Annotated in this window: 104 protein-coding genes and 2 tRNA genes (2 of these 106 cut by a window edge); 67 read left to right on the forward strand and 39 right to left on the reverse strand. The window is 69.2% G+C overall.

The features are described 5' to 3' along the window. Positions 1 to 141, forward strand: partial view of a hypothetical protein gene (locus tag ACFFJC_RS11070; protein ID WP_379487567.1) — the 3' portion only. It extends 57 nt beyond the left edge of the window; only the last 141 of its 198 coding nucleotides appear in the window; its start codon lies beyond the left edge, outside the window; its stop codon occupies positions 139 to 141. Positions 142 to 385: 244 nt separating this feature from the next. Next, positions 386 to 1,168, forward strand: a complete 783-nt coding sequence (locus ACFFJC_RS11075) for a tyrosine-protein phosphatase (protein WP_379487568.1) — start codon at positions 386 to 388, stop codon at positions 1,166 to 1,168. Between the two features lie 49 nt (positions 1,169 to 1,217). Here ACFFJC_RS11075 and ACFFJC_RS11080 read toward each other — a convergent pair whose 3' ends face one another. Next, a complete protein-coding gene (locus ACFFJC_RS11080) occupies positions 1,218 to 2,093 on the reverse strand; it encodes an alpha/beta fold hydrolase (RefSeq protein WP_379487569.1) in 876 nt (291 codons plus the stop codon). 158 nt (positions 2,094 to 2,251) lie between these two features. On the opposite strand from ACFFJC_RS11080, the gene trxB reads away from it, so the two are divergent. Continuing rightward, positions 2,252 to 3,223: a thioredoxin-disulfide reductase gene (gene trxB, locus ACFFJC_RS11085; protein WP_379487570.1), complete on the forward strand. Its 972-nt coding sequence runs from the start codon at positions 2,252 to 2,254 to the stop codon at positions 3,221 to 3,223. 42 nt (positions 3,224 to 3,265) lie between these two features. Here trxB and ACFFJC_RS11090 read toward each other — a convergent pair whose 3' ends face one another. The 4 genes from ACFFJC_RS11090 to ACFFJC_RS11105 are packed head-to-tail and all read right to left on the reverse strand — an operon-like array spanning position 3,266 to position 6,034. After that, a complete protein-coding gene (locus ACFFJC_RS11090; RefSeq protein ID WP_379487571.1) occupies positions 3,266 to 4,045 on the reverse strand; it encodes a hydrolase 1, exosortase A system-associated in 780 nt (259 codons plus the stop codon). Next, positions 4,042 to 4,716 carry an alpha/beta hydrolase family protein gene (locus tag ACFFJC_RS11095; protein WP_379487572.1) on the reverse strand — a complete coding sequence of 225 codons (675 nt, stop codon included), beginning with the start codon at positions 4,714 to 4,716 and terminating at the stop codon, positions 4,042 to 4,044. Before ACFFJC_RS11095 ends, ACFFJC_RS11090 begins: the two co-directional genes overlap by 4 nt. A 10-nt stretch (positions 4,717 to 4,726) precedes the next feature. Continuing rightward, complete coding sequence (locus ACFFJC_RS11100) at positions 4,727 to 4,987, reverse strand: acyl carrier protein (protein WP_379487573.1); 261 nt, start codon at positions 4,985 to 4,987, stop codon at positions 4,727 to 4,729. 36 nt (positions 4,988 to 5,023) lie between these two features. Then, positions 5,024 to 6,034, reverse strand: a complete 1,011-nt coding sequence (locus tag ACFFJC_RS11105; RefSeq protein WP_379487574.1) for a GNAT family N-acetyltransferase — start codon at positions 6,032 to 6,034, stop codon at positions 5,024 to 5,026. 44 nt (positions 6,035 to 6,078) lie between these two features. On the opposite strand from ACFFJC_RS11105, the gene ACFFJC_RS11110 reads away from it, so the two are divergent. The 13 genes from ACFFJC_RS11110 to ACFFJC_RS11170 all read left to right on the forward strand — a co-directional run bounded on the left by ACFFJC_RS11110 (position 6,079) and on the right by ACFFJC_RS11170 (position 24,319). Then, entirely contained in the window at positions 6,079 to 7,617 is a 1,539-nt protein-coding gene (locus tag ACFFJC_RS11110) for an acyl-CoA ligase (AMP-forming), exosortase A system-associated (RefSeq protein ID WP_379487754.1), read from the forward strand. After that, entirely contained in the window at positions 7,614 to 8,840 is a 1,227-nt protein-coding gene (locus tag ACFFJC_RS11115; RefSeq protein WP_379487575.1) for a pyridoxal-dependent decarboxylase, exosortase A system-associated, read from the forward strand. The genes ACFFJC_RS11110 and ACFFJC_RS11115 overlap by 4 nt, the downstream gene beginning before the upstream one ends. A gap of 173 nt (positions 8,841 to 9,013) precedes the next feature. After that, a complete protein-coding gene (locus ACFFJC_RS11120; protein WP_379487576.1) occupies positions 9,014 to 9,655 on the forward strand; it encodes an XrtA/PEP-CTERM system exopolysaccharide export protein in 642 nt (213 codons plus the stop codon). A gap of 13 nt (positions 9,656 to 9,668) precedes the next feature. After that, the gene (locus ACFFJC_RS11125; protein WP_379487577.1) at positions 9,669 to 11,189 is read left to right on the forward strand and encodes an XrtA system polysaccharide chain length determinant; all 1,521 of its coding nucleotides are present in this window, start codon (positions 9,669 to 9,671) and stop codon (positions 11,187 to 11,189) included. Positions 11,190 to 11,203: 14 nt separating this feature from the next. Continuing rightward, positions 11,204 to 12,184, forward strand: coding sequence for a P-loop NTPase family protein (locus tag ACFFJC_RS11130; RefSeq protein ID WP_379487578.1), 981 nt, complete (start codon positions 11,204 to 11,206; stop codon positions 12,182 to 12,184). 5 nt (positions 12,185 to 12,189) lie between these two features. Beyond that, positions 12,190 to 13,923 (forward strand): preprotein translocase subunit YajC, encoded by a 1,734-nt coding sequence (locus ACFFJC_RS11135; RefSeq protein ID WP_379487579.1) that lies wholly within the window; start codon positions 12,190 to 12,192, stop codon positions 13,921 to 13,923. Between the two features lie 13 nt (positions 13,924 to 13,936). Then, the gene (locus tag ACFFJC_RS11140; RefSeq protein ID WP_379487580.1) at positions 13,937 to 15,154 is read left to right on the forward strand and encodes an XrtA/PEP-CTERM system-associated ATPase; all 1,218 of its coding nucleotides are present in this window, start codon (positions 13,937 to 13,939) and stop codon (positions 15,152 to 15,154) included. Between the two features lie 14 nt (positions 15,155 to 15,168). Next, on the forward strand, positions 15,169 to 16,047 hold the full coding sequence (locus ACFFJC_RS11145) for an XrtA system polysaccharide deacetylase (protein WP_379487581.1): 879 nt from the start codon (positions 15,169 to 15,171) through the stop codon (positions 16,045 to 16,047). Further along, a complete protein-coding gene (locus ACFFJC_RS11150; protein WP_379487582.1) occupies positions 16,044 to 17,120 on the forward strand; it encodes a FemAB family XrtA/PEP-CTERM system-associated protein in 1,077 nt (358 codons plus the stop codon). Before ACFFJC_RS11145 ends, ACFFJC_RS11150 begins: the two co-directional genes overlap by 4 nt. Beyond that, complete coding sequence (locus ACFFJC_RS11155) at positions 17,120 to 18,346, forward strand: TIGR03087 family PEP-CTERM/XrtA system glycosyltransferase (RefSeq protein WP_379487583.1); 1,227 nt, start codon at positions 17,120 to 17,122, stop codon at positions 18,344 to 18,346. Before ACFFJC_RS11150 ends, ACFFJC_RS11155 begins: the two co-directional genes overlap by 1 nt. 19 nt (positions 18,347 to 18,365) lie before the next feature. After that, positions 18,366 to 19,898: an exosortase A gene (gene xrtA, locus ACFFJC_RS11160; protein WP_379487584.1), complete on the forward strand. Its 1,533-nt coding sequence runs from the start codon at positions 18,366 to 18,368 to the stop codon at positions 19,896 to 19,898. A 10-nt stretch (positions 19,899 to 19,908) separates the two neighbouring features. Then, on the forward strand, positions 19,909 to 21,804 hold the full coding sequence (locus ACFFJC_RS11165; protein ID WP_379487585.1) for an XrtA/PEP-CTERM system amidotransferase: 1,896 nt from the start codon (positions 19,909 to 19,911) through the stop codon (positions 21,802 to 21,804). Positions 21,805 to 22,015: 211 nt separating this feature from the next. Beyond that, a complete protein-coding gene (locus ACFFJC_RS11170; protein ID WP_379487586.1) occupies positions 22,016 to 24,319 on the forward strand; it encodes an EAL domain-containing protein in 2,304 nt (767 codons plus the stop codon). A gap of 399 nt (positions 24,320 to 24,718) precedes the next feature. Here ACFFJC_RS11170 and zapE read toward each other — a convergent pair whose 3' ends face one another. From zapE to ACFFJC_RS11185, 3 genes are read right to left on the reverse strand one after another with little or no spacing between them, the layout of a single operon-like run. Continuing rightward, a complete protein-coding gene (gene zapE, locus ACFFJC_RS11175; RefSeq protein WP_379487587.1) occupies positions 24,719 to 25,834 on the reverse strand; it encodes a cell division protein ZapE in 1,116 nt (371 codons plus the stop codon). After that, positions 25,831 to 26,289, reverse strand: coding sequence for a PaaI family thioesterase (locus ACFFJC_RS11180; protein WP_379487588.1), 459 nt, complete (start codon positions 26,287 to 26,289; stop codon positions 25,831 to 25,833). The genes zapE and ACFFJC_RS11180 overlap by 4 nt, the downstream gene beginning before the upstream one ends. 18 nt (positions 26,290 to 26,307) lie before the next feature. Then, positions 26,308 to 27,090 (reverse strand): succinate dehydrogenase iron-sulfur subunit, encoded by a 783-nt coding sequence (locus ACFFJC_RS11185; protein WP_379487589.1) that lies wholly within the window; start codon positions 27,088 to 27,090, stop codon positions 26,308 to 26,310. Between the two features lie 304 nt (positions 27,091 to 27,394). Here ACFFJC_RS11185 and ACFFJC_RS11190 point away from each other — a divergent pair, with 304 nt between their 5' ends. After that, a complete protein-coding gene (locus ACFFJC_RS11190) occupies positions 27,395 to 29,626 on the forward strand; it encodes a molybdopterin-containing oxidoreductase family protein (RefSeq protein ID WP_379487590.1) in 2,232 nt (743 codons plus the stop codon). A gap of 57 nt (positions 29,627 to 29,683) precedes the next feature. Here ACFFJC_RS11190 and ACFFJC_RS11195 read toward each other — a convergent pair whose 3' ends face one another. After that, positions 29,684 to 32,560, reverse strand: a complete 2,877-nt coding sequence (locus tag ACFFJC_RS11195) for an Rne/Rng family ribonuclease (protein WP_379487591.1) — start codon at positions 32,558 to 32,560, stop codon at positions 29,684 to 29,686. A 248-nt stretch (positions 32,561 to 32,808) separates the two neighbouring features. Here ACFFJC_RS11195 and ACFFJC_RS11200 point away from each other — a divergent pair, with 248 nt between their 5' ends. The 5 genes from ACFFJC_RS11200 to ACFFJC_RS11220 all read left to right on the forward strand — a co-directional run bounded on the left by ACFFJC_RS11200 (position 32,809) and on the right by ACFFJC_RS11220 (position 39,485). Continuing rightward, the gene (locus tag ACFFJC_RS11200; RefSeq protein WP_379487592.1) at positions 32,809 to 33,147 is read left to right on the forward strand and encodes a hypothetical protein; all 339 of its coding nucleotides are present in this window, start codon (positions 32,809 to 32,811) and stop codon (positions 33,145 to 33,147) included. Between the two features lie 56 nt (positions 33,148 to 33,203). Further along, a complete protein-coding gene (locus tag ACFFJC_RS11205) occupies positions 33,204 to 34,073 on the forward strand; it encodes an N-acetylmuramoyl-L-alanine amidase family protein (protein ID WP_379487593.1) in 870 nt (289 codons plus the stop codon). Positions 34,074 to 34,164: 91 nt separating this feature from the next. Then, positions 34,165 to 36,702, forward strand: coding sequence for a penicillin-binding protein 1A (locus tag ACFFJC_RS11210; protein ID WP_379487594.1), 2,538 nt, complete (start codon positions 34,165 to 34,167; stop codon positions 36,700 to 36,702). 52 nt (positions 36,703 to 36,754) lie between these two features. Then, a complete protein-coding gene (locus tag ACFFJC_RS11215) occupies positions 36,755 to 38,332 on the forward strand; it encodes an AMP-binding protein (protein ID WP_379487595.1) in 1,578 nt (525 codons plus the stop codon). Positions 38,333 to 38,390: 58 nt separating this feature from the next. Beyond that, the gene (locus tag ACFFJC_RS11220; RefSeq protein WP_379487596.1) at positions 38,391 to 39,485 is read left to right on the forward strand and encodes an alpha/beta hydrolase; all 1,095 of its coding nucleotides are present in this window, start codon (positions 38,391 to 38,393) and stop codon (positions 39,483 to 39,485) included. Positions 39,486 to 39,519: 34 nt separating this feature from the next. Here ACFFJC_RS11220 and ACFFJC_RS11225 read toward each other — a convergent pair whose 3' ends face one another. Continuing rightward, positions 39,520 to 40,569 carry an AraC family transcriptional regulator gene (locus tag ACFFJC_RS11225; RefSeq protein WP_379487597.1) on the reverse strand — a complete coding sequence of 350 codons (1,050 nt, stop codon included), beginning with the start codon at positions 40,567 to 40,569 and terminating at the stop codon, positions 39,520 to 39,522. 185 nt (positions 40,570 to 40,754) lie between these two features. Here ACFFJC_RS11225 and ACFFJC_RS11230 point away from each other — a divergent pair, with 185 nt between their 5' ends. The 3 genes from ACFFJC_RS11230 (at position 40,755) to ACFFJC_RS11240 (ending at position 43,393) form a co-directional block, all read left to right on the forward strand. Next, positions 40,755 to 41,726 carry an enoyl-CoA hydratase/isomerase family protein gene (locus tag ACFFJC_RS11230; RefSeq protein WP_379487598.1) on the forward strand — a complete coding sequence of 324 codons (972 nt, stop codon included), beginning with the start codon at positions 40,755 to 40,757 and terminating at the stop codon, positions 41,724 to 41,726. 188 nt (positions 41,727 to 41,914) lie between these two features. Continuing rightward, entirely contained in the window at positions 41,915 to 42,964 is a 1,050-nt protein-coding gene (locus ACFFJC_RS11235; protein WP_379487599.1) for a helix-turn-helix domain-containing protein, read from the forward strand. 96 nt (positions 42,965 to 43,060) lie between these two features. Beyond that, positions 43,061 to 43,393: a hypothetical protein gene (locus ACFFJC_RS11240; RefSeq protein WP_379487600.1), complete on the forward strand. Its 333-nt coding sequence runs from the start codon at positions 43,061 to 43,063 to the stop codon at positions 43,391 to 43,393. Positions 43,394 to 43,396: 3 nt separating this feature from the next. Here the strand turns inward: ACFFJC_RS11240 and ACFFJC_RS11245 are convergent, their stop codons facing one another. Both ACFFJC_RS11245 and ACFFJC_RS11250 read right to left on the reverse strand, forming a co-directional pair. Then, positions 43,397 to 44,011, reverse strand: coding sequence for a flavodoxin family protein (locus tag ACFFJC_RS11245; RefSeq protein WP_379487601.1), 615 nt, complete (start codon positions 44,009 to 44,011; stop codon positions 43,397 to 43,399). Between the two features lie 108 nt (positions 44,012 to 44,119). Continuing rightward, complete coding sequence (locus tag ACFFJC_RS11250; RefSeq protein WP_379487602.1) at positions 44,120 to 44,929, reverse strand: enoyl-CoA hydratase/isomerase family protein; 810 nt, start codon at positions 44,927 to 44,929, stop codon at positions 44,120 to 44,122. Positions 44,930 to 45,127: 198 nt separating this feature from the next. On the opposite strand from ACFFJC_RS11250, the gene ACFFJC_RS11255 reads away from it, so the two are divergent. The 3 genes from ACFFJC_RS11255 to ACFFJC_RS11265 all read left to right on the forward strand — a co-directional run bounded on the left by ACFFJC_RS11255 (position 45,128) and on the right by ACFFJC_RS11265 (position 49,584). Continuing rightward, positions 45,128 to 46,819 carry an FAD-binding protein gene (locus ACFFJC_RS11255; RefSeq protein WP_379487603.1) on the forward strand — a complete coding sequence of 564 codons (1,692 nt, stop codon included), beginning with the start codon at positions 45,128 to 45,130 and terminating at the stop codon, positions 46,817 to 46,819. 99 nt (positions 46,820 to 46,918) lie between these two features. After that, entirely contained in the window at positions 46,919 to 48,316 is a 1,398-nt protein-coding gene (locus ACFFJC_RS11260) for an NAD(P)H-hydrate epimerase (protein ID WP_379487604.1), read from the forward strand. Then, positions 48,313 to 49,584: a class I SAM-dependent RNA methyltransferase gene (locus ACFFJC_RS11265; RefSeq protein WP_379487605.1), complete on the forward strand. Its 1,272-nt coding sequence runs from the start codon at positions 48,313 to 48,315 to the stop codon at positions 49,582 to 49,584. The genes ACFFJC_RS11260 and ACFFJC_RS11265 overlap by 4 nt, the downstream gene beginning before the upstream one ends. 40 nt (positions 49,585 to 49,624) lie before the next feature. Here ACFFJC_RS11265 and ACFFJC_RS11270 read toward each other — a convergent pair whose 3' ends face one another. The 5 genes from ACFFJC_RS11270 to ACFFJC_RS11290 all read right to left on the reverse strand — a co-directional run bounded on the left by ACFFJC_RS11270 (position 49,625) and on the right by ACFFJC_RS11290 (position 53,118). Further along, positions 49,625 to 49,882: a hypothetical protein gene (locus ACFFJC_RS11270; protein WP_379487606.1), complete on the reverse strand. Its 258-nt coding sequence runs from the start codon at positions 49,880 to 49,882 to the stop codon at positions 49,625 to 49,627. Positions 49,883 to 49,913: 31 nt separating this feature from the next. Beyond that, complete coding sequence (locus tag ACFFJC_RS11275; RefSeq protein WP_379487607.1) at positions 49,914 to 50,138, reverse strand: hypothetical protein; 225 nt, start codon at positions 50,136 to 50,138, stop codon at positions 49,914 to 49,916. 83 nt (positions 50,139 to 50,221) lie between these two features. Beyond that, on the reverse strand, positions 50,222 to 51,193 hold the full coding sequence (locus tag ACFFJC_RS11280; RefSeq protein ID WP_379487608.1) for a threonine ammonia-lyase: 972 nt from the start codon (positions 51,191 to 51,193) through the stop codon (positions 50,222 to 50,224). A gap of 65 nt (positions 51,194 to 51,258) precedes the next feature. Beyond that, positions 51,259 to 51,897 (reverse strand): class I SAM-dependent methyltransferase, encoded by a 639-nt coding sequence (locus tag ACFFJC_RS11285; RefSeq protein WP_379487609.1) that lies wholly within the window; start codon positions 51,895 to 51,897, stop codon positions 51,259 to 51,261. A gap of 6 nt (positions 51,898 to 51,903) precedes the next feature. Beyond that, positions 51,904 to 53,118 carry a BtaA family protein gene (locus ACFFJC_RS11290; protein WP_379487610.1) on the reverse strand — a complete coding sequence of 405 codons (1,215 nt, stop codon included), beginning with the start codon at positions 53,116 to 53,118 and terminating at the stop codon, positions 51,904 to 51,906. Positions 53,119 to 53,292: 174 nt separating this feature from the next. On the opposite strand from ACFFJC_RS11290, the gene ACFFJC_RS11295 reads away from it, so the two are divergent. The 6 genes from ACFFJC_RS11295 to ACFFJC_RS11320 all read left to right on the forward strand — a co-directional run bounded on the left by ACFFJC_RS11295 (position 53,293) and on the right by ACFFJC_RS11320 (position 58,650). Beyond that, positions 53,293 to 54,504 (forward strand): saccharopine dehydrogenase family protein, encoded by a 1,212-nt coding sequence (locus tag ACFFJC_RS11295; RefSeq protein WP_379487611.1) that lies wholly within the window; start codon positions 53,293 to 53,295, stop codon positions 54,502 to 54,504. Then, positions 54,504 to 54,902: a hypothetical protein gene (locus tag ACFFJC_RS11300; protein WP_379487612.1), complete on the forward strand. Its 399-nt coding sequence runs from the start codon at positions 54,504 to 54,506 to the stop codon at positions 54,900 to 54,902. Before ACFFJC_RS11295 ends, ACFFJC_RS11300 begins: the two co-directional genes overlap by 1 nt. A gap of 7 nt (positions 54,903 to 54,909) precedes the next feature. Next, the gene (locus ACFFJC_RS11305; protein ID WP_379487613.1) at positions 54,910 to 55,260 is read left to right on the forward strand and encodes a DMT family protein; all 351 of its coding nucleotides are present in this window, start codon (positions 54,910 to 54,912) and stop codon (positions 55,258 to 55,260) included. A gap of 12 nt (positions 55,261 to 55,272) precedes the next feature. Next, positions 55,273 to 56,451 (forward strand): carboxynorspermidine decarboxylase, encoded by a 1,179-nt coding sequence (locus ACFFJC_RS11310; RefSeq protein WP_379487614.1) that lies wholly within the window; start codon positions 55,273 to 55,275, stop codon positions 56,449 to 56,451. Positions 56,452 to 56,525: 74 nt separating this feature from the next. Continuing rightward, the gene (locus ACFFJC_RS11315; RefSeq protein WP_379487615.1) at positions 56,526 to 57,083 is read left to right on the forward strand and encodes a YbjN domain-containing protein; all 558 of its coding nucleotides are present in this window, start codon (positions 56,526 to 56,528) and stop codon (positions 57,081 to 57,083) included. Positions 57,084 to 57,441: 358 nt separating this feature from the next. Next, positions 57,442 to 58,650, forward strand: coding sequence for a type III PLP-dependent enzyme (locus ACFFJC_RS11320; RefSeq protein ID WP_379487616.1), 1,209 nt, complete (start codon positions 57,442 to 57,444; stop codon positions 58,648 to 58,650). Between the two features lie 217 nt (positions 58,651 to 58,867). Here ACFFJC_RS11320 and ACFFJC_RS11325 read toward each other — a convergent pair whose 3' ends face one another. Beyond that, positions 58,868 to 59,968: an NADH:flavin oxidoreductase/NADH oxidase gene (locus ACFFJC_RS11325; protein ID WP_379487617.1), complete on the reverse strand. Its 1,101-nt coding sequence runs from the start codon at positions 59,966 to 59,968 to the stop codon at positions 58,868 to 58,870. Between the two features lie 260 nt (positions 59,969 to 60,228). Between ACFFJC_RS11325 and ACFFJC_RS11330 the strand changes: the two genes are divergently transcribed. Beyond that, complete coding sequence (locus ACFFJC_RS11330) at positions 60,229 to 60,834, forward strand: T3SS effector IpaJ family cysteine protease (RefSeq protein ID WP_379487618.1); 606 nt, start codon at positions 60,229 to 60,231, stop codon at positions 60,832 to 60,834. Positions 60,835 to 60,843: 9 nt separating this feature from the next. Here the strand turns inward: ACFFJC_RS11330 and hemA are convergent, their stop codons facing one another. The 3 genes from hemA to murI form a co-directional block, all read right to left on the reverse strand. Beyond that, positions 60,844 to 62,058 carry a 5-aminolevulinate synthase gene (gene hemA / locus ACFFJC_RS11335; protein WP_379487619.1) on the reverse strand — a complete coding sequence of 405 codons (1,215 nt, stop codon included), beginning with the start codon at positions 62,056 to 62,058 and terminating at the stop codon, positions 60,844 to 60,846. Between the two features lie 88 nt (positions 62,059 to 62,146). Beyond that, positions 62,147 to 62,830, reverse strand: a complete 684-nt coding sequence (locus tag ACFFJC_RS11340; RefSeq protein WP_379487620.1) for a hypothetical protein — start codon at positions 62,828 to 62,830, stop codon at positions 62,147 to 62,149. Between the two features lie 116 nt (positions 62,831 to 62,946). After that, positions 62,947 to 63,804, reverse strand: coding sequence for a glutamate racemase (gene murI / locus ACFFJC_RS11345; RefSeq protein ID WP_379487621.1), 858 nt, complete (start codon positions 63,802 to 63,804; stop codon positions 62,947 to 62,949). Between the two features lie 109 nt (positions 63,805 to 63,913). Between murI and plsY the strand changes: the two genes are divergently transcribed. The 6 genes from plsY to ACFFJC_RS11375 all read left to right on the forward strand — a co-directional run bounded on the left by plsY (position 63,914) and on the right by ACFFJC_RS11375 (position 70,828). Continuing rightward, positions 63,914 to 64,513, forward strand: coding sequence for a glycerol-3-phosphate 1-O-acyltransferase PlsY (gene plsY / locus ACFFJC_RS11350; protein WP_379487622.1), 600 nt, complete (start codon positions 63,914 to 63,916; stop codon positions 64,511 to 64,513). Next, positions 64,510 to 65,634 (forward strand): DNA-processing protein DprA, encoded by a 1,125-nt coding sequence (gene dprA, locus ACFFJC_RS11355; protein WP_379487623.1) that lies wholly within the window; start codon positions 64,510 to 64,512, stop codon positions 65,632 to 65,634. The genes plsY and dprA overlap by 4 nt, the downstream gene beginning before the upstream one ends. A gap of 92 nt (positions 65,635 to 65,726) precedes the next feature. Then, the gene (locus tag ACFFJC_RS11360; protein WP_379487624.1) at positions 65,727 to 67,313 is read left to right on the forward strand and encodes a vWA domain-containing protein; all 1,587 of its coding nucleotides are present in this window, start codon (positions 65,727 to 65,729) and stop codon (positions 67,311 to 67,313) included. Between the two features lie 130 nt (positions 67,314 to 67,443). Next, positions 67,444 to 70,041 (forward strand): type I DNA topoisomerase, encoded by a 2,598-nt coding sequence (gene topA / locus ACFFJC_RS11365; protein ID WP_379487625.1) that lies wholly within the window; start codon positions 67,444 to 67,446, stop codon positions 70,039 to 70,041. Between the two features lie 62 nt (positions 70,042 to 70,103). Beyond that, entirely contained in the window at positions 70,104 to 70,652 is a 549-nt protein-coding gene (locus ACFFJC_RS11370; protein WP_379487626.1) for a hypothetical protein, read from the forward strand. Further along, positions 70,649 to 70,828, forward strand: a complete 180-nt coding sequence (locus ACFFJC_RS11375) for a hypothetical protein (protein WP_379487627.1) — start codon at positions 70,649 to 70,651, stop codon at positions 70,826 to 70,828. The genes ACFFJC_RS11370 and ACFFJC_RS11375 overlap by 4 nt, the downstream gene beginning before the upstream one ends. Positions 70,829 to 70,897: 69 nt before the next feature. On the opposite strand, the gene ACFFJC_RS11380 is transcribed toward ACFFJC_RS11375, so the two are convergent. Continuing rightward, positions 70,898 to 73,063, reverse strand: a complete 2,166-nt coding sequence (locus tag ACFFJC_RS11380; RefSeq protein ID WP_379487628.1) for a primosomal protein N' — start codon at positions 73,061 to 73,063, stop codon at positions 70,898 to 70,900. Positions 73,064 to 73,112: 49 nt separating this feature from the next. Here ACFFJC_RS11380 and ACFFJC_RS11385 point away from each other — a divergent pair, with 49 nt between their 5' ends. From ACFFJC_RS11385 to cysS, 5 genes are all read left to right on the forward strand, one after another. Further along, positions 73,113 to 73,802, forward strand: a complete 690-nt coding sequence (locus ACFFJC_RS11385; protein ID WP_379487629.1) for a DUF4197 domain-containing protein — start codon at positions 73,113 to 73,115, stop codon at positions 73,800 to 73,802. Between the two features lie 126 nt (positions 73,803 to 73,928). Continuing rightward, positions 73,929 to 74,579 (forward strand): fructose-6-phosphate aldolase, encoded by a 651-nt coding sequence (gene fsa, locus ACFFJC_RS11390; protein WP_379487630.1) that lies wholly within the window; start codon positions 73,929 to 73,931, stop codon positions 74,577 to 74,579. Between the two features lie 92 nt (positions 74,580 to 74,671). Further along, a complete protein-coding gene (gene cobT / locus ACFFJC_RS11395) occupies positions 74,672 to 76,486 on the forward strand; it encodes a cobaltochelatase subunit CobT (protein ID WP_379487631.1) in 1,815 nt (604 codons plus the stop codon). 37 nt (positions 76,487 to 76,523) lie between these two features. Further along, entirely contained in the window at positions 76,524 to 77,189 is a 666-nt protein-coding gene (locus ACFFJC_RS11400) for a nitroreductase (RefSeq protein WP_379487632.1), read from the forward strand. 73 nt (positions 77,190 to 77,262) lie between these two features. After that, complete coding sequence (cysS, locus tag ACFFJC_RS11405) at positions 77,263 to 78,714, forward strand: cysteine--tRNA ligase (protein WP_379487633.1); 1,452 nt, start codon at positions 77,263 to 77,265, stop codon at positions 78,712 to 78,714. Positions 78,715 to 78,721: 7 nt separating this feature from the next. Here the strand turns inward: cysS and ACFFJC_RS11410 are convergent, their stop codons facing one another. After that, on the reverse strand, positions 78,722 to 79,441 hold the full coding sequence (locus tag ACFFJC_RS11410) for a TonB-dependent receptor (protein ID WP_379487634.1): 720 nt from the start codon (positions 79,439 to 79,441) through the stop codon (positions 78,722 to 78,724). A 57-nt stretch (positions 79,442 to 79,498) separates the two neighbouring features. On the opposite strand from ACFFJC_RS11410, the gene ACFFJC_RS11415 reads away from it, so the two are divergent. Both ACFFJC_RS11415 and ACFFJC_RS11420 read left to right on the forward strand, forming a co-directional pair. Next, positions 79,499 to 80,437, forward strand: a complete 939-nt coding sequence (locus tag ACFFJC_RS11415) for a D-2-hydroxyacid dehydrogenase (RefSeq protein WP_379487635.1) — start codon at positions 79,499 to 79,501, stop codon at positions 80,435 to 80,437. A 155-nt stretch (positions 80,438 to 80,592) separates the two neighbouring features. Next, positions 80,593 to 82,266, forward strand: a complete 1,674-nt coding sequence (locus ACFFJC_RS11420) for an acetolactate synthase large subunit (RefSeq protein ID WP_379487636.1) — start codon at positions 80,593 to 80,595, stop codon at positions 82,264 to 82,266. Positions 82,267 to 82,342: 76 nt separating this feature from the next. Here the strand turns inward: ACFFJC_RS11420 and ACFFJC_RS11425 are convergent, their stop codons facing one another. After that, on the reverse strand, positions 82,343 to 82,717 hold the full coding sequence (locus ACFFJC_RS11425; RefSeq protein WP_379487637.1) for a hypothetical protein: 375 nt from the start codon (positions 82,715 to 82,717) through the stop codon (positions 82,343 to 82,345). Continuing rightward, the gene (locus tag ACFFJC_RS11430) at positions 82,707 to 82,907 is read right to left on the reverse strand and encodes a hypothetical protein (RefSeq protein ID WP_379487638.1); all 201 of its coding nucleotides are present in this window, start codon (positions 82,905 to 82,907) and stop codon (positions 82,707 to 82,709) included. Before ACFFJC_RS11430 ends, ACFFJC_RS11425 begins: the two co-directional genes overlap by 11 nt. Positions 82,908 to 83,006: 99 nt before the next feature. Here ACFFJC_RS11430 and ACFFJC_RS11435 point away from each other — a divergent pair, with 99 nt between their 5' ends. Together ACFFJC_RS11435 and ACFFJC_RS11440 are read left to right on the forward strand one after the other, a co-directional pair. Beyond that, on the forward strand, positions 83,007 to 83,657 hold the full coding sequence (locus tag ACFFJC_RS11435) for a S24 family peptidase (protein ID WP_379487639.1): 651 nt from the start codon (positions 83,007 to 83,009) through the stop codon (positions 83,655 to 83,657). 41 nt (positions 83,658 to 83,698) lie between these two features. Next, positions 83,699 to 84,385, forward strand: coding sequence for an MBL fold metallo-hydrolase (locus tag ACFFJC_RS11440; RefSeq protein ID WP_379487640.1), 687 nt, complete (start codon positions 83,699 to 83,701; stop codon positions 84,383 to 84,385). Between the two features lie 32 nt (positions 84,386 to 84,417). Here the strand turns inward: ACFFJC_RS11440 and ACFFJC_RS11445 are convergent, their stop codons facing one another. After that, complete coding sequence (locus tag ACFFJC_RS11445; RefSeq protein WP_379487641.1) at positions 84,418 to 84,810, reverse strand: MAPEG family protein; 393 nt, start codon at positions 84,808 to 84,810, stop codon at positions 84,418 to 84,420. Positions 84,811 to 84,970: 160 nt separating this feature from the next. Here ACFFJC_RS11445 and rpmF point away from each other — a divergent pair, with 160 nt between their 5' ends. The 5 genes from rpmF (at position 84,971) to ACFFJC_RS11470 (ending at position 88,030) form a co-directional block, all read left to right on the forward strand. Next, positions 84,971 to 85,150, forward strand: a complete 180-nt coding sequence (gene rpmF / locus ACFFJC_RS11450; protein WP_379487755.1) for a 50S ribosomal protein L32 — start codon at positions 84,971 to 84,973, stop codon at positions 85,148 to 85,150. Between the two features lie 27 nt (positions 85,151 to 85,177). Continuing rightward, positions 85,178 to 86,239: a phosphate acyltransferase PlsX gene (gene plsX, locus ACFFJC_RS11455; RefSeq protein ID WP_379487642.1), complete on the forward strand. Its 1,062-nt coding sequence runs from the start codon at positions 85,178 to 85,180 to the stop codon at positions 86,237 to 86,239. Then, positions 86,236 to 87,210, forward strand: coding sequence for a beta-ketoacyl-ACP synthase III (locus ACFFJC_RS11460; protein WP_379487756.1), 975 nt, complete (start codon positions 86,236 to 86,238; stop codon positions 87,208 to 87,210). Before plsX ends, ACFFJC_RS11460 begins: the two co-directional genes overlap by 4 nt. Positions 87,211 to 87,317: 107 nt before the next feature. Next, entirely contained in the window at positions 87,318 to 87,614 is a 297-nt protein-coding gene (locus ACFFJC_RS11465) for an integration host factor subunit alpha (RefSeq protein WP_379487757.1), read from the forward strand. Between the two features lie 23 nt (positions 87,615 to 87,637). Further along, positions 87,638 to 88,030: a MerR family transcriptional regulator gene (locus tag ACFFJC_RS11470; protein WP_379487643.1), complete on the forward strand. Its 393-nt coding sequence runs from the start codon at positions 87,638 to 87,640 to the stop codon at positions 88,028 to 88,030. Between the two features lie 11 nt (positions 88,031 to 88,041). Here ACFFJC_RS11470 and ACFFJC_RS11475 read toward each other — a convergent pair whose 3' ends face one another. Beyond that, positions 88,042 to 88,587, reverse strand: coding sequence for a SixA phosphatase family protein (locus tag ACFFJC_RS11475; RefSeq protein ID WP_379487644.1), 546 nt, complete (start codon positions 88,585 to 88,587; stop codon positions 88,042 to 88,044). A 25-nt stretch (positions 88,588 to 88,612) separates the two neighbouring features. Next, a complete protein-coding gene (locus tag ACFFJC_RS11480) occupies positions 88,613 to 91,330 on the reverse strand; it encodes an ATP-dependent DNA helicase (protein WP_379487645.1) in 2,718 nt (905 codons plus the stop codon). A 225-nt stretch (positions 91,331 to 91,555) separates the two neighbouring features. Here ACFFJC_RS11480 and ACFFJC_RS11485 point away from each other — a divergent pair, with 225 nt between their 5' ends. From ACFFJC_RS11485 to ACFFJC_RS11500, 4 genes are all read left to right on the forward strand, one after another. Then, the gene (locus ACFFJC_RS11485) at positions 91,556 to 92,203 is read left to right on the forward strand and encodes a PadR family transcriptional regulator (protein WP_379487646.1); all 648 of its coding nucleotides are present in this window, start codon (positions 91,556 to 91,558) and stop codon (positions 92,201 to 92,203) included. Further along, the gene (locus ACFFJC_RS11490; protein ID WP_379487647.1) at positions 92,200 to 92,493 is read left to right on the forward strand and encodes a DUF2218 domain-containing protein; all 294 of its coding nucleotides are present in this window, start codon (positions 92,200 to 92,202) and stop codon (positions 92,491 to 92,493) included. Before ACFFJC_RS11485 ends, ACFFJC_RS11490 begins: the two co-directional genes overlap by 4 nt. 77 nt (positions 92,494 to 92,570) lie before the next feature. After that, positions 92,571 to 94,214, forward strand: a complete 1,644-nt coding sequence (locus ACFFJC_RS11495; RefSeq protein ID WP_379487648.1) for a lysine--tRNA ligase — start codon at positions 92,571 to 92,573, stop codon at positions 94,212 to 94,214. A gap of 17 nt (positions 94,215 to 94,231) precedes the next feature. Then, a complete protein-coding gene (locus tag ACFFJC_RS11500; protein ID WP_379487649.1) occupies positions 94,232 to 94,777 on the forward strand; it encodes a DUF1003 domain-containing protein in 546 nt (181 codons plus the stop codon). A gap of 18 nt (positions 94,778 to 94,795) precedes the next feature. Here ACFFJC_RS11500 and ACFFJC_RS11505 read toward each other — a convergent pair whose 3' ends face one another. From ACFFJC_RS11505 to ettA, 3 genes are all read right to left on the reverse strand, one after another. Continuing rightward, the gene (locus tag ACFFJC_RS11505) at positions 94,796 to 95,461 is read right to left on the reverse strand and encodes a prolyl hydroxylase family protein (RefSeq protein ID WP_379487650.1); all 666 of its coding nucleotides are present in this window, start codon (positions 95,459 to 95,461) and stop codon (positions 94,796 to 94,798) included. 116 nt (positions 95,462 to 95,577) lie between these two features. Next, the gene (locus ACFFJC_RS11510) at positions 95,578 to 96,498 is read right to left on the reverse strand and encodes an RcnB family protein (protein ID WP_379487651.1); all 921 of its coding nucleotides are present in this window, start codon (positions 96,496 to 96,498) and stop codon (positions 95,578 to 95,580) included. A gap of 211 nt (positions 96,499 to 96,709) precedes the next feature. Beyond that, complete coding sequence (ettA, locus tag ACFFJC_RS11515; protein ID WP_379487652.1) at positions 96,710 to 98,389, reverse strand: energy-dependent translational throttle protein EttA; 1,680 nt, start codon at positions 98,387 to 98,389, stop codon at positions 96,710 to 96,712. Between the two features lie 228 nt (positions 98,390 to 98,617). Here ettA and ACFFJC_RS11520 point away from each other — a divergent pair, with 228 nt between their 5' ends. Further along, complete coding sequence (locus tag ACFFJC_RS11520; RefSeq protein WP_379487653.1) at positions 98,618 to 100,000, forward strand: M20/M25/M40 family metallo-hydrolase; 1,383 nt, start codon at positions 98,618 to 98,620, stop codon at positions 99,998 to 100,000. 38 nt (positions 100,001 to 100,038) lie between these two features. Here ACFFJC_RS11520 and ACFFJC_RS11525 read toward each other — a convergent pair whose 3' ends face one another. From ACFFJC_RS11525 to ACFFJC_RS11540, 4 genes are all read right to left on the reverse strand, one after another. Next, positions 100,039 to 100,911: an HpcH/HpaI aldolase/citrate lyase family protein gene (locus ACFFJC_RS11525; protein WP_379487654.1), complete on the reverse strand. Its 873-nt coding sequence runs from the start codon at positions 100,909 to 100,911 to the stop codon at positions 100,039 to 100,041. A 308-nt stretch (positions 100,912 to 101,219) separates the two neighbouring features. After that, on the reverse strand, positions 101,220 to 102,080 hold the full coding sequence (locus ACFFJC_RS11530) for an SDR family NAD(P)-dependent oxidoreductase (protein WP_379487655.1): 861 nt from the start codon (positions 102,078 to 102,080) through the stop codon (positions 101,220 to 101,222). Between the two features lie 16 nt (positions 102,081 to 102,096). Continuing rightward, the gene (locus ACFFJC_RS11535; protein ID WP_379487656.1) at positions 102,097 to 103,335 is read right to left on the reverse strand and encodes an MFS transporter; all 1,239 of its coding nucleotides are present in this window, start codon (positions 103,333 to 103,335) and stop codon (positions 102,097 to 102,099) included. A gap of 52 nt (positions 103,336 to 103,387) precedes the next feature. Then, entirely contained in the window at positions 103,388 to 104,038 is a 651-nt protein-coding gene (locus tag ACFFJC_RS11540) for a TetR/AcrR family transcriptional regulator (RefSeq protein WP_379487657.1), read from the reverse strand. Between the two features lie 99 nt (positions 104,039 to 104,137). Here ACFFJC_RS11540 and ACFFJC_RS11545 point away from each other — a divergent pair, with 99 nt between their 5' ends. From ACFFJC_RS11545 to ACFFJC_RS11570, 6 genes are all read left to right on the forward strand, one after another. Beyond that, a complete protein-coding gene (locus ACFFJC_RS11545) occupies positions 104,138 to 105,517 on the forward strand; it encodes a hypothetical protein (protein ID WP_379487658.1) in 1,380 nt (459 codons plus the stop codon). Next, positions 105,514 to 106,947: an acyl-CoA reductase gene (locus tag ACFFJC_RS11550; protein ID WP_379487659.1), complete on the forward strand. Its 1,434-nt coding sequence runs from the start codon at positions 105,514 to 105,516 to the stop codon at positions 106,945 to 106,947. The genes ACFFJC_RS11545 and ACFFJC_RS11550 overlap by 4 nt, the downstream gene beginning before the upstream one ends. A 155-nt stretch (positions 106,948 to 107,102) precedes the next feature. Next, positions 107,103 to 107,333, forward strand: coding sequence for a biotin/lipoyl-containing protein (locus ACFFJC_RS11555; protein WP_379487660.1), 231 nt, complete (start codon positions 107,103 to 107,105; stop codon positions 107,331 to 107,333). Between the two features lie 114 nt (positions 107,334 to 107,447). Next, positions 107,448 to 108,002 (forward strand): peroxiredoxin, encoded by a 555-nt coding sequence (locus ACFFJC_RS11560; protein ID WP_379487661.1) that lies wholly within the window; start codon positions 107,448 to 107,450, stop codon positions 108,000 to 108,002. 150 nt (positions 108,003 to 108,152) lie between these two features. Next, positions 108,153 to 108,229 (forward strand) — tRNA-Asp (locus ACFFJC_RS11565). 65 nt (positions 108,230 to 108,294) lie between these two features. Further along, positions 108,295 to 108,371, forward strand: a tRNA-Asp gene (locus ACFFJC_RS11570). 557 nt (positions 108,372 to 108,928) lie between these two features. Here ACFFJC_RS11570 and ACFFJC_RS11575 read toward each other — a convergent pair. The 4 genes from ACFFJC_RS11575 to ACFFJC_RS11590 all read right to left on the reverse strand — a co-directional run bounded on the left by ACFFJC_RS11575 (position 108,929) and on the right by ACFFJC_RS11590 (position 110,502). Beyond that, on the reverse strand, positions 108,929 to 109,168 hold the full coding sequence (locus ACFFJC_RS11575) for a DUF2842 domain-containing protein (RefSeq protein ID WP_379487662.1): 240 nt from the start codon (positions 109,166 to 109,168) through the stop codon (positions 108,929 to 108,931). A 1-nt stretch (position 109,169) separates the two neighbouring features. After that, positions 109,170 to 109,778 (reverse strand): 5-formyltetrahydrofolate cyclo-ligase, encoded by a 609-nt coding sequence (locus ACFFJC_RS11580; protein WP_379487663.1) that lies wholly within the window; start codon positions 109,776 to 109,778, stop codon positions 109,170 to 109,172. Between the two features lie 153 nt (positions 109,779 to 109,931). After that, a complete protein-coding gene (locus ACFFJC_RS11585; RefSeq protein WP_379487664.1) occupies positions 109,932 to 110,261 on the reverse strand; it encodes a cell division protein ZapA in 330 nt (109 codons plus the stop codon). 7 nt (positions 110,262 to 110,268) lie between these two features. Next, positions 110,269 to 110,502: a hypothetical protein gene (locus ACFFJC_RS11590; RefSeq protein WP_379487665.1), complete on the reverse strand. Its 234-nt coding sequence runs from the start codon at positions 110,500 to 110,502 to the stop codon at positions 110,269 to 110,271. 221 nt (positions 110,503 to 110,723) lie between these two features. On the opposite strand from ACFFJC_RS11590, the gene tkt reads away from it, so the two are divergent. Further along, positions 110,724 to 112,132: the 5' portion of a transketolase gene (tkt, locus tag ACFFJC_RS11595; protein WP_379487666.1), read on the forward strand. 580 nt of this gene lie beyond the right edge of the window; 1,409 of the gene's 1,989 nt are visible here — the first part of the coding sequence; the start codon lies at positions 110,724 to 110,726; its stop codon lies off the right edge, out of view.

Raw genomic sequence — 112,132 nt, forward strand, 5'->3', positions numbered from 1 at the left:
CTCGCCCGTATGCCCGCAGGCATGGTCTACGCCGCACAGCGCATGGGGAGCGGGGAAGAACATGACGGCCGCGGGCTGATCATCGCCATCCTGCTCTGCATGGCCTGTTGGGCTTGCCTGGGCTTCTTTCTCCTGACCTGAACGGGACGGCCTACGTCTTTCGGTTGTACGGTCTGCCAGGGTCTTCGCCGACGCGCCCAGCTCTCGTCCTGGGACGGCGCTGCCCCGTCTCTGCAGCGGCTCAGCCTGAACGGCGTCCAGTCCACCGCGCCTGCGTTCGTCTCGGGGGCGTTCGTCGTGGGGGCGTTCCCGATAACCCTGTCGCGATCGCGTGCGAAGGGGTAGTCCTTATGCGCCACATGGCGATAAGAGACTGGGAGCCCGCATGACCGATCGCGTCCTCGCCCTCCAGGGCGTCCACAACTTTCGTGACGCGGGCGGCTACGCCGTCGCCGGAGGCGGGCGCATCAGGCGCGGTACCGTGTGGCGGTCGGGCCAGCACCATGACGCCACCGATGCCGATCTGACGCGCATCGCGGACCTGGGGCTTGCGTCCGTGTTCGACCTGCGCACCTCGCGCGAGCGAGACCGCCATCCCTGCCGCCGGGCGCAGGGCTTCGTGGCAGAGGTGTTCTTCGCCAGCGACCCCGAGCTGCACCACGCGCCCCATGTCGCAGCTGCGCAGACCACGCGCCAGCGCACCGCGGAGGATACGCGCGAGAGCCTGGTGCGCAACTACGGCAGGATCTGCTTTCGCCCGGAGCTCCAGGCGATGATCCGCGCGTGGTTCGAACGCTTGGAGATGGGCGGGGGACCGAGCCTCGTCCACTGCATGGCCGGCAAGGATCGCACCGGCATAGCGGTGGCGATGCTGCATGCGGCTCTCGGCGTCCATCGCGACGACATCATGGCCGACTACCTGATGACCAACGACGCAGGCGACCCCGAGGCGCGCATCGCCTCGGGCGCGGCGACGATCCGGGCGATGACCGGGCCGCTGGAAGACGCCGTGCTGCGCGTGCTGATGGGCGTGGAGCCGGCCTATCTGGACAGCGCCTGGACCGCGATCGAGGAGCGGCACGGCGATGTCGACAGCTACCTGGAGCAGGCGCTCGGCGCAGACGCCGCCCGCCGCGACCGGCTGCGGGCGGCCCTGGTCGAAAGCTGAGGCCATCCCCTGCGCCGCCTCTGGCGCAGCATCGCGCGAACGTGGGCGTTCAGGCCAGGAAGGCGCGCACGTCATTCATGAAACGGTCGAACTGGTCGTGATGCAGCCAGTGGCCTGCATCGTCGTACTCGATCAGCCGGGCCGAGGGGAAATGCGCCAGGCGCCCGTCGCCAGAGGGGCTGGAGGCGAAGCTGTTTTTGCCCCACAGCAGCAGCATCGGACAGGTGATCGCCTCCCAAAGCGCCGTCACCTGGTCGGTCGGCAGGTCGGAGGCGGACCACACGTTCAGATAGTTGTCGAACTTCCAGCTCCAGGTGCCGTCCTCGTTGCGGCTCGCCCCGTGGATGGTGAGGTGGCGCGCCTGCTCGTCCGTCAGGAAGCTGTTCTCCTCCTTCATGCGCTGGTACGCGTCGCGCAAGGTGGGGTAATTGCGCACGTTGCGACCCGCGGCCTTGCGCTTGTCCTCGATCCACTGGCGCAGGCGAGGACCCGCCCCCTGAGCCTCCTGCTCACGCCGCATGGCCGGCGGAGGCCCGAGGCCCTCGATGTTCACGAACCGGGCCACGCGTTCGGGATAGAGGCCGGTGTAGCGGGTGGCGATGTTGCCGCCGAGCGAGTGGGCGATGATCGTCACCTGCTCCTTGCCCAAGGTATGCACCAGCTGCGCGAAATCGTAGACGAAGGCATCCATCCCGTAGTGCCCTTCGGGCGACCACTCGCTGTCGCCGTGGCCGCGCAGGTCGGGGCAGATGACGTGCCAATCGTGCCGCAGTTCCTCCGCCACCCAGTCCCAGCTGCGGCAGTGATCGCGTCCGCCGTGCTGCAGGATCAGGGGGGGCGCGTCCGGATTGCCCCAGTCGACGTAGTTGAGGCGCAGGCGCTGCGAGACGAAGCGGTTCGAGGTGGGGCCGAGCTGCGATTTCATGCCCATGGGATGGGGCGGGGCCCGCGCCAGGTCAATGCGCCCTGCGGACAGATCGGATTTGCGGGGATGAAATAAATGCTTGCAGCGCGGCGTGCTTGGCAAAGCGGGGGAGCAGGGCCTATCTCGCGCCTCGACGATTTCACGCTGGAGGCAATCACGTGGCTACCACGCACAAGACCCGCATGCTCATCATCGGTTCCGGTCCGGCCGGGCTGTCGGCCGCGATCTACGGTGCGCGCGCGGGGATGGAGCCGATCGTGGTGCAAGGGCTGCAGCCCGGCGGCCAGCTCACCATCACCACCGACGTCGAGAACTACCCGGGCTTCCGCGAGGTCATCCAGGGCCCCTGGCTGATGCAGGAAATGCAGGCCCAGGCCGAGCATGTGGGCACCCGCATGATGTGGGACACGATCACCTCCGTGGACCTCACCGGCGACGTGTTCGTGGCGCAGGGCGATTCCGGGGACACCTATGAAGGCGACACGCTGGTCATCGCCACCGGCGCACAGGCGAAGTGGCTGGGCGTGCCCGGCGAGCAGGAGCTGTCCGGCAAGGGCGTCTCCGCCTGCGCGACCTGCGACGGGTTCTTCTATCGCGGCAAGAAGGTGGTGGTGATCGGCGGCGGCAACACCGCGGTGGAAGAGGCGCTCTATCTGACCAACCACGCGACCGAGGTGGTGCTGATCCATCGCCGGGACTCGCTGCGGGCGGAGAAGATCCTGCAGGACCGCCTGTTCGCGCACCCCAAGATCACGACCTTGTGGAACAAGCGGATCGACCGCTTCCTGGCCGGTGCGGACGGCCAGCTGCGCGCCCTGGCCCTGATCGACACGGAGACGGGCGAGCAGGGTGAGATCCTTACCGATGGCGCCTTCGTTGCGATCGGCCACGCGCCCGCGACCGAGCTGTTCAAGGGCAAGCTGGCGATGGACGAGACCGGCTACCTCATCGTCGAGCCCGGCACGCCGAAAACCGACATCCCCGGCGTGTTCGCCGCGGGCGACGTGTCCGACCATGTCTACCGCCAGGCGATCACGGCGGCGGGCACCGGGTGCATGGCCGCGCTCGACGCGGAGCGCTACCTGGCCGCCAAGCACTTCGCCGGCGTGACGGAGACGGTGCAGTACTGAGGTCGGGGCGCGGGATGGCGGGCCGCTGAGCGGCCCGCCGCCTCAGGTGGAGGACAGCGCCTCCAGCATTTGCGCTGCCAGCCATTCCTGCGCCTCCGGCTCGACGTAGCTGTGGGTGGCTTCGGCAAAGCTGCGGATGCGCGCGTCATGCCGCGGCCAGCGCGCCAGAAAGGTCTGCCCGGTGCGGTCGCGTCCGGCGACGAGGATGCGCACGGGGCCGCGGAAGTGGGCGATTCCCGCCGCGATCTCCGCCGCCAGCCCGTGCATCGCGTGCGGGGCAGGGCGGGCAGCCGCGGCCAGGCTGCGGGCCAGCTTCGTGAACGACACGCGCCCCGTCAGCAGGCGGCCGATGGCGGCCGGGTCGGCCAGGCGCCGGCGGTAATGGCTGCGCACCACTGCAGACGGAGCCGCGGCGCTCTCGTCCTCAAGCGTCCAAGGGTTCGAGAGCACCAGCGCGTCGAGCCCGGCGCCCTTCGCCAGCATCAGAGAACTGGCCGCATCGCAGTTGCCGAAGCCGACGATCCGCTCCACCTGCGGGCAGTGCGCGCGCAGGGCGTTCCTGGCGGCCGCTATGTCTGCGGCGCTGCCCCTAAAGCCGCGGTTCGCGCCTTCGCTGTCGCCCACGCCGCGCCGGTCGAAGCGCAGCACGGGATGGCCCGCCTCGGCGACCCGGGCGGCGAGGAGGGACTGTCCGTTCCAGGCGCCGGCGCGCACTTCGTTGCCGCCCGAGACCACCAGCAGCGCCGTGCGGCCGCTCGCCGTGTCCAGCGTGCCGACGAGCCGGTCGCCCGCGCAGTCGAACGTGAGGTGCCGACGGGTCACGCCGCGATCTCCTGGGCCACGATGGCGGCGAGGGCGCTGGCCTGGTCGGCATTCTCGTCGGGCTCGGCCCGCAGCCACAGGCCGGCGCCGCCGACCTGCTCCTGCGCGACGAGCTTTGCGCCCCCTGCGGGCGCCATGGCCTCGAAGTGCCGATAGAAATCGGCGCCGAGCCGGTAGCCGGCCAGGACGATGCCGCGGGCCAACGCCGCCTCGGCGAGGTGTTCGCGCGATTCCGTGCGCCCCGCCTCCCGCGATGCGAGGATGCGCGCGCGCACCATCTGCCGCAGGATCGCGGCCGCCTTGACCGGCGCATAGTGGATGGCGGGCAAGCGCGCGGGCGTGAACAGGCAGCCCCCGCGGAGGCCCAGCGCGTGCGTGGCGGCGTAGTGCCGGGCGGCCGCGGCCGTCGCGTCGAGCCAGTCGGCGGGATCCTGCAGCTCCAGCCGCTGGAGGCTTTCGTTGCAGCCGGGCAGGTCGGGCAGGAAGCTGTCGATGCCCCGGGCATCCAGGCGGCGCATCACCTCGACGGTGAAGCGGCGCATGCGATTGCCCTCGTCGAAGAGGGCCGGGACGATCAGCAGGCGCACCGGGCGTCCGGCATCGAACGTCAGCGCCATTTCGTCGCGGATGCCGCCGCCGGGGAGCGGGCAGGGCCAGCTCGACGGGGTCATCCGCGGCCCATCAGGCGGCGCGCTTGGCCTCGACGAAGCTGCGCAGGCCGCCATAGGTCTCGAGCATCTCGCCCTCGATCTCGTCGTCGTCGATGACGATGTCCAGCCGGTCCTCCAGTTCGGTGAGGAGACCGGCCACCGCCATCGAGTCCAGCTCCGGCAGGTGCCCGAAGAGCCCGGTCCCGGCGTCGAAGGCATCGGCCTGACCCGGCTTGAGCCCGAGCACATCCGTCAGGATGCGGCGCAGCAGCAGGTCGGTGTCGTCTGGCATGGCCCCTCGGCGATCGTTGTTCTGGACGCGCGGCCTCTAGCGGCGCTTCGCAGCCGCGGCAAGGCTGCGCAGAGCCGCGCGGGCGAGCATGCCCCAGTTGCGCGGCGCCAGCGGGCGGACCATCTGGAGGCGATATCGCGGGCGGCTGGCTTCCATCCAGTCGCGCTTGTAGCCGTCATCGCCGGTACCGAAATCCACCTCCTCCACGCCGTCCTGCTCGATCACATGGCGCATCAGCGCCGCGGTCAAGACCGAACCGGGGGACAGCGCCGTGTCCGCCTCGCGGTGGGCGAGCTTGTGAATGTAGGCGGTGCCCGACTCCACGGTCCAGAGCTGCGCGGCGATTGCCGGGCCATCCGGCTCGCCGGACTTGTGCGCGATCCCCAGTCGCAGCCGCCCCGCCGCGCCTTCCGCCTCGGCGAAGGCACGCAGGAACGCCGGCGCTCCTTCCTGCGGCTTCCAGCTCTGGGCGTAGATCTCCTCATAGTCGGCCCAGGCCGCCGCATCGAACCGCGTGAGCACGCGCGTGGAAACCTTGCCCGCCTTGCGCTTGAGCGTCGTGCGCAGCGTGCCGGGGCGGGCGTCCAGGTAATCGTCCCAGCGACGCCCGCCGACCGTGAGGTAGTGATTGGTGTCGCACCGCGTCCGGCGGACCAGCCACCCGGCACGGCGGAACGCGGCCTCCAGCGCGGTGGCGCTGCCCTCCTCGTCCGGAACGCCGGCGAGTGTGATCCGATGGGAGCGGCTGCGCAGCGCCGCGGCGATCGGCTCCAGCAAGGCGGGGCGAGAGAACAGCGGACGCCAGCGGAACGTGTACCAATTCGCCAGCGAGCGCAGGTGCCCGCGCGGTCCGCTGGCCTCAAGCGCCAGGATCGCATGCTCGCCGTCGGCCATGGCGCTGATGACCAGCGGGTCCAGTCCGCAGTGCGCGGCAAGGGCCTCGAACCAGGCCAGCCGGTCGAAGGGGCTCTGCTGGCGATCGTCGGAGAGCAGCCGCGCAAGCGTGTCATCCGATTGGACTTCCTTAAGACTGCGATGATAGGTCATCCGGACCTGTGAGCCACTCATACCTGCGGAGCCATTCCTTCGTCATGCCCGGCCTTGCCGCCAATCCCATCCTGCCGCTGGACCACCTGGCCCTGCGCGGGGACGACCACGACGACGCGCTGGTTCTGCGCGAAGGGGTGCTTAGCTGGAAGGACTTAAGAGAGCGTGTCTCCCGCCTCGCGGCGTGGCTGGTGCGGGAGGTGCCGCAGACCGGCGCCCGGATCGCGACCTGGGCCGCCAAGGGAGAGCTGACCTGCCTGATGCCGCTGGCAGCAGCGCGGGCGGGGCTCGTGCATGTTCCCGTCAATCCGCTGCTCAAGCATGCGCAGGTGGCCCACATCCTGGCGGACAGCGGTGCCGCGCTGCTGATCGGGACCGCAGCGCGGCTGAACACGCTTGAAGCCGTCGATGTTCCCGAAGGTTGCCGCTTGCTCGCGGAGGACGAGGCGCTCGCCGCGGCAGCCCGGCTGGACGGTGAACTCGGGCCGTCCGAAGCCGATCCGCACGAGCTTGCCGCCATCCTCTACACCAGCGGCTCGACCGGGCGGCCCAAGGGCGTGATGCTCAGCCACGCAAACATGGGGCTCGGCGCCGAAAGCGTCGCGGCGTACCTGGGCCTTGCGCGCGACGACCGGACGCTGGCCGTGCTGCCGCTTGCGTTCGACTACGGGCAGAACCAGCTCTTTTCCACGTGGCACGCCGGGGGCTGCGTGGTGCCGCTCGACTACCTCGTCCCGCGCGACCTGATGAAGGCGGTGGAGAAGCACCGGATCACCACGCTCGCCGCGGTCCCGCCGCTGTGGGTGCAGGTCTGCGAGCTGGACTGGCCCGCGGAGACGGCGGCGCGCCTGCGCCGGCTCACCAACAGTGGCGGCGCGCTCACCGTCGACCTTGTTCGCCGCCTGCGTGCCACCTTCCCGCAGGCGCGGCTCTTCGCGATGTACGGGCTGACCGAAGCCTTCCGCTCCACCTTCCTCGATCCCGACCTGATCGACAGCCATCCCACCTCGATGGGCACGGCCATTCCCCATGCCGAGATCCTGGTCGTCGACGATCGCGGCGAGGTCACGGCGGATGGCGAGGAGGGGGAACTGGTCCACTGCGGCCCGCTGGTGGGGCAAGGATACTGGCAGGACGAACAGCGCACGGCCGAACGCTACCGACCGGCGCCCGCGGCCTCGCGGTACGGTGGCACGGCCGTGTGGTCCGGCGACCGGGTGCGGCGCGAGGCCGGCGGGTTGCTCTACTTCCTAGGGCGGCGCGACGCGATGATCAAGAGCGCGGGCAACCGCATTTCGCCGCAGGAGATCGAAGAGGCCGCGCTGGCGACCGGGCTCGTCGCCGAGGCGGTGGCCCTGGGGCTGCCCGACGTGCGACTGGGGCAGGCCGTCCACCTCGTCGTGAGGGCGGCGCCGTCCGCCACCGACCCCGCTGCGGAGCTGCCGCGCAAGCTGATGCAGGAGCTGCCGAATTTCATGCAGCCCAAGGCCATCCACTGGCGCGAGGCGATGCCGGTCGGGCCGAACGGCAAGCTCGACCGCGCAGGCCTTGCCGCCGAGCTTGCCGCGGAGTTCGCGGCATGAAGGCGCTGGGTCCGGTCCCGGCGGGCTACGGGTCGCTCGGCGGGGTCCTCGCCGTGGGCGGACGCGCGGTGACCGAGTGGGTGGAGGAGGCGGGCGGCACGCCGCTGTTCCTCTACAGCGCCGACCACGTCCGCCGCCGCGTGGCCGAATTGCGGGCGGCGCTACCCGGGCGCGTGGCGCTGCACTATGCGGTGAAGGCCAATCCCTTCGTTCCGCTGCTTGGCCTGATGGGCACGCTGGTGGACGGGTTCGACATCGCCTCGGGCGGGGAACTCGCCACCGTGCGCGAGGCTGGTTTGCCGCTCGACCGCGTCAGCTTCGCCGGCCCCGGCAAGCGGGACGCGGAGCTGGAGGCGGCGATCGTGGCGGGCGTGACGCTCAACCTGGAATCGGAAGGCGAGGCCCGGCGCGCACTAGCCGTAGCGGAGCGCCTTGGGATACGCCCCCGCCTGGCGATCCGGGTCAATCCGGAATTCGATCTCAAGGGATCGGGCATGAAGATGGGCGGCGGGGCCAAGCCTTTCGGCGTGGATGCCGACCGGGTGCCCGCCCTGGCGCGGGCCGTCATCGGGGCAGGGGCGGACTGGCGCGGTTTCCACATCTTCGCCGGGAGCCAGGCCCTCGATGCCGCGGCCATCGCGGATACGCAGGCGCAGGCACTGGCCCTCGCAGCGCGTCTGGCTGAGGAGAGCGGGGCCCCATTGCCGCACTGCAATCTCGGCGGCGGGCTGGGCATTCCCTACTTCCCCGGCGATGCGCCGGTCGATCTGAAGGAGGTCGGAGCGCGGCTGGCCGAGCGGCTGGAGACGTTGCCCGATGCGCTGCAAGGGACGGCGTTCTGCATCGAGCTCGGTCGCTATCTCGTGGGCGAGGCCGGGGTCTACCTGGCCCGCATCGTCGATCGCAAGGTGAGCCACGGCGAGGTCTTCCTCGTGACCGACGGCGGCCTTCACCACCAGCTTGCGGCGTCGGGCAACTTCGGCACCGTGGTGCGGCGCAATTATCCCTCCGCCATCGCGACGCGCTTCGACGCGCCGGTGGAGGAAGAGGCCTCGATCGTCGGATGCCTCTGCACCCCGCTGGACAAGCTGGCCGACAAGGGCGGCTTTCCGCGCTCCGAAGAAGGGGACCTCGTGGCCGTGTTCTGCGCGGGAGCCTATGGTGCCAGCGCCAGCCCGGCGAACTTCCTGGGGCAGGGGCCCGCGGCGGAGATGCTCGTCTGACGCGGGCTTAAGAGCTGGTGCGTCAGGCGTCCCGATATGGGACCGCCCGCCGATTGCCTCGACAAGACTAACGCATTGTTCACCCTTCGAGCCAATATAGGCGCTTGGTTTTGCCAAGGCCCGGTGGTGCGCGTCTCGCGCGCGCCGGGACGGGCGCAGATTGGGAAGTGTCCATGCCGCATCGCCGCTCCGCCCTTTTCCTCGGAGTCACGCTCGCCAGCGTCGCGCTGACGGGCTGCATGGGCTCGGCATCCGGACCCGAGCTGCCCCCGGCCTCGTTCGTGGCCATGCAGGAAGGACCGGGCGAGGACTATGTCATCGGCCCGCTGGACCAGCTCACGGTCTTCGTATGGCGCAATCCGGAACTGGGCGCCAAGGTGCAGGTGCGGCCGGACGGGCGCATCACCACCCCTTTGATCAGCGACATGCCCGCGGTCGGCAAGACGCCGTCGATGTTGGCGCAGGACATCCGCCTCCAGCTCTCCCAGTACATCGAGGATCCGCTGGTCTCGGTCATCGTCGATGGCTTCTCCGGCACGTTCAGCCAGCAGATCCGCATCGTCGGCGCCACGGAGAAGCCGGCCTCGATCCCGTACCGCGCCAACATGACCGTGCTCGACGCGATGATCGCGGTGGGCGGGCTCTCGGAATACGCCGCGGGCAACAGCGCCAGGCTGATCCGCTTCGACAAGGCGAGCGGCCAGCAGAAGGAATACAACCTCCGCCTCGGCGACCTCCTCAAGAAGGGCGAGAGCAAGGCGAACGTCATGCTGAGCCCGGGCGACGTGATCATCATCCCCGAAAGCATGTTCTGAGCGCAGCACCGGCATGGACTCGCTCTACGAGGAAGCGCTCAGCGCCTTGCACAGTGTCTGGCACCGGCGCTGGCTGGCGCTCGGCGTCGCCTGGGCGATCTGCCTCCTCGGCTGGCTCGCCGTCGCCTTGGTGCCCAACACCTACGAATCGCGTGCGCGCATCTTCCTCCAGCTCGACGATGCTCTGGCCGAACAGGTGGGTATCGGCGTGGCCGACAAGAAGCGCGACATCGAGCGGATCCGGCAGACGCTGACGAGCGCCGTGAACCTCGAGAAGGTGGTGCGGGCGACCCGGCTGGGCGACACCATCGAGAACCCGAAGGCGATGGAGGCCGCGGTGCTCAAGCTGGGCAACAACGTCAAGGTCGTAAGCCAGCAGGACAACCTGTTCGAGATCACCGCGACGGCGAACGACAGCTCCTTTTCCGATGCCGAGAACGCCAGCCTGGCGCAGAGCGTGGCGCAGAAGCTGATCGACATCTTCCGCGAGGAGAACCTCTCGGGTAACCGCGGCGAGATGGTGGAGACGCTGGAGTTCGTGAACCAGCAGCTCCAGCAGCGCGAGCGTGAGCTGGAGGCGGCCGAAACGGAGCGGACGGCCTTCGAGGCATCCCACCCGGAAATGGCGCTGGGCGGCGCGGCTCTCGTCCAGCGGCTGGAGACGTCGCGGACCAGCCTGCGCGACATCGAGGCCGACCTCGCCGCGGCGCAGAGCGCGCTGGCGGCGATCGACGGCCAGCTGGGCGGCACGCCGCGCACCATCGCCGGGATCGGTGATGGCGGCGCGCAGTCCTCGCTGGCCCGGGCGCAGGCGGAACTTGCCGGGATGCGCGCGCGGGGCCTTACCGACAACCACCCGGACGTGATCGCAGCAAGGAACCAGATCGCCGCACTCAGGGGGCCTGCCTCGCAGGAGGCGGCCAACGGTGGCGGCGCGGTCAACCCGGCCTACAGCTCGCTCCAGTCGATCCGCGCGGAGCGGCAGGCCAACGTCCAGGCGCTGCAATCCCGCAAGGCGGCGCTCCAGTCCGACATCGCGTCGCTCACCGCGTCGGCGATCCAGGACCCCGAACTCGCCACCCAGGCGCAGCGGATCAATCGCGACTACGACGTGCTGCGTCAGCAGTACGACAAGCTCCTGCAGGACCGGGAGGAGCTGCGCCTGCGCGGCGAGGTGAAGACCGAGCGCGAGGCGGTGAAGTTCCAGGTCGTGGACCCGCCGACGACGCCGCGCGCGCCGATCGCGCCCAACCGGCCGGTGCTCCTCCTCGGCGTGCTCGTGGCCGGGCTGGCGGGGGGCTGCGCCGCCGCCTTCGCGCTGGGCCGCCTGCGCTCCGTCTTCACCACCGCGGGCGGTCTCGAACGCGCCACCGGGCTACCGGTGCTCGGCGCCATCTCGCACAACCTGACCGATCGCGCGCGGGCCTCGCGCCGCAAGCGCCTGAAGTACTTCTACGCTGCCGGCGCGGCGCTGGGCGGCCTGTTCGTCCTGCTCCTCGCGGCCGAGTTCATCCAGCGCGGCATGGTGGCCTGAGGGAATCCGGAAGAATGATCGATCACCGCAAGATCCCCCTTCCGAGACAACCGCAGGCGCCGGCGGGCGAATCGCTCTTCGAACGCGCGACGGACCGCTACGACCTTAACAGCCTGATCGCCATGCCGAACGCCTTCGCGGCGGAGGCGGCGGGCAGGCCGGCTCCTCGGTCGAAGGCACCGGAGGCGGCGGCACCGTCTTCTTCCCCGTTGCCGGTTGCGGAGGCGACGCCGGCCGAACCGCTGCCGCCTTCGTTCCACGGCCCTGAGCATGCCGTCGATCGCGAACACTTGCGCGAGCAGGGCCTGATCGTTCCCGAGGGCACGGTCACCGCGCTCCTGGAGGAGTTCCGCATCGTCAAGCGGCAGCTCCTGGTGCAGGCGGCGGACCTCAGAAGCCAGAAGGCCGGGCCCAAGGCGCAGCGCATCCTCATCTCCTCCCCTCACCCGGGCGAGGGCAAGACGTACTGCGCGCTCAACCTCGCGCTGTCGATCGCGGCGGAGAAGGAGAGCGAGGTCCTGCTCGTGGATGCGGATTTCGCCAAGCCCTCCATCCTGTCGGCGCTGGGGCTTCCGGGCGGGCCGGGCCTGATGAACGCTTTGATGGACGAGACGGTCGACGTCGCCGACTGCGTGCTGGGGACCGACATTCCCGGTCTCTCGGTGCTGCCGGCGGGCGATGCGAGCAGCCATGACAGCGAGTACCTGTCCACCTCGCGCACCGCGCGCGTGCTCGACCGGCTGACCGCGGGGGCGCCGCATCGCATGGTGATCTTTGATTCGCCCCCGGCGCTCGCAGCCTCGCCCGCGGCCGAACTGGCGAAGCACGTCGGGCAGGCGGTGGTCATCGTCCGGGCCGACAGGACCGGGCGCAGCGCTCTCGACGATGCGATCTCGCTGCTGGGCGCGTGTCCGAATGTGCAGCTGCTGCTGAACGCGGCGCAGTTCAGCCCGACGGGCCGCCGCTTCGGCTCCTACTATGGCTACAAGGGGTGAGGGGGATGCAGCAGCGCAGCGCCCCCCGCTGGGTCGTACTGGCCTCGGCCGTCGTGCTGGCGGTCGCGGGATCGCCGGCGGTCCGGGCGCAGTCCATCGGCTACGAGGGGCTGGGTAGCGGCGCCTCAGCAGCGCCCAGCGCACCCGAGCGCGGGCAGGCGGACCGGGCGGTCAAGCGCGCCGGTCGCGGTCGCGGGCAAGCCGGCAAGCGCATCGAGGTCGCTCCCTACATCGAGCTCAACCAGGTGGTCGGGGCCGAGCTCTCCCCCGGCGACGACGTATTGACCTATACGCAGGCGGCGGCGGGCGTCGACGCCTCGGTCGCCGGCCGGAACCATGGAGCCTCCGCCTCCATCCGCTACCAGCGCCAGTTCGGCTGGGGCAAGCGGGCCGGCGACGGCGATGCCATTTCCGGCGTGGTGCGCGGCTATGCCACCGTTACCCCGGGCGTGACGATCGAGGCCGGTGCGCTCGCCACCCAGGCCGACGTCGAGGATGGCGGCGGCGCGCTCGTCGGTGGGACGCTCGCCGGGAACGGCCGCAGCTCGGTGTACTCCGTCTATGCGGGACCCTCGGTGGCCACCCGGGCGGGGGACCTCAGTGTGTCGGCCAGCTATCGTGCGGGCTTCACCAAGGTGGACCAGGACGACGATGCCCCTGCCGTGTCCGGCGGGGGCGCCGACATCTTCGACAAGAGCACGGTGCAGGCGGCCGAAGTCCAGGCGGGCTTCGCTCCCGGTACGGTGCTGCCGGTGGGGGTGGGAGCGGCGGGCAGCTTCTCCCAGGAGGACATCGCCAACCTCGATCAGCGCGCCCGCGACATGCAGGCCCGCGCCATGGTCACGGTTCCGGTCAGCCGCACGGTCCGGGTCGTCGGCGCCATCGGCTACGAGGATGTCGAAATCTCCAGCCGTGACGCCGTTCGCGATGCAAATGGGCTGCCCGTAGTCGGGTCGGACGGTCGCTACGTGACGGACAAATCCGCACCTCGCCAACTCGCCTACGACGTCAGCGGGCTGCTTTGGGACGTCGCCGTGATGTGGCGGCCGAGCCGGCGCACCTCGCTCTCGGCCCACGTAGGGCGGCGCTACGGCTCGACCAGCTATGGCGGGACGCTCGCCTACGCGCCGGACGACCGCAGCCGCTTCAGCGTCTCGGTCTACGACAACGTCTCGGGCTTCGGCGGACAGCTCAACCGGGCGCTGGACGACTTGCCGGACGACTTCGAGGTCGTCCGCGATCCCATCACCGGAGACCTGCGCGGCTGCGTGGCCTCGCTCGAGGGTAGCAACTGCCTGTCGGGTGCGCTCGGCTCGGTCCGGTCGGCGACGTTCCGCGCCCGCGGCGTCTCGGCAAGCTACACGCTGCAGTTCGGACGCCTTTCCGCCGGGCTGGGCCTGGGCTACGATCGCCGCCGGTTCATCGCCGCGCGCGGCACCGTGCTGGCGACGGCGAACGGCGTGGTTGACGAGAACTACTGGCTGGCCGCCTACGTGGGCGGAGAGCTGGGTAGCGACGCCGGCTGGTCGGTCAACGGTTACGCGAACTGGATCAGCAGTAACGACCCGCTGTTCGCCGATCTCAACGGCTACGGCGCAACCGCAAGCTACTACCGCATGTTCACCCCCCGGCTGCGTGGTACGGTGGCGGTCGGTATCAACGGTTCGACCTACGATGGCCCGGCGATCGACGACCTGTGGAGCGCCTCGGCGCTCGCCGGGCTGCGGTACAGCTTCTGAAGGGAACAGGGCGATGTTCGACGATTTCTACGGGCTCGACGGAAGACCTTTCCAGCTCACTCCTGATCCGGCGTTCTATTTTGAAAGCGCGACGCACCGCAAGGCGCTGTCCTACCTCGGGTATGGCCTGGCGCAGGGCGAGGGCTTCGTGGTCATCACCGGCGAGGTCGGCGCGGGCAAGTCCACGCTGGTGGCCTACCTGATGGCGACCATCGACCCGGCACGCATGACCGCCGCCAACGTCGTTACCAGCGCGCTCGACGGCGAGGAGATCGTCCATGTCGTCGCGCAGTCCTTCGGGCTGCAGGTGGCCGGTCACGACAAGGCCTCGGCGCTGGGTGCGCTGGAGACCTTCTTCCACGACGAGGCCCGTGCCGGGCGGCGCTGCCTGCTGATCGTCGACGAGGCGCAGAACCTCTCCGTCAGCGCGCTGGAGGAGCTGCGCATGCTCTCCAACTTCCAGCTGGGGTCGCACCCGCTGCTGCAGACGCTGCTGCTCGGGCAACCGGAGTTCCGCGAGACGCTGCTGGAGAGCAACCGGCTCGAGCAGCTGCGCCAGCGGGTGATCGCCACCCATCACCTGGGCGCGATGCAGACCCGCGAGGTGCAGCCCTACATCGAGCATCGCCTCGGCCTCGTCGGCTGGAAGGGCAATCCGGACTTCGACCCGGCGATCTTCCCCGCCATCCACGAGGCGACCGGCGGCATTCCGCGCCGCATCAACCAGCTCGTGAACCGGCTGCTGCTGCTCGGCGCCGTGGACCGCCGCGAGCATATCGATGTCGCGATGCTGCAGCAGGTGCTCGCCGAGATGAGCGACGACGGTGCGCTGGCCGTCGTGACGCCGGCGGAGGAGCCTCAGCCGACCGGGCCGGCCCCGCTGGAAGCGGTGGCTACGGTGGAGCACGTCGCCGGGGCGCCGGTAGACGCCATCGACACCGCGGCAGCCGTCGCGCTGATCGAGGCGGCGCTGGCCGACCGCGACGCGCAGATCGGTGAGCTCCAGTCGGCCGTGGTCGAGCTTGCCGCCGCGGCCGAGGAACGCGGGGCTGCATCCGCGCAGGAACAGAGCGAAGCCGTAGCGGCGCTCCAGGCCCAGCTTGCGGAGGCGAACGCCCGGGCGGAGCGGCTGGAGGCCCGGCTCGCGGAAACCGAACGCACGCTGCGCCACACGCTCACCATGCTCATCGAGTGGATCGAGAGCGGCGACGGCGCGCGGCAGGTCGCCTGACGGAGTTCCGGCCTATGCAAGAACCGATCAACGGCCTCTCCGTGGATGTGGAGGATTGGTTCCAGGTGGGCGCCTTCGAAACCGTGATCGATCGCTCCGACTGGGGCACGCTGGCGAGCCGCGTGGAACGCAACTGCGACGAGATCCTCCAGCTCTTTGCCGATGCGGGCGTGCGCGGGACCTTCTTCACGCTTGGCTGGGTGGCGGATCGTCATCCGGCGTTGATTCGGCGCATCGTCTCGCACGGCCATGAGATCGCCAGCCACGGCTGGGATCACGAGCGGGTGTTTCGCCTCGGCCGGACCGCGTTCGCCGCCGATATCGCCCGCGCCCGCAAGACGATCGAGGATGCGGCCGGGCTGCCGGTCACCGGCTACCGCGCGCCCAGCTTCTCCCTCGACGCCCGCACGCCCTGGGCCTTCGAGGTGCTGGCCGAGCAGGGGTACGCCTATAGCTCCAGCGTCGCCCCCGTGGCCCACGACCACTACGGCTGGCGCGAGGCACCGCGTTTCGCCTTCCGGCCCGTGGCGGGACAGGACCTCGTCGAGATTCCCGTGACCACTGCGCATTTCGCAGGGCGGCGCCTGGCCGCCGGGGGGGGCGGCTTCTTCCGCGTGCTCCCCTATCACTTCTCGCGCTGGGCGATCCGGCAGGTGAACCGGGACGAAGGGCGCCCGGCGGTGTTCTACTTCCATCCCTGGGAGATCGATCCCGGCCAGCCGCGCGTGACTGGCGCCCCGCTGCGTTCGCGCCTGCGCCACTACACCCGGCTGCGGGCCATGGCGGGCAAGCTGGACCGGCTGCTCGGCGCGTTTCGCTGGGGCCGGATGGACGAACTGGCAGCGCGCGAAGCTGGCCGCGCGCTTGCCTCCCCGCTGGCACTGGCGGCATGAACGCGCCCTTTGTACCCGCGGCGCTGCGGGTGAGGCTTGCGGATCTGGACGATCCGGGCGAGTTCGCCCGGATCGAAGCATTCATCGCCCGCCACCCGCAGGGCACGCCCTTCCACCGGCCCGCCTGGTTCGTGTCGGCGGCACGGGCGACCGGCAACCGCGCGCTGGCCCTGGTGCAGGAGCGGGCGGGCGAACTCGTCGCCTTCCTTCCGCTCGATGCGATCCATTCGCCGATCTTCGGTCGGCTACTGGCGTCCACGGGTTTTGCCGTCGGCGGCGGCATGCTGGCGACTGAGGACGCCGATGCCGCGGCCGTCTTTGCGGCGGTCGCGGAGCTGGCTTCGCGGCTGTCCTGCACCGCCATCGAACTGCGCGGCGGCCTGCTGCCGCAGCAGGGGGAGGGTTGGACGCTCAGGACCGAATCGCACTGCAACTTCGCACGCGCCCTTGCGGAAGATGACGAGGCACAGCTCCTGGCGATCCCGCGCAAGCAGCGGGCCGAGGTCCGGCGATCGTTAAGCACCGACCTTGCCGTCGAGATCGGCGCCGGACCGGCCGACCGCGCCGCGCACTATGCCGTGTTCTGCGAAAGCTACCGTAACCTGGGGACACCGGTGTTCCCCCGCGCGCTGCTGGACGCGGTGCTCGACGCCTTCGGCCACGACGCCGACATCCTGACCGTGCGCCACCAGGGCGCGCCGGTGGCGAGCGTCATCAGCCTTTATCACCGAGGAACGGTGATGCCGTACTGGGGCGGCGGGACCAGCGCCGCGCGGCGACTGCGGGCCAACGACCGCATGTACTATGCGCTCATGCTCCATGCCCGGCGGCGGGGCTGCACCCGCTTTGACTTCGGACGGTCGAAGACTCTGAGCGGCGCCTATCATTTCAAGCGCAACTGGGGCTTCGAGCCCGAGCCGCTGACGTATGCCCGCTGGACCGCCCCGGGCAGCGCGCCGCGTAACGACGATCCCACCAGCTCCGGCCTGGCGCGGCAGGTCCTGGCTTGGCAGCGCCTGCCGCTGGCCGTGGCGAACCGCGTGGGCCCGCTGATCGCGCGCGGGATCGGCTGATGGGAGAGATCCTGTTCCTCTCGCACCGGATCCCCTTTCCGCCTGACCGCGGCGACAAGATCCGCTCGCACAACGTGCTCAAGGCGCTGGCGCGGATCGCCCCGGTCCACGTCGCGACTTTCGCCGATGACGCGCACGACCGGGAATGCGAACCCGAACTGGCGGCCCTGGCCGCAAGCTACCGCCTGGTGGAGCGCAGCAAACCGCTCGGCGCGGCGGGGGTGGAGGCGCTCGCCAGCGGCCGGCCGGTCAGCCTCGCCGCCTTCCACGACGCTCGCCTGCATGCCTATGTGCGCGACGTGCTGGCGCACCGGGCGATCGACGCGATCTACGTCTTCTCCGGGCAGATGGCTCAGTACGTTCCTCAGGATTTCCGCGGTCGCCGCGTGGCCGACCTGGTGGACGTCGATTCGGCCAAGTTCGAGGCCTATGCCGCCCGCGGGCGCGGCTGGCGCGCGTGGATGGAACGGCGCGAAGGGAGGTTGCTTCGTGCCGAGGAGGCCCGGATCTGCGCCACCTTCGAGACGACGCTGCTGATCAGCAGGGCTGAGGTGGCCCTGCTGCAGTCCCGCCTTTCCGCGGAATGCGGGCGCGTGCAGACGATGGCGAACGGGCTTGACGCGGCCCACTTCGACCCGGTCACGGTCGCGCCGGAGCCGCGGATGCTGGCTTGTGCCGGCCCGCGCATGATCTTCACCGGACAGATGGACTACGCGCCCAATGTCGAAGCGGCCACGCGCGCGATCGAGGCGGTGCTGCCGCTGGTGCGGGCCCGGTGCCCGAACGCCAGCCTTCACATCGTCGGCCGCAATCCACCGCGCGAGTTGGTCGCCCGAGATGGCGAGGAGGGAGTCCACGTCTGGGGGCGGGTGCCGGACATCCGGCCCTGGCTCAAGGCCGCCGACGTGGCGCTGGTGCCGCTGGAGATCGCCCGCGGTGTGCAGAACAAGGTGCTCGAGGCGATGGCCATGGGCCTGCCGGTGGTCCTCTCCCCCGGCGCGGCGACCGGCATCGATGCGCTCGACGGGCGCGACTTCGCGGTGCGCGATTCGGGCGGCAAGATGGCCCTGGCGGTGGCCGACCTCGCCAGCGCGCCCGGCACGGCGCGGCTCATGGGGGACGCCGCGCGCGCGTGGATCGTCGCGAACGCCAGCTGGCCGGCCGCGCTGGCGCGCCTGCCGGAGTTCCTTGGCATCGACGTGGACAGCCTGACCGATGCCGCCTGAGGGCGCCGCCGTACCGGTCATGCCCCGGTTCGCCCGCGGCGCAGTTCCCGCTGCCTGGCGCGCGGCGCTGCTCAGGGTGGCGCTGGCGTGGATCGCGATCATCATCGGCTTCCTGGGCGACTGGACGACGATGGCCCGCCAGTGGTGGGATATCTCCACCTACAATCACGTGGTCCTGGTGCCGCTGATCCTCGGCTGGCTGGTATGGCAGCGCAGGGCCGAGCTCGCCCGCCTCTCGCCCCGCGCCTGGTGGCCGGGGCTGCCGCTGGTGGCGGGCGCGGCCTTCGTGTGGCTGCTGGGCGCGGTGTCCGGCCTCGACCTCGCGCGGCAGGCCGGCGTCGTGGCCATGCTGGGGGCCTGCGTGCCCCTGCTGCTGGGCCCGCGCGTCAGTGCGGGGCTGCTGTTTCCGCTCTGCTATCTCGTCTTCCTGGTTCCAGCCGGCGAGGAGCTGGTCAAGCCGCTGCAGATCGTGACGGCCGACATCACCATCGCCCTCACGCGCCTCAGCGGCATACCGGCCAAGATCGACGGCGTGTTCATCGACACGCCCGCCGGGCTGTTCGAGGTTGCCGAGGCGTGCTCCGGGGTCAAGTTCCTGATCGCCATGGTGGCGTTCGGGGCGCTGACCGCCAACGTGTGCTTCCTTGCGTGGCGCCGCCGCGCCGCGATGATGGCGGCCTGCATCGTGGTGCCGGTCCTGGCGAATGGCGTCAGGGCTTGGGGCACGATTTACGCCGCGCAGATCTTCGGCGTGGAGGTCGCCGCGGGGTTCGACCATATCGTCTACGGGTGGTTCTTCTTCGCGCTCGTGCTCGGCCTCGTGATCGCCGGCGCCTGGCGCTTCTTCGACCGCCCGCTGGATGCGCCGATGATCGATGCCGAGGCGCTCGCCCGCTCGCGCCTGCTCGGCCGTCTGGAGGCTCGGTCGCTTCCCGCCGGTGCCGCTCTGCTCGGCCTCGCCATGGTGCTGGCGGGTGCGCGCGGCTGGGCGGCAGGGACCGACGCGCTCGACGCCCCGATGCCCGCGCAGGTTGCCCTTCCGCCCGTGCCCGGCTGGACGCGGGTCGATTACCGCCCGGCGATCTGGTGGGAGCCGCGGGCGCAGGGTGCCGACCACCGGTTGCTCGGCCGCTACCGGGACGGGCAGGGCAGGACCGTCGACGTCTTCTTCGCGCTCTACGCCGGGCAGGGCGAGGGCCGCGAGGCCGGCGGCTTCGGCCAAGGCGCACTGATGCCGGAGAGCGCCTGGGCCTGGCAGTCGGCCGGGCCCGCCGTCGGGCCGGGACGAAGCGAAAGGCTGCTGGGCGACGGCCGCGTGGAGCGGGTCGCCGTGACCTGGTATCGAACCGGAGACCTGTTGTCAGGCAGCAACGTGCGGCTCAAGCTCGCCGTCGTCCGCGACCGCCTGCTGCTGCGCGCGCGGCCCACCGCCATGCTGATCCTGTCTGCCGAGGACGGGCCCTCCGGCTCGGCCGCGGGCGCGATCTCCGCCTTTCGTGCCGCGTCCGGACCGCTCGGTCCATGGATCGACGGCGTGGCACGGATCAGGTAGCGCCAGCCTCATGTGCGGGATCGCCGGAATCTATCACCTGGAGACGCCCAAGCCCGTGGACCCGGCGCGAGTGGCGGCGATGTGCGATGCCATCGCGCACCGCGGGCCGGACGGGCACGGCGTCTGGGCGGCGCCGGGCGTGGCGCTGGGGCATCGGCGGCTTTCGATCATCGACCTTGCCGGCTCGCCCCAGCCGATGGCCTCGGCGGACGGGCGCGCCGTGCTCGTCTTCAACGGCGAGATCTACAACTACCGCGAGCTGCGGCAGGAGTTGAAGACGCTCGGAGCGGCGTTCCGCACCAACGGCGACAGCGAGGTGATCCTGGTGGCCTGGCAGCGGTGGGGACCGGACTGCCTGCGCCGCCTCAACGGCATGTTCGCCTTTGCGATCTATGACCTGGAAGCGCGCAGCCTGTTCCTCGCGCGCGATCGCCTGGGGGTGAAGCCGCTCTACTACGCGCCGCTGAGCGACGGCAGCGTGGCCTTCGGCTCGGAACTGAAGGCGCTCTTGGCGCACCCGCTGCTCCGTCGCGAGATCGACCCGCTGGCGGTCGAGGACTTCCTGACATGGGGCTACGTTCCGGACGAGCGGGCGATCCTGAAGGGAGTCTGCAAGCTTCCCGCGGGGCATTCGCTGCTGCTGCAACACGGCGGGCCGCTGCCGCCCGCCCGTCGCTGGTGGGACGTGTCCTTCGCAGACAGGCACAAGGGCCGACCGGCAGACCTGGAGGCCGAACTGCTCCACATGATGCGCCAGGCGGTGTCCTCGCGCATGGTGGCGGACGTGCCTTTGGGGGCGTTCCTGTCGGGCGGGGTGGACAGCTCCAGCGTGGTCGCGCTGATGGCCGAGGCGAGCGGCCGCCCGGTGCGGACCTGCTCCATCGGCTTCGACGTGGCTACGCTGGATGAAAGCGCCTATGCCCGCAAGGTGGCGGAGCGCTTCGGCACCGATCACGCGGCACGCACGGTGTCGGCTGAAGACTTCGATGCGGTGGACGAGCTGGCCGCGCTGTTCGACGAGCCCTTCGCGGACGCCTCGGCGCTTCCGACCTGGCGGGTGTGCAAGATGGCGCGCGAATCGGTGACGGTCGCGCTCTCGGGCGACGGCGCCGACGAGGCGCTCGCCGGCTATCGCCGCCACGTCTTCCAGCATGGCGAGGACACGGTGCGGGCTCTGGTGCCCCAGCGGATACGCGCTCCGCTGTTCGGCACGCTGGGCAACCTCTATCCCAAGGCCGATTGGGCTCCCCGCATGTTCCGGGCCAAGTCCACGCTGCTCTCGCTCGCCGGCGATTCGGCGCAGGGTTACGCGCGGTCGATCGCCTACCTGGCGCCGGAAGCGCGCGAGGCGCTGTACTCGGACGATTTCCTGCGCCTGCGCGGAAGCTACCGCGCGGAGGATCCGGTCATCGCGCTGATGCGCTCCGCCCCGGCGCGCTCGGGCCTAGACCGGGCCCAGTACGCCGACCTCAAGGTCTGGTTGCCGGGAGACATCCTCACCAAGGTGGACCGGACCAGCATGGCGGCGGGCCTGGAGGCGCGGGAACCGCTGCTCGACCATCGTCTCGTCGAATTCGCCGCCGGTCTGCCAGAGTCGATGCGCGTGCGCGGGGGGCAGGGCAAGTGGCTGATGAAGAAGGCGATGCGCCGCTTCCTGCCCGACGAAATCCTCTATCGCCCCAAGCAAGGTTTCGTTACGCCGATCGCGCAGTGGTTCCGCGGGCCGCTGGCAGAGACCGCGCGCGAGATCGCGGGCGGGGCGGCGCTCGCCCGCACCGGGTGGTTCGATACGCGGCGGCTCTCCGGCCTGGTGGAGTCGCATATCGCCGGAACCTCCGACCATGCGCGACTGCTCTGGCAGCTGCTGATGCTCGACAAGGCGTTAACCAGACTCGATAGCGTTTGAGTCTTCCCCAATCCGCCAGCCGGCGCGATGCGGGCTGCCACGAGAGAAGTGGCAACAACTACACTCATTCTTAGTACCTTTGCGCTAGTCCGGCTGGTGCGTAGCGTCACAACAGGGCGTGAATGAACAGAATTGGTCGCCATCGCGGGGTCTTGGGACGAGCGCTTGCTCGATTGCGGCCGTGCGCCCGCGAGGCAGGACGACTCTTGCCATGAGCGGAATTTTCACCCGCATCCGAGCCTTCTGGGCCAAGCCGCGCGTGAGAATCGTGTTCTGGGCTGCCTTGACCGGCCTGCTCATGGGCGTCAGCGGCGCAGGCCTGCCGCTGGAGGATTATCTTCGCACGCTGCGGTGGATGTCGCGCACGCAGCCGGCGGGAGGCGACATCGTCGTTGTCCTGCAGGATTCGCGGACACTGATCGAACTCGGCGTCAACGACACCACCCACGGCAACGACGCCGATGCGATCACCCATCTGTTCCGCGCCGGAGCCAAGCGCGTCTACTTCGGCCGCTCGTTCTCCACCCCTGGCGCGCCGCAGGACGATGCGAAGTTCCTCGCCGCGCTGAAGGCGCACCGCGGCAAGGTGATCCTGGGCGCCGCGGTCGACAGCAATGGCCAGATGGGCAACTACGCGGCCAAGATACCGCTCCCGGCCTACCGCGAGTACGCGGGCATGGCGTCGGTGCTGGTCAAGCACCGACCCCTCAACCTGACCGTGAAGCTGCCCTATTCCTCCGGCAGCCCCGTCGGTCAGATCCCGTCGATCTCCGCCTCCATCGCCGGCGTGACGCGCGGGCCCGAGGACCTGTACTTCCCGGATTTCTCCATCGCCGTCGGTTCCTATCCCACCCTCAGCTACATCGACGTGATCCGCGGCAGGCTGGATCCCGGGGCGGTCAGGGGCAAGGACGTCCTCATCGTTCCTGCGGCGGTGGCGTTCAACGACATCCATTCGATTCCAGGGCAGGAGCTCAGTGCCCCCGGCGGCTACTTCCACGCCATCGGGGCCGACACGCTGCGGCGGGGCATCCCGCGGGAGTACCGCTGGTTCCCGGCCTACCTGCTGGTGCTGATCGTCATCGTTTCCGGGCTGGGCCGGGGCAGGGTGCTGGACGCCTACCGGTTCACGGGTCTCGTCGCGGTACTGGGGGCCGCTCCGTTCCTGCTCGATCTCGTGTCGATCCAGATCGAGGTGGTCCCCGCCTTCTGCGTCGCTCTCGTGGCCGTCATCCGGATGCGCACGCTGGACCGGGTCGAGGAAGCGGGCGAGACCAACACGGGCTCGGGGCTGCCCAGCGTGCAGGCGCTGCGCAACTCCACCGATCTCTCGGCGCGGATTCTCGTCGCGTTGAAGATCCGCAACTACGGCGGGATCATCGGCAGCTTCGCCGAGCATGTCGAGGCGCAGCTGGCGAAGGAGATCGTCCGCCGTATCCGCATCAGCGACGAAAGCGTCCTGATCTATCACGAAGGCGGCATGTTCGTGTGGCTCTCGTCCATCCGCAGCAGCTTCGACCTGTTCGAGAACCTGGAGGGCCTGCACCGGATCGTGCAGAACGGCATCCAGGTCGGCGGTATCGACATCGACCTGTCGTTCAACTGCGGCATCGATTCTGAATTCGACCGTGCCCTTTCCAGCCGCGTGGCCAGCGCGATGCAGGCAGCGGAGGAAGCGGTCCGCAGCGACGAACTCGTCTGCCAGCACGACGGACGGAAGCAAGAAGCGCAGTGGGAGATCTCGCTGCTCACCTCGCTCGACCGCGCGATCGACAACGGCGAAGTCTGGGTCGCGTACCAGCCCAAGCTCGACTTGCGCTCCAACCGCATCACCGGTGCGGAAGCCCTGGTGCGCTGGACTCATCCTGATCGCGGCCCCATCGGTCCCGACAAGTTCATCCGCATCGCGGAGGAGTTCCACCGGATCGAGCGCATCACCCGCTTCGTCATCAACGATGCGGTGCGCGTGGCCGTGGAGCTGGAGCGCAGCGGCTACGAGATGACGATGTCCGTCAACATCTCGGCTCAACTTCTGCGCAATGCCGGGCTGCCGGGCATGATCTCCGAGATCCTGGCGGTACATGGACTGTCACCGAACCGGCTGATCCTGGAGATCACGGAGACCGATCGCCTCGATCGCAGTTCGCGCACATTCCAGATGCTCCAGCGCCTCGTGCAGTCGGGGCTGCGCCTCTCGATCGACGACTTCGGTACCGGCAATGCGACCATCGACTACCTGCGCTACCTTCCGGCTAGCGAGGTGAAGATCGACAAGACCTTCGTGTCCTCGATGGAAGGCAGCAAGGAAGACCTGCTGCTGGTCCAGTCGATCATCGAAATGGCGCACTCGCTCGACCGCGTGGTGGTGGCAGAGGGTGTGGAAACCGCCCAGGCGTTGGAGCTGCTCGAGAACCTCGGGTGTGACCTGGTCCAGGGCTACCACGTGAGCCGCCCTGTCCCGTTCCGGGACTTCCTGAGCTTCGTTTCGGGACGGAGAGCGCGATTGATTGGTTAAAAATTCCTTGATGCCGTTTTAACCCATTGTTATCCATTTGTTGCGGCCGCAGCACGTGGCCGCTTTACATGGGGAATGACAATGACCAAGGACATGTGGGGCGACGGATGGTGGGGCGGCGGTCTCTAATAGAGACGCTACCTGCTGAAGCCCCGCTCACAAGGCCGGGCTGTCGCAAGTAAACAGAAGCGCTTTTCAGAAGAACTCCTGTCTTTTGAAAAGCGCTTTTTCTTTGCCTGCAGTTCAGCGTCAATCGGGCGACAATTCAGCAAGTGCCTGCGGTCGCGCGCGAACACGGATCGCCCGAAGGCGGAGTTGACGCTTCGGTGCATCAGCGGAAGCGGCAGTGCTCGAAAGCAGGCTTGATGGCGTTCCCGATTCGGGACTGCGTTAAGGCTTTCAGCCTTCGCCGTGGCCGAGGGCGAGATATTCGGCGCTCTGCATCTCGTTGAGACGGCTGATCGTGCGATCGAATTCGAACCGCCCGGTTCCCGATTCATACAGATCGTCCGGCGCCGCGTCGGCAGCCGCGATCAGCTTCACCTTGTTCTCGTAAAGCGCGTCGATCAGCGTCACGAAGCGCGCCGCCTCGTTCCGGCGGTCGGGCCCCATCTTCGGGATGCCGACCAGGATCACCGTGTGATAGGCACGAGCGATGGCGAGGTAGTCCGCGGCGCCCCGGGCTTCGCCGCAGAGGCGCTTGAAGCTGAACACGCCCACGCCCTTGAGGCTCTTGGGGACGTGCAGCATGCGCCCGCCGCCCACGTCGATCTCGGCCGAGGGAACGTGCTCGCTGTCCTCGGGCGGATAGTCGGTGAGGCGGTAGAACGCCTCGCGCGCCGCTTCGGTCGCCGCCTCGCCCAGCGGCATGTGCCAGGTGGCCATGCCGCCGAGGCGCTGCATGCGGTAGTCGGTCGGCCCGTTGAGCGTCAGCACGTCCAGCTCCTGCTCGATCAGCGCGATGAACGGCAGGAAGTGTTCGCGGTTGAGCCCGTCCTTGTAGAGCTCGGAAGGCGCACGGTTGGAGGTCGTCACGATCGTCACGCCCTCGTTCACGATGAGATGCGTGAACAGCCGGCTCATGATCATCGCGTCGGCCGAGTTGTTGACCACCATCTCGTCGAAGGCGAGGCAGCGCACGGTGCGGGCGAGGGCTGCCGCGACCGGCGGGATGGGGTCTCCCGTCTCCTTCTTGCGCTCGTCGCGCAGCAGCGCGTGGACTTCGAGCATGAAGGCATGGAAGTGGACGCGGCGCTTGCCGGGGATGTCGAGGGTCTGGACGAAAAGGTCCATCAGCATCGACTTTCCGCGACCCACGCCGCCCCACATGTAGACGCCGCGCGGGCTGCTGGCCTTCTTGCCGAGGAGCTTGCCGAAGAGCCCCGTCGCGGACGATGCTTTGTAGAGATCGCGCTGGAGCCGGTTGAGGCGCTCCGCCGCCGCGGCCTGTTCGGGGTCCGAGCGCAGCTCGCCCGTCGCCACCAGGGCCTCGTAGCGTTCCAGCATCGCGGTCATCGCGCGCTCGGCTTGCGAAGGGTGCCGACAAAGCTCGACACCAGGTGTTCGTCCTGCTCCACGGTGCCGCGCAGGAACACGAGGCGGCGGGTCTCCTTCATCACCTCGCAGACCACGTCGAGCGGCTCGCCCACGCGGCCCGCGCCGATGAACTGGTTGTGCAGGTCGAGCGTGACGGAGCCGGCGGCATCGGCGCCCAGCACGGTGTAGATCGCGGCGAACATCGCCACGTCGATGAGGGCGAGGGTGACGCCGCCGTGGACATTGCCGTGCAGGTTGCTGTGCCGCGTCTCCGGCTCGACCAGACGCACGCGGGCACCGCGTTCGCCCTCGCGGCGGATGATCATCCGCCCGAGGCCCTGCGAGTTGAAACGGGAGCCGTCGTCCAGCCGCCACGAGTGCCAGCCCGGAAAATCCGGGTCTGGCTCGTGGATGAATGTGCCGCCTTGCGCCACGGGAGACCCCGGTCCGGCTTAGATCTGGCGCTCCGCCTGCATCTTCTTGATTTCCGCGATCGCGCGTGCGGGCGACAGGCCCTTGGGGCACACGTTGGCGCAGTTCATGATCGTGTGGCAGCGATAGAGGCGGAAGGGGTCCTCCAGCTCGTCCAGACGCTCGCCGGTCATCTCGTCACGGCTGTCGGCCAGCCAGCGATAGGCCTGGAGCAGGATGGCCGGGCCGAGGAACTTGTCGGAGTTCCACCAGTAGCTCGGGCAGGAGGTGGAGCAGCAGGCGCACAGGATGCACTCGTAGAGGCCGTCCAGCTTCTCGCGCTGCTCGGGGGTCTGGAGGCGCTCCTTGCCCGAGGGCGTGGTCGAAACCGTCTGCAGCCAGGGACGAATCGAGGCGTACTGCGCATAGAAGTGCGTGAAGTCGGGCACGAGATCCTTGATCACGTCCATGTGCGGCAGCGGGGTGATCCGGATGTCGCCCTTGAGATCCTCGATCGCGGTGGTGCAGGCGAGGCCGTTCTTGCCGTTCATGTTCATCGAGCACGAGCCGCAGATGCCTTCGCGGCAGGATCGGCGGAACGTCAGGGTGGAGTCCTGCTCGTTCTTCATCTTGATGAGCGCGTCGAGCACCATCGGGCCGCACGTGTCGAGGTCGATCTCGAACGTGTCGTAACGCGGGTTCTCGCCCGAGTCGGGATCGTAGCGATAGACGGTGAACTTCTTGACCTTGGTCGCGCCCTCCGCCTTGTGGACTTTGCCCCGCTTGCTGATCTTGCTGTTGGCCGGGAGGATGAAGGTCGCCATGAAGAATCCCCGTGGTCTTGCACTGCGGCATGAACTGCCATGTGGTCCCCCTCTAGCGATTCGCCCGCATAGGGCAAGGGGTGACAATGGCGAGGTATGATCGCCTCGCGAGCGCTCGCTGCCTGCGGAGCGACGCCTTCGGGCGGTGACACCATGGAGAGGGCGCGCACCGTGCAAGCGATGGCTCTGGAAGGTGTTGAGCCGGGCTTCGGCCGCCGGATCGCTCGCGCTTGCCGCAAGGGACAAGGCGATCCAGTCGAAGCCGTGGGGAGCGCCTGCTAGGCTCGGAGCGGGAGACACCCGCATGATCGAAGCCGTCAAGACCTTCTGCCGCAACTGCAGCGCGCTGTGCGCCATGGAAATCGAGGTGGAGGACGGGCGCATGTTGCGGGCGCGGCCGGACGGCAGCGTCTCTCCCTATGGAGCGTACCTGTGCCCCAAGGGGCTTTCCTCCATCGCGTTCCACAACGGCGCGGAGGACCGGCTGCTGCAAAGCCTGGCGCGCGGGCCGGACGGAGAGCTGGCGCCGGTGGAGGCCGAGGTCGCTCTCGATGCGATCGGGGCGAGGCTCAAGACGCTGGTCGAGGCGCACGGGCCGCGCTGCGTCGCCGTCTATCACGGCACCGGCGCGTACCGCTCCGTGCTCGGCGGGCTCATGGAGCGGGCCTTCGTCGCGGCCTTGGGCACACCGAACTTCTTCTCGACCATGACCATCGACCAGTCGGCCAAGTGGGTGACGATGGCGCGCATGGGCGTGATGGCGAGCGGGAAGAATGCCCTGCGCGACTGCGACGTGGCGCTGCTGGCGGGGGGCAATCCGCTCGTCACGCACCAGGGCGCGCCTTTCGCGCTGGCGGAGAGCGGAGCGCCTTCGCGCGGGTTCGAGGCGGCGCGCGCGAACGGATGCAAGGTCATCCTGGTCGACCCGCGCCGGACCGAGACGGCGCGCCATGCCGACCTGCTGATCCAGCCGCTGCCGGGCCACGACGCCGCGATCTTCGCGGCGATCGCCCATGTCCTGCTGCGCGACGGAACCTGGGATCGTGGCTTCGTGGAGACATGGTGCAACGGCCTCGACGCCGTGCGCGCCGCGGTGGCGCCGTTCACGCCCGAGCTGGCGGCGCGGCGAGCGGACGTTCCGGTGGAGCAGATCGAGCTCGCCGCCCGCTGGCTGGGGGAGGGGCGGCGGGTCTACGCCGGCAGCGGCACGGGGCCTTCGTTCTCCGCCCACTCCAACACCAACGACCACATGATCGAACTGGTGAACGCGCTGTGCGGCGGTTATCGGCGCGCAGGGGACCGGATGCGCAATCCGGGCACGCTGCGTACCAGGCCGGCCTTCGAGATGGCCGTGGCGCCCACCCGCAGCTTCGAGCACGAGCCCCGCTGCCTCAGCGCCGATACCGGCCAGCTCCTCGGCGAGATGCCGAGTGCGCTGCTGCCCGCGGAGATCACCGTCGACCACCCGGATCGCATCCGCGCTCTTATCGTCCTGGGCGGCGATCCGCTCATGGCTGTGGGAGACCCGGGCTTCGCCGCCCCCGCGTTCGAGCAGCTGGACTTGCTCGTCTGCCTGGATGCCCGCCTGAACGCCACCGGGCGCACCGCCGACTACGTCCTCGCCACCAGCCAGCCGTTCGAGCGGCACGAGATCTCGATCCCCGGCGACGCGCTCTATCCCGAGCCCTTCGCGCAGTACACCCGCCCGGTGGTGGCAAAGCCGGTGGGAGTGCTCGACGACTGGGAGGTCTACTGGGCGCTGGCGGCCCGGATGGGCCTGCCGCTGACCTTCAAGTTCTGGAACTATGGCCTGCGCTTCGAGGATATTCCCGAAGGGCTTGCGCTGAGCCCGACAGAGAAGCCCGATCCCGAAAGCCTCTGCCGCTTCCTGGCGTCCGGCAGTGCGGTCCCGTTCGATGACCTGCTCGCCTGCCCGCAGGGGGTGCGGCCCACGATGGCCGATCACTTCGTCCAGCCGGCACCGATCGCGGGCGGACGGCTGGAGCTGATGCCCGTCGACGTGGCCCGCGAGCTCGCGGCGATCCTGCAGGAGGAGGATGGCGACGCGCAGTGCTCCGCCGGGTTCCGCTATCGCCTCATCAGCCGGCGCGTGCTCCATGCGCTCAACGGGGCGTTCCGGGGCTCGGAGCAAGTGCGCAGGCGTCTGCCGATCAACTACGCCTACATGAACCCCGCCGACATGGCGCGCGAAGGGCTGGCCGACGACGATTGGGTCGAGATTGCCTCGCACGATGGCGCCGTCGTGACGCAGGCGAGGGCGGAGGACCGCCTGAGGCCGGGCGTGGTCTCGATGACGCACATGTTCGGCCCCTTGGTCTCGACCGGCGATCCGGCTGCTGACGGAGGGGCCAACGTCGGCCAGCTGACTTCCCTCACGCGGGGACTGGAGCCGATCAACTTTATGCCGCGCTTTTCCGGCATCGCGGTGCGCGTGTGCCGGCGTGGCCTGGCCGGGAAGCCTACCAGGTTCTCAGTGCAGCAGGACGGGCGCAAGGCCACGACCCCTGGTCCATAAACGCGAAGCGCCGCGGGTGGTGGGACCACCCGCGGCGCCTGCGTCGCTTGTTCAGGATCAGTTGCCGAACGTGCGCTGCCACCAGCCACGGCGGGGCGAGGGCGAGCCATCGGCCTCGCTCTCGGCGTCCGCTTCGGGAGCGACGGCTTCGTCGTTCGCCGGCTCGGCGGCGATGTCCGGCTCCGCTTCGGGAGCGGCTGCCTCGGGCGCCGTCTCGGCTTCGACGTCGGCCTTCTTGCGGCGGGTGCGCTTGGGCTTGGCCGGCGCCGCGTCCACTGCGGCTTCGGCCGGCGCTTGCGCGGCGGCATCGGCCTCCGCGTCGGCCTTCTTGCGACGGGCGCGCTTGGGCTTGGCGGGTGCGTCCTCGGCTTCGGGCGTAGCCGGAGCTTCGGCCGTTGCCTCACCCTCGGCATCGGCCTTCTTGCGACGGGTGCGCTTGGGCCTGGCCGCGGCTTCCTCGGCGACCGGCTCTGACGGGACCTCTGCCGCGACCTCTACCGGCGCCTCGGCAACCGTTTCGGCCTCCGCATCCGCCTTCTTGCGACGGGTGCGCTTGGGCTTGGCGGGTACCTCCTCGGCGATGGGCTCGGCGGAGGCCTCGGCTTCGATCACGGCATCCGCGACGGGCGCTTCTGCATCGTCCTCGGCCAGTTCGAGGCCTTCGACGCCGGGGAGCGCGTCGCTCTCGGCAGCGCCGATCTCGCCCTCGACGCCGTTCTCGCCCTCGGCACCGTTCTCGTCACCACGACGACCGCGCCGGCGACGACCACCGCGGCGGCGGCGCTTCTTGGGCGCGCCGTTCTCGTCGCCTTCGCTGGCCGCGCTCTCGGACTCTTCGCCTTCGACCTCGTCCTCGGCGCCGGTGTCGTCGGACCCGGTGTCCTCGGATTCGCCCTCGGCCGCTTCAGCCTCGATGGCGTCGCCCGACTGCTCGTCGCGGCGATTGCGGCTGCGGCGACGCTTGCGGCGCTTGCGGCGACCGCCGCCTTCGCCTTCACCCTCGTCGCTCGCGCGCTCCGACGCGTCCTCGCGCTCGAGTTCCTCGGCCTCTTCCTCCTCGTCGATGAAGTCGTCCTCGACCTCCTCGGCGATCGGATCGAAGCGCGGCACGAACTCGTTGCGCGGACCGGAGGAGAGGACGCGCATCTTGGCGCCCTCGTTCTCGCCCTCGGGGATCACCTCGACCGTCACGCCGTAGCGATCCTCGATGTCCGCCAGGTCGGCCCGCTTGGCGTTGAGCAGATAGACCGCAGCCTCGGTGCTCGCGAACAGCGAGACGACCACGCCCTTGCCCTTGGCAGCCTCGTCCTCGATGAGGCGCAGAGCGGAGAGGCCCGCCGAGCTGGCCGTGCGGACCAGGCCGGTGCCGTCGCAGTGCGGGCAGGAGCGGGTGGTCGCTTCCAGAACGCCGGTGCGCAGACGCTGGCGGCTCATCTCCATGAGGCCGAAGCTGGAGATGCGGCCGACCTGGATGCGCGCCCGGTCGTTCTTGAGCGCGTCCTTCATCGCCTTCTCGACCTTACGGACATTGGAGCCGTACTCCATGTCGATGAAGTCGATGACGACAAGCCCAGCCATGTCGCGCAGGCGCAGCTGGCGGGCGATTTCCTGAGCAGCCTCGAGGTTGGTGGCGACCGCCGTCTGCTCGATGCCGTGCTCCTTGGTGGCGCGGCCCGAGTTGATGTCGATCGAGACGAGCGCCTCGGTCGGGTTGATGACGATGTAGCCGCCCGAACGCAGCTGCACGACGGGGTCGTACATCGCGGTCAGCTGGTCCTCGGCGCCGAAGCGCTGGAACAGGGGGACAGGGTCGGAGTACGGCTTCACCTTGCGCGCGTGGCTGGGCATCAGCAGCTTCATGAACTCGCGGGCGGCGCGATAGCCGTCCTCGCCCTCGACCATGATCTCTTCGATGTCGCGGTTGTAGATGTCGCGGATGGCGCGCTTGATGAGGTCGCTGTCCGAATGGATCAGCGTCGGCGCGGCCGAACGCAGCGTCATCTCGCGCAGTTCGTCCCAGAGGCGGGCGAGATAGTCGAAGTCGCGCTTGATCTCGGTCTTGGTGCGCTGCAGTCCGGCGGTGCGCACGATGCAGCCCATCGAGCGCGGGAGGTCGAGCTCGGCGATGATCGACTTCAGGCGCTTGCGGTCCGACGCGGAGCTGATCTTGCGGCTGATGCCGCCGCCATGGCTCGAGTTCGGCATGAGCACGCAGTAGCGGCCAGCGAGGCTGAGATAGGTGGTCAGCGCCGCACCCTTGTTGCCGCGCTCTTCCTTCACGACCTGGACCAGCAGCACCTGGCGACGGTGGATCACGTCCTGGATCTTATAGCGGCGACGCAGCGCCATGCGCTTGGCGCGCAGCTCGTCGGCTTCCTTCGAGCGGCCCGAGGACTTGCCCTGGCGACGACGACCGCGGCCGCGGCGGTTGCCGCTTTCGCTCTCGCCCTCTTCGCCGGCCTCCCCCTCGTCGTCGGCATGGAACGGGTTCTCGACCGCGCCGTCCTCGATGGTGGCGACCTGGTCCTTCTCCGAGGTGTCGACCTCGGTCAGCCCGCCGCCGTTCTCGTAGCCCTCGTCGCCGTATTCGCCATCCTCGTCCTCGTCGTCACCCTCGCTGGCACGCAGCGCGGCTTCTTCTTCGGCATGGGCGGCTTCTTCGGCCAGCAGGGCCTCGCGATCCTCCTTGGGGATCTGGTAGTAGTCCGGGTGGATTTCGCTGAACGCCAGGAACCCGTGGCGATTGCCGCCGAAGTCCACGAAGGCGGCCTGGAGCGAAGGCTCCACGCGGGTCACCTTCGCCAGGTAGATGTTGCCCTTTATCTGCTTGCGTTCGGTCGACTCGAAGTCGAACTCCTCAATGCGATTTCCCTTGACTACCGCCACCCGCGTTTCTTCCGGGTGGCGCGCATCGATGAGCATGCGCGTTGCCATTTGATATTCTCCGTGCGCGTCCGCGCCCGGCCGGATCAGCCAGGGGGACGCGATTGTGTTCGATGTAAGCGGATGTGCCCGTGTGCGTCGCCAGGGCGCGACCGTTCACGGCGACGTCCCTTGCTTCGCGGGCATGTTCTTGCGCAGGGTCGGAGCAATCCAGCGCCCCGTGCGCGGCGAATGTATGGGCCGTCCCGAAGGCGGCGGGCATGTCGGCCGCCGCGAGGGCGGCAGTTGCGTCTGCGAACATGAGATTGCGCGGCGTATCCGGACGCGCGGAAGATTGCGGCCACACCGCCCACGCCCTTTCGGGCGTCGGCTGGCAGGGCGGCAACTGGCTTCTCATGGCTCGCTTCAACCTGTGCGGTTTGTCCCGGAAAGTGATTTTCCGGTCTTTGGCACCGTGGCAACGGCTCGGCCGGTCCCGTCCGGCGCAATATGGTGTGTCGCTGCCGGAATGCGAGGGGGCCGAAAGCATGGTTGCTTCGGGTAGCTTCGGCCTAGCATCCATGCACGTGTACGGCAAGTTGCTTGGTCCAACCCGTTTTTTGTTCGCGCGGAGGACGGCGCATCCAGGGGAACGTTGAAAAGCGGGGCGCGCAGGATTGCCGCGCCTGCGATCCGGACCTACTCGTCGTCGCCGATGTCGCGCACCCTGCAGTTGATACTCCTCATCGCAGCGCCGCTGGCGCTCCTCGCGGCGGCGCTCGTGATCGGCGGCACGGTCGCGACCCGCGCGGGTGCCTACGACTACGTGGTGCGCTTCGACCTGCCGAGCGCGGGCGCGCCGGCCGGGCTTCCCCGCGTCGACGGACCGGCGGACGCCAGCCGCCCGCTGGTGGTGATCGACCCGGGGCACGGCGGCTTCGATCCGGGCGCGGGGCAGGGGGGGCTGCAGGAAAAGGCGGTGGCCCTGCAGATCGCAGCGATCCTGCGCGACAAGCTGCTGGCGGGCGGCGGGATGCGGGTGGCGCTGACGCGCGACACCGACCGGTTCATCGCCCTGGCCGACCGGCCGGACATCGCCCGCCGGCTCAACGCGGATCTCCTGGTCTCCATCCACGCCGACAGCGCGGACCACGATTCGGCGCGGGGAGCCAGCGTCTACGTGCTGTCCGAAAGCGGCTCGAGCCAGGCGGCGGAACGCTTCGCTGTGCGCGAGAACGGTGCGGACCGGGTGAACGGCATCGCCCTGGGACAGACCAGCGCGAACGTCGGCGCCATCCTGCTCGACCTGTCGCAGCGCGGCACCCAGGCGGGTTCCGCGCAGGCGGCCTCGCTGCTGCTGCGCGAGCTGGAGGACGCCGGCATGGGCCTTCACCGCGACAGGCCGGAAACGGCGGCCCTGGCCGTGCTCAAGGCGCCCGACATCCCCTCGATCCTGTTCGAGACCGGGTACATCAACAACCCGCACGACGCGCGGACGCTCGGCTCGCGAGCGGGCCAGGAGGCGCTGGCAGAGGCGGCCGCGCGCGCCATCCGCGCCTTTCTAGCCCGGAAGGCAGGCGCTTGAGCCGGGGTCGGGCACGGAGGCGATTTTTGCGACGACGGGCCTTTTCGCAAGGTTCCCATGCGCAAACGGGGCGTGCTAGAGGGCGGGCGCAATGACCGACGCGATTGATCCCGGCGAGCAGCCGCCCGAAGACGCGACCTTCCGCCTCCGCCGCGGGGCCTCGGGCCGGCTGGCCGCCATCGGCAGGGCGTGGCGCGAGCGCAAGTGGCTGCGCCGCATGGGCTATGTGTCGCTGGCAGGCTTCCTCGGCCTGGCGGGCTTCTGGATCGTGCTGGCCCACGATCTTCCCGACGCGGAGAAGCTGCTGGAATACCAGCCGCCGCTGCCCACGATGGTGCGCGGGATGGATGGGGAGATCGTCCATAGCTACGCGCGCGAGCGGCGCGTGCAGCTGCGCTACGTCGACTTCCCGCGGTCGCTGGTGAACGCCTTTCTCTCGGCGGAGGACCGGACTTTCTGGACCCACGGCGGTGTCGATATCGGCGGCCTTGCGGGTGCCGTCGTCGACTACGCGTCCAAGTACGGCACGGGAGAGCGGGCGAAGGGTGGGTCGACCATCACGCAGCAGGTCGCCAAGAACATCCTGATCGGCGACGAATACTCCGTGACGCGCAAGCTCAAGGAGATGATCCTGGCGCGGCGCATCGAAGGCGTGCTGTCCAAGCAGCAGATCCTCGAGCTCTACTTGAACGAGATCCCGCTCGGGCGGCGATCGTTCGGCGTCCAGGCAGCCGCGCGGGCCTACTTCGACCGCGACGTGGAGGACCTGACGCTCAGCCAGAGCGCGTTCCTCGCGATCCTTCCCCGCGCCCCCGAAGTCTACGGTCGCCGCAAGAACGAGGAGCGCGCGATCGAGCGACGCAACTGGGTGCTCGACCAGATGGTGCGCAACGGCTGGGCCTCGGCGCAGGACGCCGCCGCCGCCAAGGCCGAGCCGCTCGGGCTGGTGACGCAACGCGGCAATGCCTACGATCCGGCCAACGGCTACTTCGTGGAGGAGGTCCGCCGCCGCTTGATCGGCCAATACGGCGAGAAGGCCGAAGATGGGCCGAACAGCGTCTATGCCGGCGGCCTGTGGGTGCGCACGTCGCTTGACGCGCAGATGCAGAAGGCCGTGCGCGATGCGCTGCGCGGCGGGCTGCTGCGCTATCACGGGAACCGCGGCTGGGCCGGCGCGATCGCGCATCTCAACGACCTCGAGAACTGGCAGACTCAGTTGATCGTCGCCAACAAGACGGTCGACTACAAGGACTGGCGCGTCGGCGTCGTCCTCGACGCTGCGGGCACCGACGGCGGATCGGGGCGGATCGGTTTCTCCGACGGCAACGTGGCGACGCTGATCGGCGTGTCCGAACGGGTCCGCGCCGGGGACCTCGTGGTCGCAGCGCCGGTCTCCGAGGGGACCTGGGCGCTACGCACGATCCCCTCGGTCTCCGGCGGCATGATCATCGAGGAACCCGCGACCGGCCGCGTGGTGGCGATGCAGGGGGGCTTCGATTCCGGGCTCGACTCGTTCAACCGCGCAGTCCAGGCCGAGCGGCAGCCCGGTTCGACGATCAAGCCCTTCGTCTACGCGACGGCGCTGCAGTACGGCATGACGCCGGCCACGCAGGTCCTCGACGGCACCTTCTGCGTCTATCAGGGCGCGAACCTGGGCAACAAGTGCTTCCGCAACTTCGGCGGCGCCGGTGGCTCGGGCAGCCATACCATGCGCTGGGGCCTGGAGCAGTCGCGCAACCTGATGACCGTGCGCATCGCCAATGACGTCGGCATGAAGCGCGTGACCCGCACGTTCCACAACATGGGCATCGGCGACTACCAGAACTATCTCTCGTTCGCGCTGGGTGCGGGCGAGACCACCGTGGCGCGCATGATCAACGCCTACGCGGCGCTCGCCAACAACGGCGTGCAGTTCTCGGGCTCGGTGATCGACTACGTGCAGGACCGCAATGGCAAGGTGATCTGGCGGGCCGACAAGAGCCGCTGCAACGCCTGCAACATGGCGCAGTGGGACGGCAAGCCGATGCCGCGGGTGCAGCGCGTGGGCAAGCAGGTGATCGACGCTCCGACGGCGTACCAGGTGGTCCACATGCTGGAAGGCGTCGTCACCCGCGGCACGGCGGAACGCCTGCGCGACCTGAAGATGCCGCTGTTCGGCAAGACCGGCACCACCAATGGCCCGACCGATGTGTGGTTCATGGGCGGCAACCAGGACTACGTGGGCGGGGTTTACCTGGGCTACGATTCGCCGCGCTCGCTGGGCGGGTATGCCCAGGGCGGGCGCATCGCCGCCCCGATATTCAAGGACGTGGTGGAGGCCACGCGCGTGCGCTGGGGCCAGCGGCCCTTCGTCGCGCCCCCGGGCATCCGCATGGTGCGGATCGACCGGGTGACCGGCAAGCGGGTGATGGGGGTCGAGCCCAGCAACGAGCCGAAAGCCGCGGTCATCTGGGAAGCCTTCAAGCCCGACACCGAGCCGCGCCAGTACACGGCGGAGGACGAGTTCACGCGACGGCGTGATGCCCTGGTGGCCTCAATCCGCAACGCCCGGGAAGCGCGCGCGGCGGCGAGCGCGGCGACGGCGGGGGACCTTGGGAACTTTGCGGAGCAGCAGGGCGGCGTATACTGATCCCTGAACCGGCCGGCGGCGAACGCGCCGCGGCCAGCAGAGGGAGATCACGATGCCGGGGCACCACCCGTCCTTCCACGCGCGCGCCACGCCCGAGGCGCTGGCGATGGTCGTTGCCGACACGGGCGAGACGCTGACCTACCGCGCGCTGGACGAAGGCTCCAATCGCGTCGCGCAACTGCTGCGCGCAATGGGCCTGGCACCCGGCGACCGCATCGCGGTCATGCTGCGCAACGGCCCGGCCTTCGCGATGATCTATTGGGGCGCGACGCGCTGCGGCTGCTTCGTGACGCTGCTCTCGACCCATCTCAAGCCGGCCGAGGCGGCGTACATCATCGGCGATGCGCAGGCTAAGGTGCTGTTCCTCTCTCCCTCCATCGGTGAGACCCCCCGCGCCCTGGCCAGCGAGCGCGAGACCCTCGTCCCGGGAGTGCACGAGGTCTTCCTGGCCGGAGACGCCGAGGAAACGTCCGTCCCGGGCGCCCGCAGCCTGTCGGACGCCCTTGCAACGATGCCCGCGGAGCCGGTGCCCGGCGAGATATCCGGCTTCCACATGATCTATTCGAGCGGGACCACCGGCCGGCCGAAGGGGATCGTGCTCCCGTTCACGCCCGGTCCGATTGACGAGTTCAACGCGCTGGAAGGGGCGATGCCAGTGTACCGCGAACTCAAGCCGCTCGTCTCGCTCAACGTGGGCCCGCTCTACCACGGCGCCCCGCTCTCGGGCATGGTCACGGCGCATCGCCTGGGCGGGCTGTTCGTCACGCAGCGCAAGTTCGATGCCGAGGGCGTGCTGGCGGCGATCGAGGCAAACCGGGTGAACATCGCGCAGATGGTGCCGACGATGTTCGTGCGGCTTCTGGCGCTGCCCGAGGAGGTGCGGGCGCGCCACGATCTTTCCTCGCTGCGCATGGCCATCCACGCCGCGGCGCCCTGTCCGGTCGAGATCAAGCGGCGGATGATCGCATGGTGGGGGCCGATCCTGTTCGAATACTATGGCAGCACCGAGGGGGTTGGGGCCACCGCGATCACGTCCAACGAATGGCTGGAGCGCCCCGGATCGGTCGGCCGCTCGTCGCTGGGCCCGATCCACATCTGCGACGAGGACGGCCGCGAACTGCCGCCCGGCGAGGCGGGGATCGTCTATTTCGAAGCGCCGAACGGGCGGCGGGTCACCTACCTGAACGATGCCGAAAAGACCCGGCGCGCCGCCCATCCGGAGCATCCCGACTGGTTCGCTGTGGGTGACATCGGTCGGCTGGACGAGGACGGCTACCTGTATCTCACCGACCGCAAGGACTTCATGATTATCTCGGGCGGCGTGAACATCTACCCGCAGGCGATCGAGGACTGCCTGATCGTTCATCCCCAGGTCCTGGACGTGGCGGTGCTGGGTGTCGCCGACGCGGAGTACGGGGAGAAGGTCAAGGCATTGGTCCAGCCCAAGGACTGGGCGGAGGCCGGTACGGAGCTGGAGGCCTCGCTGCGGGACTGGTGCCGTACCCGCATCTCGGCGGTGACGGCGCCGCGCGAGTACGAGTTCGTGCGCGAACTGCCGCGCCTGCCTTCTGGCAAGCTCGCCAAGCATGAACTGCGCACGCTCTACGGCAACCCCGTGGCACTGGCCTGACCGCCGCAATCTGCGTTAGATCCAGGCACGGCGGCTGCGCCGAGGAGAGGATGACGACATGACAGCGAAGAGGTTCAAGAGGATGCCTGCTCTGGGTGCCTGCCTCATGGCGGCGGCGATCGGATGGCAGGCGCCGCTTTCCGCCCAGGCCGAAACTGCGGGGGCCGAAACAGCGGGGGCCGCAACAGCGCACGCCGAGCCTTACGTCCGGCCGGACGTCGCGGCCTACCTGAAGGCGTACTACGCCCGCCCGCAGCCGCCGCTCACGCGCGAGGCGCTGATGCAGATCCACAAGCTGCCTCCCGCCGCGCTGGCGGCCATGGCGCAGCTCGACCTGCCGGTCGGCGGTGTCACGACCAAGGACGTGACCATGCCCGGACCCGGCGGCCCGATCGCGCTTCGCCTCTTCGACACGCGCGCGCAGCGCGGCCCGGGGCCGGTGGTGGTGTTCTACCACGGCGGCGGGTACGTGCTCGGCAGCATCGACACCCATGCCGGGCTGGCGGCGGAGATCGCCCGCCAGCTCGACCTGCCGGTGGTTTCGGTCGAGTACCGCCTGGCACCCGAAAGTCCCTGGCCCGCCGCGCCGGACGATGGCGAGGCCGCCACCCGGTGGATCGCCGCCAACGGCAAGGCCTTCGGGCGCGAGTTCACCGGGCTCGTGCTCAGCGGTGACAGCGCCGGCGGCAATCTCACGCTCGTGACGGCTGCCGCTCTTCGGGACAAGCCGGCGGCGGTCCCCGTCGTCCTGCAGATCCCGATCTATCCGGCGACCGACTTCTCCAGGAAGTACCCGTCTGACCAGGCCTTCGCTTCCGGCTACATGCTCGATGCCAAGAGCATGGCGAGCTTCGGCGAGCATTATGCCGCCGATCCCCTCAGCCCGCGCGCCTCGCCGATCCTGGGGACGCTCGCGGGTCTGCCGCCCACGGTCCTGGTCACGGCCTCGCTCGATCCGCTGCGCGACCAGGGCCGCGCCTATGCTGCCAAGCTGGTGGAGGCGGGCGTGCCCACCGCATACTACGAAGGAAAGGGGCTGATCCACGGCTTCGCCACGTTCCGCAAGGCGATTCCTTCGGCACAGGGCGACACCGCAGCCTTTCTCCAGGTGGCCCGCGCCATGATGGATGCACAGCGCTCGCCGGCCCGGTGACGCCGACAGGCCGCCCGGCCAGCCGGCCGGGCGGTCAGCAGGCCGCGCGGAACTGCTGCGGCGTCATCCCGGTCCAGCGCTTGAAGGCCCGCCCGAAGCTGGTCTGCTCGCCATAGCCCAGGCGGTCGGCGATCTCGTCCAGCGAAAGGCGGCCTTCCGCAAGGTAGCCGCGGGCGATGCTCTCGCGCTGCTTCTCGACCAGTTCGGAGAACTTCGCCCCTTCCGCCGCGAGGCGCGACTGCAGGGTGCGCACCGACATCCCGGTCTTCTCGGCGCAGCGCTCGATCGAGCAGGCGCCCGTCGCCAGCGCGCCGCGAATGTAGCTGTCGACCTTGTCGATGATCGATTGGCTGTGCTCCGACTTCACCCGCTGGAGGTAGGAACCCAGGAGGCGGTAGAGCAGGCGGTTGGCGCTCGGCACCGGCTGCTCCAGGGCACGGACGGGGAATGCCACGGAGTTGCGGTTGGAGCGGCTCATCACGCGGCAGCCCAGCGTCTTCTCGATCTCCGGCAGGTCGGTGGCGCGCGGGTCGGCGGAGAGGCTGACCCAGCTCGGCTTGAAGCCAGGCCCGCCGATGGCCTGCAGCAGCTTCATGTTGAGCATTGCCGCCTGGTAGTTGGCCTGGTCGTTCACGCCGATGTCGGTGTTCACCAGCCAGGTGAGCTCGGCGGTTTCCCGACCCTCGATCAGCACCACCTCGCAATCGGGCGCGTGGACGACGGGAAGGAAGTCGATCAGGCAGCGGATGCCGGCGCGCACCGTGGGCGCCGAGCGGCACAGCGCGGTCACGCAGCCGAACACCTCCGGATCCTGCATCGTGGCGAAGTGGAGGCCGAACAGCGGATCGTCGAAGACCGCGCTGCAGTACTCGAAGGTATCGGCGACCTGCTGCGGGGCGACGAGGCTTTCCGGGTCTGTGAGGACCCGGGCCTCCATGCCGTGCCGTTCGATGATGCCCCGCGCGTCGCGGCCGTGGCTGCGCGCCACTCCGGCAAGCCCGGCGAAGTTGGCCGCGCGCACCTGGCCGCCACCCGGGGCGACGTCGAGCGGTCCATCAAGGCTGAAGAAGCTGTTCTGGCCCATGGCCCTCCTGTCCGGCAATCCTCGTAGCCCGGGCGTGTTCGCCTCGAGGCGGTCCATCGACCTCGGCATGCAATATCGAGCGCGCTGCGCGAATTGCCAATACCCCCCAGCTTGCCTGTGGCAGCACGCGGGCAAGCACATCACGGCCACCTCCAGGCCGTGGGGCGGGGTGGGAGAGAGCATCCATGAAGACCATTGCCGACCACAAGAAAGTGGCCGAAGAACACGTCCGCTACGAGAAGGACAAGGCGAGCAAGATCGCCACCATCACCTTCAGCCGGCTGGACAAGCACAACACCGCCACCATCGGCATGCGGGCCCGCTTCGGCGAACTGGTGTTCCGGGCCAACATCGACGACGACGTGAAGGTCCTCGTCATTCGCGGCGAGGGGGACAACCTCGGCAGCGGCGGCGACCTCGACGAGCACGGCGACCTGTACCTGAACCCGCAGCCGGGCGACGGCTTTCTGGTCGACCTCGAGATCGAGGACCCCGACGTCAAGTACCCGCCGCCGGGCTCGTTCCGCTACCTGCACGGCCTGACCGACTATTACGCGAAGGCGCGCTCGGGCAACCGTCCGCTGCAGGAATTCAAGAAGATCTCGATCATCGAGGCGAAGGGCTATTGCTACGGGTGGCACTTCTATCAGTGCGCCGACGCGGACATCATCGTCTCCTCCGACGACGCGCTCTTCGGCCATCCTTCGTTCCGCTACGCCGGCTGGGGCCCGCGCATGTGGCAGTGGCTGGAAATGGTCGGCCTGCGCCGCTTTTCCGAGATGCTGTTCACCGGCCGCCCCTTCACCGCGGACGAGATGTACAACTGCAACTTCGTCAACTCCGTCGTTCCGCGCGACCAGCTCGAGGCGGAGACCGCCAAGTACGCGCATGCCTGCTCGATCACCCGTCCGACGGACGTGGTCGTCGCGCAGAAGACCTTCATCGAAGCCTACAAGCAGTACCGCGGCGAATACATGGGCAGCCTGCTCACCGGCTGGCTGGAAGGCATGCTCCCGCTGATGAAGGACGACGGCGAGAACGACGTCAACCTCGGCAAGGGCAGCACCTTCGAGCAGGGTATCGGGAAGGTGGTGAAGGGCCACGACCAGAACTACACGCCCGACTGGCGCCTGTCCAAGAAGGGCCGCCAGGGCTGATCGCGCATAGGTGACCGTCCGTTCATCTGCAATGCGCGCAATGCGGACCGTGTTGCGTGCATTGTAGAGCGGCCCCCTTATCTCGTGCTACCAATGTCATTGACCCGATCGGCAAGAGTCGGCGGCGATCCGGGCGGGATGCGGGCGGTTGCAAGCGCAGCCGGCGGGCCCCCCATTGGGAGAGAACCATGGCAGAGACTCTGTTCTCGTTCGACAAGCGCAACTACCGTGAGTGCCAGCAGATGTTCCGCGGCACCCGGGACCAGGAATACTATCGCGGCGACTTCTGGATCGACGACGGTTCGACGATCGACGTGCGGTCCGAACGCAAGGCGGTGGGCGCGATCTCGATCATCCGGCAGCGCTCGGCGGCGAATCTGTTCTTCCGCCGCTCGCGCCAGCACATCCGCGAGGATGCGACCGACCTGTCGATCCTGTGGTTCGTCAAGCGCGGCGAGCTCGCGTTCTCCAACCAGTGCGGCAACAAGGTCGCCCGGCCGGGGGACTTCATCATCACCCGCTCGATGTCGCCGTTCTTCATCGAGTGCCGCACCGGCGGGGAGGGGGCCCACGAAGTCCTCCATGTTACCGTGCCGACCCACATCCTGCGCGCCTTCGTGCGGCAGGATTTCAGCACCGGGCTGTTCATGGCGATGGAACGCGCCGAGATGGCGCTGGCCGAGACCCTGCTGACCCGGGTGTTCGAGGACGAGACCGGACTGGGCGAGGAATCGGCGCGCCTCTTGGTGGAGACGGCGCTCGGGCTGGTCGGCAACGCCATCCGGGCCAGCGAGGACGGCGCGCCCGCGCGCCAGTCGATCGCCGACCGGCGGCTGGAGGAAGTGCTGCGCTTCATCGAGGTGCACTTGTCCGACCCGCAGCTCTCGACGGCGATGGTGGCGAAGGGCTGCGGCATCTCGCCGCGCTATCTCTCGTTCCTGCTGCGGCTGCGCGAGACGTCGTTCTCCGAGCTGGTGTGGGAGCAGCGCCTCGCCAAGGCCAAGGCCTGGCTCTCCAGCTCCGACCCGCGCGACATCTCGATCAGCGAGATCGCATATGGCGTCGGCTTCAAGAGCCCGGCGCATTTCAGCCGCATGTTCAAGCGCGTCTTCGGGGCCAATCCGCGCGAGTACCGGGGAGACTGCGGGATCGACACGGCAGAGGCGCTGCCCGGCGCGCTGGTACCGGCCGCGGAGCCTTTCCCCGAGTACCCGATCGGCAGCAGCCTGCTCCAGTAACGCGGCGGGGCGATGCTTCCGGCGGGCAGGATAGTGCCCGCTTGCATCGCCGCTGCGGCTCGCGGAAGTTGCGCGGAGAAACCAGGAGAGATGCCCATGAAGATGAAGCTCGTCGCGCTCACCCGTCCGCAGCCCGGCCGGGAAGAGGAATACCACGAGTGGTACAACACCAAGCACCTGCCGGAGCTGGTCAACAAGTTCGGCATGGCCGGGGCCCAGCGCTACAAGCTTGCCGCCCGCCTCATGGGCAACGACCCGAACGAATACCTCGCGATCTACGACATCGAGGCCGACGACCCGATGGCGTTCCTTGGTGCGATCGGCGCGGCGGCGCAGAGCGGGGAACTGACGCAGTCCGACGCGCAGGACTTCGGCACCTGCTACACCGCGCTCTTCACCGAGCTGGGCGAGCGGGTGGTTCCCGCCTGAGGATCATCCCTGCGGCGGGTAGGGCGAGCCCTTGAGCAATCCCGCTAGGTGCGCGGCGTTGGCCGCGACCATGCCCGCCGTCTTGGTGACGGCCTCGGGGATCTCCTTCAGGTCCTTGAAGTCGGTCGATCCCATCGCCTCGCCCACCCAGTAGCAGGCGGCGACGGCGGGGATCGTCCAGCCCACGTCGTTGAGCGCCTGGAACAGCTGGGCAGAGGAGAAATGGGCGCCGTCCTCGTTGCCGACGATCGCCGTCACGGCGACCTTGCCGTAGCTGGGCATGTGCCCCTTGTCGTCCGTCTCCGAGAGGAACGCGTCCATGCGTTCGAGAACGCGCTTGGCGACGCTGCCGATCTGCCCCATCCAGATCGGGCCTCCGAAGATCAGGATGTCGTGCTCGAGGATCTGGCTGCGCAAGGCGGGCCAGGCATCCCCGTCGCCTTCGTCGGAGGTGACGCCGGGCTTGATGTCCAGCGCGGCGACGCGGACCGTCTCGCTCACCTCGACCTCGTGCTGGCCGAACGCCTCGCGCAGGACGGCGATCATGGCGTCGGTGGACGACGGTTCGCCGGCATCGGCCTTGAGGGTGCAGTTGAGCGGCAGGGCCTTGATGGGCATCGACGATCTCCGGGCGCAGGGATTTGCTGGGCAGGTCCGACCCAAACGCGCGACCCGCCCATTGTTTCCGCCACGCGCCCGGCTGAGCGCCTGCCTTGCCGCCCTCGATCAGCGCCCGATGAAGCGCGGCGCGCGTTTCTCCTTGAGCGCCTGGATCCCTTCGAGGTGGTCCGCGCTGCGCACCGACACGCTTTCGTAAGCGATCCCGGCGTCCATCAACGCGGTCGCCAGCCGCTTGAGCTCGAGATTGGTCAGCACCTTGGTGGCGCGGATGGCGACCATCGCACCGCCCAGCAGCCGGGTACAGAAGGCGTCGACCTGCGCGTCGAGTTCCTCAAGCGGAACGCAGTGGTTGACGAGCCCGATCTCGGCCGCCTTGCGGGCGGTGAGCAGTTCCCCGGTCAGCAGGTATTCCTTGGCGCGGGTCAGGCCGATGCGCTGCGCCCAGATCACCGCGCCGCCGTCCCCCGCGACGAGGCCGAGGCCCACGTGCGGGTCGCCGATCTTCGCGCCCTCTGCCGCGAACACCACGTCGCACAGCAGCGCCAGCGTCGCGCCCAGGCCCACGGCGTGCCCGTTCATCCGGCAGACCACCGGCTTGTCGATGTCGAGCAAGGTCGAGACGATCCGCTTGGCAACCCGCGTCTCATGGTCGAACAGGTGCGGGTTGCGGGCATTGTTCTCGATGTGGTCGAGGTCCCCGCCGGCGGAGAAGGCGCGGCCGGCTCCGGTCAGGACGACCACGTCCGACCCGGTGTCCACCTGCGCGAACCACATCGCCTCGGCCAGATCGTCGTGCAGGGCCAGGTTGACGGCGTTCAGCGCGTCCGGACGGTTGAGCGTGATCCGCAGCAGGCGGCCCTCGCGGGCCATCTCGATGGTGCCGAGCCGGGGCAGGGCGGGCGCGGTGTCGGTCATTGCGGCAGGTCTCCTCTCGGCGAACGGTCATAGTCCGCCGCCGCGGCCGGGCCATCCGAAAACGCGCCGCCGGGGCGAACCCTTCGCTCCGGCGAAACCTGTAGCGCCAAGGTGCGGCGAAGTTGCCAAAGGATGCGAAGTCCGATCTACCGCCAGAAGCACGCGCCGCAGCGCGGCACTTGGAGAGGAGCTTTCGCGATGCCGCAGTTCGACGAGATTTTCGACTGGGTGGTCGTGGGCAGCGGGGCGGGGTCGATGTCCTCGGCGCTGCTGATGAAGCGCGCGGGCAAGTCCGTCGTCATCCTCGAGAAGGCGCAGTGGGTGGGCGGCACCACCTGCAAGTCCGGCGGCGTCATGTGGATTCCCAACAACCGCTTCATGGATCCGGGCGAGGACAGCCTGGAGCAGGCCTGCCAGTACCTCGACGCGGTGGTGCCCGACGGCGCCGATTCGCCCGGCACCAGCCCCGCGCGCCGCAGGACTTATGCCGTCGAGGCACCCAAGATGCTGGACTTCATCATCAGCCAGGGGGTGAAGATGGAGCGCGGATCGACCTTCTGGCCCGACTACTACGACGAGCTGCCCGGCGGCGTGAAGACCAGCCGCACCGTCACCGCGCTGCCTTTCGACAAGAACGAGCTGGGCAAGGAGTGGGCCGGCAAGCTGCGCAAGGGCTTCCTCGAAGTCCCCGCCAAGCTCGACGACGGCATGAAGCTGCCGTTCATGAAGCATTCCTGGGAGATCAAGCGGATCTTCTTCAAGATCGCGCTGAAGCTGGTCGCAGGCAAGCTGACCGGCAAGCACTGGGTCACCGCCGGCGCCGCGCTGCAGGGGCGCATGCTGAAGGCGGTGCTGGAACGGCAGGCGGCCGACATCCGCGTGAACGCGCCCGTGAACGAAGTCATCATGGACGGCGAGCGCGCGGTGGGCGTGGTCACCGTCAAGGACGGCAAGCCCTGGCGCATCGGCGGCCGGCTCGGCATCCTGATGAACGCGGGCGGGTTCTCGATGAACCAGGCGATGCGCGACCGGTACATGCCCGGCACGCAGTCCAAGTGGTCGAACGGTATCGAGACCGACACCGGCGACATGCACCAGGAGCTGGAGCGCAAGGGCGCCAGGCTGGCGCAGATGGACCAAATGGTCGGGTTCCAGATGACCGAGGCCCCGGGCTGGGACACCGACTACGTCAAGCCCGGCACCCAGAGCACCACGGCCAAGCCCCACGCGATCCAGGTCGATCAGTCCGGTGTGCGCTACATGAACGAAGGCGGCTCCTACGAGGAGTTCTGCGAAACCATGCTGGTGCGCGACCGCACCGTCCCGGCCATTCCCAGCTGGGCGATCATGGACCAGCAGTACATGGACGAATACGCCGTCGCGGCCAAAGGCATGGCGAAGAAGAACATGCCCAAGTGGCTCGCTTCGGGCTGGATGCGCCGCGGGAGTACGATCGAGGCGCTGGCCGAGGAGATCGGCGTTCCCGCCCAGGCACTCAAAGCCACGGTCGAGCGCTGGAACGGCTTCGTGCGCGGCGGCAAGGACGAGGACTTCCACCGTGGCGAGCGCGCCTACGACAACTTCCTGGGCGATCCGTTCTTCAAGGACGGCCCGAACCAGACGATGGGCACGATCGAGAAGGGGCCGTTCTATGCGATCCCGATCTATCCCGGAGACGTGGGCACTTACGGCGGCGTCGTGTGCGACTGCGATTCGCGCGTGCTGCGCGACGACGGCACCCCCATCGAAGGGCTCTATGCCTGCGGGGTGACCACGGCATCGCCGATGGGCCGGGTCTATCCCGGCGCAGGCGCCAGCGTCGGTCCTTCGATGACCTTCGGATGGATCGCGGCCAAGCACGCGGCGGGGCTCGGCAACCAGGTGGTCTGATCGGCGGGGTTCCGCCGGCCGGCGTGGCGCTGTAGCAGGAGGATGGCGACGGACCGCAGCGCGCGCGGTCTGCCGGCCTGTCCTGCGAAGCGAGGTTCCATGCCGCACTCCGACCAGATCCTGACCGCAGCGCAGATGCGCGAGGCCGAACGCCTGCTGATCGACGCCGGCTCCAGCGTCGAGGCGCTGATGCGACGGGCCGGGGAGGGGGCCGCCCAATGGGTCTGGCGCATGGCGGGCGGCCGGGCGGTGACCGTGTTGTGCGGTCCCGGCAACAATGGCGGCGACGGCTACGTCATAGCAGAGACGATCCGCCGGCGGGGCGGGCCCGTCACCGTCGTCGCGGCCGCCGAACCTGCGACCGCGGCCTGCCGCGATGCGCGCGCGCGTTATGGCGGCGCGGTGGTGGACGCCGAGGCCGCGGTTCACGGCGAGGTGCTGGTCGACTGTCTGTTCGGAAGCGGGCTTTCGCGGCCGCTCTCCGCCCGCGACGCCGCCTTGCTGGGGCGCCTCGCCGCCGCCCATCCGCACCGCATCGCGATCGACCTTCCGAGCGGCGTCCAGACCGATTCGGGCATGCTGCTGAGCCCGGATCTGCCGCAGTACGACCTCACGCTGGCGCTCGGCGCGTGGAAGTTCGCGCATTTCCTGATGCCGGCCTGCGCGCACAGCAGGCGGCTGGGCCTGGTGCCGATCGGCCTCGGCACCGTACCGGACGCGGCGCAGGCGATCGCCCGGCCCACACTCCGGGCCCCGGCCGCGGATTCGCACAAGTACACGCGCGGCTTCCTCGCCGTCGTCGGCGGCGCCATGCCCGGCGCCGCGGTGCTGGCGGCGATGGCCGCGCAGGGGAGCGGCGCGGGCTACGTCAAGCTCTTTGCCGACAGCAAGCGGAACGTGCCCGCCGACCTTGTCGTGGACGAGGGCCCCCTGGCCGATGTCCTGGGCGACGACCGCAATACCGCCGTGCTGGTCGGCCCGGGGCTCGGCCGCGACGGTACGGCGCGTGAGCGGCTGGCGATCGCGCTGGCAGAGGCGGTCCCGGTGGTGGCGGATGCGGATGCCCTGGTCCTGCTCGGCCCCCGGGCGCTCGCGGCACGCGCGGCGCCGCTCGTCGTCACGCCGCATGAAGGGGAACTGGTGGCCCTGGAGCGCGCGTTCGGCCTCGATGGGGCCGGTACGCGCCCGGACCGCGCGCTGGCGCTGGCGACGGCGGCGGGCGCCATCGTCGTCGCCAAGGGGCCGGACACCGTGGTCGCCGCACCCGACGGGCGGCTCGCCTGTGCGGCGCGCGGCTCCTCCTGGCTGTCTACCGCCGGGACCGGCGACGTGCTGGCCGGCGTGATCGCCAGCCGCGTCGCGACCGGGGTGGAGCCGTTCGCCGCGACATGCGAGGCGGTCTGGCTGCACGCAGAGGCGGCGCGCCTCTGCGGTCCTGCGTTCACCGCCGGGCAGCTTGCCGAACAGGTGCCCGCTGCGCTAGCGGCGTGCCTGTGACCGAAGACATCCGAGACCTGGAACCCGAAGAGATCCTGCGCATCGCCTCGAAAGGCGACGGCGTGACCGCGTCCGGCCGCTTCGCCTGGGGTGCGGCGCCGGGCGACATGCTGCTTGCCGACGATTCGCTGGAGTGGGGACCGCACCACGTGGCGCCGCCCTGCAAGCACTTCGGGCGGTGCGGCGGGTGCCAGCTGCAGCAGCTCGACGAGGAGAGCCTCGCCGCCTTCGTGGAGGGGCGGGTCGCCAACGCCTCGGCGGCGCAGGAGCTGGGCGCCGAACGGCTGGCCCCGTCTCGGCTCTCCCCCCCGGCGTCGCGTCGCCGCGCCGCGCTGCGCGCCGAGAGCTCGGGCGGGCGCGTGGTCATCGGATATCGCGAGGCGAAGTCGCACCGGCTGGTGGAGCTGGAGGAGTGTCCGGTCCTGGCGCCCGAGCTCGTGGCGCTGCTCGGGCCCTTGCGCAAGCTGCTCATCACCATGGGCAAGAGCATGGGCGGCAAGCCGGCGCGCAAGGGCAAGCCGGCCAGGCACGCCGCGCCGCGGATGGGGGCGGATATCGAGATGACGCTGGTGGACCAGGGCGTCGACCTGGGCGTCAAGGGTCTGACCGGCGAAGGGCTCGCCGCGGCGGAGGCGATGCTCGACTTCGCGCGGGAGCACCGGCTGGCGCGCCTGACGATGGATGCCGGCTACGGCTTCGAGACCGTATGGGAGCCCGAGCCCGTCACCGTGACGCTGGGCGGCGTGCCGGTGCCGTTCCCGCCCGGCTCGTTCCTGCAGGCGACCGGCGATGGCGAGGCGGCGCTGGTCGATGCGGCGCGGGCGTGGATCGGGGATGCGCCGACGGTGCTGGACCTGTTCTCCGGCCTTGGCACCTTCGCCTTCGCGCTGGCCGGGCCGGAGACGCGCGTGCTTGCGGCCGAGGCGGCGCGCGATGCGCACCTGGCGTGCAAGGCGGCCGCCGACCGGGCGCAGCTGCCGATCTTCTGCGTCCACCGCGACTTGTTCCGCAACCCGCTCCAACCCGACGAACTGGACCGCTTCGCCGCGGTCCTGCTCGATCCGCCACGGGCCGGGGCGCGCGAGCAGGTGGAGGCGATCGCGGCCTCCGCGGTGGGGCGGGTGGTCTATGTCAGCTGCAACCCTTCGAGCTGGTCGCGCGATGCGGCGCGGCTGGTGGAGGCGGGGTTCCGGCTGGTGGAGCTGCGGCCGGTGGGACAGTTCCGCTGGTCCACCCACGTCGAGCTCGCCAGCTACTTCGAGCGCTGAGGCGGCGCTAAGGTCACGCTAAGGCCACCTTAGCAGCGCATCAGGGCGCGGCCTTGTCCATCAGGTCCATGAAGTCGCGCGCGGCGTTGCGGTCGTCCTCGTCCGCGAACGCCACGTCGAGGTCGGGCGCGGCGCCGAACATGAACATCAGCGTCCACAGCGCGAAACGGCGCGCCTTGTCCCGCTCCATCCCGAAATCCACGCGCATCCGGTCGATCCCGGCCTCCAGCGTGGCGGGGGCGATGGTGGCGAGGTCGTCGGTGCCGAAGTAGCGGCGGAGCTGATCGTCGAAGTCCATGCGCCCGGCCTAGCAGCCCGCGCCGCCGCTGTCAGTCGCCGTCCCACCCGCAGCAGCTGCCGCAGACCGGGTAGGCGACGGCGCCCCAGGCGCTGGCGATGAAGCCGAGGAAGAAGGCCGTCCAGCCCAGCCCCCAGTTCTCCGCCAGCAGGATCTCCGCCAGCGCGGCCAGCGTGACCAGAACGAAAAGCGATTCCACGCCGACGAAGGCGACCTTGAACGGCCTCACGGCGTGGGCGGGGATTCCCTTTGCCACGACCTGCTTCCTCTCCAGTAAGCGAGAGAAAGATATCCCGAGATCGCCGCGGGTTCCAGCAGGATCCGCACGGAGCCCCAGGGTCAGTCGGAGCCCGCGATCACTTGGGCGAAGGCGTCGGCGTCGGTATTGCCGCCGGAGAGGACCACCGCGGTGCGGGCGCCCAGTTCGACCTTGCCCGCGAGGACCGCGGCCAGCGCCGCCGCACCGCCCGGTTCGACGACGAGTCGCAGGGCGGAGAAGGCGAGGCGCTGCGCCGCGCGAACCTGTGCCGGCGTGACCACCAGCCCGAAGGGGCAGCGCGCCTGGAGCACCCGGAAGTTGACGGGCCGGGTCGCCGGCGTCTGCAGCGCATCGCAGGCGGTGGGCGGGGCATCGGCCGCGACGCGCTCGATCCGGCCCAACGCCAGGCTGCGGGTCACGTCGTCCCAGCCCTCGGGCTCGACAGGGACGATCCGCGCCTCGGGGCAGGCGAGCGCGAGGCCCGCGGCCAGCCCGCCGCCGCCGCAGGGCGCCACGACCAAGTCGGGCCCGCCCCCGGCGCGTTCCTCCATCTGCGCCGCGATCTCCAGCCCCGCGCTGCCCTGGCCTTCGATGATCCACGGGTCGGCATAGGCGTGGACCAGCGTGGCCCCCCGCTCGGCGCAGAGGCGCTGCGCCACCGCATCGCGATCCTCCCCGCCCGGCCGGTCGTAGAGGACGACTTCGGCGCCCAGCGCACGCGTGTTGGCGAGCTTTACCGCGGGGGCGTCGGTGGGCATGACGATGGCTGCGGCGATGCCGAGCCGCCGCGCGGCCCAGGCGACGCCCTGCGCATGGTTGCCGCTCGACACGCCGACCACCCCACGGGCGCGTTCCTCGGGCGTGAGGGCGGTGAGCCGGTGCCAGGCCCCGCGGATCTTGAAGGCGCCCACCGGCTGGAGGCTCTCGGCCTTGCACCAGATCGTGCGCCCGTCGATCTCCAGCGGGAGGAGCGGGGTGGCGGGCAGGATCTCGGCCACCTTGCGTGCGGCGTGGGCAACCCCCTGGGCGGTCGGTTCGCGGGTATCGGTCATGGCCGGTCCCTTAGGACCTGGCGTTCCCCCGGGAAAGCGGGAAGACGTGCGATTGCGGCAACCGCTCAGCGCGAGAGCCGCACCATCTGGTAGTAGCCGAAGGGGCCGCGACGGTGGTCCAGCGCCAGCCCCTGCGCACGCGCGACGCGGGCGGCGGCGTTCCCGAGCTCGAGCCGCGGCGTGACGTGGAACCTTTTCAGCCAGCCGAGCAGCACCCGGCGCAGCGGCCGGGGCAGGCCCGCGCAGTCGCCGAAATCCACGACGTGCAGCGATCCCCCGGGAGACAGGGTGGCGGCCGCCTGGGCCAGCGCGGCCTCCCAGTCGGGGATCATGGATACCGCGTAGGACAGCATCACCCGGTCGAACCCTTCGCGACCCAGCAACGCCTTGGCGTCGAAACGGGTCGCATCGCCCAGCGCCAGCGTGCCGGCGCCACCCAGGCGCTTGCGGGCGCTGCGCAGCATCTCGCTGGAGATGTCGAGTCCGTGGAGCCGCAGCCCCGGCCACGCCCGGCCGGCGACCGCGAGGTTGCGGCCGGTGCCGCAGCCGATCTCCAGCAGCGTGTTGCCCGGGCGTGCGTCGAGGTCGCGGATCAGGCGGTCGCGGCCGAACAGGTAGTACTTGCGGGTGAGATCGTAGATGGGGCGCTGCCAGCGGTAGACCCGGTCCATCAGCGCGCCGTGGTCGGATTGGATCGTCGCCATGGCCGGTCAGTCCCTCAGCACGTAGAGGTGGACGCCGCCGTAGATCGAGGAGCGGTCCGCCCGCGTCGCCACCTCCGATTCCTCCGCGCGATAGTCCCATCGGTCGAGGATCGGCTGCGGCACCCGGCCCGGAAGCAGCGAGGGCTCGGCGGCGGTGCGGAACAGGACGCGGGCGCCGGGGCGGGCGGTGCGGGTGATCTGCGCCCACAGCTCGCCGAGCTGGGCGTCGGTCATCCAGTCCTGCGCGTCGAGCAGGACATACCGGTCGTAGCTGGCGTCCGCGGCGGCGGCCAGCACGTGGGTGAAGTTGGCGTGGCGCAGGTCGAGCCGGTCCAGTCTGTCGCGCACCGCGGGGAGGTGGGCTTCCTGCAGGTAAGGCGGCAGCGGCGCCTTGGCGTCCTTGCCGTACCCGCGCGAGAAGGCCTGCCAGGCGAAGTAGTTGTCGTTGACCGGGAAGTGGCACGCCAGCTTCTCCAGCCGCGCGCGCAGCACGTCCGCCATCGACTGGTCGCCCGCAAGTGCATCGTACTGCGCGGGCGGGATGCCCAGCCCGAACAGCGAGGCCGGGTGCTTGGTCAGCCAGCGCACCAGCGGCCGCTCGAAGACCGGGGCGAAGCGCTCGTCGAAGACGCGGCGCTGGTCCTCCAGCGAACCGGCGTCGAGGATCTCGGCCGGGTTCACGCGGTGCAGCCTGGCGATCACGTGCGCCGCGCCGATGAAGCCGCCCAGCAGGCCGTGCCGGTAGACGCCGCGGGTGAAGGCACCGATCCGGCGGCGCCCGACGAGGTCGCGACCTTCCCAGTAGCGGCGGGTGGCGTCGTCGAGGTGCGGGGCGAGCCGATGGCGGTAGATCGCCAGGTTCTCGGGACGATCTGCCTCGGCGATGAAGCGCCGCAGGTCGGCGTAGTCGAGGTGCCGGACCGCCGCATGCTTCAGCCGGTTCAGCGCGATGTGCGCGGTGTTGAGGTCGACTACGGTGATGTGCGCGGGATCGGCCGTCAGGTAGGAGAGCGCGTTGCAGCCGCCGCTCGCGATGGTGATGATGCGGCTGTCCGGCGCGATCCGCAGCGCCGCCATGTCGGCCACCGGGTCTTCCCAGATCTGCGCGTAGACGAGGCCCTTGAACGCCAGCGCGAAGGCCTTGTCCAGAAGCTTGGCCTTGCGGGAGGTCTCCTCGCGGACGACGGCGTTCTCGATGAGATTGGAACGGGCAGTGGACACGGCTTGGGCTTCCTTCGTAGGGATGCGGCGCGATTGCCACCGAGCGGTGACCGGGTGATGACGAGACGAAGGCGGTTTGTGACAGGGGGATGTGCGATCCTGCACAGTTGAGTTGTCACAGAGGCGCCCTATATGCGCCTCTTTCGATTGGCCTTGGCCGAAGGAGACAGGTTGGTGAGCAAGGTTCTGGTGATCGGCGCAGGCGGCGTCGGCTCGGTCGCGGTCCACAAGATGGCGATGAATCCCGCCATCTTCTCGGACATCCATCTCGCGAGCCGGACCGTCAGCAAGTGCGAGGCGATCGCTGATTCGGTCAAGCAGCGCACGGGCGTGACGATCGCCACCTACGCCATCGACGCCGACGACGTGGAGGCGACCTCCGCCCTGATCCGCGAAATCGGGCCGGAACTTGTGGTGAACCTGGCGCTGCCCTACCAGGACCTCGCGATCATGGACGCATGCCTCGCCACCGGCACGCACTACATGGACACCGCGAACTACGAGCCCAAGGACGTCGCCAAGTTCGAGTATCACTGGCAGTGGGCCTACCAGGAGCGCTTCAAGGAGGCGGGGCTGATGGCGCTGCTCGGATCGGGCTTCGACCCCGGCGTCACCAGCATCTTCGCCATGTGGCTGAAGAAGCACAAGTTGAAGACGATCCGCCGGCTCGACATCCTGGATTGCAATGGCGGCGACCACGGGCAGGCCTTCGCCACCAACTTCAATCCCGAGATCAACATCCGCGAAGTCACCGCGCCCGCGCGGCACTGGGAGAACGGCCAGTTCGTCGAGACCCCGGCGATGGCGAAGAAGGTCAGCTTCGACTTCGAGGGCGTCGGCCCCAAGAACATGTACATGATGTACCACGAGGAGCTGGAAAGCCTCGCCCGCTTCATCCCCGAGATGGAGCGCGCGCGCTTCTGGATGACCTTCGGCGACGCCTATATCCAGCACCTGACCGTGCTGCAGAACGTGGGCATGACCCGCATCGACCCGGTGACGTACAACGGTGTCGAGATCGTGCCGCTGCAGTTCCTCAAGGCCGTGCTGCCCGAGCCCGCCTCGCTCGGGCCAACGACCAAGGGCAAGACCAACATCGGCGACATCGCCACCGGCGAGGCGCTCGACGGTTCGGGCGAGAAGACGTTCTACATCAAGAACATCTGCGACCACGAGGACGCCTACGCCGAAACCGGAAACCAGGCGGTCAGCTACACCACGGGCGTCCCGGCGATGATCGGCGCGGCCATGATCGTGACCGGCGCCTGGAAGGGCGAGGGCGTGTTCAACATGGAGCAGTTCGATCCCGATCCCTTCATGGACATGCTGAACACGCACGGGCTGCCCTGGACCGTGGAAGAGCTCGCAGAGCCGCTGCCGTTCTGATGGCGGCGCTCCGCACCTTCGCGATCGTAGCGCTGGGCGCTCTCGCGCTGGGCGCCTGCACGCCGCAGGCGGGCGCGCCCGAAGCGGCGCCGGCCGGCGAGGGGGGCGTGTCCTTCCCGCGCGAGATGAGCGCGGCCGACAGGGCGTCCTGTACCGCGGGCGGCGGCACCGTGCAGCGGCGCGGTCGCATCCAGGCGGAGCAGTGCGTCCACGCCTTCGCCGACGCCGGCCGCCAGTGCACCGACAGCGCGCAGTGCCAGGGCAAGTGCATCGGCGAGGCGGTCGACACCGCCGCGGCGGGCGGCAGCGTGGGCCAGTGCCAGGCCGACGACCGGCTGTTCGGCTGCTATGCGGAGATCAAGGGCGGCAAGGCCGTGAACGCGATCTGCGTCGATTGAGCGGGCGGTGAGCTGGTCCTTCCTGGCCCCGCCGCTGCTGCTGGCCGGCTCCAACCTGTTCATGAACACGGCCTGGTATCTGCACCTGAAGGTACCCGGCAAGGCGCTCTGGGTGGCGGTGCTGATGAGCTGGTCCATCGCCTTCCTCGAGTATTGCCTCGCCGTGCCCGCCAACCGCATCGGCGCACAGGTCTATTCGCTCGGCCAGCTCAAGGTCATGCAGGAGGCCTTCTCGCTGCTGGCCTTCGTGCTGGTGGCCTGGGCGCTGTTCGGCCAGAAGCCGGGCTGGAACGAGATCGTCGGCTTCTGCCTCGTGGGGGCAGGCGCCTGGTTCATCTTCAAGGGCCCCCTGGGCTGAGGAACTGAGACAATGGAAACCAGAGCCGGCGATCCGGGTGCTTTCGCGAACTTCGACCTTGCGCGCGTCGACAGCCCCGCCTTCGTGGTCGACGCGGCCAAGCTGCGCGCCAACTTGCGCGTGCTGGCGGACATCGGCGAGCGTTCGGGCGCCAAGGTGCTCTCGGCGCTCAAGGCGTTCTCGATGTGGTCGGTCGCGCCGATCGTGGGCGAGTACCTCGACGGCGTCTGCACCTCGGGCCTGTGGGAAGCGCGCCTTGCCTCCGAGTTCTACGACGGCGAGATCGCGACCTACTGCGCGGCCTACAAGGAGGAGGACATGGACGAGATCCTGCGCCTCTCCGACCACGTCATCTTCAACTCGCCCGCGCAGATCGAGCGCTTCTGGACGCACATCGAGACGGCGCGCGCTCGCGGGGAGACCTTCGACATCGGCCTGCGCATCAACCCGCTCCACGCCGAGGGGGAGGTGCCCAAGTACGATCCCAGCGCGCCGCACTCGCGACTGGGCTTCCCGATCGACCAGCTCACCGAGGAGCACGTCGGCCTGGTCGACGGCATCCACTTCCACAACTTGTGCGAGCAGGACTTCGAGCCGCTGCGCCGCACCTGGGACAAGGTGTTCGACTACCTCGAGCCCTATTTCGGGCAGCTCAAGTGGATCAACATCGGCGGCGGCCACCACGTCACGCGCGCGGACTACCAGGTGGAGGAGCTGGTCGAGTTCCTGGCCGACATGGCCGAGGACACCGGTGCCGAGATCTACATCGAGCCCGGCGAGGCGGTGGCGCTCGACGCGGGGATCCTGGTCGGCACGGTGCTCGACGTCGGCTTCAACGGGATGCCGGTGGCGGTGGTGGACATCTCCGCCACCTGCCACATGCCCGACGTGATCGAAGCCCCCTACCGGCCCGCCATGCTGGGCGAGCGGGGCGAGGACGAGGGCGAGGCAGTGCGCCTGGGCGGGCCCTCGTGCCTCGCCGGCGACGTCATCGGCGACTACGTGCTGCCCGCCGATGCCGAGCCGGGGCAGCGCTTCGCCTTCCTCGACCAGGCCCACTACTCGATGGTCAAGACCACGACCTTCAACGGCGTGCCGCTGCCTTCGATCTGGCTCTGGGATTCGGAGACCGACTCGCTCGAATGCATCCGCAGGTTCGACTACGAGGACTTCCGCGGCCGGCTGAGCTGACCCGCCCCGCGCCGGGAGTTGCCCGGCGCTCCCGGTGCGATACACCTGCGAGTGCGAATCGAAACGGGGGCTCCATGCGTCGAATTGTTCTGGCCGCGGTGGCGGCCCTGTGTGCGTTGCTCGCGGCGCAGCCTGCAGCAGCGCAGGCGTACGCCGCCCGCGCGCTGCGCATGTCGGTCAACCTCGCCGACCTCAAGGCCATCGTCGCCTCCATGCCCGGCCACAAGGTGGAGGAGGAGCGGATCTGGGGCGAGGGCGACGAGGCCGACGTCAGCCTGCGCGCGACCGATGCCGAAGGGCTGATCTACGTGCTCGTCGGCACCGCCTGCGAGCCGTCCGGCTGCAGCGGCGTGATGATGCAGGTGCGCTACAATTGCGACGCCATCGACTACGCGAAGCTCAACGCGGCCAACGTCGATCGCGCCGCGGTCACCGTCTGGTACGACAGCGAGGAGAAGATGCTGGGCGTCACGCGGTACATGCTGCTCGACCACGGCGTCACCATGCAGAACCTGCGCGAGAACCTTGTGGTCCTGCTCGAGCTGGCCGGCGATGCCGCCGACGCCGCGCTCGGCCAGGGGGAAGACGAGAAGAAGGACGAAGCTACCGCCGAGGCCACCGACATTTCGTGATCGCGCGGCAGTCCGCCGCACGCTGCGCCCGCCCAGTCCCGTCCCCATCGAATCGGCCGGAGCGTGGAGCGGGCGGCCGGGTTTGCGCTTCATCACCAGGACGTGGACGCACCGGGCTTTCGAGCCGGCACGCAGGCGGAGAGAGCATCATGCAAGCCACTGCATTTGAACGGGAATTGCGGCCCTGCGCAGTACTCGTCCGCGGCATTTATGACGCTCTGTGACATTTTTGTGAAGCGCTCGGATTTTCACTTGCGATTCATGTCGCCACCCCTATATCCGCCCCTCGCTGCCCCATGGGGACTTCCAAACCGCAAGGCAGCTTTGTCGCTAACACACCGTTTGGGGGTCCCTTGAGTTGCACATTTTCCCTGACGCATCGGCTGTAGCTGGCGCCCTCGCGCCCGACGAACCCGTGATCCTGAACCGCCCGCATGCCGCGGCGCGGGCTGCCCGCTTCTTCGCGACGAAGTTTCCGGGCAAGTCGCTCTATGCGGTCAAGGCGAATCCCTCGCCGGACCTCGTCCGCGTGCTGTGGGACAACGGCATCACGCACTACGACGTCGCCTCCATCGCCGAAGTGCGCATGGTCCGCGCGACGCTGCCCGATGCGGTCCTGTGCTTCATGCACCCGGTGAAGACCGCCAGCGCCATCCGCGAGGCGTACTTCCAGCACGGCGTGCGCACCTTCAGCCTCGACACGCTCGAGGAGGTCGAGAAGATTGTCGCGGCGACCACCGATGCCGAGGGCAACGAAGCGCGCGACCTGCGGCTGTGCGTGCGCCTGCGCGTCTCCTCCGAGTACTCCGAGCTGAGCCTGGCCTCTAAGTTCGGCATCGACGTCGCCGATGCCGGCGAACTGCTGCAGGCCACCCGCCAGGTGGCGGACTGGCTGGGGGTGTGCTTCCACGTCGGCTCGCAGGCTATGACGCCCTTCGCCTACGTCCAGGCGCTGGAGCGCGCCCGCGCGGCGATCGCCGCCGCGGGCGTCGTCATCGACATGGTCGACGTCGGCGGGGGCTTTCCCTCGTCGTACCCGGGCATGGAGCCGCCGCCGCTCGAGGACTACTTCGCGATCATCCACCGCCACTTCGAGGCGCTGCCGATCGCCTACAACGCCGAGCTGTGGTGCGAACCCGGCCGTGCGCTGTCGGCCGAGTACAACTCGCTGATCGTCAAGGTCGAGAAGCGCCGCGGCGACGAGCTGTACATCAACGACGGTGCCTACGGCGCGCTCTACGATGCCGCGCACGTGGCCTGGCGCTTCCCGGTCAAGTGCATCGCCCGCGAGGGCGAGCGCTCGGGCGAGCTGCAGGAGTTCTCGTTCTACGGCCCGACCTGCGACGATGCCGACTTCATGGAAGGCCCGTTCCTGCTTCCGGCCGACATCAAGGCCGGTGACTGGATCGAGGTGGGCATGCTGGGCGCCTACGGGGCCGCCATGCGCACCGCCTTCAACGGCTTCGGCGGCGGCGAGGTGGTCATGGCCGAGGACGAGCCCATGGCGAGCCTCTACACCGGCCGCAAGGATCCCCGCATCTCGGACAACGTGGTCTCGCTGCGCTGAGGTTCGGCTCGCGGTCTGGCGGGTGGTTGAGGGATAGGAACCCCTCCCAGCCCTGAGGGGGGCGGTTCGAGGGAGCCGGATGCGGGTGGTGACCTGCCCCGCCCGTTCCACACCGCTCATGCTGAGCTTGTCGAAGCATGGCAACCCCGCCCCCAGCGGGGCCTTCGACAGGCTCAGGCTGTCCCCCGTCGCTGCGCGACGGGGGACGCGCTTGGCCTCACTCGCTCACAAACAGGTCCTTCACCCGATGCGGCTGGCTGCGCAGGTACTGCGGCGCCACCTTCATCTTCGCGCCGAGGGCGGCCGCGGCATGCCAGGGCCAGCGCGGGTCGTAGAGCACGGTGCGCGCCAGGCCCACCATGTCGGCTTCGCCCGTGGCGACGATCGCCTCCGCCTGCTCCGGCTCGGTGATGAGGCCGACGGCGATGACCGGGATCGACACCGCCTCCTTCACCGCGCGCGCCAGCGGAACCTGGTAGTTCGGGCCCACGGGGATTTTCTGCTGGATGGCAAGCCCGCCGCTGGAGACGTGGATCGCCGCCGCACCGCGCGCTTCCAGCGCCTGCGAGAACGCGATCGTCTGCGCGATGTCCCAGCCGCCCTCGGCCCAGTCGGTGCCGGACAGGCGCACGGTCACGGGCTTGTCCGCCGGGAACGCGGCGCGCACGGCGTCAAACACCTCCAGCGGAAAGCGCATGCGGTTCTCCAGACTGCCGCCGTATTCGTCGGTGCGCGTGTTGGAGAGGGGCGAGAGGAACTGGTGCAGCAGGTAGCCGTGCGCCGCGTGGATCTGCACCGCGTCGATGCCGAGCCGCGCCGAGCGGTGCGCGGCTTCCGCGAAGGCGTTGCGGATGCGGGCGAGACCGGCGCTGTCGAGCGCCACGGGCGGGTTCTCGTCCGGCGCGAAGGGGAGGTCGGAGGCGGAGAGGGTCTGCCAGCCGTTGGGCGCGTCGGGCGCGATCTGGGCGCCGCCGTCCCACGGCTTGGCGGTGCTGGCCTTGCGTCCGGCGTGGGCAAGCTGGATGGCGACCGGCATGTCGGACCAGCGCCGCACGGAGGCGAGCACATCGGCCATCGCCTTCTCGGTGGCATCGTCCCACAGGCCGACGTCGGCGTAGGAGATGCGGCCCTCCGGCGTCACCGCCGTCGCCTCGATCGTCAGGATGCCGGCGCCCGAGAGGGCGAGCTGGCCCAGGTGGATGGCGTGCCAGTCGGTCATTCGGCCATCCTCGGCAGAGTACTGGCACATCGGCGCGATCACGATGCGGTTCGCCAGGGTCAAGCCGCCGACGGTGACCGGCTCAAAGAGCTTCGCCATGAATTCTCCTTATGATTGCGCGAGCGGCCGGGGAGGAAGGAAGTGGCCGCTGCGTCGCAGCATGAAATGGGAACCGGGTGCGCCGGCGAAAAGGGGTGAACGTCGCTCGCGGGGCGGTGAAGGCCGGCCGGGCGCGAGTAAGATGAAAAGCTCCGTCACCTTCTCGCCGGGCGGGGCAAAGCGATTGCACCGCCCCGCTGCTCTGCTGCATCCGTCTGCCGCCGGCTCCCCTTGCCGGCAGGAAGATCGGAGAGACAGCCGTGCGCTACCAGCAGCAATACGCCAACTCCTGCGGCGCCGTCGCGCTGATGTGCGCGCTCGACGAGCTGGGCGTGACGCAGTACCCGGAGGCGGTGCAGTGGGGCGGCGGGACAGGGCCCGGGGGCGGGCCGTTCCAGGCGAACACGCAGGCGGAGATGCGGATCTACGGCCAGGTCGGCACGGGTGTCTCGCAGCGCCTGTGCGACCGCGGCTACTCGATGCCCGCGCAGCTGGCGATGATGGCCCACACCTTCGGCCTGCCGTTACCCACGGTCTACGTCACGCCCGGCATCTACGGAACGATGCTGACGACGTTCTACAAGAACGCCATGGAGAACGCGCAGGCGCTCGGCATCCCGGTGGTGCAGGGTGCGCGGCCGCCGCTGCAGCCCTGGCAGCGCGCGCTGCGGGTGGTGGCCGTGATGAAGGTGGTCGGCCTGCACTACGTGCTGGAGCGACCCGACGGGTCCTTCATGGACCCGGGCGACGGGCAGGACTTCGCGAGCTTCGCCCAGCTCAACTCGTCGTGGCTCAAGTCCTATGCCGACACCGGCATATCCATTCTGCTCACCAGCGAATGGCACGCCCTGGAGCCGCTGCTCTGACGCGCGCCCTCAGGCGGCGAGGCGCATGTCCAGCCGGTCCCAGATCTCGACCAGCGCCTCGGTCAGCTCGCGCATCATCTCGTCGGTATGGGCCGGGCCCGGAGTGAAGCGAAGCCGCTCGGTCCCACGCGGAACGGTGGGGAAATTGATCGGCTGCACGTAGGCGCCGTATTCGGCCAGCAGGATGTCGCTGATCTGCTTGGCGCGCACCGGGTCGCCCACCATCAGCGGCACGATGTGCGTGGTCGAGTCCATCACCGGCAGGCCGGCATCGCGGAACATCTGCTTCATCAGCGCGGCCGACCGCTGCTGCCCCTCGCGCTCCGCGCTGGAGCTCTTGAGGTGGCGGACCGAGGCGAGCACGCCCGCGACCAGCACCGGCGACAGCGAGGTCGTGAAGATGAAGCCGGGCGCGTAGGAGCGGATGCAGTCGATGATCTTGGTGTTGGTGGCGATGTAGCCGCCCATCACGCCGAAGGCCTTGCCCAGCGTGCCCTCGATGATGTCGATGCGGTGCGCGGCTTCGTCACGGTCGGTGATGCCGCCGCCGCGCGGACCGTACATGCCGACCGCGTGGACCTCGTCGATGTAGGTGAGGGCGTTGTACTTCTCGGCCAGGTCGCAGATCGCGTGGATCGGGGCGACGTCGCCGTCCATCGAGTAGACCGACTCGAAGGCGATCAGCTTGGGGAGGTTCGGGTCGGCCTCGGCCAGCAGTTCCTCGAGGTGCGCGAGATCGTTGTGCCGCCAGACCTTCTTCTCGCAGCCCGAGTTGCGGATGCCCGCGATCATGCTGGCGTGGTTGAGCTCGTCCGAGAAGATCACGCAGCCGGGCAGCAGCTTGGCGAGCGTGGAGAGCGTGGCATCGTTCGAGACGTAGCCCGAGGTGAACAGCAGCGCGCCCTGCTTGCCGTGCAGGTCCGCGAGCTCCTGCTCCAGCTCGATGTGGTAGTGGGTGTTGCCACCGATGTTGCGGGTGCCGCCCGAGCCGGCGCCGACGTCGTGCAGCGCTTCTTCCATCGCCTCGATCACCTTGGGGTGCTGGCCCATGGCGAGGTAGTCGTTGGAGCACCAGACCGTGATCGGCTTGGGACCGTTGTGGCCGGCGAAGCAGCGGGCGTTCGGGTAGGCGCCCTTGTTGCGCAGGATGTCGATGAACACGCGATAGCGGCCCTCGGAGTGGAGGCGCTCGATCGCCTGATCGAAAATATGTTCGTAGTTCACGGTCTCGACTGTGTCCTGCCTTACCTGTCCCGCCGCCAAGCCGGTCGCGCGGATGGCTTTTGCGGCGGCCAATACCTTATCGCGTCGTTCATGGCCAGTCGCTTGTACCTCCCGGCTGATCGGAAAGCGTGCGCGCAGAAAACGGAGTTTCCCGGATGTCGCTCCCGGCGAGGATCACCATCTGCGGCGCGGCGCGATGGAGCGCATTGATCGTCGTCAACCAGGCGAGGTTTTCGGCGCGCTGGGCGCGGGACTGGTGCGGAGCGGCAAGGCGGGCCGGCAGGCGCATTTCACGCCAGTTCAGGTCCGTGCGCGCGATATCGCCGGTGAACAGGTACTCGCGCGCTCCTGCCAGCCGCGCATAGACCATGCGGGCGCCAGGTGCGATGCCGGGCATCGGGATCACCACCAGCCCCGCCGCGACGGCGTGGGGCGCCGTCGTATGGCCGAGCGAGGGCTCCGCTCCGCCAAGCGGCAGCACGCGGGAGGCATGGGCGAGGGCATGGGCGACCCGCGCCTGGGCTGCCGGGCGGCGCTGGTCGAAGTCTTCCGCCCGCAAGCCGCCAAGCGCGCCGGAGCCGATCACGACCGGACCGGTGCCGGGAACGTCGAGCGTGTAGACCCGCGTCCAGCAGGTGACGGAGCGCAGGCCCGAGGCGGCGACCAGCATGTTGCGCATTTCCCGCCGCATGCCGATGCTCTCCGCATGAAGTGCGACCGGCCGCGCCCCCTCGACCGAATCCGCGAGCGCGCGCAGCTGCGTGATCGTCACTGGCTTGGCCCGCGGCTGCGTCCCCGGCATCCCGGACCCGGCATCTAGCAGGAACCAGAAGTAAGGAATTCCGCCTAAGAGCAGTATCGCCAGCAACCAGGTGTTCAGGCGTCGCGTCAAATCCTCTCGATCCCAAGCAACCCGTATTGCGCCAGCTTCGCGCGGTACGCATCGGGTATGTCTCCCTGGCCGGTAAATAGCGCGCGGTCAGGGGCTTGGCGAGAATATTCCTGTCCCGACACGAGGCGGGCGACCTGCCGCGCGATGCCGGGTGCGCCGTGCACGAAGCGGACGCCCGGGCCGAAGGCGGCGGCGAGTTCCTCCTCCACCAGCGGGAAGTGCGTGCAGGCGAGCACGACCGTGTCGATCCGCTCGCCTTCGGGCTGGCAGCGCAGCGCTTCGGCGGCATGGCGGATCAGCGCCGGATCGACCGCCTCGCCCCGCAGCTTGGCCTCCGCCGCCTCGACCAGCCCGGGGGCGCCGTGCCGCAGCAGCCGCTTGTCCGCCGCGAACTCGTGCTCCAGCCGGTCGACATAGGCCTGGCGGATGGTGGCTTGTGTCCCCAGCAGGCCGATCACCCCGGTCCGGGTCATCGCCGCCGCGGGCTTGATCGCCGGCACGGTGCCCACGATCGGCACTTCCAGCACCTCGCGTACCATGCCCAGCGCGATCGTCGAGGCGGTGTTGCACGCGATGCAGACCAGCCGCGGGTGGAAGCGCTCGGTCATGCGGCCCAGCAGGCCGGCGACGCGCGCGGCGACCTGGGCCTCGGTCTTGTTGCCGTAGGGCAGGCCGGCGGTGTCCGCCGCATAGATCACCGGCGCCTCCGGAAGGACCCTGCGCACCTCCTCCAGCACCGTGAGCCCGCCCACGCCCGAATCGAAGAGGAGGATCGGCGCGGCCGGATCGGCATGCCGGCCGGGCGGGGGGGGCGCGGCCGCCTTGCCCGGCGCGCTCGTCAAATCGGATGTCATCGTCGTTCCCTGGACCTTGCCGCTTGTTAACCGGGGCGCGAGGCCGAGGGCAACGGGGAATGCTGCAACCCGGCTTCTGCTGGGCCCGACAAGCCGCTAAGGCAGCGCCATGGACTGGATTCTCGATGCCATGGCGGCGGCAGCCATCGGATATGCGTTCGGCTCGGTGCCGTTCGGGCTCATCCTCACGCGCATGTTCGGGGCGGGTGACCTGCGCACCATCGGCTCGGGCAACATCGGCGCCACCAACGTGCTGCGCACCGGGCGCAAGGGCCTGGCCGCGGCGACCCTGCTGCTGGACCTGCTCAAGGGGCTGGCGGCGGTCCTCCTCGTCGCTTCGCTCTGGCCCGACTGGGCCCCGCTGGCGGCGCTCGGCGCGTTCCTGGGGCACTGCTTCCCGGTCTGGCTGCGGTTCAAGGGTGGCAAGGGCGTGGCGACCACCGCCGGCGTGGCCTTCGCGCTCGCCTGGCCGGTGGGCCTGGCCTACGCGCTCACCTGGATCGGACTGCTGGCGACGGTGCGGATCTCGTCGGTGGCGGGCATGACCGCGGCGGTGGTGGCGCCGCTCGTCGCCGTCGCGCTCGGTGCGCACGACGCCGCCCTCGTGCTGGCGGTGATCGCCGCCTTCGTGCTGTTCCAGCACCGGGAGAACATCGGCCGCCTGCGCGCGGGGACCGAGCCGCGCTTGGGGAGCGGCAAGAAGGCATGAGCCGCACGGGCCCGTCGCAGGAGGAAGCCTTCGCGCGGATCCGCCTGCTGCGCTCGCCCAACATCGGCCCCATCACCTACCGCCATCTGCTGGCCCGCTTTGGCGACGCGGCGAGCGCGATCGCCGCCCTCCCGGCGCTCGTCGGCCGGGCCGGGCGCACTTACAGCCCGGCGGCCGAGCGACGCATCCACGACGAGATTGCTGCGGTGCGCAAGGCCGGCGCGCGCTATCTCTTCCACGATTCGCCCGGCTACCCGCCGCTCCTGCTGGAGGTCGAGGGCGCGCCGCCGATCCTGACCTGCCGGGGGGATCTCGCGGCGCTGGAACGGCCCTGCATCGCCGTGGTGGGCGCCCGCAATGCCTCGGCCGCAGCGATGCGGCTGGCGCGCGAGTTCTGCTTCGCGCTGGCGGGGGAGGGGTGGAGCGTGATCTCCGGCCTCGCGCGCGGCGTGGACGGGGCGGCGCACCAGGGCGCGCTGGCGGGCGCACAGGCCCATGCCACCGTGGGGGTCATCGCCAGCGGCATCGACCTGGCCTACCCGCCCGAGCACGCCGCGCTGCAGGAGGAGATCGCCACGCGCGGCCTGCTGCTGGCGGAGCAGCCGCCCTCCACCGAACCGCTGGCGCGCCACTTTCCCGCCCGCAACCGTATCATCGCCGCGCTTGCGCTGGGCACGCTGGTCGTGGAGGCCGCGCCCCGCTCCGGCTCGCTCATCACCGCGCGCCTCGCGGGGGAGATGGGGCGCGAGGTCATGGCGGTGCCGGGCTCGCCGCTCGATCCGCGCTCGCGCGGGTGCAACCAGCTGATCCGCGACGGAGCCGTTCTGGTGCAGGACGCGGGCGAGGTGATCGAGCTGCTTTCCGCCTTTTCCGGCAGTCCGCGCGCGGTGCTGCGCGAGGGTGCCGTGCCGGACCCCTTCGACTGCCCCGGCGACCATGCGGAGGCCGCCACCGGCGAGCCGGCCGACATCGCGGGGTTCCTGTCCGTCGCGCCGGTCACGGTGGACGAACTGATCCGCCAGTGCGGGGCCAGCGCCTCTGCGGTGCAGCTGGCGCTGCTGGAACTCGAGCTGGCGGGGCAACTCGTCCGCCATGCCGGGGGTCGGGTCAGCATCGGTTGAACGACCGTCAGAAGCGGTTCATCCTCCGGTGCGACGATGGGCGTGACAATCGCGTGCATGCCGTGATGCAGGCAGAAGATGGAGGGGTGCCGATGCGCAAGACCATGTCCGTGATCCTGATGCTCGCCATTACCGGGACAGCCGTGCCCGCGACGAGCCAGCCGGCGACACAGCTTTCCCGCCTGCCGTCCAAGGAGGCGGAGTCCCAGGGGTTCTGCCGAGGCCCTGGCTCCTTGCCCGATCTCGGGCCCGAGCCCGCGTGGCAGCGGGGGCGCGAAGGTCCGGCAGGTGTAGCCGACCACGGTTCCCCCGAGGGCGCCGAAGAGATCGTCACGACGGCACGCCGCGTGGACGACGCCGAGGACGGCGCGCCGCCCCCGCCGCCGCCACCTCCACCTCCGCCGCCGCCGCCGCCAGCATCGGCGCCGCCGCCTGCCCCTGCCACGGCAGCGCCCGGTGGGACCGGCGCGCCGATGACCGACCCGGCGCTGCACTCCGCACCCCGCGTCGCCCGCACCGAGAGCACCGGGCGGATCATGCCCCCCGTCACGCCGACCCCGCTGCAGCCCAGGCCCCAGAGCGGGACGCTTACCGCCGGCGAGCACGACGATCTCCTCAACCCCGAGCTCTACGCCGCCTATGTTCGTCGCTCCAACCTGGGGCAGCGGGTGCAGGGGCTGCCCGCCCTCGACACTGCGCGCCTGGTCACCGTAGAGGTCAAGGACGCGCGGGGCCGCCCGGCACCTTTCGTGCCGGTGGAACTGCGCTGCTCGGACGGCAACAGCCTGACCTTCACCACGCAGGCGGACGGCACGGTGGTCTTCTTTCCAGGCATGGACCGCCTGTCCGATACCGTGCGGGTCCGGGCCGCGGGCGGGGACTGGCGCACGCTCGACGTCCCCCGCGCGGTGGGCACGGGGCGCGTCGGCTTCACCATGGACGGCCGGGCGCGGTCGGTCACCCGTCTCGACCTGGCGCTGGTGGTCGACGTGACCGGTTCGATGTCGGACGAGCTGCGCTTCCTCCAGGCGGAGCTCGATTCCATCGTCGCCGGGCTCAACCGCCGCCATCCGGATATCGACATCCGCATCGGCATGACCTTCTACCGCGACCGGGGCGACCAGTTCGTTACCCGTACCTTCGGGTTCACCGGAGATGTCGCGGCGGTCCGCGGCAACCTGGAACAGCAGGTTGCGGACGGCGGCGGCGACTACGAGGAGGCCATGCAGGACGCCCTGGTCCGCGCCGCCCGGCTCGACTGGCGGCCCGACGCGATCAAGACGCTGCTGCTGGTCGCCGACGCTCCGCCCCACGCCGCCGACGTTCCGCGCGCCTGGCTGGCTGCCGAGCACTTGCGGGCCCAGCGGGTCCAGATCGTTCCCGTGGGCGCCTCGGGCGTGGGCGACCTGGCCGAATACGTGATGCGCGCGATGGCGGCCGCCACGCAGTCCCGCTACGCCTTCCTCACCGACGATTCCGGCGTGGGCGACCCGCATGCGGCGCCCGCGATCGACTGCTACCTCGTCACCCGGCTCGACAGCCTGCTCACCCGGATCGTCGATAGCCAGATCTCCGGCCGCCGCATCGAGCCCGAGAAGGCCGAGGTGATCCGCGCCGTGGGCCGGTACGACGCCGGGCGGTGCATCCTCCCGCCGGATTTCACTGTGCAGGGCGACTGAATGGTTTATCCGGCCGGCGGGATGGGCCAAGGGGCTGTCCCTCGGAGGGCTTGACGCCCTGCCGGAGAGGGACCCACCTTGTACGTGTATGCATGCGTGCGCGTACGCGTAGGGGCAGATCGAGTAGAAAATGCAGCTTGTCATCGTAGAATCGCCGGCCAAGGCCAAAACCATCGAGAAGTACCTGGGCAAGGACTACAGGGTCCTCGCCAGCTACGGCCATGTCCGTGATCTCCCGCCCAAGGACGGCTCCGTCCGCCCCGACGAAGGCTTCGAGATGGATTGGGAGCTCTACGCCGACAAGCAGCGGCAGGTGAAGGCGATCACCGACGCGGCCAAGGACGCGGACCGCCTGATCCTCGCAACCGACCCCGATCGCGAGGGGGAGGCGATTTCGTGGCACGTGCGCGAGCTGCTCGCCAAGCGTCGCGCGCTGCCCAAGGACGTGCAGCGCGTCACGTTCAACGCGATCACCAAGGACACCGTCACCAAGGCGATGACCCAGCCGCGCGAGCTGGACCAGGACCTCATCGACGCCTACCTGGCGCGCCGCGCACTCGACTACCTGTTCGGCTTCACCCTTTCGCCGGTGCTGTGGCGCAAGCTGCCCGGGGCCAAGTCCGCCGGCCGCGTGCAGTCGGTGGCGCTGCGCCTGATCGTCGATCGCGAGCGCGAGATCGAGGCGTTCAAGCCCCAGGAGTACTGGTCCGTCGCGGCGCTGATGGCGCATGACGGCACCGACTTCACCGCCCGGCTGGTGACGTTCGAGGGCCAGAAGCTGGACCGCCTGAGCCTGGGCGACGAAGGCACGGCGATGCGCGCCAAGGCCGCGGTGGAGCAGGGCGCCTTCAAGGTCGAGGGCGTCGAGACCAAGCCGCACCGCCGCAACCCGCAGCCGCCGTTCACCACCTCGACGCTGCAGCAGGAGGCTGCGCGCAAGCTCGGCTTCTCGGCCAGCCAGACGATGCGCGTGGCGCAGACGCTCTACGAGGCGGGTGCGATCACCTACATGCGCACCGACGGCGTGCAGATGGACCCGAGCGCGATCTCGGCGTGCCGCGCGGCGATCTCCGACCGCTTCTCCGGGCACTACCTGCCCGAGAAGCCGCGCCACTACGAGACCAAGGCGAAGAACGCGCAGGAAGCCCACGAGGCGATCCGGCCGACCGACTTCACCAAGGAGCGCTACGGTGCCGGTGGCGACGAGGCGCGGCTCTACGACCTCATCTTCAAGCGCGCGATGGCGAGCCAGATGGCCTCCGCCGCGCTGGAGCGGACCACGATCACCTTGCGCGACGGCACGGGCCGCAACGAGCTGCGCGCCAGCGGCCAGGTGGTGAAGTTCCCGGGCTTCCTGGCGGTCTACGAGGAAGGCCAGGACAACAAGGCGGACGATGACGACAGCGGCCTGCTGCCCTTCCTCAAGGCCGGCGACATGCCCGCCAAGAAGGACGTCACCGCCGAGCAGCACTTCACCCAGCCGCCGCCGCGCTATTCGGAGGCGAGCCTGGTGAAGCGGCTGGAGGAACTCGGCATCGGCCGGCCCTCGACGTATGCCTCGACGATCCAGGTGCTGAAGGACCGTTCCTATGTCCGCACCGAGAAGAATCGTTTCTTTGCAGAGGAATCCGGGCGCCTTCTCACGTCGTTTCTAGAGCGGTTCTTCCCCCGCTACGTGGCTTACGAGTTCACGGCCGGGATGGAGGACGAACTCGACGACGTTTCCGGCGGACGGCAGGAATGGAAGGCGTTGCTCGAAGCCTTCTGGCGCGACTTCAAGCCCAAGTCGGACGAGGTCATGGAGAAGAAGCCCTCGGAAGTGACCGAGGCGCTCGACGAGTTCCTGTCCGACTACCTGTTCCCCCCGCAGGCGGACGGCTCGGACCCGCGCCTGTGCCCGAAGTGCGAGAAGGGCCGCCTGAGCCTGCGCGGCGGGCGATACGGCGCCTTCGTGGCCTGCTCCAACTATCCCGATTGCAAGTACACCCGCAAGTTCGCGCAGCCGGGCGGCGCCAACGACGGCGGCGAGGACGAAGGTCTGGGCAAGGATCCGGAGACCGGTCTCGAGATCACGCGCCGCGCCGGGCGCTTCGGGCCCTACATCCAGCTCGGCGAAGGGAAGGAGGCCAAGCGCGCCTCGATCCCCAAGGACATCGACGAGTTGAACCTCGAATGGGCGGCCAAGCTGCTCAGCCTGCCGCGCACGGTCGGGGTTCATCCGGAGAGCGGCAAGGACATCACTGCCAGCATAGGACGTTACGGGCCATACCTCGCGCATGATGGCAAGTACGCACGGCTGCGCTCGACGGCCGAGGTCTTCGACACGGGGATGAACGCCGCCGTCTCGCTGCTGGCCGACGCAGCCAATCGCGGCGGCGGGGCGCGGACCAAGGCCGAGCCGATCCAGGTGCTCGGCGCCCACCCGACCAGCGGCGGCGAGATCAAGGTGATGGCAGGTCGCTACGGCCCCTACGTCACCGACGGCACTACCAATGCCACCCTCCCGCGCGACCAGAAGCCCGAGGACCTCACCGCCGCACAGGCGATCGCCCTGATCGACGAGAAGGCCGCGAAGGGCCCCGCCAAGGGCAAGAAGAAGGCGCCGGCCAAGAAGGCGGCATCCAAGAAGGCGGCACCCAAGAAGGCGGCCGCGAAGAAGGCGTCCGCGAAAAAGGTTGCGGCGGAAAAAGCCCCGGTAAAGAGCGAAGTGGATGAAGAAGCCGTATGATGTGGAGCCTTCTCGTCTTGGCCGCTGGTCTGATATCTCCCAGACCCGATCAGGCTGTGGCTATGCAGGCCTACAAGGCGGTGAAGGCCGCTCGCGTGAAAGATCCGATGATTCGTATAGTAACTCTGACGGTAGCACCGGACGGCCATGTCGTGGCGTGCGAGCCAGGGGAGGGTAAAGGCGATCCTCGCAGCTTGGAGAAGGCGTGCGATATTGCGACATCACTCCACTACACTTCGACTGCATCTATCGACGGCGAACCTTCTTACGGTCGAACGCAGATGGCGATCATGTCGTTTGATGAAAAGGGCGCGAAGCCATGGGTTACATTTCCGGCCGACATAACTTTCAAAGTCAACAAGCTGCCGCCCGAAAGGAACGGTCTCCTCCGGCTTGTAGCTGTCATTGAGGTGTCTCCACGTGGAGAGGTGGAAAGGTGTCAAGCGAGTGGAGGGAAGTACGAGACGTACGCAAAGCTGGCCTGTAAGCAGCTGCGCAATTCATCCCGCCCAATCGTAAACGACCCGACCGGTCAGGCCGTGCGCTACGTGGAGGACATCAAGATTCAATTCGTCCCCGAGGACCTTGGGACAACAGGAGACACGCCATGAGCGACAAGGTCGCCAAGCACAAGCAGCCCTGGAAGCCCGAGGAGCTGCAGAAGCTGCAGACCCTCGCGGGGAAGGGGAAGGGGCTCAAGGAGATCGCCAAGGCGCTCAACCGTACCGAGGAATCCACCAAGGATGCGGCGCGCCAGCACGGGATGAGCATCGCCAAGGCGCGGTGAAGCCAAAGGGCGGCACTTCTCGCTCCTGCCGAGAGGGAGGCCACGGGTGCGGCCTTGTCTCCCATCTCCTCACACGAAGGAATAGGGATCGACGTCGATGTTCACGCGCACGCCGCGCGGGAACTCGAGCGGATCGAGCCAGGCGCGCAGGGTCTTCTGCAGTTCCGACGAGCGTCGGGCGTTTATCAGCAGGCGGTAGCGATGGCGCCCGCGCAGCAGCGCGAGCGGCGCCGGGGCGGGCCCCAGCACCAGCATGTCGGGCAGGTCCGGCGCGGTACCGCCGATCGCGCGGGCGGCGGCGAGCGCCTCGGCCTGGTCTTCCGAACTGACGATGATCGCGGCCCAGCGGCCAAACGGCGGCGCTCCGGCATCGCGGCGGGCCTCCGTCTCGGCGGCGTAGAAGGCGTCGCGGTCGCCGTTCGCCAGCGCGGCGATGACCGGCGCGTCCGGGTGCCGGGTCTGGATGAGCACTTCGCCCGCCTTCGCCCCGCGCCCCGCGCGCCCTGCGACTTGCGCGATCTGCTGGTAGGTGCGCTCGCCGGCGCGCAGGTCTCCGCCCTCGAGGCCAAGATCCGCGTCGACGACGCCCACCAGCGTCAGGTCCGGAAAGTGGTAGCCCTTGGTGACCAGCTGGGTGCCGACGATGATGTCGATCGCCTTGCCCTCCGCCATGGCGACGAATTCGCCGATCGCGGCAGGCGTGTTCATCGTGTCCGAGGTGACCATAGCCGTACGCGCTTCAGGCAGGATCTCCGCCACCTCGTCGGCGATGCGTTCGACGCCGGGGCCGCAGGCGACGAGGCAGTCCCCGGTACCGCATTCGGGGCACGCCTCGGGCACGGGCACCTCGTGCCCGCAATGGTGGCACGCCAGCCGCTTGCTGAAGCGGTGTTCCACCAGCCAGGCGGTGCAGTTGGGGCACTGGAAGCGGTACCCGCAATGGCGGCACAGCGTCAGCGGCGCATAGCCGCGACGGTTGAGGAACAGCAGCGACTGCTCGCCTTTCGCGAGCCGGTCCTTCATCGCCTCGACCAGCTTGGGCGCGAGCCAGCGCCCCCGCTCCGGCGCCTGTTCGCGCAGGTCCAGGACATGGATCGCCGGCAGCTGCGCACCGCCGAACCGTGCCGGGAGATCGACCTTGCGGTATACGCCGGCCTCGGCCAGCTGCATGGATTCGAGCGCCGGCGTGGCGCTGGCGAGGATCACCGGCACGCCCTCGAACTTGGCGCGCATCACCGCCACGTCGCGGGCGTTGTAGCGTACGCCGTCGTCCTGCTTGAACGAGACCTCGTGCGCTTCGTCCACCACGATCAGGCCGAGGTTCGCGTAAGGCAGGAACAGGGCCGACCGGGCGCCGACGACGACCTGCGCTCCGCCGTGCACGATCGCACGCCAGGCGCGGCGCCGCTCGCTGGACTTGAGCGAGGAGTGCCACAGCACGGGCGGTACCCCGAAGCGCTGCTCGAAACGGCGCAGGAAATTCTCGGTCAGCGCGATCTCGGGCAGCAGGACGAGGACCTGCCGCCCCAGCCGCAGCGCCTCCGCTACCGCCTCGAAGTAGCATTCGGTCTTGCCCGAGCCGGTGACCCCGTCCAGCAGGAAAGGAGCGAATGTCCGCGCACGCACGGCCTCGACGAAGAGGTCCGCAGCCGCAAGCTGGTCGTCGCTGAGATGCGGCTCGGCGAACTGCGGACGGGCGGGGGGGTAGGGCCGGTCCAGGTCCACCGTCACGGGCTCCAGCAGGCCCGCGCCGACCATGCCGCGCAGCACCCCCTCGGAGACACTCGCCAGCTCGGCCAGCTCCCGGATCGAGCCCTGCTCGCCTTGCAGCGCATCCAGCGCCGCCGCTCGTTGCGGGGTCAGGCGTGCCGGCTCCGTCCCGGTGAGGCGATATTCGGTGGTGGTGCCGCCCCCTCGCAGCGCAGCGATGCTGCCCAGCGCCATGCGGGCGACAGCGGACAGCGGGGCGCAATAGTAATCGGCGGTCCACTCGATCAGCCGGCGCAGTCGTTCTCCCAGCGGGGGAACGGGAAGCGTCGCCAGCACGGGGCGCAGCTTCGCCTCCGGCACTTCCTGCGCGTTCAGGCGTTCAGCCTCCCAAGCGATGCCGAGGATCTGCCTCGGCCCCAGGGGGGCAATCACGATCGATCCGAATTCGATCGTCATCCCCGGGGGTACGCGATAGTCGAGGACGCCGAGTGCGGCGTTGAAGACGAGGAGTCGGACACGTTGCATGTGGCGCCCATATAGGCGTGGACAGGCAGGGTCGTGAAGGAGGGTGGACATGCGCATCTGGGGACCGAGCCCTGAACAATTCGAACGTCGCACAGTGCTCGCCGGCATCGTGGCCGGCGTCTTCGTGTCGCTCTCCGGCTGCGCGACCATGGGCGCGAACCGCCAGGTCGGCGTCATCCAGCGCTTGCTCGAACTCTCCAGTCAGCGGGCTTTCGCCCGGCTGACGCAGCCCGACGGGTTCTGGGACAGCGCCGTGGCGCGGATCAATCTCCCCGTCCTGTTCGGCCGGCCTGGCTCGGCGGCGCAGGTCATCCTCAAGTCGCCGCTTTTTCGCGAGAAGCTGCAGCACCAGCTCAATATCATCGCCGAGGACGGTGCGCGGGTGGCTGCACCTCTTGTCGCCGAGGCGGTCCGGACCCTGAGCGTCACCGACGCGCTGGCGCTGCTCAATGGCGACAATACGGCGGCCACCACCTTCCTGCGGCAGGCGATGGGACCGGTTCTGGTCAACGCGATGATCCCGGAGTTCGACCGCGTGATGCGCGCGGCTCAGGATCCCATTCTCAACCAGGCCGTCGCGGCGCTGGCCGGGGTCAGCCTTTCCGATGCGGCTCACGCGCTGGCGCTCGAGGCGGACAACGCGATCTGGTACGAGATCGGCGCGCAGGAGTCGGAGATTCGTGCCGACCCGGGCTCCACCAGCGATCCTGCTCTGATCGCCGGCTTGAAGCCGCGCTGAAACCCGACTGACCGGCGTGCGCGCCGGTCGCGGCGCGTCCGTCAGCGGAGAAATCGCGTGCTGGCCCCGTCGGAGGGCTTTGCCTATAGGAGCCGCCAGATTCGCTGATCCACAGGACACCGCCCCATGAAGTTCTTCGTCGACACCGCCGAAATCGCCGACATCAAGGAGCTGGCCGAGACCGGCCTTCTCGATGGCGTGACCACCAACCCCTCGCTGATCGCCAAGTCGGGCCGCGATTTCGTGGAAATCACCCGCGAGATCTGCGCGATCGTGCCCGGTCCGGTGAGCGCCGAAGTGGTGGCGCTGGACCACAAGGAAATGATGCGAGAGGCTGAGGTCCTGCGCAAGATCGCCGACAACGTGTGCATCAAGGTGCCCCTGACCATCGACGGCCTGAAGACCTGCAAGGCACTCAGCAGCGACGGCACGATGGTGAACGTGACGCTGTGCTTCTCGGCCAACCAGGCGCTGCTCGCCGCCAAGGCCGGCGCGACGTTCGTCTCGCCGTTCATCGGCCGGCACGACGACAATGGGTTCGACGGCATGGACCTGATCCGCGACATCCGCCTGATCTACGACAACTACGCCTTCGAGACCGAAATCCTGGCCGCCTCGGTGCGCCACAGCGTTCACGTGCTCGAAGCCGCGCGGATCGGCGCCGACGTGATGACCGCCCCCCCGGCCGTCATCAAGGGGCTGTTCAAGCACTTCCTGACCGACAAGGGCATCGAGACGTTCCTGGCCGACTGGGCCAAGACCGGTCAGTCGATCTGAGTACCCTCGCAGCGCCGTCCCGGGTCGGCCGGGAATGGCGCTGCCGTCGCATGCCATTTGAGCCCCGCCGCGTCCTGCGCTAGGCGGAAGGCATGTCCGACGAATCCCCTGCTGATCGCTTCAAGTCCGTCCTTGCCGGTGCCTCGCGCGCGATTGCACAGGACAAGGAGATCGAGGTCAACTGGACCGCGGATGCGCCCAGTTCGACCGGGGGGACTTTCCGCGTGCCGATGCCGGGCCGCAGCCTGCCACGCGGAGCCGCGATGCAGGCGCGCGGGTTCGCCGACAGCTTCGCGCTCAAGCTGCGCCACCACGACGACAGGCTGCACATGCGCAGCGCGCCGTCCGAGCCTTCGGCGCGCGCCGCCTATGATGCGGTCGAGATGGTGCGCTACGAAGCGCTCGGCTCCAACGCCTATGCCGGTATGCGCGACAACCTCGACGCGGCGATGCTCACCCGCATCGGCTCCGACCCCATCACCCGGGCCGAGACTCCCGACGCCGTTCCGGTGCCCGCCGCGCTGGCGCTGCTCCTTCGCGAACGACTGACGGGACAGGAAATCCCCGAGGCCGCGCGTCCCGGGGTCGAGATGGTCCGCAAGTGGATCGAGCGGAAGGCCGGCGCCGACTTCGACGCGCTCGCGAATTCGCTCGAGGACCAGAAGGCCTTCCAGTCGCTCTCGCTGGACATGCTGCAGCACCTGGAGCTGACGCGTGCCGAGGAGATGCCGCAGGAACCCAACGAAGCCGACGACATGGACGGCGAGGAGGAGACCGAGGAGCAGGAGGACGGCGGCGAGCAGGGGCAGGACCAGCAGCCCGCCGAGATGGCGGCCGAACCGTCGCAGGGCGACGACGAGGGGGAGAGCGAGTCTGAGGGCGAGACCTCCGACGACATGGAGGAAGGCGAGGAAGGCCAGGAGGGTGACGAGGGCATGATGCCCGTCCGCCCCAATCGCCCCTGGACCGACATTCCCGACAGCTTCGACTACAAGGTCTTCACGGAGGCTTTCGACGAGGTGGTGGACGCTTCCGAGCTTTGCGACGAGGAAGAGCTGACGCGGCTGCGCGCCTACCTCGATGCCCAGCTCAAGGGCCTGCAGGGCGTGGTGACCCGCCTCGCCAACCGTCTGCAGCGCCGCCTCATGGCGCAGCAGAACCGGTCCTGGGACTTCGACCAGGAGGAGGGGCTGCTGGACGCCGCCCGGCTCGCGCGCGTGGTCGTCTCTCCGGGGCAGTCGTTGTCCTACAAGGTCGAGCGCGACGTCGAGTTCAAGGACACCGTGGTGACCCTGCTGCTCGACAACTCGGGCTCCATGCGGGGGCGGCCGATCTCGATCGCGGCGATCAGCGCCGACGTCCTCGCCCGCACGCTGGAGCGCTGCGGGGTCAAGGTGGAGATCCTCGGTTTCACGACCCGCGCCTGGAAGGGCGGACAGAGCCGAGAGGCGTGGCTGTCCAACGGCAAGCCGCAGCACCCCGGGCGCCTCAACGACCTGCGCCACATCATCTACAAGAAGGCCGACGAGCCCTGGCGGCGGGCGCGCAAGAACCTGGGCCTGATGATGCGCGAAGGCCTGCTGAAGGAGAACATCGACGGGGAGGCGCTGCTCTGGGCGCACAACCGCATGCTCGCCCGCCAGGAGGACCGCCGCATCCTGATGGTCATCTCCGACGGCGCGCCGGTGGACGATTCGACGCTGTCGGTGAACTCGGCCGGTTATCTCGAAGCTCACCTGCGCCGCGTGATCGAGTGGATCGAGGCGCGAAGCCCGGTCCAGCTCGTCGCCATCGGCATCGGCCACGACGTCACGCGCTACTATCGCCGCGCGGTGACGATCATGGATGCCGAGCAGCTCGGCGGGACGATGATCGAACAGCTCGCGGGGTTGTTCGAGGAAGAGTGAGCAGGCCGGAACAATTCCCACCCTATCAGGAGATGCCATGAACGTCGCCGAAGCCGTCGCCAGCCGCCGATCCATCCGCGCCTTCACCGATCGCCCGGTCGATCTGGAGACGCTGCGCCGCGTGCTGGACCGGGCCCGTTGGGCGCCCTCGGGTTGCAATTTCCAGCCGTGGCAGGCGACCGTGCTGACGGGCGAGCCCCTCAGGGCCTTGCAGGAGAAGATGCTCGCCAGCCAGCCGCAGGAGCCGATCGAGTACAGCTTCTCCGAGCCGAACGGCTCTCCCCGGCACCTCGCCCGGCTGCAATCGCTGGGCGCCGCCATGTACGGAGCGCTCGGGATCGAGCGGGGCGACCGGCAGGCGCGCGAGGAGCAGGCCCGAGACAACGTGGTGTCGTTCGGCGCTCCGGCGCTGCTGCTGTGCTACTTCGAGCGGTTCATGGGGCCGCCGCAGTGGTCGGACGTCGGGATGTGGCTGCAGACGATCATGCTGCTGCTGCGGGAAGAGGGGCTCGATTCCTGCCCGCAGGAGTGGATGGCGCTCTATGCTCGCCTGATAAAGGGCCACATCGGCGTCCCGGACGAGAGCCACATCCTGTTCTGCGGCCTGGCGATCGGCTATCGGCAGGAGGACGCCGTCCTCAACACCTTCGAGCGGGAGCGCGTTCCTCTCGATGAACAGGTGCGCTTCGTCGGCTTCGCCTGAGCGAAGTGCGGTGCGAGGTGCGGCGCGCGCTGCGGCTTGACTGCCGCGGCGCGCCGCTTATGCGCTCACGCCCATGACCGAGACCCCAAGCCTCACGCTGTTCAACAGCCTGACCCGCAAGCTCGAGCCGTTCGAGCCCGTCCACCCGGGCGAAGCGCGCGTCTATACCTGTGGGCCGACGGTCTACAACTATCCCCACATCGGCAACATGCGCGCCTACGTCTTCGCCGACGTCCTCGGGCGGGCCTTGAGCCACAAGGGCTACAAGCTCACGCACGTCATCAACATCACCGATGTCGGGCATCTCACCGACGATGCCGATGCCGGCGAGGACAAGATGGAGAAGATGGCGCGTTCGCAGGCGCAGTCGATCTGGGACATCGCCGCGCACTACACGCAGGCCTACTGGGCCGACATCGCCGCGCTCAACATCTGCCAGCCGGCGCAATGGTCGATTGCCACGCACTATGTCCCGCAAATGATCGCCTTTGCCGAGAAGATCGCGCCGGCGCACTGCTACGAACTGGAGAGCGGGCTGTACTTCGACGTTTCCACCGTCTCCGACTACGGGCGTCTCGCCCGGGCGGTGACCGAAGAGGGCGAGGGGCGGATCGAGGCCGTTGCGGGCAAGCGCAACGCCGCCGACTTCGCCATCTGGCGCAAGACCCCGGCCGGCGAGACGCGGCAGATGGAGTGGGATTCTCCGTGGGGCCGCGGGGCGCCTGGCTGGCACCTCGAATGCTCGGTGATGAGCGGAGACCTCCTCGGCTTTCCGTTCGACATCCACACCGGGGGCATCGACCATCGGGAGATCCATCACCCCAACGAAATCGCGCAGAACCAGGCGTTCTGCTGCACCAACGGCCTCGACGTGCCCGCCAATTCGGGCGCGCGGTTCTGGATGCACAACAACTTCCTGGTCGAGCGGTCGGGCAAGATGAGCAAGTCCTCGGGCGAGTTCCTGCGGCTGCAGCTCCTCGTCGACAAGGGCTACCACCCGCTCGGCTACCGCATGATGTGTCTGCAGGCGCATTACCGCAGCGAGCTGGAGTTCTCGTGGGAGGGTCTGGCAGCGGCGCTGGTGCGGTTGAAGCGCATGATCATGGCCGTCGAGCGCCTATCGGAGGTGGAGGCCGGCGAAGCCGCGCATCCCAAGCTGGCGCCGATGCTGGAGACCTTCGAGAAGGCTGTCGGAGACGATCTCAACACGGCGGTGGCGCTCACGGCGCTGGAAGACGTGCTGGCCGCGAAGAAGGTCGACCCTGCGATCAAGCGGGCGGTGGTGGAACGCATGGACGCGGTGCTCGGGCTGGACCTGTTCGGCACTCGCCGCGCCGATCTGCGCCTGCGGCCGCGGACCGCCGAGATCTCCGAAGCCGAGATTGAGGAGGTGCTGGCTCGCCGCAAGCAGGCCCGCGCGGACAAGGATTTCGCCGCCTCCGACGCCCTTCGCGACGAACTTGCGCAAAAGGGCGTCGAAGTGATGGACGGCGATCCGCTGGGTTGGGAGTGGAAGCTGGGGTGAAGCGCGCTCAGCGCTTGGGCACGAGCACCAGCTTGTAGGGCACGTAGAGCAGCACTTCCGAGAGTCCCGCCCGCGCCCACTCGACGGGCCGGTTGAGCCCTTCGATCTCGACTCCGTACTCCGGCCCCAGGCGGGCCGCCATGGCCTGCGCGTCGGCCGCAATGGCGTCCGCCACGGCGCCACGATACTGGTCGGGCGCGACGACGGAGAGGGTCAGGTCGCCCGTTTCGTTCATCAACGCGCGTCCGACCGGCTTCACCGCTTTCACGAAGGCCGTGATCGCGGCTTGGGCGGCCTGAGCGTCGGTGGCGCCGGTCAGCGGCACTTTCACGAGGAATGCCACGCGCTGGCTGTCCGGGCGCGAGTCGTTCATCAGCAACAGTTCCCGGTAATTGGCGAGCGTGAGCGGCTGCAGCGTCCGGTCACCGTAGGCAAGCTGCACCCCCGAGCGCGGTGCAGCTGCAATCGCGCTGCGGATCATGTCGTAGATCTCGTTCTCCCGCTGCGCCTTGTCGCGGCTGTCGCCCGTGACAGTGACCTCGGCGACGGCGAAGTCCGCCCTGCGGCGCAGGCCCACCGCCGGCATGTCTGCCGTGTAGTCCTCGGCGTCGCGCCGCATGGCGGTGACCACCACCTCGCTCAGGCCCTCGTCCTGCGCGGCCGCCGGAGCAGGGCCTGCGACGATGGCCAAAACGGCAAGTGCCGATGCGATGCCTGCTCTTGTCATGACGATCCTCCCTGTCAGTCTTTGCATCCTATCCTTGCGGAAAACCGGAGCCCGTCAATGACCGTCGCCGTGATCAACGCCCACATGCGCCCGACGTTGGAGGGCAGGCTGCCCGAGGGGGTGGATCCGCTCTGGTTCAAGGACGTGGAGCAGCTCCTCGCGCTGGCGCCCCGGGCGGAGGTGGCCTGGCTGGACATGATCGCTCCGCAGCATGCGCGCGAGGCGATCGGGCGGATGACGGGCCTTCGTTGGTACAACGCGATGTCGTCGGGCGTGGACTGGCTTCCGCTCGACCTCCTGCGGGAACGTGGGGTGCGGCTGACCAATGGTGCCGGCATCCACGCGCAAGCCGTCTCCGAGTTCGTGCTGATGGGCATGCTGACGATGGCGAAAGGCTGGCGGCAGGTGGTGCGTGCGCAGGACCGGCACGAGTGGCTCCGCCAGCCGCCCGGAACGCGCGAGCTGCTCGACGCGCAGGTCCTGGTGATCGGTGCAGGTGAGATCGGATCGCGCATCGCGGAACTTCTCCGCGCCTTCGGATCGCAGGTGACCACCGCGCGCCGGCATCCCGGCCCCGGCGAGCTTGGCCAGGACGAGTGGCTGGGCGCCCTGGGCCGTTTCGACTGGGTGGTCCTGATCGTGCCCTCGACGCCGCAGACGACCGGCATGTTCGGAGCCGAAGCCTTCGCGGCGATGAAACCGGGGGCCACGCTCCTCAACTTCGCGCGGGGCACCGTCGTCGACCAGGATGCCCTGCTCGCGGCCATCGATTCGGGTCATCTCGGCGGTGCGTTCCTCGACGTCACCACGCCCGAGCCGCTGCCGCAGGACCACCCGCTGTGGTCGCGGGAGAACGTGCACATCTCCATGCACCTCGCGGGCCGTGCGCAGGACGCCCTGCTGGCACGCGGCGCGGCCCGCTTCCTCGACAATCTCGAACGATATCGCCGCGGGGCCGAACTGGTGCACCAGGTGGACCTCGCCGCCGGATATTGACCGGGCCGGCTGGCGACACTTGCCGCCACCTGCTAGTTTCGTCGGGAGGCTAGTGAATTCATCAGGGCCGGCCGGGAGCCAAATCGCGTATCAGCCCTCCTGAGAGGGCCCGGGTGCAGGCGGCCGGAAGCAAAGACATGTGGGGAAAGCGGATCATGGCTGAGAGCGACAAGCGCAAGGCGTCGGACCTGTTCATCGAGTGCCTCGAACAGGAGGGGGTCGAGTACATCTTCGGCGTGCCCGGCGAGGAGAACCTGGACTTCCTCGACTCGCTCTCGCGCTCCAAGCAGATCAAGCTGATCCTCACGCGGCACGAGCAGGGCGCGGGCTTCATGGCCGCGACCTACGGGCGGCACACCGGGAAGGCCGGGGTTTGCCTCTCCACGCTGGGGCCCGGTGCCACGAACTTCGTCACGGCCGCCGCCTATGCGACGCTGGGTGGCATGCCGATGCTGATGATCACCGGTCAGAAGCCGATCAAGAAGTCGAAGCAGGGTCGCTTCCAGATCCTGGATGTCGTCTCGATGATGCAGCCGATCACCAAGTACGCCCACCAGGTGGCGTCCTCGGACAACATCCCCAGCCGCGTGCGCGAGGCGTTCCGCATCGCGGAGGAGGAGAAGCCGGGCGCCACGCATATCGAGCTGCCCGAGGACATCGCCGACGAACACACCGATTCGCGGCCGGTGCCGCGCTCCATCGTGCGCCGCCCCACAGCCGACGTGAAGTCGATCGCGCAGGCCGTGGAGGCGCTGCAGACCGCCAAGCGCCCGATCCTGGTGATCGGGGCCGGGGCCAATCGCAAGATGACCAGCAAGATGCTGGGCGAGTTCGTGGAGAAGACGGGCATCCCCTTCCTCACCACGCAGCTCGGCAAAGGCGTGATCGACGAGCGCCACCCCAAGTTCCTGGGTTGCGCGGCGCTCTCCTCGGGTGATTTCGTCCACCGCGCCATCGACGATGCCGACTGCATCCTCAACATCGGCCACGACGTGATCGAGAAGCCGCCGTTCTTCATGCAGAACGACGGCACGCGCAGCGACCGCGTGGTGATCCACGTCTCGACCAAGACCGCCGAGGTCGATCCGGTCTACTTCCCGCATGTCGAAGTGATCGGCGACATCGCCAATGCCATGTGGCAGATCAAGGAAGCGGTCACGCCCTCGTCGAAGTGGAACTTCGATGCCATGCTGCGCTACCGTGCCGCGGAAGTGGAGCACACCGCAAGGCTGGCGGCGGACGAACGGTTCCCGATCTTCCCGCCCCACGCCGTGCAGCAGATCCGCGAAGCGCTGCCTGACGATGCCATCGTCTGCCTCGACAACGGGATCTACAAGCTCTGGTTCGCGCGCGGGTACTGCGCGATGAAGCCGAACACGGTCCTGCTCGATAATGCGCTGGCGACGATGGGGGCGGGGCTGCCTTCTGCGATGGCCAGCGCGATGGTCTATCCCGGGCGCAAGGTGCTCGCCGTGTGCGGCGACGGCGGCTTCATGATGAACAGCCAGGAACTGGAGACCGCGGTGCGCCTCGGCCTCAACCTGACGGTGCTGATCCTCAACGACAACGCCTATGGCATGATCCGCTGGAAGCAGGCGAACATGGGGTTCTCCGATTTCGGCCTGTCCTACGGCAACCCGGACTTCGTGCAATATGCCCGCAGCTACGGCGCCAACGGCTACCGCGTCGAGAGCGCCGCCCATCTCAAGGAGCTGCTGGCGCATTGCCGCGATACCCCGGGGGTCCACCTGATCGATTGCCCGGTGGACTATTCCGAGAACGACCGGATCCTCAACGTCGAGATCAAGGAGATGTCGCAGGCGCTCTGAGCGCCCGCGGACCGGCCATCCTGGAAACTGCTGCGGGCAGGGCCGCTGTCCGGAAGGGGGCTGCGGCCGCGCCGAGTCATCGGCCGCAATCCTCCAGCAGCAGGAGTTCCACCTCGACGGTGAGCGAGGGCGGCGAGAGGCGATGCTCGATCGCCGCCACCGTGGCGTCGGCGACGACGTGCCCCGCGAGGGCGAACTCGTGGTCGGGAAGCGCCGCGATGAACTCCTCTCCCGCCGCCATGGCTGCCTCTCCTGAAAAGTGGAGGGCCAAGGCGTGTCTTGCGCCCGCGAAGGTGGCGCTCGCCCAGGGGCGCTCTGCGTGACGCAGGAAGTCGGCCAAGGGGCCGGCAAGCGCGAGCACCTGCGACAGCAGCCGCACCCAGGGACCACGCGGTCGTGGCGAGGGCAGAATTCGGGGGCGAACGGTCTGGTGTACGAGATCAGCCTGCATGGCGATCCTCCTTGGGCGCGTTGCGATAGGCGTTCATGAAGCGCTCCACCCGCTGCGCCACGTGCTCGCGCGGGATGCGGCCGTTGCGCAGGTCGGCCACGAACCGCGGGTCGCTTGCGGCGAGCCGGCCGAACTTGGTCCAGGGCATGTCGGTGTCGCGGAGGAAGCGCTCGATCTGGCGCAGGAGCATCCGGTCTGGTCCTTTCCTGTAGGATTCGCTTGTTGTTCCCTATATGTTCCAGTTGAAATCCTACTTGTCTAGGAAAATTCCTACGCTATGGAGGGCAATATGGAAACCGATTCTGTCCGCCGGCGCCTGCTCGAACTGGCCGAGGAGCGAAGGGTAAGCCTGACCAGGCTCTCTCAGATGCTGGGCAAGAACCCCAGTTACCTCCAGCAGTTCGTGCGCAAGGGGAGCCCTCGCAAGCTGGAGGAGCAGGACCGCGGAATGCTGGCGCGCTTCTTCGGGGTGGATGAGACGGAGCTGGGAAGAGCGGCAGAAATATCCTACGACGCGCCTGAGGTGCCGGCGCGCACGCGCTGGGTCGATGTGCCGCGACTTGAGATCGAGGCTTCGGCCGGGCCGGGATCGGAGCTGGCCGCAGACATGGTCTTCGACACGATCCGCTTCTCCGCGCGCTGGCTGCGGGCGATGGGGCTCCAGCCAGAGCGTGTCTCGGCCATCGCGGTATCGGGCGATTCGATGGATCCGACCCTGCGCGACGGCGACGAGATCCTGGTCGAGCGCATCGCGGGTCCGCCGCGCAACGGCATCCATGTGGTCCGGCTCGGCGGCAGCCTGCTGGTGAAGCGATTGGAGACGGCCCGGCCCGGTCTCATCGTGCTCATCAGCGACAATCCCGCCTATCCTCCGGTCGAGTGCGCGGCCGGCGACGTGGACGTGATCGGCCGCGTCGTCTGGAAGGGCGGGCGCATCTAGCCCGGTTGCATTCGCGCCCCATCGCGGCCATTTCCGCAGCCATGACGCAAGGCAACCCGACACAGCAACCGATGCGCGTGGGCATCATTCCCGTCACGCCGCTGCAGCAGAACTGCTCGCTGCTGTGGTGCACCGAGACGATGCGCGGGGCGCTGGTCGATCCCGGCGGCGACCTGCCCAAGCTGCGCCAGGCGCTGGACAAGACGGGCGTCACTCTCGAGAAGATCCTGGTCACCCACGGTCACCTCGACCACTGCGGGCAGGCCGGGGTGCTGGCCAGGGAGATGGGCGTGCCGATCGAGGGGCCGCAGGAGGAGGATCGCTTCTGGATCGCCCAGCTCAGCGACGATGGTCCGCGCTGGAACATGGAGGCGCACACGTTCGAGCCTGACCGCTGGCTGGACGATGGCGATACGGTGACGGTCGGCAACCTGGAACTCGATGTCGTCCACTGCCCCGGGCACACGCCCGGCCACGTCGTCTTCCATCACGCCCCCAGCCGGTTCGCCATGGTCGGCGACGTGCTGTTCCAGGGCGGCATCGGGCGGTGGGACTTCCCGCGCGGGAACCTGCAGGACCTCATCCATTCCATCACCCGGAAGCTGTGGCCCCTGGGTGACGACGTGACGTTCGTTCCCGGGCACGGGCCGGTCAGCACCTTCGGGCAGGAACGCCGCAGCAATCCCTACGTGGGGGATGAGGCGCTCGCCCGCGGTCTGCCGGGCTGAGCGGATCGGCGAGGCTCCGCGCGTACGCCCCTTCAGAACCGCGCTAGGGCGATCAGCACCGCCACTACGGCCAGGCCGAGCAGTGTCAGGACCGTGACGAGAAACCCGATCGCGCGCAGCGGCGACGTCTCGGGCTTGTCCATCCCGAAGGCGTGCGCGATCCGGGCAAGGAGGTAGACCGCGCCGACGATCGCCAGCCACTGCCCGCCCCTGCCTGACAGTTCGATCGCGGCGACCAGGATCAGTACGAAGGGCGTGTTCTCGACGTAGTTCGCCTGGGCCCGCATGCGGCGCAGGAGCACCGGATTCTCTCCGTCGCCGTGCCACACCTTGGCGACGTAGCGCACGGTCGACACGCGCAGGCTCAGCCAGAATGCGAGTACCGCGGCGGCGGCTGTAAGGCTGAGGGTGGTCTGCAGAATCATGCGTGTGTACTCCCGTTGGCCCCGGGTTCATGGAGGAGGGAGTAACGGGTTGCAACTCGCGCGAAATCGGTTATAGGCGCGCCTTCGCAAGCCGCCGTGCCCGGTGACGGTCATCGGCGGCCTTTTTGACGTAACCGTATTTGCAGGAACAGGTGCCGAAATGGCTGTCCCTAAAAGAAAGACGACCCCCTCCCGCCGGGGCATGCGCCGCAGCCATGACGCGCTGAAGGTTCAGGCGTACCACGAATGTGGCAACTGTGGCGAGCTGAAGCGCCCCCACAACCTCTGCACCGCTTGCGGCCACTACAACGGCCGTGAGATCGTCGCGGTCGAAATCTAAGACCCTGACGACCTTCGGAGATTGCCCATGAGCTTGCCGCGTATCGCCGTCGACGCGATGGGCGGCGACGAGGGCGTGCGCGTCATGATCGAGGGCGCCGCGCTTGCGCGCCGTCAGCATGACCGCTTCAAGTTCCTGCTGGTGGGCGACGAAGCGCGGATCAAGGCCGCGCTCGACAACCATCCGAACCTGCGGGCAAGCTCCGAGATCCTGCACACCGAAGGTGTCATCAGCGGCGAGGACAAGCCCAGCCAGGCCTTGCGCCGGGCCAAGGGCACCTCGATGGGGCGCGCGATCGAGGCGGTCAAGGCGGGTGACGCCGGGGCCGCCGTCAGCGGTGGCAACACCGGCGCGCTGATGGCGATCGCCAAGCTGTCGCTGCGCACGATGCCCGGGATCGATCGTCCCGCGCTCGCCGCGCTGCTGCCGACGCTGGGCGACAACGACGTGATCATGCTCGACCTCGGTGCCAATACCGAGTGCGACAGCCGCAACCTCGTCCAGTTCGCGATCATGGGCGCGGCCTACGCCCGCGTGGCCACCGGACGGGAGCAGCCGCGCGTGCGCCTGCTCAACATCGGGACCGAGGAGACCAAGGGCACCGAGGAGCTGCGCGATGCGGCCGGCGTGCTCAAGGCGGCGGCCGAGAACCTGTCGATGTCCTTCGACGGCTTCACCGAGGCCGACAAGATCTGTCGCGGCGACGTCGACGTCGTCGTGACCGACGGGTTTTCCGGCAATGTCGCGCTCAAGGCGGTCGAGGGCACTGCCCGCTTCGTGGCGGACCTGCTGCGCCGCGGCTTCACGAGTTCGCTGCGCTCCAAGATCGGGTTCCTGATCTCGAAGCCCGCGACCGAGCTGCTCAAGCACCACCTGGACCCCAACAACCACAATGGCGCCGTCTTCCTGGGCCTCAACGGCATCGTCGTGAAGAGCCACGGCAGCGCCAACGCCGCCGGGGTGGCGAATGCCGTGGCGGTGACCGCCCGGCTCCTGGAGGAAAACGTGACCGAGCGCATTTCCGCGGATCTGGCCCACCTGGGCGGATCGACCTGGCGCATGCCCAGTGCCCAGGAGGAGAGCGCCTGATGCTGCGTTCGGTCCTCATCGGAACCGGCTCTGCCCTGCCTCGGACGGCCGTGAGCAACGCGGAGCTGGCGGAGCGGGTCGACACCAGCGACGAGTGGATCGTCGAGCGTACCGGCATCTCCAACCGCCACATCGCGGCCGAGGACGAGACGACCGGCAGCCTCGCCACCGACGCAGCCCGCCGCGCTCTCGAGGCAGCAGGGATCGATGCGGCTTCGATCGACCTGATCGTCCTGGCCACGGCCACCCCCGACCAGACCTTCCCCGCCACCGCGACCATCGTCCAGAGCCGTCTCGGCTGCCGCGCCGGGGGCATTGCCTTCGACGTCGCGGCCGTATGTTCCGGGTTTCTCTACGCGGTGGGTGTGGCCGATTCGATGCTGCGCACGGGCATGGCCCGACGCGCGCTGGTGATCGGCTCCGAGACGTTCAGCCGCATCCTCGACTGGGAAGACCGCACCACCTGCGTGCTGTTCGGCGACGGCGCCGGTGCGATCGTCCTCGAGGCGCAGGAGCAGGATGGGGAGAGCACCCGGGGCGTCCTGGCGACCCGGCTGCATGCCGATGGCGCCCACAACCAGTTGCTCTACGTCGATGGCGGCCCTTCCACCACCCAGACCGTCGGCAAGCTGCGGATGAAGGGGCGGGAGGTCTTCCGCCACGCCGTCGTGAACCTGGCCGAGGTGCTTCGCGAGGTCATGGAGGAAGCCGGTTTCGCTCCCGAGGATCTCGATTGGCTGGTCCCGCACCAGGCCAATGCGCGCATCCTCGACGCCACGGCGCGCAAGCTGGGCCTTCCGGTCGAAAAGGTGGTCATGACCGTGGGCCAGCATGCCAACACCTCGGCGGCGTCGGTGCCTCTCGCGCTCGATCAGGCGGTTCGCGATGGCCGAATCAAGGTCGGCGACCTGGTGATGCTGGAGGCGATGGGCGGCGGCTTTACCTGGGGCGCCAGCCTGATTCGCGTTTGATGGCGCCCTGAATTTGTCAAAGGGTGTTCATTACTGCGCGCAGCATTGATTTCTTCCCTGTTTCTAATATTATCCCCACATCGGCGCACGAAGGGGATGCGGGCTTGATGCGCTCCACGGATACTTTGACCAGGGCTGAAATTGCCGAGGCCATTCATCGCAAGCTGGGCATTTCACGCTCGGATTCGCTCGCGATGGTGGAATCGATTCTTCAGCACATGTGCGCGGCCCTCAGCCATGGCGAGAACGTGAAGATCTCGGGCTTCGGTACTTTCCTGCTTCGCGACAAGGGCGAGCGGGTCGGACGCAATCCCAAGACCGGCGTCGAAGTACCCATCACTCCGCGCCGGGTCATGACCTTCCGCGCCAGCCAGATGCTGAAGGACCGCATCGCGGAGCTGTGACGGCGCTTTTCAGGAAAGGCAGCATGGATAACCCTCACGCCGGTTCGCCGGACATGGCTTCGCTGTTCCAGGACGGCAAGGACCCGCAGGCCTTGCGCACCATCGGCGAAGTGGCTCGGGCCTTGTCGATCCGGCCCCACGTCCTGCGGTATTGGGAAGAGCAGTTCCCCGCGCTGCAGCCCGTCAAGCGCGGTGGCAACCGGCGCTACTACCGTCCCGAGGACGTGGCGCTGATCGCCCGGATCGACCGGCTGGTCCACCACGAGGGCTATACCCTGCGGGGCGCCTGCAAGGCGCTGGGCGGCAAGCTCGCCCCCGACGCGGAGCAGAAGGAAGACGCCCCGTTCGACGGCGAGTTCGTCCAGAAGCTGCAGGCGATCCGGGCTGACCTGGCCCGCGCGCTGGCAGCGGCCTGACCGCGCCAGGCTCAGTCGGTCACGGTGGGGCCGAGGGACGGGTCGAGGTCGCGAGGCCGGACCAGGTGTTCGAGCCGTCCGATCCCCGCGCGCAGATCGCTCCAGTCCTCGATGTCCAGCGCGATCACCGCGTAGGAGGCGGTCGGGAACTTGTCCTCGACGATGTCGCGCAGTGGATTCTCGCCGTTGCCCGGCACGAGATCGAAGATCAGGTCCTCCAGTCCAGGATTGTGGCCCACCAGCAGGATCGAGCGCGGTGCGCCGTCCTGCTCGCGCAGGACGTCCATCAGGGCTGCGGAACTGGCAAGATAGATGCGTCGGTCCCACGTGATCGGGGGAGTCTCGCCCGCGGCCTCGCCGGCGATCTCGATGGTCTGGGTGACGCGGACCGCGGGAGAGGCGAGGATTCGCTTCCAGCCCACCGCATGCTCGCGGATGTGCTTGCCCATCACCGCGGCGCCGACGCGCCCGCGCGTGTTGAGCGGACGGTCGAAATCCCGCAGGCGCGCGTCGTTCCAGTCCGATTTGGCGTGGCGGAAGATGCCGAGGGTCTTCATGGGGCGGTCAACTCGTGCGCTGGGATCAGGAGAGCGGCCGCGAGTCTTCGGCCGGGTCCGCCGTGGCCCCTGAAGCATGCCCGGCCACGCGCTGTAAAGCCTCCTCCAACGTCACGCGGCGGATCGGCGTGCCCGCGGGGAAGGCCGAGAGCAGGCGCGAGGGGAAGGCGGGGGAGAGCACGACGAAGTGCCCGCGGTCCTCGCGGCTGCGGATAAGGCGGCCGAAAGCCTGGGCGAGGCGGGCGCGAATCAGGGTGTCGTCGTAGGCGCTGCCGCCGTTGGCGAGGCGGCGGGCCCGGTGGAGGATCGAGGGGCGCGGCCACGGCACCTGCTCCATGATGACCAGCCGCAGCGAGTGGCCGGGCACGTCGACGCCGTCGCGCAGGGCGTCGGTGCCGAGCAGGGAAGCTGCTGGATCATCACGGAAAATGTCCACGAGAGTGCCGGTGTCGATGGGATCGACATGCTGCGCGTAGAGCGGCAGGCCGCCCCGGGCGAGGCGATCGGCGATGCGGCCGTGGACTGCGCGCAGGCGCCGTATGGCGGTGAACAGGCCCAGCGCCCCGCCGCGCGACGCTTCGATAAGGCGGCCATAAGACGCCGATAGCGCGGGGATATCGCCCTTGGGCACGTCGGTGACGATCAGGACTTCCGCCTGTTCGGCGTAGTCGAACGGGCTCTGATGGGTGGAGAGTCGGGGGGAGACGTCGATCTGTGCGGCCCCGGAACGGACCATGGCCTTGCCCCAGTCCTCCCCGTCGCGCAGGGTCGCGGAGGTCATGATGACCCCATGCGCAGGTTCCAGGACGACCTGTGCGAACGGCTTCATCGGATCGAGCCAGCGGCGGTGGATGCCGATGTCGAACTCGCGCGCCTCCGAGCGGTCGACCGCCAGCCAGTCGACGAACTCCGGGTCCGCCGGGCCACCGAGCCGGTCGAGCAGCGCTTCCCATGCCGCCACCGTGTCGACTCGCCAGGCGAGCGAATGGCGCGCGCCTTCGATGCGGGCGCGACCGGGACCATCGAGCCAGTCGGGCGGCTCCTCCAGCAGCGCTTCGAGCCGCATGCCCAGGCGGATGAGCGGCTGGCGCAGTTCGGCCAGCGCCATGCGCGCGGCCTGCGCCACTTCGACGAAGGCGCCCTCGAGCCCGGCCGCCTCGGTCTCCAGGCCATATCCGGCGTCCTGCCCGCCGCTTTCGTCGCGGGCGTAGACGGTGGCGCGCACGGCGGCGAGCAGCTCTTCCAGCGGCCCGGAGGCGGCATTCTCGGCGATGCGCTGCATCCAGCCGTCGCCCGGGAGCGCTTCCGCCGCGGCGGTGGCGGCGGTGATCGCCTTGGCGCCCGCCTCGTCATAGCTGGCGATGTCGGCAAGCCGCGCGGACAGTCCGCGGCGGCGGCCGCGGGAGGCCTTCTCCGGCCCGATCACCCAGCGCCGCAGTTCGATCGCCTCGGCACCGGTCAGGGCCGCCGCGAAGGTCGAATCGGCGGCATCGAAGACGTGGTGGCCCTCGTCGAAGACGATGCGCGTGGGGCGCGAGGCCGGGTCGCGCCCGCGCGCGGCGTTGACCATCACCAGCGCATGGTTGCCGATCACGAGGTCGGCGCCGACGCTGGCGCGGGTGGCGCGCTCGATGAAGCACTTGCGGTAATGCGGACAGCCCGCATAGACGCACTCGCCGCGTCGGTCGGTGAGCGCTGCGATGCCGCGCTGGCGGAACAGCGTGCCCAGCCACCCGGGCAGGTCGCCGCCGATCATGTCGCCGTCGCGGGTATAGGCCGCCCACCGGGCGACGAGCTGCGCCAGGATTGCCGCACGGCCCGAGAAGCCGCCTTGCAGCGCATCCTCCAGGTTCAGCAGGCACAGGTAGTTCTCGCGCCCCTTGCGGACCACCACGGGCCGGGAACCGTCCTCGCGGCGCTCGGGCCAGGCCCGGCGGCTCTCGTGCCGCAACTGGCGCTGCAGTGCCTTGGTGTAGGTGGAGACCCAGACGGTGCCGCCGGCCTGCTCGGTCCAGAGCGAGGTAGGGGCGAGGTAGCCCAGCGTCTTGCCGATGCCGGTGCCGGCCTGCGCCAGCAGCATGTGCGGCCGCCCCGAACGCTCGCGCGGGGCGAAGGCGTGGGCGGCCTCCGCGGCATAGGCGCGCTGCCCCGGGCGTTGCTCGGCGCCCGATCCGGTGAGTTGCGCCAACCGGCCGAGCACGTCGGCTTCACCGAGCGTCACCTGTCGCGGCTGGGCCGGTTCCGGGCTCTCCTCCCACTCCGGGAGGCGGGTGAAGAGCCAGCGCTCCGCGCGCTCGGGCTTGCGGATGCGCGCGGTGAGCAGCGTGGACCAGGGCCAGCGCATGCGGACCAGCGACTGGAGCGTGGTCCAGGCGCCCTCGCGCTCGGGCCAGTCGTCGCTTGCGCACATCTCCAGCAAGGCGCCCGCGGCCTCCTGCAGGAGGCGCGGCACGTCGGCGTCGGCGGCGGGCTCGGCCAGTCCCAGCGCGTGGGCCAGGCCCTTGGGGGTCGGCACCACGAAGCGCGCCGGATGCACGAAGGCGAAGAGTTCGAGCAGGTCGAGGCCCGAGAGGTCGGGGTAGCCCAGCCGCGTCGCCAGGAGCGGGGCGTTGAGGATGAGCAGGGGGGTGTCGGCCGCAGCCATGACCGCCTCGCCCTTGGAGATCGTCCGTGTCCCCCCGCCGTCGCGAAGCCAGCAGCCGCCGTGGCTGGCGTGGAGGGCGGGAAGGGGCAGGGCGGCCATGGCGTCATCTTAGGGAGCCGGGGCCCGCTTGGGAACGGCGCGGTCCGCAGCCGGCATCGGAAAAAAATTCGCGAATACACTTTTCCACCTTGCGGACGCGACATTAAGATATATCTTAGAGCCATCATGAACGATATGGAACTGACAATGAAAGACATGAACTGCCATCACGGGCGGGGCGGCCGCGGTCGCAGGGGCCGCCATGGGCATGGCCGTGAGGAGTGGATGGCTGCCGCCCTGGACGGCGTGGACGAGGTCCGCTCGATGCTGCATCGGCGTGGCCGTCACGGGTTGGCCGACGGGCCCTTTGGCCCGGGATTTGGCCCCGGCTTCGGTGGACGCCGGGGCAAGGGCCCGGGAGCTGGCGGCGCCGGTGGCGGCGGCGGTCCGCGCGGCGGCGCACGGCGCCGGCGGCTGTTCGATCAGGCCGAGCTGCAGACGCTGCTGCTCGCGCTGATCGTCGAGGGCCCGCGCCACGGCTACGAGCTGATCCGCGAGATCGAGGCGCTTTCGGGCGGCGAGTATGCGCCGAGCCCCGGCGTGGTCTATCCCTCGCTGATCTACATGGAGGAGACCGGCCTGATCGTGCCGGTGGCGGGCGAGACCGCGCGCAAGGCCTTCGAACCGACCGACGCGGGCCGGGCCAAGGCGGAAACCGACAAGCCGCAGGCGGATGCGCTCAAGGAACGGCTTGCCGCGCTGGCCGCGCAGCGCGACAAGGTGGACCCGGCACCGGTACGCCGCGCCATGCATGCGCTGAAGACCGCCGTGTTCGACCGCCTCTCGCACAGCAGCGCCGACCGCGACTTCATCCTGCAGGTGGCCGATGCCATCGACGAGGCGACCCGCAAGATCGAAAGGATCGAACCGTGAGCACCATCCAGACCACCGTGAAGACCGAGAGCGGCGCCAAGTACGTGCAGCAGCTCTGCAAGCACTGGAGCCACAAGCTGGAAACCCGTTTCGAGGGCGACACCGGCACGGTGACCTTCCCCAGCGCGGTCACCACCATGACCGCCAGCGCGGAGGGGATCGCGATCGCCATCACCGGCGAGGACCGCGGCGAGGTCGAGCGGCTGACCGATGTCGTCGCCCGGCACATCGACCGCTTCGCCTTCCGCGAGGCGCCGCTGACCTACGACTGGTCCTGGCGGGAAGACTGACGACTCGCCTCGCCCCGGGCTCGCCCCGGGGCGACGAGACGCTTGCGAAATGCGCGCATTTCGCCAAAGAGCGCGCCATGACCGAAAATGCCCTGATCGAAGCCGCCCGCGTGTCCAAGGCCTGGCCGTTCCAGGAGGCGCAGAAGCTGCTGAAGCGCTACCCGCAGGGCAAGACCGACGCGGCGGGCAAGCCTGCCGCTGTCCTGTTCGAGACCGGCTATGGCCCCTCGGGCCTGCCGCATATCGGCACCTTTCAGGAAGTGCTGCGCACGACGCTGGTCCGCCGCGCCTACGAAGCGCTGACGGGCGGCGCGCCGACCCGCCTGGTCGCCTTCTCGGACGACATGGACGGCCTGCGCAAGGTGCCCGACAACATCCCCAACCCGGAGCTGCTCGCGGCCAACCTCGGCAAGCCGCTCAGCCGGATTCCCGATCCTTTCGGGACGCATGAAAGCTTTGCGCACCACAACAATGCCATGCTGCGCGACTTCCTCGACCGGTTCGGCTTCGACTACGAGTTCGTCTCCGCCAGCGACCGGTACAATTCGGGCGCATTCGACGCCGCGCTGACGCGGGTGCTGGAATGCAACCAGGCGATCTTGGACGTCATGCTCCCCACGCTGCGCGAGGAGCGGCGCAAGACCTACTCGCCGGTGCTGCCCGTCTCGCCCACCAGCGGCGTGGTGCTGCAGGTGCCGGTAGAGGTGATCGACGCCGCCGCCGGCATGATCCGTTTCACCGACGAGGACGGCACGGTGGTCGAGCAGTCGGTCTTCGGCGGCAAGGCCAAGTTGCAGTGGAAGGTCGACTGGGCGATGCGCTGGTACGCGCTGGGCGTCGACTACGAGATGTGCGGCAAGGACCTGACCGATTCGGTCACGCAGTCCGGGAAGATCGTGCAGGTCCTCGGAGGCCGCCGCCCGGAAGCGCTGATCTACGAGCTGTTCCTCGACGAGAACGGCGAGAAGATCTCCAAGTCCAAGGGCAACGGCCTCACCATCGAGCAGTGGCTGACCTACGGGACGGAGGAATCGCTGGGGTTCTACCTCTTCCGCGAGCCCAAGAGCGCCAAGCAGCTCCACGTCGGGGTGATCCCCAAGGCGGTCGACGAGTACTGGCAGTTCCGCGCCAACCTGGCGGACCAGCCGCTCGACAAGCAGCTCGGCAACCCGGTGTGGCACCTGCTGCGCGCGAACGGCGAGGGTGCGGCCGAGGCGACTTCCAGTTCGGCGCCCGGTGCAGGGGACGCGGTGCCGGTGACCTTCGCGCTGCTGCTCAACCTGGTGGGCGTGCTGGGCGCGGACGCGACGGCGGAGCAGGTCTGGTCGTACCTGGGCAACTACGTCGCGGACGCCAGCCCCGAGGCGCATCCCGAACTGGGAGCGATGGTGCGCGCCGCGCTCGCCACGAACCGCGACTTCATCGCGCCGACCCTGCAGCGCCGCGCCCCGACCGCGAACGAGGCGGCGGCGCTCGCCGATCTCGACGCGCAGCTCGCGCAGCTCGGGGCGGCGGCTTCGGCGGAGGCGCTGCAGAACATCGTCTACGAGATCGGCAAGAACGAGGCCTATGGCTTCGAGACGCTGCGCGACTGGTTCAAGGCGCTCTACGAGACGCTGCTGGGATCGCCGCAGGGGCCGCGGATGGGCAGCTTCATCGCCCTCTACGGCCTGCCCGAGACGCGCAAGCTCATCGCCCAGGCGCTGGCCCAAGCCGCCTGAAGGAACTAGCAAGAGCCATGCGCAAGACCAGCTGGACTGCCGACGAACTCTGCCAGGAGCTGCTGGGCCGCAACCTGTGCGACGTCGACGCCGAGGAACAGCGCGTCCTCGAGCGCATCGCATCGGGCACCATCATGGGGCCGGACGCGCAGGAGGAAGCGGCGCTGAACCTCAGCTTCGGGGACCGGCTGGCGGACCGCGTGGCGGAGATCGGAGGCTCGTGGGGCTTCATCATCGGCTTCGGGCTGGTGCTGGGCGGGTGGATGCTCATCAACAGCCGTATGGTCACTGCGCTGGGGCTGCACCCGTTCGACGAGTACCCCTTCATCTTCCTCAACCTGATGCTCTCGACCTTGGCGGCGGTCCAGGCGCCGGTCATCATGATGAGCCAGAACCGCCAGTCGGACAAGGATCGCATCACCGCACGCCACGACTACGAGGTGAACCTGCGCACGCAGCTGGAGATCGTCCGGCTGCACAAGCGCATGGACCACCTGTTCGCATACCTCGAAGCCCAGCCGGGCTCCGGCGGGGTGCCGGGCGAAGAGGGCATCCGGCCCTGACGCCGATCCGCTGGCGGGCTACTGGCAGATCCGCGTGCGGAACCACTTGGTCACCACGTACTTCACGCCCTGGCGCACCGGGCGGGCCGCGTGCATGGTCCAGGGATTGGGCGTGCCGTCCGGAAGTGCGTTGTTCCACAGCAAGAGCGCGCCGGCGCGGGGCGGGACGCTCAGCGCGATGCGGGTGAAGTCGGTGGTGCCGCCGTCCTCCACGGTGTTGAGGTAGACCATCGCGGTCCAGCTTCTCTGGCCGCCGCAGCGCCGCTCCCGTCCCCAGTACCTGGCAGCCGTGTCGAACCAGTCGCAATGCTCGTGGAAGTACTCTCCGCAGCGATAGCGCTGGCCCTGCGCCGATTCCCCGCAGGCGGCGGCGATGCCGGTGATCGCCGCCAGCCGCGTCTCGAGGTCGCGCACGCTGGTGTCGCAGGCGTCGATGTCGCCCGAGTAGCTGGTGCGGTAGTCGGGCCAGGCGCCACCGTCGATGAGGCTGGAGGGGCAGGCGACCGCGTCGATCAGCGCCATGATCCGCGCGCAGGCGGGGAGCGGCAGGAACTGCTCCACCGCGTAGATCTCGGCCCGCTCGTCCACCAGGCGGCGGACCGCGGGCTCCCCCGCCAGCCTCTCGCGCACGGCCGCGCCGATCCGGGCGAGGGCCTTGCGGTCCGGGTGGGCGGCGTGCGTCATGGCGGGAGAGTAGCGACGCGAAGCCGCAGATCAATCGGTCTCTTCGGACGCCCCGAACGAAGGACCCCCGGTCCGCTGGCACGGCCGGGGGTCCTGGGCATCGGGTCTGGTGGAACCTACCAGAAGAAGTCGTAGATCACGTCGACCACCTCGCCGGTGTAGACGTCCACCAGCAGCACGTCGTCGAAGTAGCGGACCCAGCGATAGGGGCCGTAGACGGGCGGCAGGCGGTACTGCCACGGATCGTTGATCCAGTAGCGGTTCCCGTAGAACATCGAGCCGAGCGAGAAGCCGATGCTCACGCGGCGGTAGGCGTAGCTGCTGTACGGGGCGTAGTACCGACCGATGCGATAGGCGTTGCGGTTGCGGTCGCGATAGCGCTGCCAGTCGTAGCGGTTGTCGCGGCGCCAGTCGTTGCGGTTCCAGGACTGGTAGCGGCGACCGTCGTTGTCGCGCCAGCGGTCGTTGTCACGCCGGCCATCGTTGTCGCGCCGCCCGTCGTTGTCGCGCCAGCGGTCGTTGTCGCGCCGATCGTTATCGGGGCGGCCGGCGTTACCGGGCCGGCGGTCACCGTCGCCGCGCCAGGCGGAGCCGCGGTCGTTGTCGCCCCGCTCCCCGCCGGGGCGCTGCCAGCCGCTGGAGGGCCGCTGTTCGCCTCCGGGACGGTCGGGACGCGACGTTCCCTGCCAGTTCCCGCGCGAGGCATCGGGGCGGGCCGCGGGCCGCACCGGAGCCGTGGCGCCGCGACCGGCCTGCTGCTCCTGCCGCATCGCGCGGAGCTGCGGCCCCATGTTGACGCGGGCGTTCTCACGCGGGGGCGAGACGCTGCGGGGGGCGCTGGGGGCAGGAGCCGAGCGCTGCGGGCGTGCCATGGGGGCGCGCTCCATGCGCGGAGCGGGTGCGGAGCGTTCGGCGCGGGGTCCCTGCCGGCCGCCGTCCTCGGGCTTCGCGAAGGACTGGCCGGGAAGGCCGCCCAGGGCCAGAGCCATCGTGCCTGCCGCCAGCAACCCCTTCGCCATCTTGTTTGTCTTGTTCACTGATCCGGTCTCCAAAAACCGAGGCGCCACACGGCGATCGCGGCTCATCGTGAGAACCCGTCTATCTGATACGCGCTGTCGCGTTGGTGAACCGGCGGGGTGCCTGTCGTTCAGCTTGGAGATACCCCAAATGAACAAGCCGCCGCCCGGTCGTCCGGGCGGCGGCTTCTCGTTCGTGCGGCGAGGGGCGGGTCGAGCCCGCCGCCTGCGATCAGCGCGTCAGCTTCTTGTACGCCAGCGCGGTCGGGCGGTCGGCGGCATCGCCCAGGCGACGGCGCTTGTCCTCCTCGTAGGCGGCGAAGTTGCCTTCGAACCACTCGACGTGGCTGTTGCCCTCGAAGGCGAGGATGTGCGTGGCGAGACGATCGAGGAAGAAGCGGTCGTGGCTGATGACCACGGCGCATCCGGCGAAGTTCTCGATCGCCTCTTCCAGCGCGCCCAGCGTCTCGACGTCGAGATCGTTGGTCGGCTCGTCGAGCAGGAGCACGTTGCCGCCCTCCTTGAGCATCTTGGCCATGTGGACGCGGTTGCGTTCACCGCCCGAGAGCTTGCCGACGTTCTTCTGCTGATCCGCGCCCTTGAAGTTGAACGCGCCGACATAGGCGCGGGTCGACATGTCGTGACCGTTGACCTTCATGTAGTCGAGCCCGTCCGAGATCTCCTCCCACACGTTCTTCTTGGGGTCGAGGTGGTCGCGGCTCTGGTCGACGAAGCCCAGGTGGACGGTGGAGCCGATCTCGATCGCGCCGCTGTCGGGCTGCTCCTTGCCGGTCAGCAGCTTGAACAGCGTCGACTTGCCGGCGCCGTTGGGGCCGATGACGCCGACGATTCCGCCCGGCGGCAGGATGAACGAGAGGTTCTCGAACAGCAGCTTGTCGCCATAGGCCTTCGAGATGTCCTTCACCTCGATGACCTTGCCGCCAAGGCGCTCGGGCACCTGGATGACGATCTGCGCCTTGCCGGGCTTGCGTCCCGACTGCGCTTCCTGAAGCTGCTCGAACTTGCGGATACGGGCCTTCGACTTGGTCTGGCGCGCGGCCGGGGTCTGCCGGATCCACTCGAGCTCTTCCTTGAGCGCCTTCTGCCGGCCGGATTCCTCGCGGTCCTCCTGCTCCAGGCGCTTGGCCTTCTTCTCGAGGTAGGTCGAGTAGTTGCCCTCATAGGGGAAGTACTTCCCGCGATCGAGCTCGAGAATCCATTCCACCACGTTGTCCAGGAAGTAGCGGTCGTGGGTGATCATCAGCACCGCGCCCGCGTATTCCTTGAGATGGTTTTCCAGCCATTCGACGGATTCGGCGTCGAGGTGGTTGGTCGGCTCGTCCAGCAGCAGGATCGACGGCTTCTGAATCAGCAGGCGGGTCAGCGCGACGCGGCGCTTCTCACCGCCCGAGAGGCTGGTGACGCGCCAGTCGCCCGGCGGGCAGCGCAGCGCCTCCATGGCGATTTCAAGCTGGTTGTCGAGCGTCCAGCCATCGACCGCGTCGATCTTGCCCTGCAGGTCGCCCATCTCCTCCATCAGCGCGTCGAAATCGACGTCCTCCGGCGGGTCGCCCATGATCGTCGAGATCTCGTTGAAGCGGTCGACCAGGTCCGCCGTCTCGCGCGCGCCGTCCTTGACGTTCTCCAGCACGGTCTTGTTGGGATCGAGCTCGGGCTCCTGCTCGAGGTAGCCGATGGTGATGTTCTCGCCCGCCCAGGCTTCGCCGGTGTAGTCGGTGTCGATGCCGGCCATGATCTTGATCAGGGTCGACTTGCCGGCGCCGTTCGGGCCGACGATGCCGATCTTGGCACCCTGGTAGAACTGGAGCGAGATGTTGTTGAGCACCGGCTTGGGAGCGCCGGTGAATGTCTTGGTCATGCCCTTCATGACGAAGGCGTATTGGGCAGCCATCGGTTTCCTCTGGAATGCGATCTGGATCGGTAGGATTGCGGCTCGCTCTACAGGGGCGAGGGGCCCTTGCCAAGGGCGCGGCCCGAACCCGGGGCAGGGTGGCGCTGCGCCGGGACAGGACGGGAGGATCGGTGCAGGAGCCCGGGGTTTCAAGCCCGGCGCGCCGGGGTGCCGGCTTCCTGCGGCGATCCCTTGGCAGGGCCTCGCGGGTCGGTTAGCAATGTCACCATGAGCACACATCGCACGCTGTCCGCCGCCCTGGTTCCGGCCCTCCTGGCCCTGACCGTTCCCGCAACGACCGTGCCCGCTTCCGCGGCTCCCGCGCAGGGCACCGGCACCGCGTGGGAGATCGTCGAGGGGCTGACCACCGAGATCGGGCCGCGTCCCGCCGGTTCCGAGGCGGAAGACCGCGCGCGCGACTGGGGCGCTGCCAAGCTGGAGGCGCTCGGCTTCCGCAACGTGCGGGTGGAGGAGTTCAAGACGCTGGCGTGGACGCGCGGGCCGGAAAGCGCGAGCCTCACGGCGCCTTATGCGCAGCCGCTCGCGATCACGGCGCTGGGCTATTCGGTTCCGACGCCGCGCGGCGGGCTCAAGGCGCCGCTTGTCTATTTCCCCACGCTCGCGGCCCTGGAGGCGGCGCCCGCCGGCTCGCTCGCCGGGAAGGTCGCCTTCATTGACCACGCCATGCGCGCCGCGCAGGACGGCTCGGGCTACGGGCCCTACGGCGACGTGCGCAGGAAGGGACCGAGCGTCGCCGCGCGCAAGGGCGCCGCGGCCGTCGTCATCCGCTCCGCCGGCACCGACGGGCACCGCAACCCGCACACCGGCGTGACCATGTTCGCGGACGACGTGAAGCCGATCCCCGCCGGCGCCGTCTCCAACCCGGACGCGGACCTCATCGCGCGCACCGCCGCCCGCGGCAAGCCGATGGCCATCGACCTGACGCTGCTCGGCAAGCCCAACCCGGGCGCCACCTCGGGCAACGTCGTCGCCGAGATGCCCGGCCGCGACCCGTCGCTGCCCATCGTCGTGCTCGCCTGCCATCTCGATTCCTGGGACCTGGGCACCGGCGCGGTGGACGATGCCTCGGGTTGCGCGATCATCACGGCGGCGGCGCTCGCGGCGCAGCAGGGCGGGCAGCCCTTGCGCACCATCCGCGTGCTCTGGTCGGGCAACGAGGAGATGGGCGTGCGCGGCGGCGGCGGCGAGCACTATGCTCGGCTGCACGGCCAGGAGCCCCATGCGGTGGCGATGGAAAGCGACTTCGGCGCCGACAAGGTGTGGCAGGTGAAGTTCAGCACGGCGGCGGCCGACAAGCCGCTGGTGGACAAGGTCAAGGCCGCGCTGTGGCCGATGGGCATCGTGCCGCACGACGGCGCCGCCGAGGGCGGGGCGGACATCGAGGCGATCATCAAGGCACAGAGCTTGGCGGTGATCGACCTGGGCCAGGACGGCACCCATTACTTCGACCTTCACCACACGCCGGACGACACGCTCGACAAGGTCGATCCCGCGGCGCTGCAGCAGAATGTCGATGCCTGGGCCGCCGTGCTCAAGGTGATCGCCAACGAGCCGGGGCCGATCGGCAAGTTCACGGCAGCGGCGGAGTAATCCTGCGGGCGGAAGGGCCGGCGCGGTCCTTCCGCTGGTTAGGGCCGGGCGGCGATCCGCTCGGCGAGGGCCACCAGCCGCTGCGCTTGGTCGAGGTGGAGCAGTTCGGCCATCTTGCCTTCGACGCGGATCGCGCCCTTGCCCCGGTTCTCCGGCTGGTCGAAGGCCGCGATCACCGCCCGCGCCCAGGCGAGCTCGGCCTCTCCGGGGGAGAATACCAGGTTGCACGGGTCCACTTGCGCGGGATGGATCAGGCTCTTGCCGTCGAATCCGAAAACCATGCCCTGGCGTGCCTCCGCGGTGAAGGCGTCGAGATCCCGGAATTCGTTGCACACCCCGTCGAGGATGGCGAGGCCGTGCGCCCGCGCGGCAGCCACCGCCATCGACAGGAACGGCAGGAACGCCTCGCGTCCCGGCGTGAGCTGCGCCCGCATCTCCTTGGCGAGGTCGTTGGTGCCGATGATCCAGGCTGCGAGCCGGCCGGTGCGCGCGGTGGCGGCGATCGGCTCCAGGGCAAAGACGCTGGCGCAGGTCTCGATCATGGCCCAGAGCTGCATCGCCGCCGGCGCGGCGGCCAGCGCCGCTTCGTAGCGGGCGATGGCCTCCGGGCCGTCGACCTTGGGCACGAGCACGGCGTCGGCACGAGAGCCGGCGATCGCGGCGAGGTCGTCGGCGCCCCATGCGGTGTCGAGCCCGTTGGCGCGGATCACCACCTCGCGGTCGCCGAAGCCGCCCTCGGCCACGGCGGCGACGGCGGCCGCGCGCGCCTCGTCCTTGGCCTCCGGCGGCACGGCGTCCTCCAGGTCGAGGATCACGACATCGCAGGGCAGCGTCCGGGCCTTGGCGATGGCTTTCGCGTTCGAGGCCGGCAGGTAGAGCGCGCTGCGGCGGGGGCGGTCGGCGGGTGTCACGGGAGCGGTCTTCCGGATGGAGGCAGTCGCATCTCCCTTGCGGCGCGAACGCCCCCGCGGTCAAGCGGGGGGTGGGTTCGGGCAGCGACGACGGTGCCTGGCGCCGGCATCGCCGATCCATAAGGATAGGTTTGCAATCGTTTGCTCATGCGCTAAGGGGGCCGTTCGCGGCAGCGGCCCGAAGCGCATGACGGCCGTTCGCGCGGAGTGTCCTCCTCCCCCTCCGCGGCTGCGAAGCCCTTTCACGGGTCGCGTTCGCCGCCCCTCGACCGCCAACATGGGCGGCGGGGGGCGGCGACAATGCGCGCTTACAGCGCTTCCAGGATCCGCTCGCTCTCCTGCCACAGCCGCGCCGCGGCCGTGTCGTCGCGGGCCTGCGGCGCGGCGGGGATTTCCTGCAGGTCGTGGAAGTAGCGTCCGCCCTCGGTCCCGGCCTCCGGTGCCGTCGCCAGCCACACGATGGTGCGGGCGGGCGCCTCGGGGGCGATGAGGTCCTGTCCCTTGCCGTAGGCCTGCAGCGTCGCCTCGCCGTGGCTCCAGAAGTTCGAGCCGACCTTGCCCGGGTGCATCGCCTGGGCGGTGATCCCCTTGCCGGACACCCGCCGGTCCAGCTCGCGGGTGAACAGGAGGTTGGCCAGCTTGGCCTGGCAATAGGCCGGTCCCGTGGCGAAATCGCCGTCCATCATCAGGTCGTCCCAGCGCATCGCGGCGCATTGCTCGTGCGCGAGCGAGGACACCGCGATCACCCGCACCGTGCCCGGGGGGCTGTCCTGTGCGGCGCGCTCCAGCAGCGGCATCAGTTCGCGGGTGAGCAGGAACGAGGCGAGGTGGTTGGCGGCGAAGGTCTCCTCCAGCCCTTCGGACGAGACGTAATGTCCGTCGCGGATGCCGCCGGCGTTGTTGACGAGGACGTGGACGCGGTCGGTGAGCGCGGCGATCTCGGCGGCGACGCGGCGTACCTCCGCCATCTCGGCGAAGTTGCCGCGCAGGAAGTCGACCCGGGCGCCGGGGATGGCGCGGAGCTCGGCCTCGGCGGCGTCGCAGCGAGCCGGGTCGCGGCCGGTGCCGATCACGTGCCAGCCCATCCGGGCGAAGGCCTCCGCGCAGGCCTTGCCGATGCCGGAGCTCGCGCCGGTCACCACGACGACGCGGTCGGGAGAAGATGCCATGGTATTTCCTTGTTGGTCAGTGGGATGGGGCGGGGACTTCGGTCGAAGTCTCGATGCGCGGGGGCTGGCCGCGTCCGGTCAGGAAGAAGCAGAGCGCGCCGGCGATGGTGATGGCCGCGGCGATCAGCAGGAACAGGTCGAAGCGCTGCGTCGCGCCGAGCGTCGCGCTCAGGAGCACCGAGCCGACCGCGGCGGCAAGCCCCATCGACGCGATCAGGAAGCTGTAGACCAGGCTGAAATGGGCCAGGTCGAAGGTGCGCGAGGTGAGATAGGCGCCGATGTCGCCTTCCGCGCCTTGCGCCAGGCCGACCAGCAGCACCGCCCCTGCCAGCAGCCACGGATGATCGGCCGGCGATGCCAGGATCAGGAAGCCGAGTGCCGGAAGCCCGAGCGCGGCGAGCGCGACGACCTGCGGCGAGACCCGGTCCAGCGCCAGCCCGCTGGCGAAGCGCCCGACCACGACGCCCACCGCATAGAGCGAGACGATCCAGGTCGCGACCTGTCCCGGCGCGCCGCTCTCCATCAGCACCAGCTTGAGCTGGGAGGAAACGATCACCGTCGGCACGTTGCAGAAGAACATGCCCGCCACGATCAGGATGAAGGCCGGGTGTCGCAACAGCGCCGCGAACTGCGCGCGCGTGATGGAGGGTGCGGTGCGCTCGAGCGCCGTGCCGCCTCGGGGCCGGCGGCCGACCAGCGCCACCGCGGCGATGCCGCCCAGCGCGGAGAGCAGCGCGAGCAGGCGGTACCCGGCGCGCCAGCCCTGCGCGTCGATCACCTCGCCCACCAGCGGCACCACCGCCGCGCCGACCAGCGGAGCCCCGCTCATCAGCACCGACAGCGCCACGCCGCGCGCCAGGTCGAAGCGCTGCACGATCACCCGGCTGAACACCAGCGTGGTCGTCAGCACGCCGAACAGGTGCTGGACGACGGTGATGGCGAAGAACTCGTAGATGTTGCCGCGCATCAGGCTGAAGGCGAGGAAGGTCAGCGGCACCACCACGAAGCCGATGGCGGCGGACAGCCGCGCGCCGTGCCGGTCGGTGAAGCGGCCCCACAGCGGCACCACGAACATGCTGGCCAGGCCCAGCGTTCCCACCAGCGCGAACTGGGCCTTGTCCCACCCGAAATCGGCGATGAGCGCGGGCGCGAAGAGGTTGGTCATGTAGTGGTTGAGCGCCGAGCCCAGCGCCAGCCCCACGGTCGCGCCGAGCAGCGTGGTCCAGCTCAGCCGGAATTCTCGGAAATAGGTCACCCTTGCTCTCCCATGGCGCGCCCGCTTTGCCGGGTCGCGTGTCGTGTTCAGGTCATCGGGGCTCGGCCCCCTTGAGGAACAGGCGTACCGCGAAGCGCACGCGCCGGTCGATGTCCTCGCGTCCAAGCTCGTTGCCCGAAAGGATGAATCGCACCGGGCCGCTGACCACCATGCTCATGAACACGTTGGCGGCAAGCATCGCGTCCTCGATGGCGAGGCGCCCGCACTGCGTCTCCTCCTCCAGGATCCCGGCCAGGAACTGCACGGAAGGCAGCGCGGCGATGTCGTAGTAGGTCTGGAAGATGTCCGGGAAACGGTAGGACTCGGTGTTGATGAGCCGCTGCAGCCGCGCGCCCTCCGGCTCCGCCACCAGGCCGATGCGCAGCAGGGCGAGCGCGACGAGCGTCTCCTCCAGACTGGCGCGGCGGGTGGCGGCGATCGCCTGCGGGCCGATGGCGCGGCGCCGGGTGCCGTGCTGCACGGCGGCCCGGAACAGCGCCGCCTTGTCGGCGTGGCGCGCGTAGACGGTGCGCTTGGTCATGCTGACGTCGGCCGCGATCGCCTCGATCGTGGCGCCTTCGTAGCCCCTCTCCAGGAAATGTTCGAGCGCGCGGTCGAGCAGTTGCTCCTGCCGCGCCTGCGCCTGCTCGCGGGTGGGGCGGCCGGCACGCGCGGGCGCTTCGGAGGTGGTCTCGTCGGGCATCGCGCCGTTGGAGCGGATTTGGCTTGCCTCGCCAAGGTCCTACGTGAATAATGAAACGCATAAGATGCTATTAATCGAGTCGCGCCGCGCTGTCCAGCGATGCGCGGAACACCAGAGGAGAGCCGCAAGATGGGCGCAGCCGCCGACAAACTCACCGCCTTGGTCGCCGACCCGGAGCGCTTCGCGTTCTCCGCACAGGAACTGCGCGCGACCCAGGTGGCCGCGCTGGACGAGCGCTTCCAGGAACGCCGCGGGCGCATCAAGCTGCTCGGCCTGCGCGCGCGCGATGCGGGAACCGAGTCGATCGGGCGCGTCGAGGACGTGGTGCCGGTGCTCTTTCCGCATACCGCCTACAAGTCGTACCCCGAGAGCTACCTGATGGAGGAGCGCTGGGATCGGCTCACCAAGTGGCTGGGGACCGTCGCGGCCCATCCCATCGAGGGCGTCTCGCTCGAAGCGATCGCCGGCATCGACGAGTGGATCGCGCGGTTGGCGCAACAGGGCTACTTCATCTCCTGTTCCAGCGGCACCACCGGCAAGTCGGCCATGCTGGTCGCCTCGCAGAAGGACATGGACTGGTCGCGGATCGACACGGTCAACGTCTTCGCCTGGGGATCGGGGGTGGCGCCCGCGCAGGACCGCCTGATCGTCGGCTGCGCGCCGGTCGCGACGGTGCCCAAGAACGCCGCGATCGCCAGCGCGCAATATGAGGCGTTCGCCAATCCCGAGTGGCCGCGCTGGAACTACCCGGTGCCGCCGATCACCGTCGGATCGCTGACGGCCATGGTCGTCATGCGCAAGAAGATCGCCGAGGGCACCGCCCGTCCGGACGAGATCGCCGCGTTCGAGGAGACGTCCGCCGCCCGGGCCAAGGCCGTGGCCGACGCGGTGCCGGCGACTGCGCAGTTCATCGTCGAGAACCGCCACCGCAAGCTCCAGCTCTCGGGCCTGTGGAACGGGCTGTGGCAGGTCGCCAAGGCGGTGCGCGACGCCGGATACGGGCGCGAGGACTTCCACCCGGACAACTCGATCTACGTCGGTGGCGGTCTCAAGCGGGCGCAGCTTCCGCCGGATTACCAGGACTACGTGTTCGAGACGTTCAACATCCCGGCCGACCGGCACTTCCAGAACTACTCGATGCAGGAGCTCAATTCGGGCATGCCCAAGTGCCGCGAAGGCGGGCGCTACCACGTGCCCCCCTGGATGGTGCCCGTTCTGCTCGACAAGTCGGGAGACGAGGCGCTCGACCATGCGCGCGGCGAGATGGAGGGACGCGCGGCGTTCTTTGACCTTTCGCTCGACGGGCGCTGGGGCGGGGTTATCACCGGCGACCGCATCCGGCTCGACTACGGGGCCTGCGCCTGTGGCAATCACAGCCCTTCGATCCGCGACGACATCGCCCGCTATGCCGACCTGGAAGGGGACGACAAGATCGGCTGCGCGGGCACCGTCGATGCCTATGTGCGAGGTGTCGCATGAGCACGCTCGCGCCGCCGCACCCGCTCGTCGACCTCGTCTCGGCCCCGTTCTTCCTGCGCGGGGAGGTGCTGCACGGGACCGAGGTGATCCAGACCTCGCGCGACCTCGGCGTCACCTTCGCCACGCCGCGCATTCCCTTCGATCGCGCCGTGCCGCCGCGCACCGAAGTGCCGCCGCTGCTGGACGTGCCGCTTGCGGAGATCGTCGACTTCCTCGTCGAGACGGGGCAGCGTCTGCTCGCGCCCGACAACGACCACATGCAGGAATGCATCGAGCGCATGTGCCGCACGCACATCCTGCCGCGCGTCGTGGTGGAGAACACCGCGCGCCACGCCGCCGCCTATCTCGACAAGCGCATCCTCCACGCCGAGGTGGCGCAGAACTTTCCCGATCCGCGCGCGCTCGACGAATGGGTGCCCAAGGAGGACTTCACCGGGCGCCGTAGCTTCGTGCGCGCCTTCGCGCCGCGGCTGATCCACGTGCTGCCGGGCAACTCGCCCGGCGTGGCGGTCAAGTCGGTGGCGCAAGGCGCGATGGTCAAGGCGATCAACCTGTTCAAGATGAGCAGCGCCGACCCCTTCACCATGGTCGCGATCCTGCGCACGATGGCGGACATCGACCCCGGCCACGCGGTCGTCCGCTCGATGTCGGCGGTCTATTGGCGCGGCGGCGACGAGGCGACCGAGCGGGTGCTCTATCGCCCGCAGTACTTCGACAAGATCGTCGCCTGGGGCGGGGGCGACGCCATCGCCAATGTAGTCAAGTACCTGGGGCCCGGCTTCCAGCTCGTCTCGTTCGATCCCAAGACCTCGATCTCCATGGTCGGCCGCGAGGCGCTGGTCGACGAGGAGACCATCGACCGCGTCGCGGACCTGTGCTCGGCGGACGTCATGACGCTTAACCAGGAGGCCTGCGTCGCCAGCCGCTACCAGTTCGTGGAGGGCGACGAGGAAGCCGTCGACCGCTTCTGCGCGCGCCTGCACCACCACGTCGCGCGGCGCGCGGCCGAGAGTGGCGACGTCCGCCCGCTCGACATGGACATGCGCGAGGCGGTCGAATCGATGACGCTGATGGACGACGAGTTCGGCGTCTGGGGCCGGACCGACGGGCGCGGGCTGGTGATCCGTTCCGAGGAGCCGGTGGACTTCCACCCGATCAACAAGACCGCCAACGTGGTGCGCGTCGACAGCCTCGACGACGCGGTGCGCTGGATCAACGTGGCGACGCAGACGGTGGGCTTCTTCCCGTTCCACCGCATGGCGGACTACCGCGACCGGCTGGCGGCGGGCGGCGCCCAGCGCATCGTCCACCTGGGAGAGGCGGGCCCCTCAACCATCGGCAACCCGCACGACGCCATGTACCCGCTCCACCGCTTCGTCCACTGGATGGCGCACGAGGATGGGCGCGGGGATGGGCGCGGGGACGGGTAGAGCCGGGGCCGGGACGGGCAGGGGGTGCACGCATCGCCGGACGGATATGTCCGGCGCATGCTTGCCTGCCCCGGACAGTGCGCTAGGCATCGGTGAGATGCCGGGCGGGTGCGCATAGACGCCAAGCCGCCGCCAAACTGAGGAACCTGATACCCATGGCCGTCGAAATCCTGCTCCCGAAGATCGGCTTCTCCATGCAGGAGGGCCAGGTCGCCGAATGGCTCGCCAAGGACGGCGACGCGGTGACCGAAGGGCAGCCGCTGTTCTCGCTGGAAGCGGACAAGTCGACCAACGAGGTCGAGGCTCCGGCCACCGGCACGCTCAAGATCATCGCCCGGACCGGCGAGACCTACGAGGTCGGCACGGTGCTCGGCTACATCGAGTAAGCGCCGCAAGCCGGGACCGGAGCCAGCGCCGAAACTCGGCTGGACGGAGCGTCTGGACAGGGCGTCTGGACAGGGCGTCTGGACAGGGCGTCTGCGCGGGGTCACACTCGCGCCATGACACGCCGCATCCTCACCGCCGTCGCCGCCCTCGGGCTCCTCGCTTTCTCCGGCACCGCGCAGGCCAGCCTCGCCGTCGGGGCCAAGGCTCCGCCGTTCCAGGCCAAGGGCGCCAAGGGCGGCAAGGAGGTCGACTTCGACCTGGCCGCGGCGCTCCGGAAGGGGCCGGTGGTCCTCTATTTCTATCCCAAGGCGTTCACGCAGGGCTGCACCCTGGAAGCGCATGCCTTCGCCGAGGCGACCCCCGAGTTCGCCGCGCTCGGCGCCACCGTGGTCGGCATGTCGGCGGACGACCTGCCCACGCTCAAGAAGTTCTCGACCGAGGAATGCCGCGACAAGTTCGCGGTCGCCACGGCGAGCCCCCGCATCGTCAAGGACTACGACGTCGCGCTCTCCCGCCCCGGCATGGCGGGGGGAATGACCGACCGCGTCAGCTACGTGATCGACCAAAGCGGGCACGTCGTGTTCGTCCATGCCGACATGGACTATCGCGAGCATGTCCGCATGACGCTGGCGGCGGTGAAGGTTCTCAAGGCCCGGCGGCCGGGCTGAATCACGGCGTCGCGCCGGGCGTTCCGCCCCGGGGAATGCGGGCTTCCACTCGGCCCCGCGAAAAAATCCACCGCCCTCCGGCTAGGCAGTTGACAGCCCCGTGGCGGTGGCTTAGTGGCGCGGCTCCCAAGCGGACGCAACCGCAAGAACGCGGGTGTAGCTCAGTTGGTTAGAGTGCCGGCCTGTCACGCCGGAGGTCGCGGGTTCGAGCCCCGTCACTCGCGCCACTTGGGAAAAATGCCGGGCAACCGGCGCCAAGGTCGGGCTTGTCTCGGCCTTTTTTCATCGCTGCGCGGGTGTAGCTCAGTTGGTTAGAGTGCCGGCCTGTCACGCCGGAGGTCGCGGGTTCGAGCCCCGTCACTCGCGCCACTTCCCGCACGGAAGTGGCCCTGCGCGCGATGTTTTCCTTTTCTCAGGTCAGGGTGCGAGCACGGATGCGCGTCGAGCGCCATCCGGCGCGATCGCGGCGCGTACACGCCATCGCCCGCCGGCGAGCGCGGGATAACGCCTGGGAAGCGAACGCAGCCGAAGGAATGACATCGGGCCGGCGTCGGGGCGTCCTTGCGGCACGCAAGGAGGGGGCCTGCTCTGTGCGAACGGCCGGGTAGCATGCTGGCAGCCCGGCTCGATCCTGGCGGAGCGGAACGAACCGGCGGCGCGGACTCGCAGGCGAGCGCCGGTCCTCTCAGGCTACTTCCGGGAAACCACCCTCGTGAGGGCCGGCCGTTTGCGGAAGGCCTTGGTACCTCGACGGATCGCGGTACCCGGAACCGCTCCGGGGGACGCTGTGGGCGTGGTCCACGACTTGCACTCGCGTACGGCCCACGACGCCGGCCCGAAACACCGCTTCGGAACGTGCGCACGCTCCGCAGCGGATGGCGGGGCTTGTAACCTATTTGGCACTGTATGTCAAGGGTGGGGCGCGGTCAGCGCCGGGCGGTTCCGGCCGGGACGCTCCAGCGGCCGGTTTCCATCCACATGAGGAATCGCCGCAGCGGCAGGATCCAGACGATCCCCAGCACCACGTAGACCGGCGTCTGGGCCAGCGCGTTCCACCCGCCGATCAGCGGCGGCACGAAGGTGGCGATGGCGATGCCGTAGAGGCCGAGCGCGACGATGAGGCCGAGCACGCCGACCGGGATCCGCCATGTGGGGGCTTCGCGCATCTCAGGTTCTTTCCGCTTGGTAGATGCGCGTAGGCGTGACCACCGCGGAGAGCGGGCGGTCGTGCGCCTCGACAGGGAGCTGGTCGACCAGCTGGCAGTCCCACGCGAGGCCGATGGCCGGCACGTGCGGGTGGGCGGCGAGCCAGCGATCGTAGTGCCCGCCGCCCTGGCCTAGCCGCTGGCCGTCGGCCGTGAAGGCCAGCAGCGGCACCACCACCAGATCCGGTACGACCGGCGCGCCGGATTCCCGCGGTTGCAGCGCGCGCCAGGGGCCGGGGGCAAGCTCGTCCTCGTCCCACGGGTTGTCCCAGATGCGGAACTCCATCGGCGCCTCGCGCGAAGGGAAGAAGGGCAGGGCGACGCGGCGGCCGTTCTCCGCCAGCCAGCGCGCCCAGCCGAGGGCCGGCGCCTCGGCCTCGCCGGGATAGTAAAGGCCGACCGTGCCCCCTTCCGGGATCATCTGCACCACCGGGGCGGGGGGGCGGTTGAGCACGAGCGCGCGCAGCCCGGCCGGGAGCGCCTCGACATGGGCGGCGCGCTCCTGCCGGCAGCGCCGGCGCAGCGCCGCCTTGGAGCCGGCAAGGTCGATGGGGAGTGACGGATCCACCATGGGTCGTTTTCCAGTGAAATCCTCCGACGCCTCAACGTCAGGTGGGGACCATATGCGTCGGACCAGGGTCCGGGCAGGGACAGCCCCCGTAGGATTGCTTATAGCCTCAGGGATGTTCTACGGCTCGTGCCGGGCAGATCCGTCACGCCCTAGTTAGGGCTTTGCCGCGTCGCTCTCAAGAAGGTCCGCAAGATTTTCGACACGGGCGGCGAGAGCCCCCAGCCGCTCGGCGACTTCGTCCGGCATAGGCGCCGGGGCGGAAGCGGGCGCGGGCGCGGCGGCACGGCCGCGCAGGTCGAGCAGCTCGTCGGCCAGCATCAGCGCCGCGAACAGCAGCATGCGCGCCTCGGTCTGCCCGGTGGCGCCCGACAGCCTCGCCTTCTCGTCGATCAGCTGCGCGAGCTGCTGGACGTGCGCTTCCTCACCGTCGGCGCAGGCGAGCGCGTGGCTGCGGCCGCCGATCGATACCGTGACGTTGCCCATCGCCCGCTCAGGTCCGCGCGGCGAGGAGTTCGTCGAGCCCGGCGAGCGAGCGCGCCACGGCCGCCTTGAGGTTCTCGTGGCGCGCGGCCAGCCCGGCGTCGTGCGGCGCAGGGTCCTCGGCGGAGTCCTCGGCTGGTGCCGCATGCCCGCAGGTGGCCGCGATCCGCTCCCGGGCCGCGTCGATCCGGGTCAGCGCCGCTTCGATCCGGTCGAGGGCGAGCAGGGCAGGGGCTTCGGTCATGGCGTCCGGCTGGCGGCGAAACAACCGCGTGACAAGGACATCGGCGGCGTTGTTCACAATATTGTCACGCGCTTGCGCTCCAAAGGTGCGGGCGTGCGACGAGCGGGGCGGAACGCCGCGCCCTGGCGAAATCCGGCGGTGAACTTGACGCGGGACCGCCTCTCCCTAAAGGGGGTCCCGAAACCACGAATCGTCGTAATCCTGCCTACCCGGAGTAGTTCATGACCCTCGCCCCTGACCGTCTCGCGCCGATGGCCAACGCCATCCGGGCGCTGTCGATGGATGCGGTACAGGCGGCGAACAGCGGACACCCGGGGATGCCGATGGGCATGGCGGACGTGGCGACGGTGCTCTTCTCCAAGTTCCTCAAGTTCGATCCCGCGGCGCCGCGCTGGGCCGACCGCGACCGCTTCGTGCTGTCGGCCGGCCACGGCTCGATGCTGATCTACTCGCTGCTGCACCTGACCGGCTACGCCAGCCCGACGCTGGAGGACATCCGCAACTTCCGCCAGCTCGGCTCGGTCTGCGCCGGGCATCCCGAGAACTTCCTGATCGAGGGCGTGGAATGCACGACCGGCCCGCTTGGGCAGGGCCTGGCGATGGCGGTCGGCATGGCCATGGCCGAGCGCCACCTCAACGCCACCTTCGGCGATGACCTGGTGGACCACGACACCTGGGTGATCGCCGGCGACGGCTGCCTGATGGAAGGCGTCAACCACGAGGCGATCGGCCTTGCCGGCACGCTCAAGCTGAACCGCCTCAAGGTGCTGTGGGACGACAACCGCATCACCATCGACGGTGACACCTCGCTCTCCACTACCGAGGACATCCCGGCGCGCTACCGGGCTTCGGGCTGGAACGTCTTCACGTGCGACGGCCATGACTTCGCCGACATCGAGCGCGCGCTGGCCGAGGCCGCAGCCTCGGACAAGCCGGCGCTGGTCGCCTGCCGCACGGTGATCGGCAAGGGCGCGCCGAACAAGCAGGGCGGCCATGACGTCCACGGCGCGCCGCTCGGCGAATCCGAGATCGCGGCTGCGCGTAACCACCTGCTGTGGACCTCCGCCCCCTTCGAGATCCCCGCCGAGATCGCCGCCGACTGGCACTTCGCCGGCAAGCGCGCGGTCGCCACGCGCCAGGAGTGGGAAGCCCGGCTGGCCGGCCATCCCCAGAAGGCCGAGTTCGAGCGCCGCATGGCGGGCGAGCTTCCCGCGGGCGACGAGGCGGCGCAGGCGTTCGCCGGCTGGCTGGAGGGCGCGAGCCCCGTTGCCACCCGCAAGGCCTCGGAGAACGCGCTCAACGTGCTGGCGCCGCTGGTTCCCGAGATGGTGGGCGGCTCGGCCGACCTCACCGGCTCGAACAACACCAAGGCCAAGTGCCAGGCGCCGTTCACGGCAGAGGACTACGCCGGCCGCTACGTCTACTACGGCATCCGCGAGTTCGGCATGTCGGCGGCGATGAACGGCATGGCGCTGCACGGCGGCGTGATCCCCTACGGCGGCACGTTCCTGATCTTCTCGGACTATGCCCGCAACGCGATCCGCATGTCGGCGCTGCAGCAGACCCGCGTGATCTACGTCCTGACGCACGATTCGATCGGGCTCGGCGAGGACGGCCCGACGCACCAGCC

The organism is Novosphingobium soli, assembly GCF_042432915.1.
In the GTDB taxonomy this organism is placed as follows: Bacteria; Pseudomonadota; Alphaproteobacteria; order Sphingomonadales; family Sphingomonadaceae; genus Novosphingobium; species Novosphingobium soli.

Coding starts and splice junctions, on each gene's coding strand:
- ACFFJC_RS11415 (WP_379487635.1), top strand. CDS start 79,499: ATGACCGTCGCCGTGATCAACGCCCACATGCGCCCGACGTTGGAGGGC.
- ACFFJC_RS11520 (WP_379487653.1), top strand. CDS start 98,618: ATGAGCACACATCGCACGCTGTCCGCCGCCCTGGTTCCGGCCCTCCTG.
- ACFFJC_RS11150 (WP_379487582.1), top strand. CDS start 16,044: ATGAACGCGCCCTTTGTACCCGCGGCGCTGCGGGTGAGGCTTGCGGAT.
- ACFFJC_RS11310 (WP_379487614.1), top strand. CDS start 55,273: ATGGAAACCAGAGCCGGCGATCCGGGTGCTTTCGCGAACTTCGACCTT.
- ACFFJC_RS11485 (WP_379487646.1), top strand. CDS start 91,556: ATGGCTGCCGCCCTGGACGGCGTGGACGAGGTCCGCTCGATGCTGCAT.
- ACFFJC_RS11480 (WP_379487645.1), bottom strand. CDS start 91,330: ATGGCCGCCCTGCCCCTTCCCGCCCTCCACGCCAGCCACGGCGGCTGC.
- ACFFJC_RS11470 (WP_379487643.1), top strand. CDS start 87,638: ATGGATAACCCTCACGCCGGTTCGCCGGACATGGCTTCGCTGTTCCAG.
- ACFFJC_RS11135 (WP_379487579.1), top strand. CDS start 12,190: ATGCAGCAGCGCAGCGCCCCCCGCTGGGTCGTACTGGCCTCGGCCGTC.
- ACFFJC_RS11245 (WP_379487601.1), bottom strand. CDS start 44,011: ATGCCCATCAAGGCCCTGCCGCTCAACTGCACCCTCAAGGCCGATGCC.
- ACFFJC_RS11420 (WP_379487636.1), top strand. CDS start 80,593: ATGGCTGAGAGCGACAAGCGCAAGGCGTCGGACCTGTTCATCGAGTGC.
- murI (WP_379487621.1), bottom strand. CDS start 63,804: ATGACATCCGATTTGACGAGCGCGCCGGGCAAGGCGGCCGCGCCCCCC.
- ACFFJC_RS11130 (WP_379487578.1), top strand. CDS start 11,204: ATGATCGATCACCGCAAGATCCCCCTTCCGAGACAACCGCAGGCGCCG.
- ACFFJC_RS11505 (WP_379487650.1), bottom strand. CDS start 95,461: ATGACGCACGCCGCCCACCCGGACCGCAAGGCCCTCGCCCGGATCGGC.
- ACFFJC_RS11225 (WP_379487597.1), bottom strand. CDS start 40,569: ATGGGCCAGAACAGCTTCTTCAGCCTTGATGGACCGCTCGACGTCGCC.
- dprA (WP_379487623.1), top strand. CDS start 64,510: ATGAGCCGCACGGGCCCGTCGCAGGAGGAAGCCTTCGCGCGGATCCGC.
- cobT (WP_379487631.1), top strand. CDS start 74,672: ATGTCCGACGAATCCCCTGCTGATCGCTTCAAGTCCGTCCTTGCCGGT.
- ACFFJC_RS11210 (WP_379487594.1), top strand. CDS start 34,165: ATGACCGACGCGATTGATCCCGGCGAGCAGCCGCCCGAAGACGCGACC.
- ACFFJC_RS11195 (WP_379487591.1), bottom strand. CDS start 32,560: ATGGCAACGCGCATGCTCATCGATGCGCGCCACCCGGAAGAAACGCGG.
- ACFFJC_RS11155 (WP_379487583.1), top strand. CDS start 17,120: ATGGGAGAGATCCTGTTCCTCTCGCACCGGATCCCCTTTCCGCCTGAC.
- ACFFJC_RS11280 (WP_379487608.1), bottom strand. CDS start 51,193: ATGACCGATACCCGCGAACCGACCGCCCAGGGGGTTGCCCACGCCGCA.
- ACFFJC_RS11125 (WP_379487577.1), top strand. CDS start 9,669: ATGGACTCGCTCTACGAGGAAGCGCTCAGCGCCTTGCACAGTGTCTGG.
- plsY (WP_379487622.1), top strand. CDS start 63,914: ATGGACTGGATTCTCGATGCCATGGCGGCGGCAGCCATCGGATATGCG.
- ACFFJC_RS11540 (WP_379487657.1), bottom strand. CDS start 104,038: ATGCCCGACGAGACCACCTCCGAAGCGCCCGCGCGTGCCGGCCGCCCC.
- ACFFJC_RS11285 (WP_379487609.1), bottom strand. CDS start 51,897: ATGGCGACGATCCAATCCGACCACGGCGCGCTGATGGACCGGGTCTAC.
- ACFFJC_RS11400 (WP_379487632.1), top strand. CDS start 76,524: ATGAACGTCGCCGAAGCCGTCGCCAGCCGCCGATCCATCCGCGCCTTC.
- topA (WP_379487625.1), top strand. CDS start 67,444: ATGCAGCTTGTCATCGTAGAATCGCCGGCCAAGGCCAAAACCATCGAG.
- ACFFJC_RS11465 (WP_379487757.1), top strand. CDS start 87,318: ATGCGCTCCACGGATACTTTGACCAGGGCTGAAATTGCCGAGGCCATT.
- ACFFJC_RS11325 (WP_379487617.1), bottom strand. CDS start 59,968: ATGGCGAAGCTCTTTGAGCCGGTCACCGTCGGCGGCTTGACCCTGGCG.
- ACFFJC_RS11385 (WP_379487629.1), top strand. CDS start 73,113: ATGCGCATCTGGGGACCGAGCCCTGAACAATTCGAACGTCGCACAGTG.
- ACFFJC_RS11430 (WP_379487638.1), bottom strand. CDS start 82,907: ATGCTCCTGCGCCAGATCGAGCGCTTCCTCCGCGACACCGACATGCCC.
- ACFFJC_RS11435 (WP_379487639.1), top strand. CDS start 83,007: ATGGAAACCGATTCTGTCCGCCGGCGCCTGCTCGAACTGGCCGAGGAG.
- ACFFJC_RS11110 (WP_379487754.1), top strand. CDS start 6,079: ATGCCCGGCCTTGCCGCCAATCCCATCCTGCCGCTGGACCACCTGGCC.
- ACFFJC_RS11445 (WP_379487641.1), bottom strand. CDS start 84,810: ATGATTCTGCAGACCACCCTCAGCCTTACAGCCGCCGCCGCGGTACTC.
- ACFFJC_RS11075 (WP_379487568.1), top strand. CDS start 386: ATGACCGATCGCGTCCTCGCCCTCCAGGGCGTCCACAACTTTCGTGAC.
- ACFFJC_RS11555 (WP_379487660.1), top strand. CDS start 107,103: ATGGCCGTCGAAATCCTGCTCCCGAAGATCGGCTTCTCCATGCAGGAG.
- ACFFJC_RS11145 (WP_379487581.1), top strand. CDS start 15,169: ATGCAAGAACCGATCAACGGCCTCTCCGTGGATGTGGAGGATTGGTTC.
- ACFFJC_RS11235 (WP_379487599.1), top strand. CDS start 41,915: ATGGCAGAGACTCTGTTCTCGTTCGACAAGCGCAACTACCGTGAGTGC.
- ACFFJC_RS11375 (WP_379487627.1), top strand. CDS start 70,649: ATGAGCGACAAGGTCGCCAAGCACAAGCAGCCCTGGAAGCCCGAGGAG.
- ACFFJC_RS11315 (WP_379487615.1), top strand. CDS start 56,526: ATGCGTCGAATTGTTCTGGCCGCGGTGGCGGCCCTGTGTGCGTTGCTC.
- ACFFJC_RS11190 (WP_379487590.1), top strand. CDS start 27,395: ATGATCGAAGCCGTCAAGACCTTCTGCCGCAACTGCAGCGCGCTGTGC.
- ACFFJC_RS11410 (WP_379487634.1), bottom strand. CDS start 79,441: ATGACAAGAGCAGGCATCGCATCGGCACTTGCCGTTTTGGCCATCGTC.
- ACFFJC_RS11115 (WP_379487575.1), top strand. CDS start 7,614: ATGAAGGCGCTGGGTCCGGTCCCGGCGGGCTACGGGTCGCTCGGCGGG.
- ACFFJC_RS11250 (WP_379487602.1), bottom strand. CDS start 44,929: ATGACCGACACCGCGCCCGCCCTGCCCCGGCTCGGCACCATCGAGATG.
- ACFFJC_RS11240 (WP_379487600.1), top strand. CDS start 43,061: ATGAAGATGAAGCTCGTCGCGCTCACCCGTCCGCAGCCCGGCCGGGAA.
- ACFFJC_RS11080 (WP_379487569.1), bottom strand. CDS start 2,093: ATGAAATCGCAGCTCGGCCCCACCTCGAACCGCTTCGTCTCGCAGCGC.
- ACFFJC_RS11575 (WP_379487662.1), bottom strand. CDS start 109,168: ATGCGCGAAGCCCCCACATGGCGGATCCCGGTCGGCGTGCTCGGCCTC.
- plsX (WP_379487642.1), top strand. CDS start 85,178: ATGAGCTTGCCGCGTATCGCCGTCGACGCGATGGGCGGCGACGAGGGC.
- ACFFJC_RS11200 (WP_379487592.1), top strand. CDS start 32,809: ATGAGATTGCGCGGCGTATCCGGACGCGCGGAAGATTGCGGCCACACC.
- ACFFJC_RS11270 (WP_379487606.1), bottom strand. CDS start 49,882: ATGGACTTCGACGATCAGCTCCGCCGCTACTTCGGCACCGACGACCTC.
- ACFFJC_RS11545 (WP_379487658.1), top strand. CDS start 104,138: ATGCGCGGAACACCAGAGGAGAGCCGCAAGATGGGCGCAGCCGCCGAC.
- xrtA (WP_379487584.1), top strand. CDS start 18,366: ATGCCCCGGTTCGCCCGCGGCGCAGTTCCCGCTGCCTGGCGCGCGGCG.
- ACFFJC_RS11550 (WP_379487659.1), top strand. CDS start 105,514: ATGAGCACGCTCGCGCCGCCGCACCCGCTCGTCGACCTCGTCTCGGCC.
- ACFFJC_RS11590 (WP_379487665.1), bottom strand. CDS start 110,502: ATGACCGAAGCCCCTGCCCTGCTCGCCCTCGACCGGATCGAAGCGGCG.
- ACFFJC_RS11205 (WP_379487593.1), top strand. CDS start 33,204: ATGTCGCGCACCCTGCAGTTGATACTCCTCATCGCAGCGCCGCTGGCG.
- ACFFJC_RS11440 (WP_379487640.1), top strand. CDS start 83,699: ATGACGCAAGGCAACCCGACACAGCAACCGATGCGCGTGGGCATCATT.
- ACFFJC_RS11495 (WP_379487648.1), top strand. CDS start 92,571: ATGACCGAAAATGCCCTGATCGAAGCCGCCCGCGTGTCCAAGGCCTGG.
- ACFFJC_RS11300 (WP_379487612.1), top strand. CDS start 54,504: ATGGCGGCGCTCCGCACCTTCGCGATCGTAGCGCTGGGCGCTCTCGCG.
- ACFFJC_RS11580 (WP_379487663.1), bottom strand. CDS start 109,778: ATGGTGGATCCGTCACTCCCCATCGACCTTGCCGGCTCCAAGGCGGCG.
- ACFFJC_RS11105 (WP_379487574.1), bottom strand. CDS start 6,034: ATGACCTATCATCGCAGTCTTAAGGAAGTCCAATCGGATGACACGCTT.
- rpmF (WP_379487755.1), top strand. CDS start 84,971: ATGGCTGTCCCTAAAAGAAAGACGACCCCCTCCCGCCGGGGCATGCGC.
- ACFFJC_RS11585 (WP_379487664.1), bottom strand. CDS start 110,261: ATGGGCAACGTCACGGTATCGATCGGCGGCCGCAGCCACGCGCTCGCC.
- ACFFJC_RS11100 (WP_379487573.1), bottom strand. CDS start 4,987: ATGCCAGACGACACCGACCTGCTGCTGCGCCGCATCCTGACGGATGTG.
- ACFFJC_RS11360 (WP_379487624.1), top strand. CDS start 65,727: ATGCGCAAGACCATGTCCGTGATCCTGATGCTCGCCATTACCGGGACA.
- ACFFJC_RS11220 (WP_379487596.1), top strand. CDS start 38,391: ATGACAGCGAAGAGGTTCAAGAGGATGCCTGCTCTGGGTGCCTGCCTC.
- fsa (WP_379487630.1), top strand. CDS start 73,929: ATGAAGTTCTTCGTCGACACCGCCGAAATCGCCGACATCAAGGAGCTG.
- ACFFJC_RS11215 (WP_379487595.1), top strand. CDS start 36,755: ATGCCGGGGCACCACCCGTCCTTCCACGCGCGCGCCACGCCCGAGGCG.
- ACFFJC_RS11255 (WP_379487603.1), top strand. CDS start 45,128: ATGCCGCAGTTCGACGAGATTTTCGACTGGGTGGTCGTGGGCAGCGGG.
- ACFFJC_RS11530 (WP_379487655.1), bottom strand. CDS start 102,080: ATGGCATCTTCTCCCGACCGCGTCGTCGTGGTGACCGGCGCGAGCTCC.
- ACFFJC_RS11560 (WP_379487661.1), top strand. CDS start 107,448: ATGACACGCCGCATCCTCACCGCCGTCGCCGCCCTCGGGCTCCTCGCT.
- ACFFJC_RS11380 (WP_379487628.1), bottom strand. CDS start 73,063: ATGCAACGTGTCCGACTCCTCGTCTTCAACGCCGCACTCGGCGTCCTC.
- ACFFJC_RS11095 (WP_379487572.1), bottom strand. CDS start 4,716: ATGACCCCGTCGAGCTGGCCCTGCCCGCTCCCCGGCGGCGGCATCCGC.
- ACFFJC_RS11500 (WP_379487649.1), top strand. CDS start 94,232: ATGCGCAAGACCAGCTGGACTGCCGACGAACTCTGCCAGGAGCTGCTG.
- zapE (WP_379487587.1), bottom strand. CDS start 25,834: ATGACCGCGATGCTGGAACGCTACGAGGCCCTGGTGGCGACGGGCGAG.
- ACFFJC_RS11425 (WP_379487637.1), bottom strand. CDS start 82,717: ATGCAGGCTGATCTCGTACACCAGACCGTTCGCCCCCGAATTCTGCCC.
- ettA (WP_379487652.1), bottom strand. CDS start 98,389: ATGGCTGCCCAATACGCCTTCGTCATGAAGGGCATGACCAAGACATTC.
- ACFFJC_RS11185 (WP_379487589.1), bottom strand. CDS start 27,090: ATGGCGACCTTCATCCTCCCGGCCAACAGCAAGATCAGCAAGCGGGGC.
- ACFFJC_RS11230 (WP_379487598.1), top strand. CDS start 40,755: ATGAAGACCATTGCCGACCACAAGAAAGTGGCCGAAGAACACGTCCGC.
- ACFFJC_RS11140 (WP_379487580.1), top strand. CDS start 13,937: ATGTTCGACGATTTCTACGGGCTCGACGGAAGACCTTTCCAGCTCACT.
- ACFFJC_RS11170 (WP_379487586.1), top strand. CDS start 22,016: ATGAGCGGAATTTTCACCCGCATCCGAGCCTTCTGGGCCAAGCCGCGC.
- ACFFJC_RS11120 (WP_379487576.1), top strand. CDS start 9,014: ATGCCGCATCGCCGCTCCGCCCTTTTCCTCGGAGTCACGCTCGCCAGC.
- ACFFJC_RS11260 (WP_379487604.1), top strand. CDS start 46,919: ATGCCGCACTCCGACCAGATCCTGACCGCAGCGCAGATGCGCGAGGCC.
- ACFFJC_RS11370 (WP_379487626.1), top strand. CDS start 70,104: ATGCAGGCCTACAAGGCGGTGAAGGCCGCTCGCGTGAAAGATCCGATG.
- cysS (WP_379487633.1), top strand. CDS start 77,263: ATGACCGAGACCCCAAGCCTCACGCTGTTCAACAGCCTGACCCGCAAG.
- ACFFJC_RS11475 (WP_379487644.1), bottom strand. CDS start 88,587: ATGAAGACCCTCGGCATCTTCCGCCACGCCAAATCGGACTGGAACGAC.
- ACFFJC_RS11165 (WP_379487585.1), top strand. CDS start 19,909: ATGTGCGGGATCGCCGGAATCTATCACCTGGAGACGCCCAAGCCCGTG.